This is a genomic window from Dyadobacter jejuensis (assembly GCF_003149085.1).
Taxonomy (GTDB): domain Bacteria; phylum Bacteroidota; class Bacteroidia; order Cytophagales; family Spirosomataceae; genus Dyadobacter; species Dyadobacter jejuensis.
This window is the reverse complement of the sequence record NZ_QGDT01000003.1, coordinates 115,343-230,685: the sequence shown is the minus strand read 5'-3', so window position 1 is coordinate 230,685 and position 115,343 is coordinate 115,343. Positions and strand designations below refer to the sequence as shown.

Annotated in this window: 110 protein-coding genes and 1 tRNA gene (2 of these 111 running past the window's edge); 60 read left to right on the top strand and 51 right to left on the bottom strand. The window is 44.6% G+C overall.

Going from position 1 to position 115,343, the window contains the following annotated elements:
• A protein-coding gene (locus CLV98_RS07835; RefSeq protein WP_229203260.1) for an ABC transporter permease crosses the window boundary here: on the top strand, positions 1-885 show its final stretch. Its footprint begins 1,665 nt before the window's first position; only the last 885 of its 2,550 coding nucleotides appear in the window; its start codon lies off the left edge, out of view; the stop codon is at positions 883-885.
• 117 nt (positions 886-1,002) lie between these two features.
• Here CLV98_RS07835 and CLV98_RS07830 read toward each other — a convergent pair whose 3' ends face one another.
• A complete protein-coding gene (locus tag CLV98_RS07830) occupies positions 1,003-1,776 on the bottom strand; it encodes an AMP nucleosidase (RefSeq protein ID WP_109673761.1) in 774 nt (257 codons plus the stop codon).
• Between the two features lie 48 nt (positions 1,777-1,824).
• Between CLV98_RS07830 and CLV98_RS07825 the strand changes: the two genes are divergently transcribed.
• Entirely contained in the window at positions 1,825-2,262 is a 438-nt protein-coding gene (locus CLV98_RS07825) for a type I restriction enzyme HsdR N-terminal domain-containing protein (protein ID WP_109673760.1), read from the top strand.
• Between the two features lie 70 nt (positions 2,263-2,332).
• Here CLV98_RS07825 and CLV98_RS07820 read toward each other — a convergent pair whose 3' ends face one another.
• Both CLV98_RS07820 and CLV98_RS07815 read right to left on the bottom strand, forming a co-directional pair.
• On the bottom strand, positions 2,333-2,941 hold the full coding sequence (locus CLV98_RS07820) for a YceI family protein (protein WP_109673759.1): 609 nt from the start codon (positions 2,939-2,941) through the stop codon (positions 2,333-2,335).
• A 179-nt stretch (positions 2,942-3,120) separates the two neighbouring features.
• Positions 3,121-3,576: a MarR family winged helix-turn-helix transcriptional regulator gene (locus CLV98_RS07815; RefSeq protein WP_109674018.1), complete on the bottom strand. Its 456-nt coding sequence runs from the start codon at positions 3,574-3,576 to the stop codon at positions 3,121-3,123.
• Positions 3,577-3,775: 199 nt separating this feature from the next.
• On the opposite strand from CLV98_RS07815, the gene CLV98_RS07810 reads away from it, so the two are divergent.
• The 3 genes from CLV98_RS07810 (at position 3,776) to CLV98_RS07800 (ending at position 7,010) form a co-directional block, all read left to right on the top strand.
• Positions 3,776-4,369, top strand: a complete 594-nt coding sequence (locus CLV98_RS07810) for a Maf family protein (RefSeq protein WP_109673758.1) — start codon at positions 3,776-3,778, stop codon at positions 4,367-4,369.
• Positions 4,366-5,880 carry an alpha-amylase family glycosyl hydrolase gene (locus CLV98_RS07805; RefSeq protein WP_229203259.1) on the top strand — a complete coding sequence of 505 codons (1,515 nt, stop codon included), beginning with the start codon at positions 4,366-4,368 and terminating at the stop codon, positions 5,878-5,880. Before CLV98_RS07810 ends, CLV98_RS07805 begins: the two co-directional genes overlap by 4 nt.
• Positions 5,881-6,050: 170 nt before the next feature.
• Positions 6,051-7,010: an SMP-30/gluconolactonase/LRE family protein gene (locus tag CLV98_RS07800; RefSeq protein ID WP_109674016.1), complete on the top strand. Its 960-nt coding sequence runs from the start codon at positions 6,051-6,053 to the stop codon at positions 7,008-7,010.
• A 72-nt stretch (positions 7,011-7,082) separates the two neighbouring features.
• Here the strand turns inward: CLV98_RS07800 and CLV98_RS07795 are convergent, their stop codons facing one another.
• Both CLV98_RS07795 and CLV98_RS07790 read right to left on the bottom strand, forming a co-directional pair.
• Positions 7,083-7,784: a hypothetical protein gene (locus CLV98_RS07795; protein WP_146202246.1), complete on the bottom strand. Its 702-nt coding sequence runs from the start codon at positions 7,782-7,784 to the stop codon at positions 7,083-7,085.
• Between the two features lie 10 nt (positions 7,785-7,794).
• On the bottom strand, positions 7,795-8,313 hold the full coding sequence (locus tag CLV98_RS07790; RefSeq protein ID WP_109673756.1) for a hypothetical protein: 519 nt from the start codon (positions 8,311-8,313) through the stop codon (positions 7,795-7,797).
• 277 nt (positions 8,314-8,590) lie between these two features.
• On the opposite strand from CLV98_RS07790, the gene CLV98_RS07785 reads away from it, so the two are divergent.
• The gene (locus tag CLV98_RS07785) at positions 8,591-9,088 is read left to right on the top strand and encodes a GtrA family protein (protein ID WP_109673755.1); all 498 of its coding nucleotides are present in this window, start codon (positions 8,591-8,593) and stop codon (positions 9,086-9,088) included.
• A gap of 43 nt (positions 9,089-9,131) precedes the next feature.
• On the opposite strand, the gene CLV98_RS07780 is transcribed toward CLV98_RS07785, so the two are convergent.
• From CLV98_RS07780 to CLV98_RS07770, 3 genes are all read right to left on the bottom strand, one after another.
• Positions 9,132-10,322 (bottom strand): acetyl-CoA C-acyltransferase, encoded by a 1,191-nt coding sequence (locus CLV98_RS07780; protein ID WP_109673754.1) that lies wholly within the window; start codon positions 10,320-10,322, stop codon positions 9,132-9,134.
• A gap of 137 nt (positions 10,323-10,459) precedes the next feature.
• On the bottom strand, positions 10,460-10,702 hold the full coding sequence (locus CLV98_RS07775; protein ID WP_109673753.1) for a DUF6814 family protein: 243 nt from the start codon (positions 10,700-10,702) through the stop codon (positions 10,460-10,462).
• 40 nt (positions 10,703-10,742) lie between these two features.
• A complete protein-coding gene (locus CLV98_RS07770; RefSeq protein ID WP_109673752.1) occupies positions 10,743-12,278 on the bottom strand; it encodes an MFS transporter in 1,536 nt (511 codons plus the stop codon).
• Positions 12,279-12,513: 235 nt separating this feature from the next.
• Between CLV98_RS07770 and CLV98_RS07765 the strand changes: the two genes are divergently transcribed.
• Together CLV98_RS07765 and CLV98_RS07760 are read left to right on the top strand one after the other, a co-directional pair.
• On the top strand, positions 12,514-13,278 hold the full coding sequence (locus CLV98_RS07765) for a carbohydrate-binding family 9-like protein (protein WP_229203258.1): 765 nt from the start codon (positions 12,514-12,516) through the stop codon (positions 13,276-13,278).
• A 59-nt stretch (positions 13,279-13,337) separates the two neighbouring features.
• On the top strand, positions 13,338-14,408 hold the full coding sequence (locus CLV98_RS07760) for a lactonase family protein (RefSeq protein WP_109674014.1): 1,071 nt from the start codon (positions 13,338-13,340) through the stop codon (positions 14,406-14,408).
• A gap of 207 nt (positions 14,409-14,615) precedes the next feature.
• Here the strand turns inward: CLV98_RS07760 and CLV98_RS07755 are convergent, their stop codons facing one another.
• Complete coding sequence (locus tag CLV98_RS07755) at positions 14,616-15,047, bottom strand: hypothetical protein (protein ID WP_109673751.1); 432 nt, start codon at positions 15,045-15,047, stop codon at positions 14,616-14,618.
• A gap of 221 nt (positions 15,048-15,268) precedes the next feature.
• Here CLV98_RS07755 and CLV98_RS07750 point away from each other — a divergent pair, with 221 nt between their 5' ends.
• Positions 15,269-16,525: an Hsp70 family protein gene (locus CLV98_RS07750; protein ID WP_109673750.1), complete on the top strand. Its 1,257-nt coding sequence runs from the start codon at positions 15,269-15,271 to the stop codon at positions 16,523-16,525.
• A gap of 29 nt (positions 16,526-16,554) precedes the next feature.
• Here CLV98_RS07750 and CLV98_RS07745 read toward each other — a convergent pair whose 3' ends face one another.
• Positions 16,555-16,860 (bottom strand): hypothetical protein, encoded by a 306-nt coding sequence (locus tag CLV98_RS07745; protein WP_109673749.1) that lies wholly within the window; start codon positions 16,858-16,860, stop codon positions 16,555-16,557.
• Positions 16,861-16,909: 49 nt separating this feature from the next.
• On the bottom strand, positions 16,910-17,209 hold the full coding sequence (locus CLV98_RS07740; protein WP_109673748.1) for a GNAT family N-acetyltransferase: 300 nt from the start codon (positions 17,207-17,209) through the stop codon (positions 16,910-16,912).
• 162 nt (positions 17,210-17,371) lie between these two features.
• Between CLV98_RS07740 and CLV98_RS07735 the strand changes: the two genes are divergently transcribed.
• From CLV98_RS07735 to CLV98_RS07720, 4 genes are all read left to right on the top strand, one after another.
• A complete protein-coding gene (locus CLV98_RS07735) occupies positions 17,372-18,130 on the top strand; it encodes an AraC family transcriptional regulator (RefSeq protein WP_229203257.1) in 759 nt (252 codons plus the stop codon).
• A 116-nt stretch (positions 18,131-18,246) separates the two neighbouring features.
• Positions 18,247-20,706 carry a TonB-dependent receptor domain-containing protein gene (locus CLV98_RS07730; protein ID WP_109673746.1) on the top strand — a complete coding sequence of 820 codons (2,460 nt, stop codon included), beginning with the start codon at positions 18,247-18,249 and terminating at the stop codon, positions 20,704-20,706.
• Positions 20,707-20,906: 200 nt separating this feature from the next.
• Complete coding sequence (locus CLV98_RS07725) at positions 20,907-21,164, top strand: hypothetical protein (protein ID WP_109673745.1); 258 nt, start codon at positions 20,907-20,909, stop codon at positions 21,162-21,164.
• Between the two features lie 82 nt (positions 21,165-21,246).
• Complete coding sequence (locus tag CLV98_RS07720; protein ID WP_109673744.1) at positions 21,247-22,848, top strand: L,D-transpeptidase family protein; 1,602 nt, start codon at positions 21,247-21,249, stop codon at positions 22,846-22,848.
• Positions 22,849-22,853: 5 nt separating this feature from the next.
• Here CLV98_RS07720 and CLV98_RS07715 read toward each other — a convergent pair whose 3' ends face one another.
• Positions 22,854-23,435 (bottom strand): DUF4202 domain-containing protein, encoded by a 582-nt coding sequence (locus CLV98_RS07715; protein WP_109673743.1) that lies wholly within the window; start codon positions 23,433-23,435, stop codon positions 22,854-22,856.
• Positions 23,436-23,575: 140 nt separating this feature from the next.
• Between CLV98_RS07715 and CLV98_RS07710 the strand changes: the two genes are divergently transcribed.
• Positions 23,576-24,691 carry an alpha/beta hydrolase gene (locus CLV98_RS07710; RefSeq protein WP_109673742.1) on the top strand — a complete coding sequence of 372 codons (1,116 nt, stop codon included), beginning with the start codon at positions 23,576-23,578 and terminating at the stop codon, positions 24,689-24,691.
• Here CLV98_RS07710 and CLV98_RS07705 read toward each other — a convergent pair.
• Positions 24,685-25,806 carry an acyltransferase family protein gene (locus CLV98_RS07705; protein ID WP_109673741.1) on the bottom strand — a complete coding sequence of 374 codons (1,122 nt, stop codon included), beginning with the start codon at positions 25,804-25,806 and terminating at the stop codon, positions 24,685-24,687. The genes CLV98_RS07710 and CLV98_RS07705 overlap by 7 nt on opposite strands.
• Before the next feature lie 350 nt (positions 25,807-26,156).
• Between CLV98_RS07705 and CLV98_RS07700 the strand changes: the two genes are divergently transcribed.
• Positions 26,157-28,274, top strand: a complete 2,118-nt coding sequence (locus CLV98_RS07700; protein WP_109673740.1) for a type IA DNA topoisomerase — start codon at positions 26,157-26,159, stop codon at positions 28,272-28,274.
• Positions 28,275-28,322: 48 nt separating this feature from the next.
• On the opposite strand, the gene CLV98_RS07695 is transcribed toward CLV98_RS07700, so the two are convergent.
• Positions 28,323-29,489, bottom strand: a complete 1,167-nt coding sequence (locus tag CLV98_RS07695) for a Gfo/Idh/MocA family protein (protein ID WP_109673739.1) — start codon at positions 29,487-29,489, stop codon at positions 28,323-28,325.
• A gap of 180 nt (positions 29,490-29,669) precedes the next feature.
• The gene (locus tag CLV98_RS07690) at positions 29,670-30,443 is read right to left on the bottom strand and encodes a TspO-related membrane protein (RefSeq protein WP_109673738.1); all 774 of its coding nucleotides are present in this window, start codon (positions 30,441-30,443) and stop codon (positions 29,670-29,672) included.
• Positions 30,444-30,627: 184 nt separating this feature from the next.
• Between CLV98_RS07690 and CLV98_RS07685 the strand changes: the two genes are divergently transcribed.
• The 7 genes from CLV98_RS07685 to CLV98_RS07655 all read left to right on the top strand — a co-directional run bounded on the left by CLV98_RS07685 (position 30,628) and on the right by CLV98_RS07655 (position 40,572).
• Complete coding sequence (locus CLV98_RS07685; RefSeq protein WP_109673737.1) at positions 30,628-33,972, top strand: DEAD/DEAH box helicase; 3,345 nt, start codon at positions 30,628-30,630, stop codon at positions 33,970-33,972.
• 184 nt (positions 33,973-34,156) lie between these two features.
• Positions 34,157-34,438, top strand: coding sequence for a DUF427 domain-containing protein (locus CLV98_RS07680; RefSeq protein WP_109673736.1), 282 nt, complete (start codon positions 34,157-34,159; stop codon positions 34,436-34,438).
• A gap of 12 nt (positions 34,439-34,450) precedes the next feature.
• Complete coding sequence (locus CLV98_RS07675) at positions 34,451-35,833, top strand: mercuric reductase (RefSeq protein ID WP_109673735.1); 1,383 nt, start codon at positions 34,451-34,453, stop codon at positions 35,831-35,833.
• The gene (locus CLV98_RS07670) at positions 35,823-36,803 is read left to right on the top strand and encodes an ABC transporter ATP-binding protein (protein WP_146202245.1); all 981 of its coding nucleotides are present in this window, start codon (positions 35,823-35,825) and stop codon (positions 36,801-36,803) included. The genes CLV98_RS07675 and CLV98_RS07670 overlap by 11 nt, the downstream gene beginning before the upstream one ends.
• Positions 36,796-38,349, top strand: a complete 1,554-nt coding sequence (locus CLV98_RS07665; RefSeq protein WP_109673733.1) for an ABC transporter permease/substrate-binding protein — start codon at positions 36,796-36,798, stop codon at positions 38,347-38,349. The genes CLV98_RS07670 and CLV98_RS07665 overlap by 8 nt, the downstream gene beginning before the upstream one ends.
• Before the next feature lie 7 nt (positions 38,350-38,356).
• Positions 38,357-39,541, top strand: coding sequence for an ergothioneine biosynthesis protein EgtB (egtB, locus tag CLV98_RS07660; protein ID WP_109673732.1), 1,185 nt, complete (start codon positions 38,357-38,359; stop codon positions 39,539-39,541).
• Between the two features lie 62 nt (positions 39,542-39,603).
• Positions 39,604-40,572: an L-histidine N(alpha)-methyltransferase gene (locus CLV98_RS07655; RefSeq protein WP_109673731.1), complete on the top strand. Its 969-nt coding sequence runs from the start codon at positions 39,604-39,606 to the stop codon at positions 40,570-40,572.
• Positions 40,573-40,611: 39 nt separating this feature from the next.
• On the opposite strand, the gene CLV98_RS07650 is transcribed toward CLV98_RS07655, so the two are convergent.
• Positions 40,612-41,709 carry a ThuA domain-containing protein gene (locus CLV98_RS07650; RefSeq protein WP_109674013.1) on the bottom strand — a complete coding sequence of 366 codons (1,098 nt, stop codon included), beginning with the start codon at positions 41,707-41,709 and terminating at the stop codon, positions 40,612-40,614.
• 266 nt (positions 41,710-41,975) lie between these two features.
• Here CLV98_RS07650 and CLV98_RS07645 point away from each other — a divergent pair, with 266 nt between their 5' ends.
• Together CLV98_RS07645 and CLV98_RS07640 are read left to right on the top strand one after the other, a co-directional pair.
• Complete coding sequence (locus tag CLV98_RS07645; RefSeq protein ID WP_310588706.1) at positions 41,976-42,704, top strand: alpha/beta hydrolase; 729 nt, start codon at positions 41,976-41,978, stop codon at positions 42,702-42,704.
• A gap of 38 nt (positions 42,705-42,742) precedes the next feature.
• Complete coding sequence (locus CLV98_RS07640; RefSeq protein ID WP_109673729.1) at positions 42,743-43,201, top strand: DUF1569 domain-containing protein; 459 nt, start codon at positions 42,743-42,745, stop codon at positions 43,199-43,201.
• Positions 43,202-43,237: 36 nt separating this feature from the next.
• On the opposite strand, the gene CLV98_RS07635 is transcribed toward CLV98_RS07640, so the two are convergent.
• Complete coding sequence (locus tag CLV98_RS07635) at positions 43,238-44,077, bottom strand: sulfurtransferase (protein WP_109673728.1); 840 nt, start codon at positions 44,075-44,077, stop codon at positions 43,238-43,240.
• Between the two features lie 550 nt (positions 44,078-44,627).
• Here CLV98_RS07635 and CLV98_RS07630 point away from each other — a divergent pair.
• The 10 genes from CLV98_RS07630 (at position 44,628) to CLV98_RS07585 (ending at position 51,575) form a co-directional block, all read left to right on the top strand.
• Positions 44,628-45,203 (top strand): sigma-70 family RNA polymerase sigma factor, encoded by a 576-nt coding sequence (locus tag CLV98_RS07630; RefSeq protein ID WP_109673727.1) that lies wholly within the window; start codon positions 44,628-44,630, stop codon positions 45,201-45,203.
• 12 nt (positions 45,204-45,215) lie between these two features.
• Positions 45,216-45,470 (top strand): anti-sigma factor family protein, encoded by a 255-nt coding sequence (locus CLV98_RS24300; protein WP_109673726.1) that lies wholly within the window; start codon positions 45,216-45,218, stop codon positions 45,468-45,470.
• A 58-nt stretch (positions 45,471-45,528) separates the two neighbouring features.
• A complete protein-coding gene (locus CLV98_RS07620; RefSeq protein WP_109673725.1) occupies positions 45,529-45,939 on the top strand; it encodes a DoxX family protein in 411 nt (136 codons plus the stop codon).
• 107 nt (positions 45,940-46,046) lie between these two features.
• Positions 46,047-46,547 (top strand): hypothetical protein, encoded by a 501-nt coding sequence (locus CLV98_RS07615; RefSeq protein WP_109673724.1) that lies wholly within the window; start codon positions 46,047-46,049, stop codon positions 46,545-46,547.
• Between the two features lie 122 nt (positions 46,548-46,669).
• Positions 46,670-47,407, top strand: a complete 738-nt coding sequence (locus tag CLV98_RS07610) for a hypothetical protein (RefSeq protein ID WP_109673723.1) — start codon at positions 46,670-46,672, stop codon at positions 47,405-47,407.
• Between the two features lie 23 nt (positions 47,408-47,430).
• The gene (locus tag CLV98_RS07605) at positions 47,431-47,853 is read left to right on the top strand and encodes a DM13 domain-containing protein (protein WP_109673722.1); all 423 of its coding nucleotides are present in this window, start codon (positions 47,431-47,433) and stop codon (positions 47,851-47,853) included.
• A 24-nt stretch (positions 47,854-47,877) separates the two neighbouring features.
• Positions 47,878-48,420, top strand: coding sequence for a YceI family protein (locus tag CLV98_RS07600; protein WP_109673721.1), 543 nt, complete (start codon positions 47,878-47,880; stop codon positions 48,418-48,420).
• 39 nt (positions 48,421-48,459) lie between these two features.
• On the top strand, positions 48,460-49,203 hold the full coding sequence (locus tag CLV98_RS07595; RefSeq protein WP_109673720.1) for an NRDE family protein: 744 nt from the start codon (positions 48,460-48,462) through the stop codon (positions 49,201-49,203).
• Entirely contained in the window at positions 49,200-50,264 is a 1,065-nt protein-coding gene (locus CLV98_RS07590; protein ID WP_109673719.1) for a D-alanine--D-alanine ligase, read from the top strand. Before CLV98_RS07595 ends, CLV98_RS07590 begins: the two co-directional genes overlap by 4 nt.
• 207 nt (positions 50,265-50,471) lie before the next feature.
• Entirely contained in the window at positions 50,472-51,575 is a 1,104-nt protein-coding gene (locus CLV98_RS07585) for a glycosyltransferase family 4 protein (RefSeq protein WP_109673718.1), read from the top strand.
• Here the strand turns inward: CLV98_RS07585 and CLV98_RS07580 are convergent.
• The 3 genes from CLV98_RS07580 to CLV98_RS07570 are packed head-to-tail and all read right to left on the bottom strand — an operon-like array spanning position 51,565 to position 54,699.
• On the bottom strand, positions 51,565-52,386 hold the full coding sequence (locus CLV98_RS07580; protein WP_109673717.1) for an alpha-1,2-fucosyltransferase: 822 nt from the start codon (positions 52,384-52,386) through the stop codon (positions 51,565-51,567). The genes CLV98_RS07585 and CLV98_RS07580 overlap by 11 nt on opposite strands.
• Positions 52,387-52,408: 22 nt before the next feature.
• Positions 52,409-53,749 (bottom strand): flippase, encoded by a 1,341-nt coding sequence (locus CLV98_RS07575; protein WP_109673716.1) that lies wholly within the window; start codon positions 53,747-53,749, stop codon positions 52,409-52,411.
• Entirely contained in the window at positions 53,746-54,699 is a 954-nt protein-coding gene (locus CLV98_RS07570) for a hypothetical protein (protein WP_109673715.1), read from the bottom strand. The genes CLV98_RS07575 and CLV98_RS07570 overlap by 4 nt, the downstream gene beginning before the upstream one ends.
• Positions 54,700-54,946: 247 nt before the next feature.
• On the opposite strand from CLV98_RS07570, the gene CLV98_RS07565 reads away from it, so the two are divergent.
• Positions 54,947-55,810, top strand: a complete 864-nt coding sequence (locus CLV98_RS07565; protein ID WP_109673714.1) for a glycosyltransferase family 2 protein — start codon at positions 54,947-54,949, stop codon at positions 55,808-55,810.
• Between the two features lie 8 nt (positions 55,811-55,818).
• Here the strand turns inward: CLV98_RS07565 and CLV98_RS07560 are convergent, their stop codons facing one another.
• The 9 genes from CLV98_RS07560 to CLV98_RS07525 all read right to left on the bottom strand — a co-directional run bounded on the left by CLV98_RS07560 (position 55,819) and on the right by CLV98_RS07525 (position 64,536).
• The gene (locus CLV98_RS07560; RefSeq protein WP_229203256.1) at positions 55,819-57,291 is read right to left on the bottom strand and encodes an O-antigen ligase family protein; all 1,473 of its coding nucleotides are present in this window, start codon (positions 57,289-57,291) and stop codon (positions 55,819-55,821) included.
• Between the two features lie 9 nt (positions 57,292-57,300).
• Entirely contained in the window at positions 57,301-57,444 is a 144-nt protein-coding gene (locus CLV98_RS23410; protein WP_158281218.1) for a hypothetical protein, read from the bottom strand.
• Positions 57,441-58,616, bottom strand: coding sequence for a glycosyltransferase (locus tag CLV98_RS07555; RefSeq protein ID WP_109673713.1), 1,176 nt, complete (start codon positions 58,614-58,616; stop codon positions 57,441-57,443). The genes CLV98_RS23410 and CLV98_RS07555 overlap by 4 nt, the downstream gene beginning before the upstream one ends.
• Positions 58,617-58,627: 11 nt before the next feature.
• Positions 58,628-60,799, bottom strand: coding sequence for a GumC family protein (locus tag CLV98_RS07550; protein WP_109673712.1), 2,172 nt, complete (start codon positions 60,797-60,799; stop codon positions 58,628-58,630).
• On the bottom strand, positions 60,796-61,464 hold the full coding sequence (locus CLV98_RS07545) for a TolC family protein (RefSeq protein WP_109673711.1): 669 nt from the start codon (positions 61,462-61,464) through the stop codon (positions 60,796-60,798). The genes CLV98_RS07550 and CLV98_RS07545 overlap by 4 nt, the downstream gene beginning before the upstream one ends.
• Before the next feature lie 50 nt (positions 61,465-61,514).
• Positions 61,515-62,732, bottom strand: a complete 1,218-nt coding sequence (locus CLV98_RS24050; RefSeq protein WP_109673710.1) for a sugar transferase — start codon at positions 62,730-62,732, stop codon at positions 61,515-61,517.
• Positions 62,733-62,743: 11 nt separating this feature from the next.
• Positions 62,744-63,139: a response regulator transcription factor gene (locus CLV98_RS07535; protein WP_109673709.1), complete on the bottom strand. Its 396-nt coding sequence runs from the start codon at positions 63,137-63,139 to the stop codon at positions 62,744-62,746.
• 477 nt (positions 63,140-63,616) lie between these two features.
• Entirely contained in the window at positions 63,617-64,093 is a 477-nt protein-coding gene (locus tag CLV98_RS07530; protein WP_146202244.1) for a hypothetical protein, read from the bottom strand.
• A gap of 71 nt (positions 64,094-64,164) precedes the next feature.
• Positions 64,165-64,536 (bottom strand): DUF983 domain-containing protein, encoded by a 372-nt coding sequence (locus CLV98_RS07525; protein ID WP_109673707.1) that lies wholly within the window; start codon positions 64,534-64,536, stop codon positions 64,165-64,167.
• 399 nt (positions 64,537-64,935) lie between these two features.
• Here CLV98_RS07525 and CLV98_RS07520 point away from each other — a divergent pair, with 399 nt between their 5' ends.
• Complete coding sequence (locus CLV98_RS07520; protein ID WP_109673706.1) at positions 64,936-65,466, top strand: gluconate 2-dehydrogenase subunit 3 family protein; 531 nt, start codon at positions 64,936-64,938, stop codon at positions 65,464-65,466.
• Between the two features lie 134 nt (positions 65,467-65,600).
• Positions 65,601-67,316 (top strand): GMC oxidoreductase, encoded by a 1,716-nt coding sequence (locus CLV98_RS07515; protein ID WP_109674011.1) that lies wholly within the window; start codon positions 65,601-65,603, stop codon positions 67,314-67,316.
• Positions 67,317-67,434: 118 nt separating this feature from the next.
• Here the strand turns inward: CLV98_RS07515 and CLV98_RS07510 are convergent, their stop codons facing one another.
• Positions 67,435-68,409, bottom strand: a complete 975-nt coding sequence (locus CLV98_RS07510) for a polyprenyl synthetase family protein (protein WP_109673705.1) — start codon at positions 68,407-68,409, stop codon at positions 67,435-67,437.
• A 262-nt stretch (positions 68,410-68,671) separates the two neighbouring features.
• Here CLV98_RS07510 and CLV98_RS07505 point away from each other — a divergent pair, with 262 nt between their 5' ends.
• The gene (locus tag CLV98_RS07505; protein WP_109673704.1) at positions 68,672-69,574 is read left to right on the top strand and encodes a patatin-like phospholipase family protein; all 903 of its coding nucleotides are present in this window, start codon (positions 68,672-68,674) and stop codon (positions 69,572-69,574) included.
• Positions 69,575-69,635: 61 nt separating this feature from the next.
• Here the strand turns inward: CLV98_RS07505 and CLV98_RS07500 are convergent, their stop codons facing one another.
• Positions 69,636-72,929 carry a TonB-dependent receptor gene (locus tag CLV98_RS07500; RefSeq protein ID WP_158281217.1) on the bottom strand — a complete coding sequence of 1,098 codons (3,294 nt, stop codon included), beginning with the start codon at positions 72,927-72,929 and terminating at the stop codon, positions 69,636-69,638.
• Positions 72,930-73,317: 388 nt separating this feature from the next.
• Between CLV98_RS07500 and CLV98_RS07495 the strand changes: the two genes are divergently transcribed.
• Positions 73,318-74,082, top strand: coding sequence for an alpha/beta fold hydrolase (locus CLV98_RS07495; RefSeq protein ID WP_109673702.1), 765 nt, complete (start codon positions 73,318-73,320; stop codon positions 74,080-74,082).
• A gap of 24 nt (positions 74,083-74,106) precedes the next feature.
• Here CLV98_RS07495 and CLV98_RS07490 read toward each other — a convergent pair whose 3' ends face one another.
• Positions 74,107-74,535, bottom strand: a complete 429-nt coding sequence (locus tag CLV98_RS07490; RefSeq protein ID WP_109673701.1) for a hypothetical protein — start codon at positions 74,533-74,535, stop codon at positions 74,107-74,109.
• An 88-nt stretch (positions 74,536-74,623) separates the two neighbouring features.
• Here CLV98_RS07490 and CLV98_RS07485 point away from each other — a divergent pair, with 88 nt between their 5' ends.
• From CLV98_RS07485 to CLV98_RS07460, 6 genes are all read left to right on the top strand, one after another.
• Complete coding sequence (locus tag CLV98_RS07485) at positions 74,624-75,334, top strand: SAM-dependent methyltransferase (RefSeq protein WP_109673700.1); 711 nt, start codon at positions 74,624-74,626, stop codon at positions 75,332-75,334.
• Positions 75,335-75,336: 2 nt separating this feature from the next.
• Complete coding sequence (locus CLV98_RS07480; RefSeq protein ID WP_109673699.1) at positions 75,337-76,062, top strand: hypothetical protein; 726 nt, start codon at positions 75,337-75,339, stop codon at positions 76,060-76,062.
• Between the two features lie 27 nt (positions 76,063-76,089).
• Entirely contained in the window at positions 76,090-76,728 is a 639-nt protein-coding gene (locus CLV98_RS07475; RefSeq protein WP_109673698.1) for an MBL fold metallo-hydrolase, read from the top strand.
• A 36-nt stretch (positions 76,729-76,764) separates the two neighbouring features.
• Positions 76,765-77,466 carry a CDP-diacylglycerol--serine O-phosphatidyltransferase gene (pssA, locus tag CLV98_RS07470; protein WP_109673697.1) on the top strand — a complete coding sequence of 234 codons (702 nt, stop codon included), beginning with the start codon at positions 76,765-76,767 and terminating at the stop codon, positions 77,464-77,466.
• Between the two features lie 141 nt (positions 77,467-77,607).
• On the top strand, positions 77,608-77,859 hold the full coding sequence (gene purS, locus CLV98_RS07465) for a phosphoribosylformylglycinamidine synthase subunit PurS (protein ID WP_109673696.1): 252 nt from the start codon (positions 77,608-77,610) through the stop codon (positions 77,857-77,859).
• A gap of 34 nt (positions 77,860-77,893) precedes the next feature.
• On the top strand, positions 77,894-78,895 hold the full coding sequence (locus CLV98_RS07460) for a 3-oxoacyl-ACP synthase III family protein (protein ID WP_211319994.1): 1,002 nt from the start codon (positions 77,894-77,896) through the stop codon (positions 78,893-78,895).
• Between the two features lie 82 nt (positions 78,896-78,977).
• Here the strand turns inward: CLV98_RS07460 and CLV98_RS07455 are convergent, their stop codons facing one another.
• On the bottom strand, positions 78,978-79,337 hold the full coding sequence (locus tag CLV98_RS07455; RefSeq protein ID WP_109673694.1) for a CoA-binding protein: 360 nt from the start codon (positions 79,335-79,337) through the stop codon (positions 78,978-78,980).
• A gap of 117 nt (positions 79,338-79,454) precedes the next feature.
• On the opposite strand from CLV98_RS07455, the gene CLV98_RS07450 reads away from it, so the two are divergent.
• Positions 79,455-80,027, top strand: coding sequence for an NUMOD4 domain-containing protein (locus tag CLV98_RS07450; RefSeq protein WP_109673693.1), 573 nt, complete (start codon positions 79,455-79,457; stop codon positions 80,025-80,027).
• Here the strand turns inward: CLV98_RS07450 and CLV98_RS07445 are convergent.
• The gene (locus CLV98_RS07445) at positions 80,024-80,335 is read right to left on the bottom strand and encodes a HesB/IscA family protein (RefSeq protein ID WP_109673692.1); all 312 of its coding nucleotides are present in this window, start codon (positions 80,333-80,335) and stop codon (positions 80,024-80,026) included. The genes CLV98_RS07450 and CLV98_RS07445 overlap by 4 nt on opposite strands.
• 222 nt (positions 80,336-80,557) lie before the next feature.
• On the opposite strand from CLV98_RS07445, the gene CLV98_RS07440 reads away from it, so the two are divergent.
• A complete protein-coding gene (locus CLV98_RS07440) occupies positions 80,558-81,079 on the top strand; it encodes a DUF7935 family protein (protein ID WP_146202243.1) in 522 nt (173 codons plus the stop codon).
• 67 nt (positions 81,080-81,146) lie between these two features.
• Complete coding sequence (locus tag CLV98_RS07435) at positions 81,147-83,555, top strand: endonuclease MutS2 (RefSeq protein ID WP_109673690.1); 2,409 nt, start codon at positions 81,147-81,149, stop codon at positions 83,553-83,555.
• A gap of 14 nt (positions 83,556-83,569) precedes the next feature.
• Here CLV98_RS07435 and CLV98_RS07430 read toward each other — a convergent pair whose 3' ends face one another.
• The gene (locus CLV98_RS07430; RefSeq protein WP_109674010.1) at positions 83,570-83,995 is read right to left on the bottom strand and encodes a GNAT family N-acetyltransferase; all 426 of its coding nucleotides are present in this window, start codon (positions 83,993-83,995) and stop codon (positions 83,570-83,572) included.
• Between the two features lie 18 nt (positions 83,996-84,013).
• Positions 84,014-85,465: a D-alanyl-D-alanine carboxypeptidase/D-alanyl-D-alanine endopeptidase gene (gene dacB / locus CLV98_RS07425; RefSeq protein ID WP_109673689.1), complete on the bottom strand. Its 1,452-nt coding sequence runs from the start codon at positions 85,463-85,465 to the stop codon at positions 84,014-84,016.
• Between the two features lie 279 nt (positions 85,466-85,744).
• Between dacB and CLV98_RS07420 the strand changes: the two genes are divergently transcribed.
• The 5 genes from CLV98_RS07420 to CLV98_RS07400 are packed head-to-tail and all read left to right on the top strand — an operon-like array spanning position 85,745 to position 90,587.
• Entirely contained in the window at positions 85,745-87,166 is a 1,422-nt protein-coding gene (locus CLV98_RS07420) for an MBL fold metallo-hydrolase RNA specificity domain-containing protein (protein ID WP_109673688.1), read from the top strand.
• Between the two features lie 31 nt (positions 87,167-87,197).
• Positions 87,198-88,151 (top strand): acetyl-CoA carboxylase carboxyltransferase subunit alpha, encoded by a 954-nt coding sequence (locus CLV98_RS07415; RefSeq protein WP_109673687.1) that lies wholly within the window; start codon positions 87,198-87,200, stop codon positions 88,149-88,151.
• Between the two features lie 42 nt (positions 88,152-88,193).
• Positions 88,194-88,829, top strand: coding sequence for an HAD family hydrolase (locus CLV98_RS07410; protein WP_109673686.1), 636 nt, complete (start codon positions 88,194-88,196; stop codon positions 88,827-88,829).
• Positions 88,819-90,015 (top strand): site-2 protease family protein, encoded by a 1,197-nt coding sequence (locus tag CLV98_RS07405; protein ID WP_109673685.1) that lies wholly within the window; start codon positions 88,819-88,821, stop codon positions 90,013-90,015. The genes CLV98_RS07410 and CLV98_RS07405 overlap by 11 nt, the downstream gene beginning before the upstream one ends.
• Positions 90,016-90,029: 14 nt before the next feature.
• Positions 90,030-90,587, top strand: coding sequence for a 1-acyl-sn-glycerol-3-phosphate acyltransferase (locus tag CLV98_RS07400; protein ID WP_109673684.1), 558 nt, complete (start codon positions 90,030-90,032; stop codon positions 90,585-90,587).
• On the opposite strand, the gene CLV98_RS07395 is transcribed toward CLV98_RS07400, so the two are convergent.
• Positions 90,584-91,846 (bottom strand): asparagine synthetase B, encoded by a 1,263-nt coding sequence (locus CLV98_RS07395; RefSeq protein ID WP_109674009.1) that lies wholly within the window; start codon positions 91,844-91,846, stop codon positions 90,584-90,586. The two genes, CLV98_RS07400 and CLV98_RS07395, sit on opposite strands and share 4 nt — an antisense overlap.
• A 299-nt stretch (positions 91,847-92,145) precedes the next feature.
• Here CLV98_RS07395 and CLV98_RS07385 point away from each other — a divergent pair, with 299 nt between their 5' ends.
• Together CLV98_RS07385 and CLV98_RS07380 are read left to right on the top strand one after the other, a co-directional pair.
• Positions 92,146-93,390: an ABC transporter permease gene (locus tag CLV98_RS07385; protein WP_109673682.1), complete on the top strand. Its 1,245-nt coding sequence runs from the start codon at positions 92,146-92,148 to the stop codon at positions 93,388-93,390.
• 161 nt (positions 93,391-93,551) lie between these two features.
• Positions 93,552-93,633, top strand: a tRNA-Leu gene (locus tag CLV98_RS07380).
• 382 nt (positions 93,634-94,015) lie between these two features.
• Here the strand turns inward: CLV98_RS07380 and CLV98_RS24150 are convergent.
• The 4 genes from CLV98_RS24150 to CLV98_RS07360 form a co-directional block, all read right to left on the bottom strand.
• Positions 94,016-94,240: an endonuclease domain-containing protein gene (locus CLV98_RS24150; protein WP_374755184.1), complete on the bottom strand. Its 225-nt coding sequence runs from the start codon at positions 94,238-94,240 to the stop codon at positions 94,016-94,018.
• Between the two features lie 108 nt (positions 94,241-94,348).
• The gene (locus CLV98_RS24145; RefSeq protein ID WP_374755183.1) at positions 94,349-94,573 is read right to left on the bottom strand and encodes an endonuclease domain-containing protein; all 225 of its coding nucleotides are present in this window, start codon (positions 94,571-94,573) and stop codon (positions 94,349-94,351) included.
• A gap of 108 nt (positions 94,574-94,681) precedes the next feature.
• The gene (locus CLV98_RS23855; protein ID WP_158281216.1) at positions 94,682-96,190 is read right to left on the bottom strand and encodes a type I restriction endonuclease; all 1,509 of its coding nucleotides are present in this window, start codon (positions 96,188-96,190) and stop codon (positions 94,682-94,684) included.
• Positions 96,191-96,456: 266 nt separating this feature from the next.
• Positions 96,457-97,569 (bottom strand): acyltransferase family protein, encoded by a 1,113-nt coding sequence (locus CLV98_RS07360; protein WP_109673681.1) that lies wholly within the window; start codon positions 97,567-97,569, stop codon positions 96,457-96,459.
• A gap of 630 nt (positions 97,570-98,199) precedes the next feature.
• On the opposite strand from CLV98_RS07360, the gene CLV98_RS07355 reads away from it, so the two are divergent.
• A complete protein-coding gene (locus CLV98_RS07355) occupies positions 98,200-99,792 on the top strand; it encodes an arylsulfatase (RefSeq protein WP_109673680.1) in 1,593 nt (530 codons plus the stop codon).
• A 249-nt stretch (positions 99,793-100,041) separates the two neighbouring features.
• Complete coding sequence (locus CLV98_RS07350; RefSeq protein ID WP_109673679.1) at positions 100,042-102,408, top strand: right-handed parallel beta-helix repeat-containing protein; 2,367 nt, start codon at positions 100,042-100,044, stop codon at positions 102,406-102,408.
• A gap of 147 nt (positions 102,409-102,555) precedes the next feature.
• On the opposite strand, the gene CLV98_RS07345 is transcribed toward CLV98_RS07350, so the two are convergent.
• The 3 genes from CLV98_RS07345 to CLV98_RS07335 form a co-directional block, all read right to left on the bottom strand.
• Complete coding sequence (locus CLV98_RS07345) at positions 102,556-103,743, bottom strand: MFS transporter (RefSeq protein ID WP_109673678.1); 1,188 nt, start codon at positions 103,741-103,743, stop codon at positions 102,556-102,558.
• Between the two features lie 126 nt (positions 103,744-103,869).
• Positions 103,870-104,535, bottom strand: coding sequence for a hypothetical protein (locus tag CLV98_RS07340; protein WP_109673677.1), 666 nt, complete (start codon positions 104,533-104,535; stop codon positions 103,870-103,872).
• Positions 104,536-104,539: 4 nt separating this feature from the next.
• Positions 104,540-105,043: an RNA polymerase sigma factor gene (locus CLV98_RS07335; protein WP_109673676.1), complete on the bottom strand. Its 504-nt coding sequence runs from the start codon at positions 105,041-105,043 to the stop codon at positions 104,540-104,542.
• Between the two features lie 296 nt (positions 105,044-105,339).
• Between CLV98_RS07335 and CLV98_RS07330 the strand changes: the two genes are divergently transcribed.
• Positions 105,340-105,762, top strand: a complete 423-nt coding sequence (locus CLV98_RS07330) for a hypothetical protein (RefSeq protein WP_109673675.1) — start codon at positions 105,340-105,342, stop codon at positions 105,760-105,762.
• Positions 105,763-105,890: 128 nt separating this feature from the next.
• Positions 105,891-106,682, top strand: coding sequence for a pseudouridylate synthase (locus tag CLV98_RS07325; RefSeq protein WP_158281215.1), 792 nt, complete (start codon positions 105,891-105,893; stop codon positions 106,680-106,682).
• Positions 106,683-106,766: 84 nt separating this feature from the next.
• Here the strand turns inward: CLV98_RS07325 and CLV98_RS07320 are convergent, their stop codons facing one another.
• From CLV98_RS07320 to CLV98_RS07300, 5 genes are all read right to left on the bottom strand, one after another.
• Positions 106,767-108,401 carry a sulfatase family protein gene (locus CLV98_RS07320; protein WP_109673673.1) on the bottom strand — a complete coding sequence of 545 codons (1,635 nt, stop codon included), beginning with the start codon at positions 108,399-108,401 and terminating at the stop codon, positions 106,767-106,769.
• 496 nt (positions 108,402-108,897) lie between these two features.
• Positions 108,898-109,218, bottom strand: a complete 321-nt coding sequence (locus CLV98_RS07315) for a hypothetical protein (RefSeq protein ID WP_109673672.1) — start codon at positions 109,216-109,218, stop codon at positions 108,898-108,900.
• Between the two features lie 6 nt (positions 109,219-109,224).
• Positions 109,225-110,661: a dihydrolipoyl dehydrogenase family protein gene (locus CLV98_RS07310; protein ID WP_109673671.1), complete on the bottom strand. Its 1,437-nt coding sequence runs from the start codon at positions 110,659-110,661 to the stop codon at positions 109,225-109,227.
• Positions 110,662-110,671: 10 nt separating this feature from the next.
• Positions 110,672-111,370, bottom strand: a complete 699-nt coding sequence (locus tag CLV98_RS07305; protein WP_109673670.1) for a TIGR04283 family arsenosugar biosynthesis glycosyltransferase — start codon at positions 111,368-111,370, stop codon at positions 110,672-110,674.
• Between the two features lie 78 nt (positions 111,371-111,448).
• Complete coding sequence (locus CLV98_RS07300; protein ID WP_109673669.1) at positions 111,449-112,063, bottom strand: redoxin domain-containing protein; 615 nt, start codon at positions 112,061-112,063, stop codon at positions 111,449-111,451.
• Between the two features lie 128 nt (positions 112,064-112,191).
• Between CLV98_RS07300 and CLV98_RS07295 the strand changes: the two genes are divergently transcribed.
• Positions 112,192-113,178, top strand: a complete 987-nt coding sequence (locus CLV98_RS07295) for a phosphotransferase (RefSeq protein WP_109673668.1) — start codon at positions 112,192-112,194, stop codon at positions 113,176-113,178.
• Between the two features lie 18 nt (positions 113,179-113,196).
• Here CLV98_RS07295 and CLV98_RS07290 read toward each other — a convergent pair whose 3' ends face one another.
• A complete protein-coding gene (locus tag CLV98_RS07290; protein ID WP_109673667.1) occupies positions 113,197-113,790 on the bottom strand; it encodes a TIGR04282 family arsenosugar biosynthesis glycosyltransferase in 594 nt (197 codons plus the stop codon).
• Between the two features lie 814 nt (positions 113,791-114,604).
• Positions 114,605-115,343, bottom strand: the 3' end of a protein-coding gene (locus tag CLV98_RS07275; RefSeq protein ID WP_109673664.1) for a RagB/SusD family nutrient uptake outer membrane protein. The gene runs 782 nt beyond the window's last position; only the last 739 of its 1,521 coding nucleotides appear in the window; its start codon lies beyond the right edge, outside the window — the gene reads right to left on this strand; its stop codon occupies positions 114,605-114,607.

Sequence of the window (115,343 nt, the reverse complement as noted above, 5' to 3'; positions counted from 1 at the left end):
GAAGTCAACGGGCACGGGGTAGCCTATTATAGGGCTGACAGCACCACCAGTAAGTCGTCCCGTATTTTTGGTAGAGAATATAGGGTAACATTTCGTGATTCGCTGACCAGCTCCGAAACGATTATGGAGGGAAAATGGATAGGAAGCTATCATGCTTCCTCGGGCCTAATTCCCATTTCCATTGAAAAAGGTTTTGCTGAGCGGGGCAATATGTCTCTCGGTGATACCCTTACCTTTAATGTCCAAGGGACGCTCATGCAAACCCAAATCGCCAGCCTGAGGGATGTCAATTGGGCTGAAGTTCAAACAAATTTCTTGGTGGTTTTTCCCGAGGGTGTTTTGGAAGAGGCACCACAGTTTCATGTCTTAATGACCCACGTTCCCAGCCCGACAGTATCTGCAAACTTTCAGCAGGAAATACTCCTGAGCTATCCTAACATTTCTATGATCGACTTGGCCTTAGTAATTAAAATATTGAACGAATTGTTTAACAAAATTGGATTTGTAATACAATTTATGGCCGGGTTCAGTATTCTTACCGGCGTTTTGGTCCTTATTTCGTCGGTGATGGTGAGCAAATACCAACGTATACAAGAAAGTGTCTTATTGAGAACTATTGGGGCGAGCCAATTTCAAATATTTAGTATCACTGCCATGGAGTACTTTTTCTTAGGTGCACTGGCATCTCTTACTGGCATTGTATTGTCGCTGGCCGGAAGCTGGGCCTTAGCCCGATTCAGTTTCGACGCCCCATTCAATCCCGCTTTATGGCCTGTGGCTATTCTTGCCTTGCTGGTAACCCTGGCCACCGTGCTGATCGGCGTGTTGAATAGCCGGGAAATTCTGACGAGCTCGCCATTAGCGATACTTAGAAAAGAGACCTGAGTCGCACCTATCGAGATTCAACGATTAGGCTAATCTCCGTCATTAGAAGGAAAATTGAATAGCCCGTCTTATTGAATCGACCATTCAATTTTCCGTAAGTGGCACAGGACCATGGCTTTAATTTTCGAAACGAAGATGCTTGACCGACTCTCCTGATCTTGCCAATTCGGTGAGGGCCTCTATTCCAATATCCAAATGTTTCTGTACGTAATTGGACGTTACTTTCTTGTCGCTTTCCTCGGTCTTAACGCCTTCGGGAACGAGGGGATTGTCCGACACCAGTAATAAGGCACCATGTGGAATGGAGTTGGCAAAGCCTACGATAAAAATAGTTGCCGTTTCCATATCAATGGCCATAGCTCTTATCTCCCTCAAATATTCCTTAAAGGCGTCGTCATGCTCCCATATTCTCCTATTGGTGGTATAAACGGTCCCAGTCCAATAGTCCATTTGATGCTTGGCAATACTAGCCGAAACCGTACTTTGTAGGCGGAAAGAGGGAAGAGCCGGAATTTCGGAAGGCATATAGTCGTCGCCGGTGCCCTCACCTCTGATAGCCGCAATGGGCAATATCAGGTCTCCTATCTGCGTCTTCTTAAGCCCGCCGCATTTACCCAAAAACAATACAGCCTTCGGTTTGATGGCCGAAAGCAGGTCCATTATCGTAGCCGCTAACGGGCTTCCCATCCCAAAATTTATAATGGTAATATCGTTGGCAGTGGCGGTTTGCATGGCCTTTCCCGTGCCTCGAACGGGCACGTCAAACTTTTCGGCAAACATCTGGACATAATTGATAAAGTTGGTCAGCAAAATATAATTGCCGAATTCTTCTATTGGAGTCCCCGTATACCTGGGCAACCAATTCTCTACGATTTGTTCTTTAGTGGTCATATAAAATAAGTTTCTTGAAATTAAACGGTCGATAAGTATCTTCGTAGTATGATTAATCTGAACCTCCCCCCCTATCCCTATAAAGTAAAGCAGGTGGATGGGAAATCCTTTATTTTTGACATTATACGAAAAAAATATGTTAGTCTTACTCCTGAAGAGTGGGTTCGCCAACATTTTATACATTTGCTGATCACCCATTACCATTACCCAAAGGCTCTTTTCGCCATAGAAACTGGCCTGCGCTATAACAAAATGGCCCGTCGCTCCGATATACTGATTTTAGCCCGCGATGGCTCACCTTATCTGCTTGTAGAATGCAAGGCTCCAGATATAAAAATTTCGGATGCCACCTTCGCTCAGATTTCCCGGTACAATTTTACGATACAGCCCAAATTTTTGGCCGTCACCAATGGACAGCAACATTTTTGTTTTCAGGCCCTGCAGGGGCAAATTAATTATCTAGACGACTTCCCGGCCTACACGTAGGAGTTGCTGGAATACCAAACAGAGGCCCACAAAACTGGTTTGGGGCCTCTGAATCGTAAGGTGTCTGGCTTTACTTGGTGGCTACTAGGTTCACCTCAATTGTAAAATCATCATAAATCATTTTATCGCCCAAATTGTCGAAAAACGACTTCGAATTGTATTTGATATCGTACTTAGACCGGTCGACCACCAAGGTTCCTTTGGCTGTGGCTCCCGTTGGCGATGGAGTAACTGTAACTGGGAAAGTAACTGGTTTGGTGATTCCCTTAATTGTTAAGTCGCCGGTAACATTGAACTCATTCTTCCCCTTAGGAGTGGCTTTCGTCAATACAAAAGTTGCCGTTGGGTGCTTCTCCACCGAAAAGAAATCGTCAGATTTCAAATGTCCAATCAACTTGGCGTTATAATCAGCATCCTTCAGGTCCGTACAAACCATATTGGTCAGGTCGGCTACAAATTTCCCAGCCACCAGCTTAGTACCGTCCATGGTGAGCACTCCTTCTTTAATGCCAATGGTGCCAAAATGCTCCCCAGTAACTTTTTTGGCATGCCATTTCAACTCGCTTTTGGTGGCATTCACCTTGAATTTCACTTCCTTGACCACCTTATCGGCCATCACACCTGAAGATACAAATAATGCTAAGGCAAATGCTGCCAATTGGGTTTTGATAGTTTTCATTGAAAATTAAATTGATTGTTAAATAATTAGTTAGGTGAAAAAGTGTATTACGACGGATTGGCATGGCTTCCGGCGATGGCATATTCAATGAACTCGATTTCAGGGCCTATGGGTGGTGAATCCCTGCCGATTGTCAGCAAGCGCACGCCTTTTCCTTCGTAATACGGTTATTAGGTTTGTTATGAAGATTTTCTCATTTTATCTAAAAGATCGCAGATGGTATTGGCTTCTTCAGGAGTGATATTCCCTAAGTCAAGCTCCAATTTTTCAACTTTTGGATCCATTTCAGCTAATATTTTTTTACCCTTAGTCGTTATAATTACGTCTACAGCCCGCCTATCATTAGAACATGCCGTTCGTTCGGCAAGCCCTTTTACTAGAAGCTTGTCGACCAGCCTCGAAGTGTTGGAACTCTTATCCAACATACGCTCCGAAATATCGCTTACTCGGATCGGCTGCCCCTGCTGTCCCCTCAATATCCTGAGCACATTGTACTGCTGTAAGGTCAAGTCATATTCCCTAAAAAGATCCATCTGCCTGTATAAGAGCCAATTAGACGTATAAACCAAATTGATGGCTAATTTTTGATAAGGATTTTTGAATGACTTTTGCTTAATATCCGTTTCTATTGACATGGTGTTGGTATTTTCTAATGTATCAACATTTATTGTAAGAACACATAAATCGTTTCTTTTGGTTCCTGCACGTATAAAAAAATTGCAACGCTTTATGACCTCCCTGCCCATCTCTATGCCGAGCCATGAAGTAAAGAGCCAGACATTTTACATCCCATGAGTTTTGGTTATCTTGGTGCGATATAAAAATGATCATGATATGTTCCCTTTAGTAAAACCCCTTTTATTGGCTTCCAATTCGCCCAGGCGAAAAGAATTGCTGACTTTATCGGGATTTGAGTTTGAAGTTAAGTCGTTTGAGACAGACGAATCGTACCCTGGCGATCTGCCTTCGGTAGAGACTGCCCGGTATATATGCAGAAAAAAGGCTGATGTTGTTCAGGGCAAATTCCCACATCAGCTTATCCTGACGGCCGATACCGTGGTGATACTCCATGGGGAAGTCCTCGGTAAGCCTGGCACCATGGAAGAGGCCAGAAAGATGCTGCAAGCATTGTCGGGACAGGCCCATCGGGTTACCACGGCAGTGTGCCTGATCGACGACCTGGATATCATCGAATTCGAAGACAGTGCGACTGTCTGGTTCAAGAAACTCACCGACCATGAAATTGAATTCTATTTAAACCATGGCCACCCTACCGACAAGGCCGGAGGCTATGGAATACAGGAATGGATTGGCATGACAGGTATTCAAAAAATCGAAGGCTCCTACTATACCATCATGGGATTACCCACACATTTGGTATACGAGCGTTTATTACCATACAGTCTCCTATCCACTACTCGAAATTGAACCATCATAAAGGCGACATGACCATCAACAGTCCCAAAATCTGTTATGAAATATTTGTGCGCTCCTTTTGCGATTCAAATAATGACGGTATAGGCGATATTCAAGGCATTACTTCAAAATTGGACTATCTGCAGGACTTAGGGATAGAGGCCATATGGCTCACTCCCATACATCCTTCCCCGAGCTATCATAAATACGATGTCATCGACTACTATGCCGTAGATCCTGAATTTGGCAGCCTCGACGACCTCCGCACATTAATTCGAGAGGCTCATCGCCGCCATATTGCCGTGATCTTGGACCTCATCATCAACCATACCAGTACACTACATCCGTGGTTTTTGGAGGCTCAGAAATCCTCAGACAATCCTTTTAGAGAATATTATTGGTGGAAGAACGACCAAGAAATCGAGGCACTAGGAATTGCCACCAGGGATATATCCGACGACTCTCAGGAAGTTTCTCCATGGCACGAGATTCCGAACGATCCCCAAAAGTATTACGGATTATTCTATAAAGGCATGCCCGACCTTAATTTCCATTCCCAAAAACTTAGACATGAATTTGTGGGAATTATGAAGTTTTGGTTAACGGATATTGGAGTCGATGGATTCAGAATTGATGCCGCTCGTCATATCTTCCCCACTTGGGAGAGTGCGCATAATCGAGCTTTCTGGTTCTTTTTTAAGGAAACCGTTGAAAGTTTAAAGCCAACAGCCTTTACGGTTGGAGAGATTTGGGCCGGAGCGTCGGAGATCGCTCCTTACTATAAGGGGCTACATGCCACCTTTAACTTCGACCTGAGCTTTGCCATCCAAGAACTCCTAATAACCGAAAATGACCCGGGGCTCATAAACACCTTACTAAAAACACATGCCCTCTATGAACAAACCAACACGGGATATATAGATGCCATCATGTTGACCAATCATGACCAGGAAAGGATTGCCAGTGTGGTAGGCGGTGATACTAAAAAAATAAAATTGGCGGCATGCATCCTCCTGACACTGCCCGGACAGCCTTATCTATACTATGGGGAGGAAATAGGAATGCTAGGAACCAAGCCAGACCCGGAGATTCGTGAGCCTTTTATATGGAGCAATAACCCTGCGGACCCTGCAGTGCCCCGGTGGAGTGAAATCAAACACAACGGACCAGCATCCACCAAGGCCCTTAGCGAGCAAATAGTTGACCCCAAGTCAGTATATTCGCATTATAAGGAATTGATAGCCCTAAGACGGAGCTTAACCACTTTAGGCCAAACCACTGCCCGAGACCTTGAAAGTGTAAACTTAAAAAACGATTCCTTACTAGCTTTTTCAAGGGGCCCAGTATCCGATCGACTACTGATCATACATAATTTAAGTGGCAAGGCTATTTCAACCCGTTTACCGCTCCAGTACTCCGTAAGAGAAGTGGTATGGAGCCACCAGGCCTATTGGAACTCCACGGCCAAACGGGTGCAACTGAGGCCTTATGGAAGCTTAATAGTACTATGTAATCCAAAATAGACTCCTAACAATCATACCATAACTTAGTAGAAAAGGACAATATCGGACTTCATGTAATAAGTATGTCGCATAAAACTTATAGTACTTCTGGTTTGAAATCTACGTGGCCTATGCTTAAGTTAAAAAAGTTACTTATAATCAGTTTATTGATCATCCCAAATCAAGATGGAATGGCACAAAATAATTTTCCAACCTTAGGAACCATCCTCATAGAGGATCCCACCTTACAGCAATTCCTGGATCCCCAAGCCAAAGTAGAGGTGTTGGCCTCTGGATTTAAATGGTCGGAAGGTCCGGTATGGGTCAAAGACGGAGGTTATTTACTATTCTCGGATGTACCAGCCAATACCATCTATCGGTGGAGTGCGCAAGATGGGCTGTCCCATTTCCTATCTCCCTCGGGATATACTGGGCTGGGAACTTACAGCGATGAGCCTGGCAGTAATGGACTCATTATCAATCGTGAGGGTGAACTGATAGCCTGTGAGCATGGGGACCGTCGGCTGTCGTCGATGTCGCTGACGGTTGGAGGAAAAACGACCCTCGCCGACCGGTACCAAGGCAAGCGCTTCAACAGCCCCAATGACGTCGTTCAGCACAGCAGCGGAAGCTATTATTTTACGGACCCACCCTATGGATTGGCTCAAAAGCATAAAGACCCGAGTCGTGAAACCCCGATTTTCGGAGTATATCGAGTAAATCCTGCCGGTCAGGTCAGCGTGGTGATTAAAGACCTAAATCGGCCCAATGGCCTAGCCTTTTCACCAGACGAAAGCCATCTGTATGTGGCGCAGTCGGACCCGGAAGCGGCTAAATGGATGGCCTATCCCGTTAAGCCAAATGGGGAGCTAGGTATAGGGAAAATAATATTGGATGCGACTCCGGCCCTCAAGAGTAACGCACTCAAGGGTTTACCGGACGGCCTCAAGGTAGATAGAGCCGGCAATCTATGGGCATCGGGACCTGGAGGTTTATGGATTATTTCGCCTCAAGGTAAGCTTTTGGGACGGATTGACTTAGGGGAACTCACCTCCAACTGTGCCTGGGGGGATGACGGCAGCGTTCTGTATCTAACCGTTAACGGATATTTATGTCGTATTCAGACTAGAACCCGCGGAGCGGGCTGGTAGACCAACCCTTGGGGGAATACAAAATAATAAAAAAAGACGATCCCAAAGTCCTAGGGATCGTCTTTTTTTATTCTATTTCAGCCCTCTGGTGGCCAATAAAGTCTGCTCGACTTCTTTTTTTACGGCTGGCCAGTCGGCCCTACCTTGCTTATATATACGGGTATAAGCCTTGTATAATATCAGCTTATTGTCGTCGAGTCTACTTAACTCACGAGCCAATTGATCGCGCTCATTGGCACTTGCCATTTTATATTGCTGGGCATACTGGCTCCAGGTTTTATCTATGATATTAATTTCATAAAGAACGACCTCTCCCAATTGATCCATTTCCTTATACTGGTCAACAATTTTTTGATTGTAAACCTGCAAAGCATTATCCGTCGCAGATACCTTAGGTGGAGCCGGCATTGGGGGCATGACGCCCATCTTTTGGTCATAATTTTTGCTATAAGCCACTCCGGAAGTATCCACTCCGGAAGTATCCACTCCGGAAGTATCCACTCGGGGAGTATCCACTCGGGGAGTATCTACCCGCGCCATCGCAGGGGCGATTGGCCTGGCCAGGTCGGTTACTACGCTCGTACTATCAGAATTGTATTGGGTGGCAGCAGGAAGACTAGTAGCTGTGGTTTGAGAAAGATAATCTTCGTGTGTGTTGGTAGTAACCTTATCTTCCGATTTGGTAAGTGTACCTTTTATATTTTCCAAGCTCTTACATCCTATGGTAGCGGAAGTAAGGGCCATTAGAAATAATAATTTAGAGTTTGTGTGCATTGTTTCCTGATTAAAAGTTGTGACGAAGTCCGACACTTAGGTTCGGATTGAAGTAAGCGAGTTTGGGAAGGACCTCCAGATAGCCTCCACCCTCTATAAAAAAGGAAGTCGGCTGAGCGGCAAAGAAAAACTCTACACCGATAGTTCCTGACGGACCGGTCGAAATGGTTTTCTCATACACCTTTTTGTTGGATGGCTCTGGATAGTATCTACGCGAGTTAATTTGCGCCCCCACCCCGCCGTAGGCGATCATGCGGTCGTTCATCATGGGTACATACCACAGATAGGTGGCATTAAGCATTAGGCCAATACTGGCATATTCACCCTTACGGTATTGTTTACCTTTTTTAAGTAGACCCGTGTAGGTTCCTAGGCTTACATCCAAGGCATTCTGATCGCCATATTTACGCAGACTCACGGCATTGGGCTCCCCTATTTCGAAACCTACGGCCCATTTTTGGGTTTGAGCTTGAGCGGAAGTCCCACCAAACCCCATCGCTATTACGAGAAGAGCAAAGTATTTTTTCATATTAAAATGTTTTTAGTCCGTACATATTCCTATAACCTGAAGCATATACGTGATGAAGAATTAATTCAAATTGGTTCAAAAATCGTGCCAATATACAGGATTCACAAAAAAAGTTGGAATAAAACGGTCATTATTTAGGCAAGTCCCTTTAATATTCGCTACGTAGGATTCGGATTGATGCTTATCGATTACTCAGTTTTTATTTATTACCTTGGTGGGTTTGTAAATTCTTCCTAATATTGAAACCAAATTCAATACTATACCAATTCAAACGCTAGTGGGCCAATCTAAAAAAAGTCAGATATTTAATTCTAAAGACCTTATCGCATATTTTCTAGTAGCCGGCACCGGAGCCATAGTTCAGTTGATTTGCAGCAGTTTAATACAAGATTGGTTTAACCTTAGTTTCCAACAATCCATCTGGCCTTCCTACATGTTATCGTTCGTAGTGGGCTTTACCTTAACCAAACTTTTCGCATTCGACGCCCGTCGCACCAATCAGACCCGTCGTGAGATGGTCAAGTTTTTGATGGTAGCCATATTCTCCGGTTTTGTTACGGACCTGGGCACGCGCATCGCCTACTATTTCTCGAACGCTTACTTTCAAGTATACACGTACGTGCTACCAGGGTCGAGTAAAGAGGTCAATATCAACGAGATGGCCTGCTACATTTTTGGAATGGGTTGCAGCTTTATCAGTAATTATATTCTGCACAAGACCTTTACCTTCAAAAGCACCGGTTTTTACGACCGATTAAAAGTCTTGATTAAATAGGGCGGCAGGGCCTCATGCATGATTTTCGAGGATAATTTCCACACTATTGGTTCAGGTATTCTACAATAACGGCTGAGCCACCACCTCCTCCATTACAGATAGCAGCGAGGCCAAATGGACCATTTTTATGGTGGAGAACCGATAAAAGGGTCGTTAGAATGCGTGCACCGGAGGCACCTAGTGGATGCCCTAAAGCAACCGCTCCTCCAAATACATTCATACGGTCAGGATTGATTTCAAGCTCCTGCATATAGGCCAGGGGCACCACGGAAAAGGCTTCATTGACTTCGAAAAAATCGATATCATCGAGCTTCATACCTGCCTTTTTTAAGACTTTATGAGTAGCCAGTATAGGCGTGGTCGTAAACCATTGCGGGGCTTGTTCTGCATCTGCATAAGCCACAATTCGGGCCACAGGTTTTAGTCCTAGCCGCTTCACGTCGCTACCCGATGCCAGCACCATAGCGGCAGCACCATCGTTAATGGTCGATGCATTGGCGGCGGTGACAGTACCAGCTGCCGAAAAAGCCGGCTTAAGCAAAGGTATCTTATCAAATTTAACCTTTTTGTATTCCTCATCCTCCCCCACAACGATCTGCTGTCCTTTTACCTGATAAGTTACCGGAACTATTTCATCCTTAAAATACCCTGCTTCATGAGCCTGAGCGCTTCGCGTATACGATCGTATGGCGTATTCATCTTGCTGTTCCCTGCTGATATGGTATCGGGTTGCCGTATTGTCGCCACAAACCCCCATGCCCATTTGGTCATACACATCGGTAAGGCCGTCTTTTAGGAGCCCATCCACTACTTCTCCATGACCAAATCCATAGCCCGAGCGTGCCTTGGGAAGATAATACGGTATTTGCGACATAGACTCCATACCTCCAGCCACCACCACCTGCTGGTCGCCGAGTGCGATCGACTGGGCCCCAAACATCACGGCTTTCATTCCCGAAGCACACACTTTGTTGACCGTCGTGCAGGAAACAGCATCCGGTAATTCGGCAAATTTGGCTGCCTGTCGGGCGGGAGCCTGTCCTAAATTGGCCGAAATGACATTGCCCATCAACACTTCGTCGACGGCACTATCGGCCACGCCGGCCTTGGCCAATGCCCCCCGAATAGCAACCGCCCCAAGCGTGGTGGCTCCTATGCTAGACAATACGCCGTTAAAGCTCCCAATGGGCGTTCTTGCAGCCCCTAGTATATATACCTCTTCTATTCTTTCCATATCCGTATCAATATAAAATTGAAAAAATAATTAGGTCAATTTAAGAATACCCTTGGAACATTTCAAGTAACCAAGGGTATTCATTAAACAGTAGCGGATGTATTAGGGTTCCTCCTTGACCCACCAGGCGTCAGTACTTACATATCGTCAGGAAGTTTGTCGTATTCCTGATTCCAGGCATACTTACCAAATATAACGAGACCGGCACAGATCGGGATAAATATAAGTATAATGATCCCCCACTGAAGGCTCGTATTGGTCCTATCCATACCTACGGGCGCAGCTCCGATTTTATCGATGGCCTGCTGTAGTAAAAAGATGATAATTAAGGGTCCAAGAGCGATCCATATTAGGCCTAAATATTTTTTTAACTGATTCATAAGTTCATTTATTTTAATAAAAAAATTTGATATCCTTTCCTTAATCCATAACGGTTTTATCCACCTTATTGGAAATATATACCGCCCCAATCAAGAAGGACAAAGCGGCCACTCCAATAGGGTACCATAGGCCCGATAGGGGCGTAGAACCATTAAATGAGGCAATAAGGGTGGCGATAAAGGGGACTAATCCTCCAAAAACCCCATTCCCTATATGGTAAGGTAAGGACATGGAAGTATACCGTATTTGGGTGGGGAAAAGCTCCACCAAAAATGCCGCAATCGGCCCATAGACCATCGTCACCAACAGTACCTGAAAGAATACGAGTGCAATGAAAATGATGTACATATTTTGTGGCAATCGTACTTCTGATATCACGGTTTTCACCTCTGGCATAGGGGCCAACACATCCTCAGGTGTTACGGTAATCATCTCTTCTGTAAAACTGATACCTCCTTCCAAAGTCTTAAACTTACGTACCGTCACCAAAGAGTCTGAAGTACCACTCACATAACCCCGATCCGTCTCGATCTTAGAAGTATGATGAGCCTCGGTATTTTGAAGCTCAATAACATTGGTAGAATCTAAGAAATACTGATAAATGGGCCTATAACATAGTACCCCCAGCAACATCCCTGTTAGCATGATCCATTTTCGACCAACCTTATCGCTCCAGGCTCCAAAAACCACGAAAAAGGGTGTTGCGAACAATATGGCCCAAAGCAGAATATACCTCGATTCATTAAAGTCGAGCTTACAGGTATTCTCTAAAAACGATTGGGCATAAAATTGACCCGTGTACCAGATCACCCCTTGCCCCATAGTTGCCCCAAACAAGGCCAATAACACCATTTTAAAATTGGCCTTCTTTTGAAAGCTCTCTTTTAAAGGGTTAGCCGAGATTTTACCCTCGCTTTTTAATTTTGTGAATACGGGCGACTCATGCATTTTCATGCGGATATAAATCGACACGCCCACCAAGAGTATAGATAATAGGAAAGGTACTCTCCATCCCCATTCACTAAAAGCCTCGTTACCGATAAGCTCCTTAGTTACCAAAATAACTCCCAAAGACAAGAACAGGCCTAAGGTGGCGGTAGTCTGAATCCAACTCGTGAAAAAACCACGACGACCCGCCGGAGCATGCTCGGCTACATAGGTGGCCGCCCCTCCATATTCACCCCCTAGGGCTAAGCCCTGAACCAGCCGTAGCAGAAGCACCAAAATAGGAGCCGCATAACCTATGCTCGAATAAGAAGGTATGAGGCCGATCAAAAATGTAGATCCCCCCATGAGCACTAACGTCAATAAAAAAGTGTATTTACGGCCAATCAGGTCGCCAAGACGACCAAACACCAAAGCCCCAAAGGGACGAACAATAAAGCCAGCAGCGAAGATCGCCAAGGTATTGATCAAGGCAGAGGCACCAGCATCCGATGGAAATAATTGCTGACCAATAATGACGGCCAAGCTCCCAAAAATGTAGAAATCGTACCACTCGATTAAAGTGCCCAAGGAGGAGGCGGCAATAACTTGAGTGATTCCTTGTGAAGAACCTGAAGAATTAGAACGCATGAAAAATTGAGGATTGTTTAATGTTTAGGAATAGAATTATTAAAAGACAATAAAGGCTTTTTCAAGCAGAAAAGTATCATATTTGCCTACAATACTCATATGAAAAGCATTAAAAGGCTATATTTAAAATCCATTAATGACCGAGGGCATTGAGCCAACTCTGCACGAATGGAGTTAATTTACTCAAAACGAACCGCTTACAGCTATTAAGCTCGAAAGAAAATTTCCAATAAAAATGAATATTATCAAAATATTAAAATCAGGCAACTGCTGCCTTGCCCTCCTTATTCTATTGACCCTTACCCCCCAGATTGCCCCCAAGGCTATGGCCCAAGGGACTGTTTCTGAAATGTTGGTAAAGCGAACTGCCAACTTTGGCATTGATGGACTGGGCACTTCGGACTTATGGAACCAAACGACCTGGACTACCATGCTCCCACAGAATGGACCCTACAAGGGAACATCTATAAAAGGCCGGAATACCCGGGTGAAAATGATGTATTCTGAAACTGGAATTTATTGCCTGTTCAGCTGTGAAGATAGCCTACTGACGGCGAGTCTTACCGAAGACTTTGCCGAATTGTACAAGGAAGATGTTGTAGAGGTATTTCTATGGCCCGACCAGGCGTATCCCGTCTATTTTGAATATGAACTATCCCCTTTGGACTACGAACTGGTGTTAATAATCCCGAATCTAAAGGGGAAATTGCGGGGGTGGGCCCCATGGAACTACAAAGACGACCTCAAAGTTCAACACGCCACTTCCATTACCGGGGGGGAGAAAAAATCGGGAGCACGCATACAAGGCTGGATCGCCGAGTTCTTTATTCCCTATAAGCTTTTGAACCCGCTGTTACAATCCAAGCCTCAGCCTGGACAAAAGTGGAAAGGGAATTTTTATAGGATAGACTATGACAAGAATACCACCCACTTTAGCTGGAATCCTACCCGAGGAAATTTTCATGACTACGAAAGATTTGGCACCTTAATTTTTGAATAAATATGCGAAGCAAAAACAACTTTTTAAAATTACTTTACCTACTTACCTTATTTAGCGTTATGTCCGCAGAAGCCCAGAATAACACCACTAACATCAAAGACCGACTCTATATTGGTACTTATACTCAGAAGGGAGCAGGCATTTATGTATATGAATTCAACCCTGAAAACTATAAAACACGCCAGATTCAAGTATTAGAATCGAAAACTAGCCCTTCATTTTTGGCCATACACCCCTCCAAACGCTTCCTATATGCCGCTAATGAAGGCAATAATACGGTAGCATCCTATCGCATAGACCCTTCGACGGGCGAGCTAGCGGCCCTGAATGCAAAGCCTTCAGGAGGGTCTGGCCCCTGCCATGTCAGCCTTGATCCAAAAGGTAAGCTGCTCTTTATCTCCAATTACGGAAGTGGCAGCTTGGCAGTTTATAGCCTGCAGAACGACGGCCAGGTGGGCCAACTCATCGATACGGTTCAAAACCCTACTTTGAATGGCAAAAAGCCGCATATGCATTCGATTATACCATCGGCTGATGGGCGCTTTATATATGCCTCCGATTTGGGTAATGACCGCATCTACCTATACGACGTCGATGCAGCGAGTGGAAAAATCCACCCCGGACAGCAGCCTTTCGTAGCGGTTCAAGCGGGTGATGGGCCTCGCCACTTTACCCTTCACCCCAATGGTCAATATGCCTATTCGGCGGGGGAGCTCAATTCAGTGGTCAATGTGTTCAGCGTTCACCCCACTACAGGAGCACTAAAGGCTATTCAACGAATCAGCATGCTTCCTAAGGATTATTCTGAAAAAAGCTCAGCAGCGGACATCCATATTTCGGCGGATGGAAAGTTTCTCTATGCCTCTAATAGGGGGCACGAAAGCCTGGTAATATATGAGGTCGATGGAAATACCGGATTACTTAAGACCCTCGATTTTCAAAACTCCGGAGGTAAACATCCAAGAAACTTCTTTTTAGACCCCAAAGGAGAATTCTCCATTATCACCAACCGAGATACCGACAATGTCGTACTGTTCAAGCGGAATCGACAGTCTGGCTTACTGCAACCCACCGAATGGTCTCTATCCATTCCTACTCCCGTATTTGTAACCCAGATGAGCCTAGATTAATTTTAATCCAGAGCTAGCAAAAGTCTAAAAGCGAAATATCGGTTATCAAGCCAGATATTTCGCTTTTAGTTTTTAGTTCATTCCTGACAGTTCCGTTCAATAGGCTTTACGACCGCCTCTTCCTTGGGCTGTAGCCAACCGGCTCGAGGCGTAAGCCTTTTTCCTGATACTGAGATATTGGCTAGTTTCTAGCAGACCCACTGAACACTATTTCTTTTCGATGGTAACCGACACCGTGTAATCGGACAGTTCGGGGGTAGCGGAGGTCTCAGGATAGGGCATAACCTCGGAAACCCTTAGCAGGTACCCCTGGCCATTCAAGTTAAAAGAAACGGAATTTTTAGTTTTATCGGCTCCACTAAAATCTAAAGCCACTTCCGTTTCCGACTGCGCATCATACACCTTAAACCTCAGCGCGGCCGATCCAGCCCACACACAATTGACATTCACTGGGCAACGGCTATCGTTAATGGCGACAAGCTCCACCTGTAAGGTATTGCCCGTGGTACGTACCGAGGTCCTATGAGAGGCTGACACCTTTTCGACCTCTAAATCGGGTAGAGGAACGGCTTCGTTTTCATTCTTCTCACAGGCTGCTAAGCTTAAGAATAAAAATCCGGCTATAATGAATCTTTTCATAATCGTCAGTGCTTTAATATTTCTACTAGGAGTTGTTTGGACCTTTAATGGTTGGAAAAGTTTAATAGAAATTTCATTTATTTCATGCTAACGCCTCCATTCAGGTTACTATTTTTATGATTTTTATCACTCTACAGACATCGTCTTAAGAAAATTTTGGGATATTTTGTTTTACCCAATTAAAAGCAGAAATTGCGCGCCCAATTTTCAAAACCTATATCATGAGCCCAATTTCATGTGGTATCGATTTCGGTACTTCCAACTCCAGTATAGCCTTAGCCGATGCGAACCAAGTATCGCTCGTCGAGACAGAAGCTGGCCAATATACCATTCCAAGCGCCATGTTCTTTCTTAGAAAAGACAACACTGCCTTTTATGGTAGGGAGGCCATGGAACTATTCTTATCCAAACGTCCTGGACGCCTCATGCGCAGTTTGAAAAGGGTATTAGGAACACCTGTTATGCGACAAGGAACCATGGTGAATGGGGAGGTCATGAAATTCGATCAGATCATTACGGCATTTCTTGAAAAAATAAAAACAAAAGCTGAACTCCAGGCGGGCCGAGAGCTAGAGGCCGTTACTATGGGCCGCCCTGTACATTTCACTGACAATAACCCCGAGGCCGATCGCCGCGCCGAGGATGAGCTAAAAGCCATTGCCAATCGGCTAGGATTTAAATCCGTAAGCTTTCAATTTGAGCCTATTGCCGCCGCTTTTGCACATGAAAATGGACTTACTTCCGAAAAATTAGCCTTGGTAGTCGACCTTGGAGGTGGTACTTCCGACTTTACCGTCATTAAGCTATCGAACAAAAACTTAAGAAAACCGGACCGATCCTCCGATATCTTAGCCAATACCGGGATTAGAATCGGAGGCAACGATTTCGATAAAGACCTGAGCCTGGCTGCCATTATGCCAATTTTGGGATATAGAAGTACCTATGGGGTTAAAAACCTGGAGGTCCCCCCCTATCACTACCACGACCTTTCCGAATGGAGCAAGGTAAATATGCTATATACCAATCGGATTGTATTTCAAGTAAAACAACTCCTTTTCGAATCGCATGATAAGACGAAGTACAAGCGTCTGTTGCAGGTACTCGAAGAGGAAACGGGACATTCCTTGTTGGCTGCCACCGAAGAAACCAAGATTGCCCTCACCAATGAAGAGCAGTTCCAAACATCCTTTGCTTTTTTGGATCCGGAGCTCTCCGCCGAAGTAAAGCGCCAAACTTTTAATACGGCTATTGACGGAAGGGTCCAAAAGATTAGCCAAACCGCCTTGGAATGTGTCAAAAACGCCGGTACCACACCCGACCAAATTGAACTCGTGATTCTCACGGGAGGCACTACTGAAGTTCCAAAGGTCCAGCAACAATTTCAAAACCTGTTTCCCAATGCCGAGGTGTCGGGCGAAAACAAACTATCGAGCGTAGGCTTGGGACTCGCTTATGACAGTCGAAATAAATTTGGATGATAGCAGCCTACGGCCCTCTTCAGCGCCAATTAGTCGATAACCTGTCCATCTTTTTCAAGACGAACGATATTCTGTTGTTCGTCTTTTTTTAATTTTACTTCATAATATTTGGATTGATCATCCCGGGTCACTCGAAAGGCTTCTTCAATTTTCCAACCATCAAAACTCGACGAATTCAAGGTACTCTTTACGGCCTCAGGCAACTCATCAATACGAATCGACACCCTTTCTCTTAATGCGTGAGAAGTAAGGTCGTGCCGATTATAGTGCTGATCGGCCAAAAGTGTGCCACTTGAAACGAAAATTAAAAGAGTTAATAGGTATATATTTTTCATTGGATTGATTCTGTAAAATTAAAATAACAATGTGAATAGGGATATAAACTTAATGAAGATGCCAGATATTTCCATAAGTATCGGGGTGTCTTTTAAACTCTGCCAATACATATGGACATAAGGGCCTCACTTTAAGCCCGTCGCCAGTGGCATGGGCTACCATATGGTCCAACAGCAGTTTGGCCTTCCCCTTTCCTGCAAAAAGAGGATCCACTTCAGTGTGTAGAACCGTGAGCAGCTTCTCTTTTAAGAGTATCTTCATTTCACCAATCTGCTGGTCGCCCTCATACAAGAAAAAGCTACCATGCCCCCTTTCGTCCAGATCTAGAATTACACGTTCTTGGCTCATAAGTATAAAATAAAACTGTTTTCATCATTATATTAGGTAAGGAACGGTATTTTAGCTAAAGTTATCCAATTTGTATCTCATTTAAATTATTTTTACCCAAAAACCATGCGGCTACCGCTAAAAAATAAATTACACCCCCGTGAGTTTTTCCGAATTAAACGGATGAAAGAGGTCATTAAAACCACGCGTCCACATGGTCATAAAGACTATTTGGAGATGATTTTTTTGACCGAAGGTGCTGGCTTACATCATATAGATCTCCATACTTTCACAGTCACTCCCAACCATTTATACTTCGTATTGCCTGGTCAGATCCATAGCTGGGAGCTCACCGAGATTCCCAAGGGCTACGTTATCATGTTTCAAAAAGATTTCCTTTTGGAGACCAATCTTTACGAATGGTTATTTCAAAAATTTCCTCAACCGTTGCAAAATTGCTATAACCTCAGTCCTATGCTAGCCGATTTTGTTTCCATATTTAACCAAATGGAGCAAGAACACCTTCATGAACAAGCACATTATCACGAGATAATTCAGGCCTTAGTAATCTTGCTTTTTAGCAAACTACGGCGGCTCGACTCCAGTAGTTGGGGCTCAATTACTTCAAATACGATACAACAATTCTTTATGCTGCTTTCAGAGAGATATCATGAACAGAAAGATGTGCAAACCTATGCCGATTTGCTCAACATTACCAGCCGAACCCTGAACAACGCCTGCAAAAAGTATCTTAACAAAACAGCGAGTGAGGTAATTTCTGAGAAAATATTACAAGAAGCGAAAAAAAGACTTCTATACTCTGATGCCAACTTAGCCGACATAGCTTTTGAGCTCAATTTTACTGATCCTTCACATTTCAACAAGTTTTTTAAGCGACAAACAGGCGTTTTACCTGGAGTATATCGGAAAGGAATTTCCTAAATATACCAGTTAAAATACGAATACGACCATTCTGGAGGAAAGCGGACCATTAATTTTGTTAAAACGAAAATTATAATGGTATTCAATCCAATGAGCCGCAAACTTAAAGTCTATCCATGAAAAAAAGTATTCTATTCCCGTTGTTATTTTTATTGAGTTTCAGCATCTTCGCCCAGAATCGAACTACCCTCAAAGGACGTGTGATCGACCAGCAAGACCAGTCCCCCCTTCCCTTTGCCTCGGTAGCAATATTCCTTAGTGGGGATTCCACCCTTGTGAACGGAACCCTCTCCGACAGTCTTGGCTATTTTCAGATTGAACGAGTGCCTAAGGGGAGTTACTATCTCGAAGTAAATTATATAGGCTATTTGAGCCATCGCTCTACCACCATCCTGCTGAATGGAACGAGCCCCAATATGGAACTACCTGCCTTACAAATCGAACCGAGTACTGTTCGTTTGAATTCAATAGTCATTCAAGGCCAAAAAGAACTCATTACCAACAAAATTGATAGGCAGGTCTTCCAGGCCAACCAATTTCTAGGAAGCCAAGGGGGCACAGCTCTGGACGTCATTCGCAACACGCCATCGGTGAGCATCAATGCCGAGGGACAAATATCCCTTCGGGGATCCTCTGGCTTTTTGGTACTGATCAATGGCCGCCCCGTGCTTACCGACGCTAGCACCATATTGAGCCAACTACCGGCCAACGCTATCGAAAATGTAGAAATTATAAGCTCACCTTCGGCCAGTAACGATCCTGACGGAAAAGCGGGCATCATTAACATCCAGACGAAGCAGTCGACCAAGGACGATCTTTCCATAATGGCCAATATACAGGGCGGATTGCCTTCGGTAAAGACCTATGACAACCTTCGTAACCCACAACGCTATGGCGCCGATGTAACCATGAACTTTCGCAACAAAAAGTGGGACATCAGTGTGGGGGGCAATTTCCTAAGAAATGACTTAACAGGGCGTAGGGTTGGTGATGTCAATACGACCATCGACGGCGTCTTTACCTCGTTTCCATCTGTAGGCGAAAGAAGCTTTAAAAAATATTCCTATACGGCACGGGGCCAGGCCAGCTATAGCATCAACACCAAAAATACCATTACTGGGGGCTTCTACCATGGCTATCGCTCCCAAGCCCGACGAGCCGATATCGTCTATAATAACACCAAGACCCTCCTTTCCACCGGAGAAAACGTGGGTCAAATCGACTATTTTAACAGTAATATTGCCGATAAATCGTCGAGAATCACTTTAGGGAATTTGGATTATACCCTCACCTTGAGTTCCAAGTCTAGCTTAAAACTCTCGGGATTGTTAGAACATGCCGATCTGCAAGGCCTCACCACCAACAGGAATATAGCAGAACCGAGTCGTTCGGAACTCCTACAATATACCGAAAACCCTAGTAGTAATCCGCTAACGGCCTATAGGGCGAAGGCCGATTATAGCCTAAAAGTAGGATCTGGCAAGCTTGAGACTGGATACCAGTTTCGCCACCAGCTCCAAAAGGGTAACTTTACTTATCTGCAGCAAAATCTGTCGGACGGTAGCTTTGTGGTAATTCCTGAGTTCAGCAGTTCCACTAGGGTTAGCAACGACATTCATGCGGTGTATGGACAATATAGCTCGAAATTCAATAAATTGGAATATGTGGCTGGTTTGCGCTATGAATACGCCAAGCGAGTATTTGAGGCCGACGGTATTACGCCCCGCCACCTCAACTTAAGCAACTTGTTTCCATCGGTTAACCTACAATATTCCTTAACTGAGCAACTGATAGCGAAAGCTTCTTATAATAAACGAATTCAACGGTCTACCAATAATGAACTTAACCCCTATCCCGAACGTGAACACTCCGAAACGCTCGAACAGGGCGACCCGGATATACTACCCGAAATGATAGACCAAGTCGAACTGGGTATCGTCAAAAACTATGATAAAGGCAATGTATTTTTGACGAGCTACTATCAGGGAGTCAATAACGTAGTAAACCGGGTAAACCAAGTATATAACGATACCATACTCAACCGCATTTATACCAACGCTGGCAAGGCCACAAAATGGGGACTCGAGATGGGAACGTCTACAAAAATTTCGAAATGGTGGCAAATATACGCCGGAGGAAATCTGTACCATTATCAAATCAAAGGCTCATTGTTCAATGACCAAGTAAAGGTTAACACTTCCAGCTGGGTATATAGTATCAATGCCAACACGACTTTCCAACCCACCAATTCCGTCACGATCCAAGCGGGGGTAAATTATTTATCCAAAAGGATTACCGCTCAAGGGGAAGACTCGCGGTTTGTATTGCCCAATCTTTCGGTTCGCAAAACCTTTATGGAGGGCAAATTGGTAGCCAATTTGCAATGGCAGAACATTGACATGGGGCTGTTCGGAACGAACCAACAAAGAATAACCACCTCGGGCACCAACTTTTTCACCACAACCAATTATATTCAAGAAACTGATATATTCATGATCAATCTTTCTTTCAATCTGAATAGCCTTGGCAAAAAAGCCAACTTGCCGTCCAGTGAATTTGGTGATCGTGAATTTTAATCAATGAATCTGCAACGTTTACGCAATATATTTACCATTTACTCATTCAGTCACAATTAAATGGTCTTAAACTTGATTAGCCATTCCTAAAGTATGATCTTTGGGAATGGCTTTTTATTAACGGTCGTCGACTACTCACGGAACATTTTGTTTCATGACACTACTCAACCCTTCCTAAACAATCAAGAACGAGCATAGAAATGAATAGTATATTTAGAATTCTATATGTTACTAATCTTTTTATTGCCTTATACCTACTGCTCATCAGCTGTAGGCATTTGGCTTATGGCGAATCCGAACAGGGTATCATAATTATTACCTTCGCCAAATGCCTACTCCTCTTAGCATTTACAATGGCTGGTGCTATGATCAACAAAGTGGCAGGCAAATGCTTGGTGGGCGCGAGCCTCAATATTTTGCCCTGGATCCTGGTATTGCTGTTCAGTCTGGTGGCCTAGCAGATATGACCTTCGGTAATTTTTTATACTCAAACAAATAGAGTATTATTGCTGACATACGGTCTCTTAGCTTTGCCCCACCATGATAAAAGCAGCTCTCGCAATACTATCAATCACCTTCCTTATTAGCTCCTGCCGTACTACGGATAAGGAGGCGATAGTCACTACACGCGATACGACCATCACGGTAAGCAATGCCTATTCAGAGCTTTTTTTGGATAGTTCCCAAGTTGCCGAGTATAGCAAATTCACCTCGGCCGAAGATAGCATCCGACTCCTGAGCTTCTACAACCAAAGGAACTTTCAGATGGCCTGGTTTTTCCCTGACGGTATGTCCGAAGTCGTCACCAGTTTTTTGAGCATGCAACTCGACTACCTGCATTATTCTGGCGACAGCTCCTTATACAACCCAGCCCTCCTAGCCTCCATTGAGGCCTTGGAGGAGTTGGAACGTATAAACCCTAGGGATAGCAACATAATCCATACGGAACTGGCACTCACAAACCAGTTTTTCAAATACAGTCAAAAAGTCTATAACGGGGACGCTCAGCTGGATGTTCATGAACTGAACTGGTATATCCCTCGCAAAAAATTGGACCTGACCGCTTTTCTGGATTCTTTGATCCTAAACAACGGTAAGGATGTGGCCCGGTACGAGCCGATAAACATCCAATATAATTTACTAAAGAACAAGCTATCGGAATGTTATGCCTATGGGGATAGGCACTGGGTAACACTTTCGATCAAGAAAGTGCTAAAAATAAAGGATCAGGATCCGGTACTCCGCCATATCAAAGACCGGATGTATTTCTATGGCGACCTGCCCCATCCCGACACTACGCAGCTTTTCGACTCTACCATGTTGCAGGGTGTCAAGCGCTTTCAAAAAAGAATGGGACTAAGGCAGGATGGAGAAATAGGCCCGGCTTTTATGCGAGAAATAAATGTACCCTTGACTACTAGAATTCAGCAGATTCTCATCAATATGGAAAGAATGCGCTGGCTTCCTCCTACCCCTACTTCCGACTACCTGTTAGTTAACATCCCCGAATACACGCTGCACGTCTATGAACAGGGACAATTGGCCTTCAATATGGCGGTAGTAGTGGGTTCACAGGCTCATAGCACGGTCATATTTTCAGGAAACGTTAGCCAGATCGTTTTCAGTCCCTACTGGAACATTCCAAATAGTATATTGAAAAATGAAATATTACCTGGAATACGGCGTAACAGGAATTACCTAGCCAAACATAATATGGAATGGGTGGGCAATAGAGTACGCCAAAAGCCAGGGGTTAGGAACTCCCTCGGATTGGTCAAATTCTTGTTCCCAAACAGTTATAATATATACTTACATGACACGCCCTCCAAAAGTCTTTTTTCAGAATCCACTCGAGCCTTTAGCCATGGTTGTATTCGGCTCTCTGAACCCACACGATTGGCCGAGTTTCTGTTACGAAAAGACAGTCTGTGGACTCCTGCACGCATAGAAGAGGCCATGCAGGCCGGTAAAGAGAAATATGTGGCCCTACCAAAACAGGATCAAGTTCCGGTATTCATAGGGTATTTCACTTGTTGGGTCGACCAGGAAGGTGAATTGAATTTCCGAAGAGACATCTATGGCCATGATCAAAAAATGGCCAAACGTCTTTTTAAAGAGGCCGTCAAAAATGGAACTGAATAGCCCTATTAGGAATTCAAGGCAAGGTTCAATAAAGCACGACCTCTAGGGCTTAAGGACAGGCGAACGGCATAGTCCCGGCCCACGTCGCTCATCTTAGCCCATGTTTTCCTTAAAATAGAAACCATCTTATCTTCAGAATGTTTCTCGAGTAGGTCGTCGTATTGATATTGTAGAAAAACAAGACAAAGGGCGTCCTCAATGGTCTGTACTTCCTGGTTCTGCTTAATCTTCTGCTTGAGTACTATGGAGGTCACTTCCTTAATTTCAGCTTCTGAATACCCCACTGCCGAAAGGATTTCAGACGCAATTTGCGCATGGTACTTCCCTAGGTCACTCCGCCATTTCAAATACCCCAGCCGACCATCGGGATAACTCTTCCTGGCTATGGCCCATCTTCCTAAGTGCTGGCAATGGGCGGCCAGCATCAACTGATCCGAGGCATCGGGTTTCAACTTACGTACCCACTCGGATCTCATAAGGGCAAATAAGTACTCTTGTGGCCAACGTTGTCCCTGATGAATGATCATATTCGGGTCCCGACGGTTGTATTCGTCAAATCGGGCGATGGCATCTTCAAATTTCTTCATTGGTAGCGCGTATTAAAAGTTCAATATTAAAGAACTTATAGCTCAATATTGACAAATCAGCCGTTTAATTTGTAAATTTATACGAGAACCAGCATTTTGATCTCATACTATTTCAACCTTCGTTATTCCTGCACTACATTTTGAAATCCCTAATCATCAATCTATGCTTGCTCTCGGTTCTGTTCTGGTGCACCCACTGCTTCTCACACCGCACCAAAACCGACCCTACCCCCTCTGGTGACACGCTGGTTGGAGTCCCTATCCCGGAGCACCCCGATTTCGTACTCGACACGACGCGCACCAGTGACACCGATAGCCTGTTAGGGGCTAGCCAGAGGTTTGGTACCCAGCAAATATTCGAACTATCGGAACTGACCCATATGGATGGGCAATATTCCCAACAGCCAGACTTTTCTGGAAAGTCAACCACTTTAGGTTTTACGTTTGTAGCTCCACATCCCGATACGATGAGCCGTAGACCATTTATTCTGATATTACATGAAGGGGCCTTGCTTTTTGGAGATCGGGGGCTAGAACTGGAGAAAGCTAAGCTCCTTGCCCAAAAAGGATTTGCCGTCGCTACCATCGATTACCGACTGGGCTTTGCTGGAGGCTCTCAGCAGGATGCCTGCGGAAGTAATAGTCAGGAAGTCGCAAAGGCTATTTATAGAGCTACCCAAGATACCTTTACTGCCTTACATTTCTTTCTGAGTCAATCCGAGCAATTTGGCCTCGACAGCGCTCAGGTTTTTTTGGCAGGAAGTAGCGCCGGTGCTATCGTAATCGCCTCCTTGGCATATATGACCGAGCGAGACTTTTCGTCTCTATTCCCAGGCATTTCGTCTGTACTAGGGCCATTAGACGCCCTTCAGGCCCATCGACAATTCAAGCTCCGCGGCTTACTTACCACAACAGGATTCGCCCTACCGGTTAGCAACCAATTTCGAGCCACAAATGCCCGACCAACGCTATTCTTTCAGAAAGAAAAAGACGATATTTTACCCAATATCCTAGGTCCCCTTTTCGGTTGTAATCATTATTTTAATTGTATAGGCTCCGACAGCCTGTCTAAAAAACTGGCCGAACATGGCATTGCCACACAATTGAACATTGAAACGGGCCAAGGCCATTTACTGGCATTCCCTAACCAGTATATCGTAGACCAATATGCCGCCTTTATCCGAAGATTATGGAACAAAGACTATAGACAACGGATCTATAAGGACTACGACCTGATGATGGACCAACCTTACTGAGGAATTCGTGCTTTATGCTTTTTTAGTAAAGCTATTTCTGGCCATTTCATGGTATACCGTTCTATATACCTATAAGAAAAATGAGATACGACGATCGTCAACACAACATTCACCACCAAGATGGAACCATGGGTGATTAGATGCCCCCATTCGAATCTATAAAGGACTTTTTGAACCAATAACTGCACAGGCAGATGCCACAGATAAAGGGAAAAGGAAATGTCGCCCAGGTAGGTTATCCAAGTCCTTGAGGCCCAGCTTAGGCGACTACTCCATAAAAGCAGAGCTAAGAACAAAAGGGCTAGGATCCACCCGGCTTCTAATGGTCCATGCCCAATTTTATGACCCGTCAAATACTTCCAAATAAAAACTACTAAGATGATCAAAAGAACAAGACCGTTCCCGAACACCCGTAATAACCTTTCCTTAATTGGCTTATTGACGAAGATAAACCCTATGCCAATCCCAAATAGGAAGTTCCACATCATGGGGTCGGATAATAGATAAAAAACGGGTAGTAATCGGCGGCTATTATAACGAGCAGAAAAGGGCTCCACACCAAAGCCCTGAGGCAATGCAAACTGTAGGAGCAAAAATAGGGCAAAAAACATCAGCCATTTTATTCTTCCGAAAAGAAGGCTCACAGCTACCAATAAGTAAAAATAAAACTCATAATTCAGGGTCCAGCCTACCGGTAAACTAGCATATCCGTAAAACGGAGAATGAGTGGCGTTGAAGGGCTGAAATAACATACTTCTAGCGAAATTCTTAAGTAGATCGGGCTGCATCGCTGGTTGCCATATCAGATACAAATAGGCTATGGTGCTGATACAGTAAAGTGGAACTATTCTGATAAGCCTTTTCCTTAAAAACCGAATGGCCTCCTGCCTACCCCCCTCATTTTTTTGGGTGATATACACCATGATAAACCCACTAATTACAAAAAATAAGTCGACACCTACATAACCTCCATTAAATACTGTATCCAATGCATTCCGTAAAGCAGTATCCGTCACAAGCTCATTTTTGTAATGAAAAAACATAACAAACACGGCTGCGACGCCACGTAAAATTTGGACGATGGCAATTTGTTGCTTCCCTACTTTTTTTACCATACTCACTATTTTCGTATCGCAAAGATATACAACTCCAGGGCTATTCTATCGAATTGTTTGTATTTTTAGACATATTTACTACGACACACTACTAGCCCTTTTACGAGTGATCATTCCTTTAAATCACTTTGGTCTTCGGCAATCATTAGGGCATATTCCCACCGAAGCATTAAAGTAGCGCACGGAACAAACACCTACCAACGAGGTAAGAAATGATTGTAGGCAGAGGTATAGCAGCGGATAATAAATTCTATCTGGATAAATTTTCGGATATTTGCAGTTAAAATTTAAAAAGGCCTTCGGCAATGATCGAAGCCTTGTCATCAATAAGCAATTGCCTCAGTAACCATATGAAAGTTTGTATAGCCGAAAAACCCAGTGTAGCTAAGGATATTGCCTCAGTAATCGGTGCCAAGCAAAGAAAAGATGGATATTACGAAGGCAACGGATATCAGGTAACTTGGACTTTTGGGCATTTTTGCACCTTAAAGGAGCCTCATGACTATACCCCGCAATGGAAGTCATGGAGGCTTGAAGATCTCCCTATGATCCCCCCAAGTTTTGGAATAAAGCTCATCGACAATAGTGGGGTACTCAAGCAGTTTGGCATTATAGAGAAGCTTGTCCAGGAAGCCGATGAGGTGATCAACTGCGGGGATGCAGGGCAAGAAGGAGAACTTATCCAAAGATGGGTGTTGCTGAAGGCAAAATGCACCGTGCCCGTAAAGCGACTGTGGATCTCCTCCCTTACCGAGGTGGCCATTAAAGAAGGATTCGAAAAGTTACAAGAAGGATCGAAATTCGATAACCTTTATGCCGCTGGAAGCGCCAGGGCCATTGGCGACTGGCTACTAGGGATGAATGCTACCCGGTTATTCACCAAAAAGTATGGGCAAAACAAGGCGGTACTATCTATAGGACGGGTTCAAACCCCTACCCTGGCTATCATAGCACAGCGTCAGAAAGAAATCAATGAGTTTGTGATCGAGGAGTATTGGGAGCTAAAGACCATATACCGTGAAACGGAGTTCACCGCTACCATAGACCGCCTTAAGACGTTTGAGAAGGCTGAGAAGGGACTGGCCTACTTAATGGAACATCCTTTTGAAATTACCGATTACGAAAAGAAAGAGGGAAAAGAGGGAAACCCCAAGCTGTACGATTTAACGGCATTGCAGGTGGACTCCAACAAGAAGTATGGTTATTCGGCAGAGGATACCCTCAAATATATCCAATTGCTCTATGAGAAGAAATTGGTTACCTATCCAAGGGTAGACACCACCTACCTCTCGGAGGATCTTCATCCCAAAATGGCAGGAATCCTGCAACAACTCACCCCTTATCGCCAGTATACAGAGGTAATATTAGCCAACCCCATCCCAAAGCTGAAGGCGGTGTTCGACGATAAAAAGGTAACCGACCACCATGCCATCATACCCACGGGGGTGAGCCCAGGAGCACTGTCGTTGGACGAAAAAAGGATATATGACATGATTGTCCGACGGTTGTTGGCCGCATTTTATCCTGAATGCCGGGTCGCTACCACAACGGTATTAGGTAAAGTAGGCCAGGTGGAGTTTAAGGCCACCGGCAAGCAAATTTTGGAGATGGGGTGGAGGGAATTATACCAACATGAAACAGCCACAAAAAAAGATGCTGCTGAGGCGGAGAAGGTTATGCCCAATTTTGAAATAGGTGAGAGCGGGCCCCACGAACCGCGTATTCACCATGGCAAAACATCCCCTCCGAAAAACTATACCGAGGCCACCTTGCTCCGTGCCATGGAAACGGCAGGTAAGCAGGTAGACGATGACGAAATGCGAGAACTCTTGAAGGACAACGGGATCGGTCGCCCCTCTACCAGAGCCAATATTATAGAAACCCTGTTTCGAAGAAAATATATCGAAAAAAAGAAAAAAAATCTGGTAGCCACACAAACCGGCATGGATTTGATCGACACCATTCAGGTAGAGCTCCTAAAAAGTGCTGAACTAACTGGGTTGTGGGAAAAGAAGCTCCGACTCATTGAAAAGGGAGAATATGCCCTAGAAGACTTCAAAAAGGAACTTATAGATATGGTAGTAAACCTGACCCAGGAGGTAAAACGCACGCATGGTCGGATTATCAACGTTATCACGGAGCCTACGACCACAACAGACCAAGGGGCAGGTAGCGCTAAGAAATCTCCACCTAAGCCCGAAATCGATATCGAGACGCTACATTGTCCCAAATGCAAGGACAAACTCCTCAAAAAGGGCAAAACTGCCTTCGGGTGCGTCAATTTTCAGGTCTGTGGCTTTAAAATCCCCTATCAACTAATGGGCAAAACCCTGACGAATAAGCAGGTCTATGACCTATTAAGTAAGGGAAAAACGACTAAAATTAAAGGCTTTCAAATTCCTGGTTCCGACCACCCCGTAGAGGGTAAGCTGGAAATGGATGGAGATTTTAATATTAACTTAGCGTAAGTAACTAGGCACTTTAGCCTTCATCTCCAATGAAGGCTAAAGTTCGAACTACCCTTTCTGTGGCATCGTTGAAGCGTTCTTCTGGGCGATGAGGGCCAGCTCGGTGGCCAGAAAGCAATGCGCATGGGTCATGGCAGTTTCGGTCCTATTCAAAACGTCGTCCACCAGCTGACGGCCATAGCTTAGCTCCGTATCGGACGAGTCGATATAGCGGGTCTCTTTATTGTCTACCAAAAAAAGATGATTACCACCATCTCTACCGGCAATGTCCACATTTTTACGAATCTCTAAATACCCATCGGTACCCAATACCGTGAGCCGACCATCGCCCCAGGATTTCAGACCGTCGGGAGTAAACCAATCGACCCGAATATAACCAGAACCTCCGTTTCCTTGCACCATGGCATCGCCAAAGTCCTCGAACTTCGGGTATTGAGGATGATGGGTATTGCCTGCCTGAGAGGCTAAAATTTTGGCGCTAGTAGAATTGGTAAAATACAAAAATTGATCGAATTGATGAGAGGCTATATCACATAATATACCTCCAAACTTGGCTTTATCGAAAAACCATTCGGGTCGGCTAGAAAGACTCATACGATGAGGGCCCATGCCAATGGTTTGGATCACCTTGCCAATGGCCCCGGCCTTCACCAATTCACCAGCCTTCACCGTAGCCCTATTCCCAAGGCGCTCTCCATACATAATAGAAAATATACGCTTGGTTTCTTTTTGTACCTTCTTAATCTCGGCTAACTGTTTTAAACTCGTAATAGCTGGCTTATCCGACATATAATCCTTTCCTGCCTTCATGACCCGAATCCCTAACGGGCCACGCTCGTTGGGGATACCTGCGCTGGTGACCAGCTGAATACTAGGATCTTCTAATATTTCATTTTCCTCCCGCGCCAGCTTTGCCTTAGGGTATCGTTTCCCAAAGGCATCGGCCAACTCTTTTTCCTTTGCATAATAGGACACCAATTCACCCCCACCCTGCAAGAGGGCTTCTACCTGACCGTATATATGCCCGTGATTCATACCAATCACCGCAAATTTTATTCTGGAGGCAAGGGGCTTTTTAATCCAAATATTCCCGGGCGTCAATTCGGTGGTTGTACTGGCCTGGAGGGGCAATTTGGGCAAGAGAAAGAGACCTGCCGCCGTACCTACTGTAGATTTTAAAAATGTGCGCCGGGTATCATCAGACATTTCTTTCATAGGAGATAAGAGTTTGTTTACTTTCAGGATATCTACTCACATCATTGGTAAAAGCCCATCGATGTATGAAGAAAGACTATGTTAAAGGAATGTAGCCCCTACAGCAGGCATAATTTAATTTGCAATCGATTGAAATTCCCCTCAACCAGAGCTTTTATCGTACCTATACGCGAAGCGGCGTTACTTCAAATAATGCTTTCCCCTATTTTGCAGCGCATGAGCCGCAATATTCAGAAAAATAATTCCAGCGATCAACAAGGCAGAATAAGCTACTACCGGCACCGAGCCCCAGTTGGCATGACCAATGGCTACTAGAGCCCAGACACCCACCAGAGCCGACTCTCTTAAATTCCGATTCCAAATGAGGAATAAATATATAAGCCCGGCTAGCACAATCATGATCACGGTCCATTGTAGAGGGGCCAGTCCAAAGCCCTCCCAGCCTATTTTGGTAAGCCAGGCCGCCATATTGGCAATGGAGGCTGCAACGATCCATCCCGCATAAATAGCGAAAGGCCACCATTCCAAGGCAACCCTTTTGAAAGAAAGCAGCTCCAATTCCATCCGGGTTTTTAGCAATATGGCCAACAAAGATCCCAATAATGACATCATGATCACGACGGAAAGGCCTGTGTATCCATATAGCCAGGCCACCACCCAACCACTGTTGGCCACACAAGTGAACACGAATAACCAGCCAATCTCGACGACAATGGAAGGAGCCTCTCCTTTACCAAATAGGCCCTTTGATTGATAAATCACAAATGCAATGAGCAATAAGTATATTAATCCCCAGATGGAAAAGGCATAGCCCGAAGGAGTAAAATAGTTTTGATAGGCGGCCGATACCGAAGCCATCGTTTCTCCATTAAAAATGCCTGTATTAGAAAGATAATTAATCAGTATTGTCGCGATTAGAGCCACAATATTCGAAATTTGAAGGGTTTTGGTCATAATCTTGCCTGTTACGATTTAAATTTTAATGATGGCCTCTAAAATTTAATGCCAGTTACTTCAAAAAAAGGCTTACAAATCCATAACATTCAAAATAAACTTCATGTTTCGCCTAAAATTAAACAAATTTGCTCCTCAATTGACCATTTCCTAAATAGGCTTTGCTTACCAATGAACCACCTATATGCATGTACACAGTCTAAAGGGCGTTAGGTTTGAAAACCTAACCACAGACCTAATATTTAGTCAATCTAGTGAGCTCCCCGAAACTGCCTCTTATGGATTTCTCGAAATCGCACCACAAGTTATTCTGACAAATTATGCGTCATTCTTGGTTCCTGACGGCCCCTCCAACTTATATCATACCGAGATCAGGCAGGATTTGGAAGGAATACAACTGAGCTGTAACTGCCATCACAGGCTCGGTACCCTTTGCAAACATCAGACTAGGACACTTTTAATTTTAAATCAAAAAAAAGACTATTTGGTTTTTTTTAATGAGGCCCATCGTCTTCAACAAATAAGACAGCATAGCCAGGATTATGGACTTGCGGAAGGGGACAATCCAGATGAGTTTTTTTATGTTCTATACCAGGACGGCAGAGTCCAGTACCGCCCCCTGATTGACAATTTGATTGCCGTAAATGAACAAACCATTGAGCATTTGGAGCGCCAGCTGTGGCAGGCTGCCCCCTCCAAGCCTACGGTAGACGACCCTTCCACCGAAGAGCTTATAGTAGTCCTGGGTAAAAACAAATATTATGACCATTTGTTTATTGAGTTGTTCCGAGCCAAACGTACCAAAGCCGGCAAATTAAAAAATCCCTTACGGACCGTTGACCCTACCCATCTGCTTCAACTGGAGCAGGACCCATCCCTCATCAAATTTTACTCCGCATTACTGCGGTTTAAGAATCAGTTCAGGGAAAAATCGGCATCCTCCGACCTGTTGGCCCTGGCCAATATTTGCCAAAACCCCGCTGATCTCGATTTTTACATCCACCAAACGGCAACGTCCGACTCTGTCAATGCGGGAAATTTAATAAGGGTAACCCTCAAAAATCCAGAGATAGGGCTCACCCTCAAAGTACACCGCAAAGGCCAATATTATGAATTCGGGGGAGTAATCAGGTTGGACGGAAAGACCTATGATTTGGAGCAAGTGAATCCACAGTACGATTATTTTTTAAGAACCGACAAGACCCTTCAACTCCTTAACGATGCTGACTATCTTCCTATAGTCCATTATTTGGGTAACCAGGAGAAAAAGGTATTGTTACATACCACAAAATTCGACCTCTTCAAAAGTAGAATATTGGAGCGGCTCGAGGAAAAAATTGAGATCATTTATGCCCATCTGGTGAAGGCCCGACAGCCCTGGTCTGAGGCCGCAACTTCCGATACTGGAATAAAAAAAATGATCTACCTGTCCGAATCAGGACACTTTATCCTAATAACCCCGGTGATTCGCTATGGCGGAGTGGAAGTTCCTATATTATCCTTAAAGCAAATTCATGCCGTCGACAGCCACGGCCATCCTTATATCGTCCGGCGCGACGAAGAAGAAGAGATTCGATTCCTGGCGGCCTTGAGGCGACAACACGCCGATTTTATGGACCAGAAACCCCGGGATTCATTTTACCTCAGTAAAGCCCGCTTTTTGGACGAAAACTGGTTTTTGGATGCCTTCGAAGCTTGGAGAAACCAGTCCATAAAAATTTATGGATTCAACACCATCCATCAAAATCGGCTCAATAGCCATAAGGCCACTGTTACGGTCACCGTTGAAAGTGGTATCAACTGGTTCTTGCCCGACATTCAGGTACGCTTCGGCAAAGAAAAAGTTTCCTTAAAAAACTTGCACAAAGCCGCTAAAAATAGGACCCGATATGTAGCATTGGACGATGGTACGGAAGGGTTACTTCCAGAAGAATGGCTGGTGAGGTTCGAGAAGTACTTCTCTGCGGGGACGGTGAGTGGTGAACAACTAAGAATTCCAAAGATTAGGTTTGAGCTGATGGACTCACTTTTCGATGCCAAAGAGTTGAAACCAAAAGTTCATCAAGAGCTCGAAACCATGCGTGACAAACTCAGGAATTTCCAGAGTATAAGGCATGTAAAAAACCCTAAAGGCCTACAAACCTCCTTGCGCAATTATCAGAAAGAGGGGCTGAATTGGCTCAAATTCCTGGATGACTTCGGCTTTGGGGGCTGCCTGGCCGACGATATGGGGCTGGGAAAAACGGTACAAATCCTGGCTTTTATTTTAAACCTAAAAGAAACTGCTGGTCAAAAGCCTCACCTCATCGTAGTTCCCACCTCACTGGTATTCAACTGGGAAGAGGAAATATCAGCCTTTGCACCTGAACTCACCACCTGGGTTCATCATGGAGCCAACCGCCTGCAGCCTTCTAACAAGCCCTACCCCTACGACATTATACTCACCACCTATGGGACTATGGTGTCCGATATTCATCTATTAAGTAAACTATCGTTCGGATATGTCTTTTTAGATGAGTCTCAAGCCATCAAAAACCCCGATTCACAACGTTATAAGGCCGCCTGCTTACTGAACAGCAAAGGTAGAGTTGTGATCACGGGTACCCCATTCGAAAACAACTCCATGGACCTTTATGGGCAATTGTCCTTTGCCTGCCCTGGACTTCTGGGTAGTAAATTGGAGTTTAAAAACCGGTATATCGTCCCCATCGATCGATTCAAAACGGATGATCCGGCCTACAGGTTACAGAAACAGATTCACCCCTTTATCCTTCGACGAACCAAACAACAGGTAGCCCCAGAATTGCCCGACAAAACTGAAACCTATTTATATTGTGAAATGGGTGAAAGCCAACGTAAGGTCTATGAAGCGTATGAAAAAGAGTTTTTTGACTATTTGAACAGTAAGGAAGAGGGAGATATCAAACGTAATCGGCTTCATGTACTCCAGGGACTCACCAAGCTCCGGCAGATCTGCAATGCCCCTTCGCTACTGAACGACGAACTTTACTATGGTGCCGAATCCTCGAAGATAGATATACTATTGGACCAGATACGGTCGAAGCGCCAAAAACATAAGATTCTGGTGTTTTCTCAGTTTGTGAGCATGCTGGATCTTATCAAACAAAAACTAAATCAGGAAGATATCCCCTTCGAGTACCTTACGGGTAAAAGCACCCATCGTGAGGAAATCGTTCATAACTTCCAAAACAACCCTTCTATCAGTGTATTTCTTATCAGTTTGAAAGCTGGGGGTACGGGATTGAACCTGACCGAGGCCGATTATGTATTTTTGGTGGATCCTTGGTGGAACCCGGCAGTAGAAAACCAAGCCATAGACAGAAGCCACCGTATTGGCCAAAATAAAAAGGTGATCGCCGTACGGCTCATCACTCCCCATACCATCGAAGAGAAGATGATGCAACTTCAAAAATCTAAAATTGACCTGGCCGCCGACCTGATTCGGACCGACCGCCATATCCTCAAGAACCTGAGCAAGGCCGATTTACTTCATTTGGTACAGCCATAATGCCACGGCCCCCTCATAAGGCCGCATAGAGTTCAGATATTTCTGCATAGTAATGTTTAGTCATCCCGATCCCTTAACAAAAGTATTTTGGATATTTTTTATTATATTTCATCATCGTTAAGTTCAAAGTTATTGATATGGATCAATTTTTTTCTATAACTGAATAAAATTTAAACGAGACATTATGAAAGCCATTTGGAAAGACGAAGTAATAGCTGAAAGTAACGAAACCATCGTAGTAGAAAACAACCACTATTTCCCTAGGGAGTCGGTCAAGGACATCTTTCTTGCTACATCGGACACGCATACGGTGTGTCCATGGAAAGGAGAGGCTCATTACTACGATGTGGTGGTACATGGGGAAATAAATGCCGATGCGGCATGGTACTACCCCATGCCCTCCGAAAAAGCCATCCAGATAAAGGACCATATTGCCTTTTGGAAAGGGGTAGTTATTCAAGCTTAAAACAGACGAGAAATGATCCAATACGATGCCATCATCATTGGTTCGGGCCAAGCCGGAACACCATTGAGTAAATACCTTGCCAAAAAGGGTTTAAAAACGTTATTAATTGAAAAAAGGTGGGTGGGAGGTACCTGCGTCAACGACGGCTGTACGCCAACTAAAACGATGGTGGCATCGGCCAAAACTGCTTGGCTTATCAATCGGTCAGAGGAAATGGGTATAACCACGGCTCGGACCAACGTGCATATGGAAGCCGTCATAGCCCGTCAACAAGAAATCGTCCATAAAATGAGGTCAGGGAGTGAAAAAGGCTTGAAGCAGACAGAAAACCTTGACCTTATTTATGGCGAAGCGAGTTTCCAAGGGCCCAAGACCGTCCAAATTGACCTTCCCGATGGTACTCAACAGACAGTAAGAGCCGAAACGATAATAATCAACACCGGTTTAGAACCGCATATTCCCTCCATCTCAGGGCTCGACCAAGTAGCTTATCTTACCAATACCAGTCTCCTAACCCTGCCCACCCTACCCAAGCAGCTGCTTATAGTGGGCTCAGGATATATTGGACTAGAGTTTGGACAAATGTACCAGCGGTTTGGCAGCCAGGTCACCCTACTAGAAAGAGGCCCAAGAATATTAAAGAAAGAGGATGAAGATATCGCCGAATCCTTGTATTCGATACTAAAAGAGGAAGGAGTGAACATAAGGCTCAATACATCACTCCTATCGGTAGAGAAGTCGGAAAATGGCTATATGGCGACCGTAGAGTCGGAAGGACAACAGTCGCAGATACCCTTTACGCACCTACTCTTAGCCAGCGGAAGGGTACCCATTACCAAACCATTAAATCTGAAAACAACAGGTGTGCACATGGACTCCAAAGGCTATATCCCCGTCGATAATTCCATGCAAACCAACGTACCAGGAATATATGCATTGGGCGATATAAAAGGGGGACCCGCCTTTACCCATGTAGCCTATGACGACTACCGAATACTTACCCAGGTGTTGTTCGCGGATCAACAACTCCAAGGCAACCACGATATATTGCCCTATTGTATGTTCACCGACCCACAGCTAGGAAGAGTTGGGCTCAATGAGCAACAAGCGAAGGAGAAAGGCCTAAACTATAAAGCAGTATCGTTGGCCAATACTTCGGTAGCCAGGGCGATAGAAACCGGAGATACGCGGGGAATGATGAAGGCTATCGTGGATGCCGATACCGATCTCATTCTGGGCGCCTCTATGTTAGGTACCGAGGGAGGTGAAGTAATGTCGGTCGTTCAAATGGCTATGATGGGAGGCTTGCGTTGGCAACAAATCGCCCAAAGCATGTTGGCGCACCCCACGTTTAGTGAATCTTTAAATAACCTATTCTCTCAACTTGAAGACTAGTTCACCAAGCATGATCGAAGTTCGGGGCGTTTCGAAATTTTACGGCAACACACCCGTCATCCATAATATTTCTTTCGATGTTCCCAGAGGTGGCATTACAGTGCTTGTAGGCACGAGTGGTTCGGGCAAAACGACCACTTTAAAAATGCTTAACAGACTTATTGAGCCAACGGAAGGAGAAATCTCCATGGATCAGCAAGCCCTCAAGGACTTGGATCCAGTGGTGCTCCGACGGCGTATTGGCTATGTAAGCCAAAATAACGGCCTATTCCCCCATTATACCGTAACTCAAAATATTGCCGTTGTCCCGCGCCTGTTGAAATGGCAAGCCGAGACTACGCAGCAAAAAACCGAAGAGCTGATGGCGCAACTGCTTATTCCTATGGACGAATACGGACATAAATATCCTAGGGAACTAAGTGGAGGCCAACAACAACGGGTATCCATTGCCAGGGCCTTGGTTACCGCCCCTCCTTTGATCCTCATGGACGAACCCTTTGGTGCCTTGGACCCCATTACTCGGCAGCAAATCCGAAGGGAATTGAAGTCCCTGTTGAACCATCGTGGCAAAACGGTCGTTTTAGTGACGCACGATTTGCTGGAAGCCATAGAAATGGGAGATCATATTGTGGTAATGGACCAAGGAAAAATTATACAGCAAGGAACTGCTCAAGCGCTACTTTTCGACCCTGTTTCACCTTTTGTTCGTAGCTTCTTCGACCCTCAACGGTTTCAACTGGAGCTGTCGAGCGTCACCTTAAGGGAGGTAGAGACCCTCTTACCCTCTTGTCCTTCCCCACCCATGGAACTGACTATAACACCCGACCGAAGCCTCTGGGATACCATAGGCCTAATGGAGGAAAATAAACTAACAACGTTAGTTTTTTTGGATTCAACGGCTTCCTGTAGATCTGCCGATTTAAAATCTTTGGTAGACTGCCTGTCACAAATAAAAAGAAAATATGGATGAGCAAGAAAGTTTTTGGACTTTCCTTAGTCTACAAGCGGATAAAATAGGGGAGCAAACCCTGACTCATATTGGACTGACGAGCTCCTCCCTACTATTGGCCATCCTGATAGGCCTACCCTTAGGAATCTGGATCGTGAACAGACCCTCTTGGGCCAAAATAGTGTTGGGGATAGCCGGTATCATGCAAACGATTCCGAGCATTGCCTTACTGGGTGTCATGATCCCGCTACTCGGAATTGGGGCCGTTCCGGCGATTACCGCCTTATTCTTATATGCCCTTCTACCCATCATCCGCAACACTTATACGGGTATTGGAGGGGTAGACCCGGCCATCACCGAAGCCTCCCGCGCACTGGGGATGACCTCCTGGCAAATCTTACTGCGGGTACAGCTTCCATTGGCTATGCCCGTCATACTCGCTGGAGTGCGTACTGCGGCGGTGATCAACGTGGGGGTGGCTACCCTGGCAGCCTATATAGCGGCAGGCGGCTTAGGCGAATTTATATTCGGGGGAATCGCCCTCAACAATAGCCATATGATACTCGCAGGCGCCATACCCGCGGCCCTTTTGGCGATTGCCTTCGACATGTCACTTGCCTTACTACAGCGTGCCCAACAGAGTCGTTTGGGTGGGGCAGGAATCGTCCTGTTTCTCTTCCTGATTCCCATATCTACCACCTACGTACGTCAGCAGTCCAATATTGATATGCTAGCCGGATTCACTCCTGAATTTATGGGTCGGCAAGATGGATATTTGGGATTAAAACAGCAGTATGGCTTTAAGATACCAACTGTCGTGATCAGCGACGCCATTATGTACAAGGCGGCATTCCAAGAGCAACTCGATATCATCAGCGGATACAGTACCGATGGCCGGCTCAAGGCTTTCAACCTGGTAACTCTGGAAGATGATAAAGGGATATTTCCACCCTATCAGGCTTCTATGCTAGTCAGAAACGATGTTCTGGAGAAATATCCAGAAATAGAACCTGTGCTGGAAATGCTCTCAGGACATATCAATGATTCCATAATGACCGAGCTCAACTATCAGGTCGACTACCAGAAGATAAGACCGGCTATTGTTGCCAAAGACTTTTTGGAACGCACGAATCTATACCGCCCTCCGCAGCAATCGGGAACTGAGACGATTAGGATCGGCTCCAAAATTTTTGGAGAACAGTATCTGCTGATCAATATGTATAAAATGCTAATTGAAGGGTACACGACCCTCAAGGTAGATACCAAAACCGGACTCGGTGGTACCAAAATTTGCTTTGATGCCTTGGTTCACAATGAAATTGACATGTACCCCGAATATACTGGCACGGGACTTTTGGTACTATTGCAAGCGAGTCCCAGCCAGGTAGCCCAGCTTGGTGCTCAGCCTCAGCGGGTTTTCAATTATGTTGCCAAGGAATTTGACGATCGGTTTGAGTTAAAATGGCTTAAACCCATTGGTTTTAATAATGCTTACGCCCTTATGATGCGACGAGAACAAGCATCTCATTTAAAAATAAAAAAGATCTCAGACCTTCATTACAATTGAATTACAGATGGAAATCAAAAATTATGAACAAGAACTACTATCGGTAGACCCAATCGAATATTTTTATAAGGTTCGCAATCGATCGATAGAAATATGCAAACCACTTCAAGTTGAGGATTATATTCCCCAGCCAGTACCGTTTATAAGTCCGGCCAAATGGCACCTGGCGCATACGAGTTGGTTTTTTGAAACCTTTATATTAAAACCATATCTTCAGGGATACTGCGCATTCCATGAAGATTTCGGCTTTTTATTTAATAGCTACTATAATAATGTGGGCAAACGCCTCTTTAGAGCTAACAGAGGCAACATTACACGCCCCGGCGTAGTGGAGGTTTATGATTATAGGGCTCATGTAGACCAAGGCATTCGGCAGCTTCTGCTCCACTCCACGGCCCCAGCGGTATTGAACCTACTTGAACTGGGCTTACAGCACGAGCAACAACATCAGGAACTCATGCTGACCGATATCAAGTACACCTTAGGTCATAACCCAACCTTTCCAGTTTATGACCCAGCTGCCCAGTTTCATCCCCGAGAAGACGGAAAGCCCGGATATCTATCTTTAGAAGAAGGGCTATACGAAATAGGACATCAAGGCAATGGGTTCTGCTTCGACAATGAGCTAGGAAAGCATAAGGTGTATCTTCCTTCTTTTCAAATAGCCAACCAACTCGTTACAAACGGTGAGTATTTATCGTTTATGGAGGCGGGAGGATACTCCGACTTTAACTTATGGCTGGACGAAGGGTGGTCGTGGTTAAACGAAAATAAGGTCGAGGCGCCACTCTATTGGCATAAAATGGAAGGCAAATGGTTTCATTATACCCTTGCCGGTTTAAAAGAAGTGGACCCCAATACGGTACTCACCCACATCAACTACTATGAAGCTTCGGCATTTGCTCAATGGGCGGGGAAGAGGCTCCCTACGGAATTTGAATGGGAGGTAGCGTCGAAACATCTGGAATGGGGAAAACGCTGGGAATGGACCAACAGCGCTTATCTGGCATACCCAGGCTTTGAGAAGGCCCCTGGAGCGGTTGGGGAGTACAATGGCAAATTCATGGTCAATCAAATGGTCCTCCGGGGGGCATCATCGGCTACCTCCGAAGGGCATAGCCGAGCCACCTACCGAAACTTCTTTCACGCCCATCACCGGTGGCAATTTACCGGGTTAAGGCTCGCCCAATAAACCAAATACGATCCACATGCCAGCTCTGTTGGCAAGCCCAATTCATCTTCAACACGACTCTTATGAATGCAAATATCACCCAGCGACTCGCTCCCACCGAAGCAGCCATTGACTTGGACTTAGGACTCAGCACTAAAAACAAATATGTAGCCTCCAAATACCTGTACGACGATCATGGCAGTATGCTGTTTCAACAGATCATGCATATGCCAGAGTACTACCCTACCGATGCCGAGTTCGAGATATTAGCCATGCAAAGTGGACAAATAGTCGATGCCTTGGCATTTGACAAGCCTTTTAATATAGTAGAACTGGGAGCAGGTGATGGAATAAAGACCAGGCAATTGCTTAAAACGCTTTTAGCAGGCAATAAAGAGTTTACCTATATCCCAGTGGATATATCTGCTCAGGCGATCGACGATCTTAAACGAAATATGCAAGAAGCCCTACCTCAGCTAAAAATAGCTCCGTTGGTAGGTGATTATTTCAGTATGATGGATCAAATAGCCGCCATGGGACTTCCTAGCCTATTTTTATTTCTGGGAAGTAATATTGGCAATTACCCCGACAAGGCGGCTAATGTGCTGCTAATGCACTTCAACGAGGCGATGAACCCCGGCGATAAGCTGCTGATAGGCATGGATTTACAAAAAAACCCTGGTACTATACAGTTGGCTTACGACGACCCCCACGGCATTACCAAGGCATTCAATATGAATTTGCTCAACCGTCTAAACCGGGAGCTAGAAGCCAATTTCCAACTTAGTCAATTCGATTTTTACTGTCATTACGATCCCGTTTCAGGCGAAGTAAGGAGTTATTTGGTAAGCCTAAAAGACCAAAAGGTATACAGCCAAGCCCTGGACAAATATTACAATTTTAAGGCGCATGAGTTAATTTGGACCGAGTTATCAAAAAAATACACCCTGACCCAAATCGAAGACATGGCCGATCAGAATGGATTTTCGGTAGAGAAAAACTTCTTGGACTGCAAGCACTATTTTGCTGATAGCCTTTGGGTACGTTTGTAAAAAAGCAGCCTCCTGGTGTTGGCCAGGAGGCTGCTTTTTTTATTTTACTTTCTTTTCAAATACCTCGCCCGGCATGATCAGCGAGTCCCACCCCGCCAAATCGGCTGGCTTTACCTTGGCTTTATAGCCCTTAAAATTAAACTGGGTAGGCTGATAGGGCCCCACAAGTTCAATATTATTGTCGGCCTTAATATCCTTTTCCATTTCCATGGCCCATAAGGCGGCGTTTAAAAGCATTCGACGGAATCCTGGATTTAAGATATCTTCTGAGGCACCGTGGGTGGTAGTGAATACTCTCCCACTGGCTCCATCTTCGAGGGTATACTCCCTTGACCAGGCCACGGGCAATAACTCCTTGTTAGGGTCGGCGGCGGCATCTTGGCTCATACCATTCAGCACCTCTCCCCTAGCAATGACCTCCCCATGGGGCTCAGCAGTATATCCTCCTGACTGCACCCACATATCCTTTACCCCCGTTAATATTGGATTGGCCTCTTGTCCTTTTTCTGGAATCAATCGAGAGGATTGGGCATGGTTTTTACCATAATGCGACACCCAGGTTTCACCTAGTATATATTCACCGAAGCCATCTTTCCATTCCTTTTTTTCTCCCTTATAGTTCCAGTTATAATGCTCCCATTTGGGATCTGTGATTTTGTCAAAAGCATGGGTAGCCGTCCTTAGGGCTACAATAGGCTTTCCTGCATGTATATAGTCGTCGATATACTGAAGTTCCTCTGAGTCAAAATGAGCAAATCGAGTAAACAAAAAGAGCAAGTCGGCATTTTTTAATAACGACAAGCCTTTAAGATTGGAGCTCCCTGGTAATATATACCCCTCCTCGTCCAAACCAAATAATACGGTACAGTTAAAACCATAGCGCTTGGATAAAATCTTGGCTAGCTCTGGCAATGTTTCTTCACTGCGGTACTCATGATCGGAGGCTACAAAGACAATATTTTTGCCGAGTCCAGGACCTTCGGTCCCCTTATATTGTACCATATATTTGTCATATGGCTGTTCGACGACTTCCTGTTCTTGCCCGCCTTGTTGTCCTTCACCCGACTTGGCCGTACAGGAGGTTAGCAGCGTGAAACATAATAAATAAGTGGTCCAACATAAAGATACCTTGTTCATAATAACATTAGATTGATTTAGGATGAGCATACCAGATGGCATAAAAAAATAGTAACCTGACCATTCAAAGCAATTAAAATAAAAAATTTACTTCCCGACTATTGTTTGAAATTGTTTAATATTAAGGTTCAAATTCGATTCATTAAGATTTTACTAACTCCATGACCTTCAGAAAACACTTTACCCTAACCCTACACAGTTTTTTTTTCATCCTAAACTTAGCCAGAGCCGCACAAATCGATACGGTACAAACCTATAGTACCGTTATGAAGAAAACCATCAAAGCGGTTGTGATTACTCCTAACGACTATCAGTCCCTACAAGGCCCTCTGCCAGTTGTATATCTATTGCATGGCTATGGAGACCGGTATGATGGTTGGCTCAAAAAGGGAAAAGGCTTTGAAACAGCCGCCGACCTCCACAACATGATTATTGTTTGTCCCGATGGCAATGTCTCTAGTTGGTATTGGGATAGTCCCAAAGACCAGAACTGGCAATATGAAACATATATCAGCAAAGAACTCGTCCCATACATCGACCAGCATTACAAAACCATAGCCCAACCCAATGGGCGTGGCATCACGGGTCTGAGTATGGGGGGCCATGGGGCCTTATTTTTGGCTATCCGACACCAAGATGTATTTGGCGTGGCCGGAAGTATGAGCGGAGGGGTGGACATCAGGCCTTTCCCCAAAAACTGGGAAATGGCGAAGCGATTAGGTACCTATGCGCAAAACCCTAGCGACTGGGAAAAATATACGGTCATGAATCAACTCCATCTATTGACCCCCAACTCATTAGCGCTCATCATCGACTGCGGAACAGACGATTTCTTTTATTCCGTTAACCAAGAGCTTCATCGGCAGCTGCTGTATCGAAACATCCCTCACGATTTTATAAGCCGTCCTGGAGGACACACCTGGCCTTATTGGAAGAATGCAGTCCAATACCAATTCCTATTTATGCGTAATTATTTCAGTAAAATGGATCGCTAAACGACTTCAATCTATACCGCATACTTAACCAACTAGCTATGGCCTTACCGAATATTTTTACTAAGGAGGTGACCGATTCATTAATCGGTCGCATCGAACACCTTACCCCTGCTACAACACCCACTTGGGGGAAGATGAACGTGGGTCAGATGCTCGCCCATTGTTGCGTCACCTATGAATATGTATTCGACTCAAAACACAAAAAGCCGAATGCATTTATGAAATTCATCTTAAAGAACTTTGTCAAAAACGCAGTTGTAAACGAGAAGCCCTACCCCCGTAACAGTAGAACGGCTCCCGATTTTATGATCACCGATGAACGGAACTTTGAAGCCGAAAAAGCGAGGTTGATCGAATTTCTGCGTAAAACACAACAATTAGGAGCCGAGCACTTCGACCAAAAAGAATCGCATTCCTTCGGCGTGCTAAGTGTCCACGAATGGAATAATATGTTTTATAAGCACCTCAATCACCATCTTACACAATTTGGTGTGTAACCTAGAATAGGGAGGGCTGGGACGCTCCCCACCCTCCTATTCTTTGGTAATCATTGGATTATCATTTCTCGACCATTCACTCCAGGAACCGACATACAGCCGGGCTCCAACCATCCCCGCATCTTCGAGGGCGGCCAGCGTATGGCAAGCGGTAACTCCCGATCCACAGTGTACGATCACTTTATTGGGATCCTTGTCGCCAAGGACTTCCTGATATTTTTGTTTTAGAACATCCGAAGGCAAATACAACCCATTCTCATCCAGATTTTCGGAAAAAGGAACGTTTACCGCCCCGGGAATATGGCCAGCCACCAAATCGATCGGTTCACTCTCCCCGTTATAGCGGTATGCCTCCCGAACATCGATCACCAATTGATCGGTCGACTCAGCGGCGGCGGCTACTTCTTCCATCGTTACCAAAGGAAGGTTCCAGCCAGTAGCCTCATATTCAAGGAAGTCGGTTAATGGTTCGGGTTCATCGGTAGTAATTGGTAGACCCGCCTGAATCAAAGCTGCTAACCCACCACTCACCAACATGACAGAAGGATGCCCGAGCGCTTTGAGCATCCACCAAAATCGTGCGGCAGCCATGGCCCCGTTTTTATCGTCATATACCATTACCTTCACCGACGGATCGATCCCTAACTTGGATAATAAGCGAGTAAAATCTTGGATGTTTGGCAAGGGATGCCTTCCCCCCTCTGAGGCGTCGCTGCCGACATTACTAAGGTCTGCGTCCAAGTCGACGAAGCGTGCACCTAGCAGATGCCCCTTCAAATAACGTTCATGGGCATCTTTGCCCCCTCGCGCATCTATAAGAATGGTGTCTCCGCTGGCACTAAGTGACGCAACCTCTACTGCAGTAATGATAGTCATATATTGGATTTTTAAAATGAATTAAATGATAGTTTAGATCATTCCGACTCTTGAAGGAAAGCGGGTTTTAACACTTGCATCACAACTTCTTATAAAGAGTCCTTTTTAAACAAAAAAAAAAAAAAATTGGCAGCTCTTGTAAGGATTGTATTACTCAATCGTCCTAAATAGGGCAATTAGGTGGAAATCGGATCCAAAATCAAATTTAGGTATTATTCAATCTAATAAAATCCTAATTTTAAAAAGACCAGTAAGCATAATAGCATATAAATGAGCCTGTCAAATTCCTTTATTTTTAAAAATTTTAACCTCTAGGATATGATTTTCTCCGGCACTAAATACCAGTATAGGGCATATTCCCAGGAAGTCCTAGCCATAAAATTAGCCATATATCATTGCCAAACAGACTAATTTCGATAGATTTAGGGGGGAGATCCGACAAACTATCTACAAAAATAAGTGGCCATTTAGTTATATAAACGTCCAAACTAGGCCTCCCATATCTTTATAGAACAGAAGGCAAGAATAATAGAACTGACAAATATCTTTTATGAAGCAACAAGAAGAAGTGGGCGAGCATCAGGCGACAGAATGGGTCAATACGCATGGTGATGCATTATACGCTTTTGCTGTAACCCGCATTAAAGACAAGGAATTATCAAAAGATCTCGTCCAAGAGACATTTATTGCTGCTTGGAAGGGATTCAAACAATTTAGAGGAGAAGCTTCCGTAAAAAGTTGGCTATTTTCTATTCTTAAAAATAAAATTGCAGATCATTTTCGTCGACAAAAATGGAGCGCTACGGAGATTGGCGATTATAATGACCAAGATCCATTTTTTGACGCTCATGAACATTGGGCCAAAACTACCTCACCCAAAACCTGGGAAGATGGAGCCGATACCTTATTGGAAAATCAAGAATTTTATAAAGTACTCGATTACTGCCAAGGAAAGCTCAATACGATTCAGAGAGCCGTGTTTAGTCTGAAATATGTGGAAGAAATGGGTACTGACATGATCACCGACGAGTTAAATCTAAGCCAAGCAAATTATTGGGTGATTATGCACCGAGCCAAACTTCAGTTGAGAGCCTGTATGGAATCTAATTGGTTTATCACAAGGTAATTTCCACACTAAATGTTCGTCAAAATTATGATCACTTGCAAAAAAGCTACAGAATACATTTTAAAAAGCGAGGATGGGGATTTAACCAATTCACAGAAACGTTCTCTGTGGTTTCACTTGATTATTTGTCGTATGTGCAAACGATTCGACCGCCAAAACACCTTACTCAACGCCGCCTTAAACAAAAAAGTCGGAGCCTCCTCCAAGCTCTCGGACGATGATAAGAATAAGATGATACGATCGATGGTTGAAGAAAAAAACGACTAAAATTGTAAGCTTTTAAAAGTTCGCCCGACTATACTCACATATCAAATACACTATCAACATGAAAAAACAATCCCCAATTCTTACTTGGATACTTCGTGGCGTTGCTGCCATTATATTATTTCAAAGTTTATTCTTTAAGTTTTCGGCTGCCGACGAGTCCGTATATATTTTCAGTACCTTGGGCATGGAGCCTTGGGGGAGGATTGGAAGTGGGGTAGCCGAGTCGATAGCCATCGTCTTGTTGCTCATACCAGCCACCACGGCCTTAGGAGCCTTGCTAGGCTTGGCAGTAATGACTGGAGCCATTGGAGCCCATCTCACCCAGCTTGGGATAGTGGTTCAGGACGATAATGGTCAGCTTTTCCTATACGCTTGTTTGGTGTTTTTGAGTTGTTTGTTTCTAGTTTTTATAAAAAAAGAACAACTCACGCATCTTAAAGACCGATTCTTTCGTAATGGTAAAGAATAATATCGGTCCTTATTATTTTATTTACATTTTCATCTAAGGTCCCATCCATAGGCCTTAAACCCTAGGAAGGTATCATTTAAACAAAAAATTATTACAGCCTTTACCCCATGACCTTAAAAGAGCCGATACGTCAATTAATTTATCAACTAAAGTATGCTATTGAGCAACTCGAACCTCAAGAGTACAGTATGGCTCTTTCCGCCCTCTCCAATGCGAGTATAGGACAGCATATAAGACATATTATAGAACTTTTTCAAGAACTTGAAAAAGGCTACCAGGTAGGAACGGTTAACTATGAATTAAGGGAGCGGGACTACAAAATCGAAACATCGCCGGCTTTTGCTTTGGAAATGCTGAAGAAAATTGAAAATAGCGTGGCGAAGGAGGATAAAGTGATGACTCTGATATCGGATTATAATTTGCAATGCTCCGAGCCCATCAGCCTCACGACTACCTACTATAGGGAACTCATTTACAATATAGAGCATACGGTACATCATATGGCCCTTATAAGGGTCGGATGGGGACAAGTCTGCGTACACCCCCTTCCTAAGGAGTTTGGAGTAGCGGTATCGACCCTAAAGTACCGACAAGCCATCACTCAATAAGCGGGAATTAAAAAAGCCAAACCTGCTTCCAATAGTACCTGAAAACGCTGCTTGAATTCGGGGTGACCAGGTATGCCCTAAAACTAAATTATCGTACATCAATCAAACTGAATCAAAAACCAATGAAAACCTCATTACTACTCGTATGTCTTTCCTTATGGCTTACACTTCCCAGCCTTGGGCAGTCTACCCACGACGCCTCACCCCTCAAAGTGGTAGACTTCGCCGCGACCGTGGGGAGTGCCAACGGAACGGTCGCACTTTCCTATGTTCATAATTGGCGATTGGGTAAGAAAAAAAGGATAGAAGCCGGTATTGGCGCCAGATTAACCACAGCCTTCGGAAAAAAGTTAGATTATACTACCGCCGGGCCAGCCAGTTTGACCCGGTCCTTTACCACCCCATTTTTAATCTTTTTTGCCGGCCAGCAAACTGAAAACTGGGATACCTTGTCCGTCCAACGCCCTTTGGTAAATGCACTAAACCTCACCGTTAATCTAGGTTATAACTTTAATTCGAGACTAAGTGCAGGATTTAATATCGATCTGATTGGCGCTAGCTTCGGGAGAAGTTCGTCGGCCATTTTACAGAGCAATGGTAATTTAAGGACCGAACCCTCGGCCAAACCAACCGTTTTCAATGTACTGCTTACTGGTGATCATGATAGAGGTTCTTTGAACTCCGAGTTTTTCTTAAAATACAAAATTAACAGCAACTGGGGTGTAAGAGCCATCTACCAATTTTTATTTACCGAGTATCAAACCCAAGACATCGTACAGATCGCTGGGGACGGCACAGAGATAGACCGATTCCGCAATAAGGCCAATAACTTCGGTTTGGGACTTACCTATCAATTTTAATAGCATCAACAAACAATCTACTCATGAAAACGTTAAGCATCTTGGCACTATTCGCAATAGCGATATGGTCCTGTAAAAATGAAGATATCAATACCCCTGACACCCCTATTATGGAAGAGGTAGACACCACCGCCACAACTGCCCAAAAGGGAGTCTTTGTCTCGGCCCCAGGCGAGACCGTCAAAGGGAATGCCAAAATCATCACGAGTGGCAGTACTTCTTCGCTCGTGCTCGAAAACCTAATGGCCAATAACGGGCCCGACCTGCATGTATATCTGGCCACCGACACTAAGGCCAGTAACTTCATCGACCTAGGCGCCCTCAAATCGACAAATGGAACCCAAGTGTATGTCCTACCTAACAACATCGATTTCGGCAACTATAAGTATGCCCTCATTCACTGCCAACAGTTCAATGTACTCTTTGGCAGCGCACTTCTTAACTAAATCAACAACTAAACGAACAAAAAAATGAAAAAAATCGCATTAAGTATGATGGTATTATGCGCCATGGTCGCCTTTAACACGGCCACGGCCCAAGTGATCAAACCGGTCGCAGACGGGTCCAAACTCGCCTTTAATATTAAAAATTTAGGTATTACCACCACAGGCTACTTTAAACAAATAGAAGGCACCATCAACTTTTCTCCAGCATCGCTGACTACGGCCTCTTTCGATGTATATATACCGACGGCATCTATCGATACCGACAATAATCTTCGAGATAGCCATTTAAAGAAAGAAGAATATTTTGACGTGACGAAATACCCTAAAATGCACTTTGTAAGTACCAAGGTAAGCCAGACAAGTGCGGGCAAGTATGTCATGATTGGAAATCTATCCATTAAAGACGTGACCAAAACCGTATCCATTCCCTTTACCGTCAAAGAACAAAGTGGAGGTTACTTATTTACAGGTGAGTTACCTCTCAATAGGCGGTCTTATCATGTGGGTGGCCGAAGCTTTACCCTTTCCGACGATCTGACCATCTCCTTGAAGGTATTGGCCAAATAATATACGGATCTACTTTATTTTGATTATTTTTAGTGCAATATGTGTACTGTAACCTACTTACCGACGCCTAAAGGCTATATTCTCACCTCCAACCGGGATGAGCAACATACGCGTTCTTTGGCTTTGGCTCCCCAAATATGGCCTCTGTCCGGCAATCAACAAGGTATATTCCCGAAGGATAGCCAGGCAGGAGGCTCCTGGGTGGGCACCAAGGATAATGGCTTTACGGCCGTCTTACTCAATGGGGCCTTTAAGGGCCATGTACCTCAGCCGCCCTATAGGAGGAGTCGCGGCCTCGTATTCTTAGACATTTTAGCGGCCGATCAGCCTCTAACGGCATTTAAGGAGTATCAACTAGAAGGGATCGAACCTTTTACCTTAATACTCCGTGTTGACACTGGTCTTTTTGAATGTCGCTGGGACGGTACTGTAGCGTACACCCGGCAATTGGACCCAACGGGGACCTACATTTGGTCGTCGACCACCCTGTATACCCAGCCAATTATCCATAAAAGGGAAAGCTGGTTTGAGCAATGGCTGTCGGAGGAGAAAAATATAGACCAGCAATCCATCGTTAAATTCCACCAATTTACTGGGGATGGGGATCCTCATAACGACCTGATGATGAACAGAAGTGGCACCGTATTCACCGTAAGTATTACTTCTATTGAGGTGGATACAAACTATACCAAGGTACAATACCTCGATCTGATCAAGCAAGAAGACCATCGGCAACAACTCCCTTTAATTCCGCATTCTCAATACGATACCAGCCTTTTATGAATCAGTTTTTATGGGTAAGGCGCTTCCTTATCCGACTTTTCAACTGGGAGTATTGGCCTTTCAACGTGGTCTATGCTCCTATGTTACCTTATTATTTATTTCTAGCAGCAAAGGCGAAATCCTTCTTTTTCTTTAACACTGCGAACCCGCTGATCAAAAACGGCGGGTTTTTACTGGAAAGTAAGAAGCAGATCTACGACTTACTTCCCAATGCCTACTACCCCAAAACCCTGCTTTTCGTCCCTGATACCAGGGCAGAAGTTGTAGCTGAAGAGGCAAAAAAACGAGGTATAGACTTCCCGTTTATAGCAAAGCCCGATATAGGCCAAAGGGGGATGATGGTAAAGCTAGTAAAGAATCGGAAAGATCTGGAAGACTATTTAAAGAATGTAGCAGTTGACTTTTTAATTCAGGAGTACATCTCTTACCCACATGAAATCGGTATTTTTTATACGCGGATACCAGGAGAGCCTCAAGGCACCATTACGGGGATTGTCGGAAAAGAATTTTTGACAATAACCGGCGACGGAATTAGCAGCATCAAGCAGTTGGTGATGGCGGAGCCCCGTTTTTTGCTTCAGTTGGAGGAGCTACAAAAAATGTATGGAGCATCTATGGATCATATACTAGCCAAGGGCGAACAGAAACTGTTAGTCCCCTATGGTAACCATAGCCGAGGATCAAAATTTGTAGACTTCACCTCCCGAGCCGATGCACAGCTCAGGCAAAGTATCAATGCGGTATGCAATTCTATTCCGGAATTCTATTTTGGACGTATGGACATCAAGTTCAACTCCTGGGAGGAGCTGCGTGCGGGTCAGCAATTCTCTATCATAGAACTCAATGGGGCCGGCAGTGAGCCCACCCATATGTACGATCCAAAACATTCTATTTTTTATGCTTGGGGTGAGATTATCAAGCATCTGGACCTATTGTACACCATTAGTATGATGAACCACCAAACTAAGGGCTTGCCTTTTATGAGCACCCGTGATGGGGTGGCTATGTTGAAAGAAAACAGTAGGCAGGTGGCCTTAATTTCGAATTCGAAACAAGCCTAGGCTATCGACTGAACCAGGCAAATGGGCTGGTCACTCCCCTATCAGACGCCCCTTCCTTAGCATGCGCTCCTACCGTATTACAAAAACTTCAGTATGGGGGTTAATAAATTCACTTTTCCTAACTAAATTACCGAACTATTTCGAATCAACATACAGAAATAACGGGACTCTACTAAGCAACCCATAGCATACTCAGCGAAAAACACGATGCCTAAAATACTGTTTGATCACCAGAAATTCACCACCCAAAGGTATGGGGGAATCAGTCGATATTTTGCCAATATTGTACAACAAATCGCACAATCGACCGATTTTAGCAGCGAGGTGGGCCTTCTTTATAGTCAAAACCACTATTTGAGTCCATCGGGAAATGAGCTGGATCGGTTTATGAGTCCATTATTGCGCCATCACCGCCTATCCGATTTGCTTTATAAAGCCAATCAAGCCTATAGCCATCGCCTGGTAAAAAAGGATGATTTCGACCTTTTCCATCCGACCTATTATGACACCTATTTTTTGGAGGACCTCAAAAAGCCTATGGTGACCACCATTCATGATATGACGTATGAGAAGCTACCCGAATACTTTTGGGCCCAGGATCCACTCACCCATAACAAACGCCTGCATATAGAAAGGGCAGATGCCATCATAGCCATTTCGGAAACGACCAAGTCCGATCTGATGCGCTATCATCGGGTCGACGAGGATAAAATTAGGGTCATATACCATGGCATAGACCTGAAACAACCCTTGGAGTTCGCCCCGGTCGAAGGCCTTCCTGACAGCTATTTGCTATATGTGGGGGACAGAAGTGGATACAAAAATTTCTACTTATTCATTGACGCCTTTAAGGCTATATCCCAGAAATATCCTAAACTTGAAGTAATTTTGACAGGAGGTGGACGCCTGGGCATAGCCGACCAAGAGCTCTTGCACAGGCTCGGGCTCACCCAGAAGGTAAAACATGTACAAGTTACCGACGAACAACTCAATACCTTATATAGCCGAGCCGAAATTTTCGTCTATCCGTCTTTGCACGAAGGCTTTGGACTCCCCATTTTGGAGGCCTTTAAAGCGAATTGTCCGGTATTACTCAGCGACACCCCCTGCTTCCGCGAGATAGCCCAATCGGCTGTGGCCTATTTCCAACCCCACTCCCTCGATGATTTTATTGAACAAATAGACCAGCTTCTCGCTCAGCCCGATCGTCGTACTCAGCTCGTACAACGGGGCAATAAACGGCTGCAAGACTTCCCTATAGAAAAATCTATAAAAGAAACCCTAGCCCTATACGTTTCACTTATGAAATAGCCGGCAACACGGCCTTCCATTCGAAGCGATCGGTCATGATACCCTTTGGATGCTCCCGACCAATTCGGAAGCCAAACCAATTTTCGGGCGCAATTACCCGGTTGGTTTTTGGACAAAGATAGGCCGCCCACCAAGCAAATGTACTATTAGAAATGATGGCTACGTCGGCATTTTGAATGAGTTGAAAGTCTATAATTTCAGAGTTAGAAGAGAAAATATAGTTAGGCTTTTCAGGGAATGACTGCCTCACGAAGGGCATGTCATCGCTCACAAATAGCACCTTATAGCTGTCAATATTCTCAATAGCTTCTAATTGACGCTGAAAATATTCGATGGGCAAGGAAATATCCCGCTTACCATACGAAAGATAATCGGTACGGCGTATATGAACTACTACCGTCTTATGATGATCAAACAAATCGCCAAACTGCCTCCTAAACTCCTCACGGTACCGTTCCTTGAGCCGGAAATTTGCGGGCTTAGGTAGTTGCTTGAGGTAGTAATCGGATTGGAAATAACCCTGATACATAGTAAAGTTGACCGGCGTATGTGGCTTAGGACTAAAAAAATTATGAACGAATACGTCTTCAAACTTCCAAAGCTTTGGTAGCATCCTGAACAGGAGCGAGCACAATTTATTATTCAAATAAAAGTTGGGCCAGAACCCCAAATCGAAGTACTTGGCCAAACTGGCATGATGCGGATTAGGAAAAAAATAATATTTTTTGCTATCCCTCGACTTTAAATATAAAAAGAAAGTATACTGAAAAAGTTGATTCCCTAGTCGACCATTAAATTTCACTCCTACCATTGTGGATCGTTGGTTTTATAAATTAACGGGCTATTCGTCCCTTAATATATTTGACATAAAACTCAGGGTAAAACTGCCACATAAACCGCAGCGTAGCCCATAGGCTAACTCCTATTTCCCTTTTTAAGATGATTTGAGCCACTGCGAAGCCCAAAATATTGGAAATAAGTGTAGCATAAGCGGCACCCATAACCCCTATTTTACTGATTAAGACATAGTTTAACCCCAGGTTCACGATGGTCGTCCCCAGTACGACCAAGAAAGTAGTCCTCGTTTTTCCTATAGAGTCCAGTATGGTACCAAACTGTCGACCATAGGGAATTAGCAGGCAATACAAGAGGGTTACTTGAAGCAGTGGGATGGTGTCGGCATATTTTTCGCCGGCAATAAAATGAATCACAAAATCAGAAAACAAAAACAGGAATATAACACCAGGAAGCACTAGTGCCAAGGTGGTACCCACCGATTTCTCATACAAATACTTGATGCCACTCTTACCTTCGGTTTCCATCCGACGCGAACTTTGTGGAAACACCACCACCGCTATGGCATTGCCCGGGATGTCGATTAGATTGGTAATGCGCACCGCAATATTAAAGGCTCCCGAGGCCGCAGGAGAGAGCATGGCCCCGAGCATCATCTGATCGACGGTTCCGGACAGTAAAGAGCTAACAGCCGTACCGAAGGCATATTTCCCATAGCCGAATAGTTTTTGCAACCACGCCTTACTCAAATTACGAACGAATCGAAAATAAGTTCTGACAAACCCATATGCGACCATGACCCCTATTAGGGCCGCCAATGCTTGTACCCATACGAGGGTAATCAGGGTAAGAGAATGCTCAAAAACATAAGACCATAATACCACCGCAAAGAAGATAAATTGACGTATAAAATTGGTGATAAATATGCCTTGAAACTGTAGGTTGGCCTGCTCAATGGCATTGAACTGAGTAAGGATTCCCGAAAGAATATACACCAGCATATACGTATATAACAGCCCCATCAGCTGAGGCGACGACCATAATGTGCTCAGATAAGGTGCAAAAACAAAAATGAGCCCGATACAAATTAGGGTTATAATTATACTAATAACCGAGGAGGCGGTGATGATAGCCGGGTGTTCCGATTCTTCGGCCGACGACAGGTATTTAACGAGGGCGTTTTGAATGAGCCCACTTCTAATGGCTTCGGCGATAGTAGTAACCGACATAAACAAAGTCCACACTCCAAAATCGTCCTTAGAAAGGACTCTAACGAGCATATAGAAGCCACCGAAACCGAAGAAAACTCCTGAAAAATTCTGAAGAATGTTGAGAATTCCCGATTTGAGCCAATATCCATCATTCTGTTTATCACTCATTCTACCACCACTTTTAGATAGTGATCCAAAACGATCTGCTTCACCTCCTCATCGGATTTGGCGTGAAAAATCTCGGCCCCAGAAAACTTCGGGTACAGCTTCTCGTAACATTTAAAATGGTGTTCAGGCCCCTTTTTCGACAGAATTAGGTTTTTCCCACCAAAATAACTCGCCAAGGTGGCCGTACCTCCGTGAATAGATAAGAAATCCGTTGCATTGGCATAAACCATCATTTGGAGGTGGTTGAAATTATTAGCCCCAGCTCTATTCTCCTGGTAGAGGTCCTCCATCAGTATCACCTCTGGATAATTGGCCTTCAGCCAGCTATACTCATCCATATCGTATATATCACTATTGTCCATGGTGATGTTCTGGGGGCGAGGCCGATTGTAGATAACCTGATAGCTCTTGCTTAATCTTTCGAGGATATAGTCTAGCAACTCAATACTAAAAAAGCTAACCGGCGGACCGTCCCACTCCATATTGTACCGATTGGCAATAATCAATATAGGCTTTTCATAAACATACACATCGTTTTGATACTTTTCCTTGAGAGGCACTGCCAACCATTTTTTCATGTCGTAATCCTGACTGTATAGGATCCTGGGCATTTCAAAATTGTAGTTCCCCTCGTTACATCGCGTATCGAAAGTCTCCTGATGATCCTCAGAGAAGAAGTACATCTCCTTGGTATATTTAGACGACGCGGTGGACTTGAGGGTTCCATTCTTGTAATGCCAATAGGCAAAGGGCAGCACGAATTGCAACTCTGGAGCAAACTCCCCGTCAAATGCTAATGCCTTATACTTGGGCTTGGTAAAGTAGTCCTTTACAATATACCTCAGCTGCCTCACTTGGCACTCGTAGGTGTGTCGATAATAGTATCGCAATTCCGAAGGTAAGCGACCATATCGAATCAAGACATAAAAACTTAATATTTTATTCAACATGAGTATGGGTGGGTATTGCCAATTGAACCCTTGAATCCATGGATTCAAAAATCCTAGATTTGACTGTATTCGTCAGAAAGTTATACAATAAATCTCAGACCCAAAAGTAGAATTTATTTGTATATTTAAATACTGTTCTAGGACAAATGTTTTGGAAACTACCGAAAAAAGGTTCAAATTATTTCAATTAACCTTAACTTTACCCTGTTAACGTAAAAAGAAGGTACTCAACGTTGGATTCACACTTATGTCCGTATTTAGAATGCCCCCCTGGGCAGAGCCCCATCTATATCCTAATTGCCGGTTTGACGACCTAACTACGGCGGAAATAGGCCTCTTAAAAGAAAGACTGAAGGGCTTTTGCCCCGAATTCCCGGAAGTGAGCATCGTGATTCCAGCATGGAATGAAGGCGATAATATCTTCAGGACCCTTTCCTCTTTATCGGCTAGCCGAAGCAAATTTGCCATAGAGATCATCGTGATCAACAACAATTCCACCGATCATACCCAAGAAGTACTCGACAAATTGGGGGTTATCAACTATTTACAAAAGCAACAAGGAACACCATTTGCCCGCCAAATGGGCTTGGAAAAGGCCAAAGGCAAGTACTTCCTCTGCGCTGACGCAGATACCTTATACCCACCCGATTGGGCGCAATGCATGGTAGAGCCTATGGCCGCTAGTTCCGATGTAACGGGCGTATATGGCCGCTATTCCTTCATTCCTCCTCCACAAGGGAAGCGTTTTGGCTTTTGGCTCTATGAGCTATTTACAGAGGTAATTATCCGAATTAGAAAGAACAAAAGGGAATACCTCAATATCTATGGCTTTAACATGGGCCTAGTCCGGCAAATAGGCCTGGAGACGGGAGGGTTTAAAGTGGACGGCAACCGGGTGTATAATGGAGTTGTAGGAAACGATAATGATAATGACGCCGAAGACGGACGGATGGCCAGAAACCTACGCACCCGAGGACGCATACATCATGTTACCGCACCACGAGCCAGGGTATTTACTTCTTCTCGACGGCTCATGGACGATGGCAGCTTATGGAAGGCCTTTACCAAAAGGATTCGTTACCAGTTAGGAATATTTAAGGAGTTCACATGAGGGTAGAATTAGTTGGCCCCCAACTCCTGGCGGGCCAACTGGACGTCTAGCCGGTAACAAGCCTGTACGATCGCTATGGCCAAATAGAACAGGATATTATTAGGGTATTGAACCAGGGCTTCTTGCGGAAAGTTGCCGATATTAAGCGCAAATAGCACCATCACCATGGCCAGACAATACATCTTAAGTTCGGGGTTTTGTATCAGATAATAGCTGTTGATCCCCGAACTTAGAAAAACAAAAATCAGCATACAAATCAGGAATAGACCTATCCAACCCGTTTCTACTGCTACGCGAACGTAGCCACTATCGGGAGGAAAATTGGCCAAATAGGAATGAGGGGCAAACCTTACCCCCCACATCCCAGTGGCGCCAAGCCCCCCACCCATCGGATGCGATAAAATAAAGGGCCTTATTCTTTCCTGATTCATTTTTCGAACATTATAGGAGGCGTCGTCGCCAGGGCGAAAAGCGGTCTGAAATCGAGCAATAGAGGGGTTGGAGGTGGGCATAAAGATAAGGCCCACAAAAAACACGGCAGCTATGAGTGAACCGATTAAAATATTCCTGCTAAATTTTAGTATTGCCAATAATACCAATGCGGCAGGTATTAATACATAGGCTCCCCGAGTTCCTGAGAATAGCATGGAATGGGCCATCAAAGCCAGCATCACGGCCAATATTCCCTTTTTCCACCGCGCTATGGGGCCTATCAGAAACACGATACAAAGTAAGCTGCCAAGCACCATATTATAAGAGAACTCTACCGGATCTGAAAAAATAGAATACTTGCGCCAATGTCCATCAATAAACAAGAGGGATACCGTTAAAGGGTCCGACTCTAAGGTGGCCATTTCTGAGGCTGGAATGCCGATATACTCTTGTTTATAGGCATATAAAGCCGCTACGAAGGAGAGTATCAACCATACGAAGAGTATCAGTCTGATCTGCTTCAGGGTGCGTATCTGATAAAGGAAAACGAAGTACATCAGCGTAATGACGGCAATGGTCCGAACGGTATAGACCCAAGCAAGGCGCGACTCAGCCGTGGGATTAATTACCTGAAGTATATTATAGCCTATCCAAATGAGGATAGCCGTAGCCACAGGGCCCTTAAATACGGACCAATCGGGCGATGTCCTTTGGCGTAACAAAAATCCAAGTAACAAAAAAGCTTGCATACCGTCCAGGACCGTCCCCAAGGGAAAAGAAACGCCTAGCCGAAAAATATAGAACAGAAAATAAGCGAGCAATAAGAGACAGATAATTCCAAAAACAGGGAAAACTAACATGGCATAGACCACCGGAAGGCCCACCATGGCCACTATAGCCAAGGCCCCTACCGTTATACCACCTTTCACCGTAGCAACTCCCAAGAAAAGTCCTACTCCGCTAATAAATGCTAACCATAGGGGGTTATCCAGCCATTCGGAATATCCGCGCCATTTGCGTCTAAAGTCGTCTTTACGAGTAGGTTTCAAGAATCTAATTTAAAAAAACAATATCTTAAAGAAAAAGAAAAAAACGCTAACCAAAGCCAGCAGCAAGGCCAGCCTACGCATTAGCGCTTCCGTTTTGGTCAGTTTTGATCCCGGTGAGTTGGCGTCCTTTGTCTTAATGGGGTATGTTTTCATGGGGTATCCTTTTTTGAGCTCGACTTATGCTTGGTAGAAACCGAAATTTGATTGGCGCGGCTGGCCTTCAAAAGTGAGACAATTTGATAAAAAACGAATGTAGGAATCCCTTTGAGTGCCCGGTAAATGGCCGGACTGGTAGGCCCCGCCCAAAGTGCCATCATGAAGCCGAGAGTAAATAATAAGATCCCCAAAACCCATATTAAAGTAAGCGTAGGGAATAACCAAATATTGACAAAGGCAAAGATTAGCGACAGCAACAGAAATATAAATAATGGGGGCCTTAGCAGAACCACCCCAAACATAAACCGGTTCCAATCGGTCTTAACCACTCCTTGCTTCATCAGTCCAAAGCCTAATGTAAAATATTTAAACCAGGTATTGATCCACCTGGCCCTTTGATTGACCAACTGTTGCGACTCGGCCGTTTTTTGGTCCCATACTACCGCCTCATCCGCAAACGCAATACGCTCTCCTCTACTCACAATGGCATGCTGTAACACTTTATCAAAGCCAGCTCCATCTACCTCCCTGCCTTCTAGGCACTGTCGGTATAAGGAAGTGGTAAAGGCCATTCCAGACCCAGCCAAGGTAGCCGACGAGCCTATCTTAAAAAGCAGCTTGCCATCATAATAATGATAATAAATATCCCTGGCAGCGTCGAGCCTCGATAAAGAGGTATCTAAATTTTTTGCTTGACGTACCCCTTGAACCGCCTTAAAACCGGCTTCAAAGAAGGAATTAAGTTGACTTAGATAATCGGATTCTACCAGGTTATCACTATCAATAATGGTGAGATGGGTATGAGGACGTACAAAATGCTGGATCGCATAAAAGTGCGAACGGACATTGCCGGCCAAAATACGCTCCGGACGTAATAGGACTACCCGCGGGTCCGAGAAATGAAGCTTGGAAATATCACAGTTATCGGCCACCACATATACCATATAATGGTTGTATTCGGACTGAAGAATGCTGTCGACGACGGCCTCCAGTTGATCGGTATATTGATAAGCCGTCACAATGATCCCATAGTCGGGCGGAGTGCTCGCTACTGATACTACTGAGGGGCGCTTTACCAACAAATGTAAGAGCCAAATCAGTAGGGGGAGTATCAAAAAAAAGCCAAAATACAATTGTATTAGCCACAACACATAGTGTATATAGATCATCGGGGGGCTGTTTATGTCGATGCAATATTTTTTTCGGTAATATCTCGAGTCCCGGTAAGGACCCAACCGGCAAACTTCCCTTCCAATCGCTTGAGATATTCTATTCGGGTAAGGTCGTCTTGGTCTAAGGTCTTCCCTGCCGCATATACGGCCAGCACGACATCGGCATGGTCTATCCATTCCTTAGCCTTGTTGCGGGCTTCTAAGGATTCCGAATCTATCAAAATCACATCGAAATGCGTTTTAGCAAAATCCATTAAAAGGCTACGCTCATCCCGAGTCAGGAGTTCCTGTAAGGAAATATCCCCCCCAAGGTTCCCTACGGTCGATACGTGCTGCATTTCGGAAGGCATCGTGAGGGCCGCCGGCAACTGTTCCTTAATGTTTTCTAAGAATACACTCGGCCCATGTTCGGCCGTTATACTGGGGTTGGTTAAGTTGCCATCGATTAACAGCACCCTTTTGTTAATCTTATTATACGCCCAACTTAGGCCCGTGCTAAGGGTTGATTTTCCCTCGCCTTCGCCTAAACTGGTTACTACCACTACCTTGGGATCCACCTTGGATTCGTCCACTTCATACCGTATAGAGCGCATGAGCTTCTGGTACTGGTTCATGGCCTTGGAGCTGGTCGACTGGTCCAGCTTTAAAAGCTCGGCAGGACTAGGAATGTAATTGAGATACCCAAGTACGGGAACCTGGGTTTGAGAGGCCAGCTGCAAGGGATAGCGAATCGACTTGTCGAAATACCAAACTATAAAGAAGAAAAAAATGCAAAAGCTAAAACTCACTATACCAGATAAAGCGAGGATAATTATCTTTTTTGAGGGCTTCAGGTTCCCAGGCATGGCCTGCTCGGCTGGTTTGAGGCGCACAGGGAAGCTTGAGGCTAAGGCCACGTCGTTATACCGTTGCAAAGCCTCCATATATTCACTGGTGGCAATGGTAATTCCGGTTTCCAACTCTTGAATCTGAGCCTCATTGGGAACCAACTCATCAAACTTTTTATTGAGCCGTTGCAATTCCTTGTTGATAGACTGGATACTATTCCCAGCCAGGTCCAAGGCCAACTCCGCCGTAAGTTTTTGGGTTACCAGCTTATCTTTCAATATAAGCGGATCGTACAAATACTGATCCGACACTTGCGCAATTTGCTCATTAAGTATATGTTGAGTAGAGTCTAGCTGTTGTTTTATAGTAGGACTAAAATTACTCGCCACATAAGCTTGATTCAAGGCCCTCAGACGCTCCTTAGAGCTTACAATTTGTTGGTTGACATTCGAAATCGACTTTTCCAGATAACGTCTTTCCTTGGGATCGAACTTCTTATCGATCTTTCTAATTTCCTCTGAATAGGCCAATATCTCCTTGCCAGCAATTTCCCTTTTCGCTTCATATTCAGCAATCTGCCCATATAAACTTCGTGCTTGTTCATTAAGATTTAAAACCCTGTTACGTATCTTAAATTCGCGAAGCACATTCATTCGCTCCGTTAGGGCACTCCTCTTACCCTCCAAAAAGTTGGCGAGAAACTCCATGGCTTTTTCGTTATTGTCCACCAAGCGATTGGAGACGAACCCTACAAAATGTTCAATCAACGAGTTCACCAGAAATTCGGACTCCTGAGGCGTATGAGCGGTGGCATCGATGCTGATATAATCGCTGTTCCCTTGTCGAAAAATAGTATATACCCCCGACAGGGACTGAGGGTCAAAGGACATCTCTTTTAATACGGCTATCAAAAAATTATTCTCCGGATTTCCCGGCAGCAAATCCTCTCTTCGGGATAGTTTTTGTTTCAACAGACGAATATACTTGGCCTTTTCTGCCGCATTCATCTTTTTGATACCCTCTACGGGAACTCGAAACTGATCCACTGGCTTGGCCTCCAATTCATGAATGAGCAAGGCATAGGATACCTGGCTTAAAATTCGTTTCTGACGCAACATTTGGATGAGGTTCTCAAATTTGCGGTTAATTTCAGACTCCTGATCCTCCTCCCCTATAGAGATTATTTCTTCGGTTTTATCGACCAGACCAGTGGCTAAGCTTCCATGAGAGGTGTAATCGCTGGGTAACTCTTTTACTAAAAAGTAACATACAATGAGCGTACCGAGCGGAATGAGGATTATTTTCCATTTGTTCCGGTATAATAACCTAAAGAAAAGTAAAAATTCATTCATTGTATGCTCTCTAATGTTTGTCCTACCATTTCTTCTAGGTTATTTTTTGAGATCATCATATTCGTTTCTGCCGTAACTTTTACCTGCAGCTGATCGGACACCATATTCAAGGCGTTATTATAATTGCTCAATGGCAGTTCCCCTTTTTCAAACTTATAACGCACATCATTTAATGCGCTCTGGGCGTCCATAAGCGCACTCGTTTTAATTTTCAGTAGGGTCAGGCTTTGAACATAGGCATAATAACGATTCCTCACCTCCGTTTCTAAAGACCTCTCGTAGGTCAGCTTTTCAGCTTGCACGGCCTCCAGTTCGTATTTTACCTGCTTTATTTTAGCTGGTTTTTGAAGTATGGAACCAATATTAACAAAGAAACCAAACTGATAGCTATTAAACATATTGGGATTTACAGTCGATATCTGCGAAGGGTTAAGCAAATAGGAAAAAGACAAAATCTCAAAGTAGGACAATTTAGATTGCTTGATGGCCGCTTCACCTATTTTCTCTTTAGCTTCAAAAACCCCTACCCTAGGATAGTTTTTCTTGGCGGAGGCTATTAGCTTCTCCAAATACTCCGGGGAGAGCTCGGTCAACATCGATTGCTGTGCCCATACTTGGTGGGTACAACTCACAAACAACAATAAAGCGATTAGTCGAAATTTCATCAATATAGCTAGAGATTAGGCGTTAAATGGTCCTGACATCTGTGCCCGTATCACACGTTTTCGGTCTGTAAAAGTGCCGGAAAAGTTTTGAGAATAATTTGCATGTCCATGCCAAATGAAAACTCCTGGGCGTAGCGTACATCCAATTCGGTTCGCTCCTCTTCCGACATATCCGACTTTCCCTTCCCCCGTTTGGTGACCTGCCATAGCCCAGTAAGCCCGGCCGGCCCGGCAAACCGTAATATGGCGAAGTCGGTAGTCAATTTTTCGGCTTCATATAAGGGCAAGGGCCTATTTCCCACTAAAGACATATCCCCACGAACAATATTGAAAAGTTGGGGTAATTCGTCTAAACTCGTATTTCTTAAAAACTGCCCCACCCGGGTGATACGAGGGTCGTTTTGAAACTTCATAAAGGCCGCTTTTTGTTCTTTTTGCTGGCTGTGCACGATTTCACAAATCTCCTTTCCATCCAAGAACAACCTCCGCGAGCATTGCGACGGCAGGGTGCAGTCGGAGCAAAGCATAAAATCCTCTCGCTCGGTAGCCTTGGGTTCGGAACTCCGGTTGTACATATTGAGGGCCGACATTTGGCGCATCAACGAATCGGCGTCGATACGCATGGTCCGGAACTTGTACAGACTAAATATCTTATAACCACTACCCACTCTTTTAGATTTATAAATCACAGGCCCCTTACTATCGAGGCGAATCACCAAGGCCACCAACAAGAGAAGGGGTAGTAGGACTAATAAAGCCGACCCCGTCACGATCAGATCCATACTTCGTTTCCAAAATGGTATTTTTACGTTATTAGAAGCTATTTTCCTAGACGCCTTCTCGGCGATGTACCAATGCCGCTTATTAAAATACTGCAAGCGCGCCAATAAGTCTCCTTTTGAAAATCGGGCGTCAAAAATATCGTCTGCCGCATATTGACGAGCCTTACTTACCCTCTCGGGCTCCAGGCGGTCTACTAGTATTATAAAAGGAATATTGCCATACTTGGCATCCGCCCTGATCTCCTGCAACAATTCGAATCCCATGGCATTTTCATGTGCCATGACCACATCGGCCGGAAAATACTGGGCTAAGGCGTCCACCACGCCTTGTTTGGTATCGAAGTATTCCACTTGTACAGCATTTCCAAACTTCTCTAACATCCAAAGATATTGTTCGAAATCCCGATTTAGGCATATAATTCGATAGACAGCAACAGGAGCTTTGTCGACAGGGCGTATCACAGATTTCTCAGCGGTTAATTCCATATGGTCTTGAATTACAAATTGCGTGTAGTACGTCTTAAAATGGCGTTCACCTTGGCCTGAATCTCCATGGGATTGAAAGGCTTAAGCATAAAGTCGTCGGCACCTAAGTTTAGGCATTGGATGCGCTCTCCGCTATCGTCGGAACCCGACAAAATAATGAAAGGGATGTCATCATAAAAATTACTAGCCTTTAGGTTCTTTAAGAGCTCTTTACCGCCTAAATTTGGCATATGCAGATCGGCAATAATCAAATCGGCTCGATTACCCGCCTCCAGCCAGGCCATGCCATCGGCACCATCTTGATGGATTATCACATGAAAGGAATTTTTCAAAAAATTCTCTAGAATTTTACAAATGCTTGGCTCATCGTCTATAACTAAAATGCTTTTCTTTAATTCCTTATCCATATTACAATTCTCTTTAGTAGGTCGCCATTTTTAATAGAAGTTCTTTCTAACCGATCCCCCTTATTTGGACAATTCGGCAATGATTGTAAAGTTAAGACAATTTCGTTGTAGAATTAATACAGAAGCAGTTCTTAAATTAATTGAAGAAAAAAATCTAGCTATATTTCTACGGAATATTTATTAAATACAGTTAAGTATCGGCACTAAAGCATTATTTCCTATAATACTTATTTGACAAGGGTACTTTTTTGGACATTCTAGATTGTGTAACGAGCTAGGGTCTAGTCATATGGTTATTCGAGGAGTACAAAACCCCAGTTAAGTATAAAATTATTTACCCGAAAACCCCTATAAAACTTATCAACCAAGAGTAACAAATCAAATTGTTTCTACAATTTGGTAGAAACAAAATGGGAGCACAACCGACACGATAAGTGCGTTATGCTCCCATATAATACCTATTTAGAGGTATCCTTGCTACTTTTTATAATATAAACTTACCGTAGTAGTATTTGGAAAATCGTAGGCTTGGGTAGAAGTGTACATGACAAAGGCATCGGGGCGGATGGCCGACTGGTCTATCATCCATTCTCCGGCTTGCACCGTGCTATCCATTGCTGAAATGATCACCTGATCGTCCACCATCTTCCACTTCAATTCCGTTTTGGCCGTTCCTTTATTATAGTCCCCAACCAGCAAACCATCCTCCTCAAAGGTAATGGTAGACATGTACCGGTCGATCGTAATCCCATCGAAAGAAGGGACCGGTTTTCCGTCCTTCAATACAGTATCGTCGTTGACGGTGATCCGGTCGATGGACCATTTATCGATGGCCGTAAGCATGCTTACCGCCTCGGTTGCATCCGATGCAGATTGGTTACATCCAAAAAGAAAAAAAAATGAGAATAATACCGTAAAACAAAGTGGGCTAAATGAAACGCAGGTAAACTTCATAATTGTGTTTTCTTAAAAAATACTTCCCATACCTCACGATGGGTATGGACATCCTTTTAAAAAGGGGTGAATTACCCCCTAACTTCTTTAGGTTTAATAAAGATGGCCAGCCATGAGCGGCGAGCCAAGCGATAAAACCAAGGGGTAAGCAACACCAACACCGGAATAATACTTACCAAGAAGTAATTGAGATATGGTTCAAAATAATTGACAAAAATAAGGAAATAAATCACCATAAAAGCGACGTAAAATGCATAACTCATATATAATGCACCTTGGTAAAAACCGGGCTCAGGAACGAAGTTTTCATCGCAATGAGCACATTGTTTATTCATTTCGTCGAACCGGCGGGTATAAGCCGACTTGGTTACGAAAAAATCACCTACCCCGCATCTGGGACATTTATTTATAAGAACATTGACTAATTTATTATTACTGGCCATACTAAATTGAAGTAAAATTGAGTTAAATTATAGCCTTATCAGGCTTCTGTTGGGAGCACAAAGATCCATAATAACAACAAATAAAGCATAACAGAGAAAAGGGAATTGATGGTACAAATCAACGATGAAGCCCAAATCCTCCCTAAGTTACCCCCTAGGTTTAAAACAGAATATTTTAGTTGTCAAATCAACAATTGTGTAAAAACGACACTAAATTAACGCTCAAACAATTAGAAAGCTTGCTGGAAAGAATAAATTTATCGATTTTAGTAAATCGTTTCCAAAAATAGTATCATTTAGTATCCTAAAGAAGCAATTGTAAGCCCACACCAACGAGAGTCATATGGGCAGGCGCAATCCAAAATAGACACATCAACCCCAATAATTAATCCTTAATTTATGAATCGCAGAGTCGCTGTACAAAGAATAACCATGATGCTGGGAGGAGTAATATCCGCCCCGCTGATGGCCGGCATCCTGAATGAAAAAACCAATCATGGCGGCTTCATTGACCCAACGGCCGAACAAAAGCTGCTAATTGCCGAAGTAGCCGACGTGATCATCCCCACTACTACTACCCCCGGAGCCAAGGCGGCTGGGGCCGAAGATTTTATAATTCGCGTGTTGCGGGATTGTTACGAATTGCCGGCACAACAGCAGTATTATAAGGGACTTGGTAAGCTCGACGCCTTGGCGAAATCGAAGTTTGGAAAAGGCTTCGTAGCACTAAGCACCGAAAACAAAAATGCGGTCGTACTAGAAACCACAAAAGTCGACAAGCCTTTTTTCAAAATGATGAAAGACCTTACCGTCACCGCTTATTTCACCTCGGAGATTGGCTGTACGCAAGCCTTGGATTACTTACCGATACCGGGCCGCTTCGAAGGAACCTGGCCTATGCCTAAAGGACAAAAATCATGGGCCCTATAATTTGCGCCCAATAGACTTTATCAAGAGTCGTTCGTAATGCTGACGGCGGTCCGATTTTACTTTCAGACAATCGCATGCCTGATACGGACAAATCTTATAGCACTAAAATAAAAACTTTAAGTATAAAAATAGCTATGGCGAATTTAAATATTGATGCCCAAAAAGAAGCCACCTACGATGCCATTGTAATAGGCTCGGGAGTTTCGGGTGGCTGGGCAGCCAAAGAATTAACAGAAAAAGGGTTAAAAGTGCTGATGCTGGAAAAGGGTAAAAACCTTGAACATGTATCGGGCTATACCAATGCATTAAAAGCCCCCTGGGAAACGGAATATAATGGTCGGATCACGGTGAAGCAAAAGGAATCCCACCCATTTCTGTCGAGGGACTACCCTTATAATGAAATGACCGAAAACTATTGGATGAACGATTCCGACTCGATGTATGAAGAAAAAAAGCGTTTCGATTGGTATCGTCCTAACATCGTTGGGGGTAAGTCTATCATGTGGGGGCGGCAGTCGTATCGCTGGAGTGACCTCGACTTTGAAGCCAACCTCAAGGACGGTATCGCCATCGACTGGCCGATACGCTACAAAGATATCGCCCCATGGTACAGCTATGTGGAGAAACATGTAGGCATATCGGGAGAGAAACTTGGGTTGCCGCAATTGCCCGACAGTGAGTTTTTACCTCCCATGGACATGTATTTTGTCGAAAAAGAGGTACGGAAAAGATTGGAGAAAAACTTCCCTGGCCGCACCATGACCATAGGACGGGTAGCCAACCTCTCTAATCCTTCCAAAATACAATTGGAAGGGGGGCGCTCTCCTTGCCAGTACCGGAACCGGTGTTCCTACGGCTGCCCTTATGGCGCCTATTTTAGCACCCAGTCCAGTACCCTACCACCGGCCATGAAGACGGGCCTACTTACCTTAAGGCCCGACACCAATGTCCGGGAGATTATCTACGACCCAGAGACCCAGCGGGCCACTGGGGTACGTATCGTCGATTCGGTAACGCTCCAAGAAAGAGAATATTTCGCCAAAATCGTCTTTGTGTGTGCGAGTACGATCAGTTCGACGGCCATACTGATGAACTCCATCTCGGACCGATTCCCTAACGGAATGGGCAATGATTCTGGAGAATTAGGACATAACCTGATGGATCACCATTTCCGTACTGGTGCGAGTGGCGTTTGGGAAGGCGACTTAGACAAATACTATTTCGGGCGCCGGGCCAATGGTGTCTATATCCCCCGCTATCGTAACATTGGGAATGACAAGCGCGATTACATCCGGGGGTTTGGATACCAAGGTGGAGGAAGCCGCCAAGGATGGAAACGCAATGTGGCCGAATTGGCGTTTGGCGCCGACTTTAAAGAAGAGTTGACCTCCCCTGGAGAATGGACTATTGGATTTGGTGGGTTCGGAGAAACACTTCCCTATCACGAAAACAAAATGTACCTCAACCGCGAAAAACTCGATAAATGGGGAATTCCGGTGGTTGTATTCGACGCGGAGATTAAGGAGAACGAGAAAAAAATGCGTGAGGATATGCGCAACGATGCAGCGGAAATGCTAGAACGTTCGGGCGTTAAAAATGTAAGAACCAACGATCGTGGCTCTTACTTAGGAATGGCCATTCATGAGATGGGTACGGCACGCATGGGCCGCGACCCAAAGACCTCGGTAGTCAATGCAAATAATCAGCTTCATGCGGTTAAAAATGTATTTATGACCGATGGGGCCGTTATGACTTCCGCATCCTGTGTCAATCCATCACTGACATTTATGGCACTAACCGCTCGTGCAGCAGACTTTGCCGTAAAAGAATTGAAGAAAAAGAATCTTTAATCAACTCGCCTTCCTGATGCTTCAGTAAATCAGGGCGGGCTATTGAAAGGAAGGGCTAGATACCAAACGGTTCTAGCCCTTCCCTTTTTTATGGATACAATTGGTTTTTATCTCCCTATTATTTGGTTCTTTGAATGGTATAATGAACGAGCTGCTCAAGCGATCGCTTATGGCTAGAATCGGCAAATTCACTCAAAAGTTGTATGGCCTCATCTACATATTTCTGCATCACTTGCTTGGCATAACCAAGGCCACCCGAAGCCTTTACAAATTCTATGACCTCCTGGACCCGCTTAGGCTTATGGCTTTCATTCCTGATGATACCGATCACCCGACGCTTTTCGAGCCAACTGGCATTATTAAGGGCATATATAAGTGGTAAGGTCATTTTCTTTTCCTTGATGTCGATGCCCAAGGGCTTCCCAATTTCATCCTCCCCATAGTCGAATAGGTCATCTTTGATCTGAAAAGCCATACCTACTTTCTCCCCAAAGGTGTGCATCTTATGGACCACCTCCTGGGGGGCACCTACCGAACAAGCGCCTACAGCACAGCAAGAGGCGATCAGGGATGCCGTTTTTTGACGTATAATCTGATAATACACTGCTTCATCGATGTCGAGCCTGCGGGCCTTCTCCATCTGCAGCAACTCCCCTTCACTGAGCTCTCTGACGGCATTCGATACGATCTTTAACAAATCGAATTCGCCGTGGTCTACTGATAGCAACAAACCTCTAGACAATAAATAATCGCCTACTAAAACAGCAATTTTATTTTTCCATAAGGCATTGACCGAAAAAAAGCCTCTGCGATAATTGGAATCATCGACCACATCATCATGAACCAGCGTGGCGGTATGTAGTAATTCGATCAGGGCCGCCCCCCGGTACGAGGATTCGTTAATGTTACCGCAAGTACCAGCAGACAAGAAGACAAACATGGGGCGCAATTGCTTACCCTTGCGGCGAACAATATAATTCATGATTTGATCGAGAAGCATTACCTCACTCTTCATGAATTGACGAAACTTTTGTTCAAAAACTTTCATCTCCTCGGCAACTGGCAATTGTATTTCCTTTACTGAAGGGGTCATATTTAGGAAGAGGTTTTAGCCTCTAAAAGTCATTAATGGTGAATAGCGCGTCACACAATTGGTAGACACAAACCAATATTACGTAAAAACTTCAAAATTGAAACAAAATCTGGTTTTTCTAAGCATTTTAAGTAGAAAATGTTTACAATTGAAGTCGCTAAACGATCAATCGAACCATTTCAAACCTGGCGTGACACGTAGACCAACAAAATAATCACCAACATCATTCACTCAATCAGGTTCATCCTTTTATAAATAATCTATGAGAGCACTAGTACTGGGAGGAGGGTCCATGAAAGGAGCATTTCAAGTGGGCGCCATCCAGGCCGTCATGGAAGACGGTTTCCAACCCGACATGATATATGGCATATCTGTAGGAGCATTAAACACCACCTTTTTAGTCAATGAATCGGGACAACAGCTCGTCGAAAATGATGAGGTAAACTGGAAAGTAGCCGGCCGAAAACTACTAGAGTTTTGGATCCATCATATCACCCATCCACAGGATATCTCTACCCTCCGATCGCGCATGTTGCTAGGAGTAAACACCCTGAGGAGCCGCTTCGATGGCATCCTTGACCCCTCTCCATTGCATAATCTGATCCGGGGCCATATCAATCAGGCGTATATTGAAGCGAGCACCCTGCTCTCTAAGGTAGGGGCAGTCAATATACAAAGTGGAGAAATCAAATACGTATCCAAGAACGAGGCACATTTTATGGACTTCGTCAATGCCAGTTCTTCCATACCGATGTTGATGCCGACGGTAGAGATCGATAAGGAGTTTTATTTGGATGGCGGCATGCGGGAAGTAGCGCCGGTACGGCAAGCCATAGAAGATGGAGCCACCGAAATCGTCCTGATAGCTTGCCATTCGCCACATTTGTATCAGGCAGAAGACATGAATGCGCAAAACCTGATCACCCTTATTGAGCGTGTTCGGGACATCACGGTCAACCAGATCGTCAACAGCAATATCCAATGGGCTGAGTCGTTTGTGGACAGATCCATACTTCGCGGCAAGCATATGTCCCTTACGGTGATCAGGCCCAGTGCTCCCTTGGTATTGGACCTTCAGCATTTTACCTCCGAAGATATCTCCCGGTTGTTGGTAGAGGGCTATAAGGAAGCCTTACACATTCTAAAAAAGGAGAGTAAGCTATAAAAAAGCACCCATGCAGATTTCGCTCTGCATGGGTGCTTTAATAGTCTATCGAGTATTTCGATTAGTTGAAGATATAACGAATACCTATTTGGCTCGTCCATCTAGAGATATTACCCGATGAACCATCAGAAAGGTTCCAAGGCGTACCCGATGGAGTGCTGAACGACATCAGCGGAGTATAGTCTCCGGCAGCTGCATCCTTGTACCCTTCAAAAGTAATCAACTGATAGCTATCGTTGGTCACATAGTACTGACGTCCCCATTTCTTATTGAGCAAGTTTCCTACGTTAAACACATCCCAGCTAAGCTGTAAAGTATGGCGTTTGCCACCCATTTCGAAGTATATATCTTGAAGAACCTTCACATCAAAGATGTTCACAAAAGGAGGTCTAGATGAGTTTCTCTCAGCATACTTTCCTCTTCTTCCTGAAAGGTAAGAATCGTCCTTGATAAACTGATCCAAAGCGGCCCATTGAGCATCGGCGGTTGCAGCATCCTTAAATACGATTTGCTCCTTAGTAGCAGGCACGAAGATCAGATCATTGGATTCGCTAACCGAGTAATCTTTCACCATACTGTTACGGTAGGTATAAGAGAAGGGGTTGCTAGACTGGCCATTATAGAACAAAGAAACAGTAGTAGCGGCATTTTTCGAGTACTCGAAACGGTAGGAAGCAAAACCTACGATACGGTGACCTAGGTCGAAGTCAGAACGTGAGCGGGTCATATGATTCCGTCCATTGACAGTCTCCATATAGCGCCACTGCGAAGAGTTCTGAGAACTAGTCACCTCATTCAATACTTCGGATTTACCATAGGTATAAGCCAAGCTAGTGATCAACTTCTGGGCGAATGTTTTTTCAACACGACCTGTAACACTGTATGAATATCCATTGTCTTTGGCTGCGGCATTCTTCATCAGAATAATGTTGGTATAAGGATTCTGAATTCCGTTCGTGTTAGGATCTAGGTCGATCTTAGTAGGAGCAGTACCGGCAGGGTTGTAGATCATCCGATTGTCGGCTCCAGCAGCATTTTTAATGGCACCTTTATCCAAAATCACGTTTTCGTAGGCTACGTCGTTGTAATTTTTGGTGAAAATTCCTTCGGCACTAAAAATCCATCCACCATTCACTTTTTTATCCACTCCAAGGCTCGATCTCCAAACCTGTGGTAACTTAAAGTTTTTAGTAATCAGGTTCAACTCACCAGAAGGAACGGAAACGGTTTTACCGAAATCTTCAGCAGTATATTGATTGTTTACATCCGCTACAAAAGGTAGGTTGTTGGCAGTACCAGTCTGATACACCCCACCGATAATCACCCCACTGTTGGTATAGATACCACCTGGCCATACCATAGGCACACGTCCTAAGAAGATACCTGTTCCTCCACGAATCTGAAGGGTCTTATCACCTTTTACATCATAATTGAATCCTAAACGAGGAGATGCAGTAAACTTACCACTAGGCATAAATCCAGCTTTGGCTCCCTCTAAAGGATACATCGCATCGATGGTATTGTAATAAGTGTTGTTGAAAGTTTCGTCTTCAAACCCTTTGGTAGGGAAGGTATTCAAATCGAAACGAATACCGCCTGTCAAGGTAAATTTGTCAGTAATATCGAAACGGTCGTTTACGAAGGCACCCACCCGAGCAGACTTAAACTCTGCAGCCGCTTTCGATCCATCTCCAGCGATATCGCCAGGTAATAGAGAGTAAGAACGTGCGTAGATCGATGGCAAATCACCGTTAAGGAATCCTTCGAAGCTATCGAAAGTATAGGCTCCGTAGTTTTGACGAACGAAAAGGTTATAATAGCTACCAAATTCACCATCCAAACCGAGAGAGATATTATGACGTCCGGTATAGAAATCTAATTTCTCATTGAAGGTAAGGATTTTTGAAGTCAACTCATTGGCCGAAGAAAAGGCCTCAGAACCAAAATTGATACGATCTTTGGTGCTAGTCTGATTGATCAAAACATTAGGGAAGTTACTTCCAATAGGGTCACGGTCATCATGAACGGAAGTATACCCGATCAACAAACGGTTAGAAAGTGTATTGCTAAAGGTACTTTTCAACTCAGCAGAGGAAGAGTTGGTGGTACTTGGGAAATAAATACCGCTGTTAGAGAAGTAGATATTCGAATTAGAAGAAGTAGATGGGCTTATTGATTCCCCATAAGTATAACGGTGACTTACCGACAACTTATGCTTATTGTTAATATTCCAGTCCAATTTGGCAGTCAGCTTATTGCTATTCACCTCTTTTATCACATCTTCGTAGCTACCTGGATCGTAATTGTACTTAGACTTCAACACATCAGAAAGACGGTTTAGATCCGCTTGGGTAATACTTCCCTGGTAGTTGCTATAAGTAAAGGGCACAGGGTTGGTCTCACGTTGAAGTTCAGCATTAACGAAGAAAAACAATTTGTTTTTAACCAAGGCACCACCCAATCTAAAACCAGTAGTATAGGAGTTAAAGCTAGCCAATTTCGTACGTTGGAAAGTAGGATCGTCGTACTGGGCATCAGTACCAGGTCTTTTCCCTGAAATATTTTCATTTTTAAAATAGTAGTAAGCAGAACCCGACAGGTTATTGGTCCCTGAACGTGTTACAGCATTGATACCACCACCCGTAAATCCACTTAAGGATACATCGTAAGGAGAGATAACTACTTTGAACTGCTCGATAGCATCGATAGAGATAGGACTAACGCCGGTTTGTCCACCGTTGGTACCTGAAGCCGACAGCCCAAACATATCATTATTGGCGGCTCCATCGATATAAATCGAGTTAAAACGGTTGTTCTGACCCGCAATAGAAACGGCACCGTTACCATCTACCTTTACTTGAGGCGTAAGACGGGTAAAGTCGGCTAGGGATCTTGATACGGTAGGCATTACCTGAATCTGCTGGTTAGAGATGTTAAGCTCCGTTCCTTGCTTATCCTTATTAAAGTTATTATCATTTCTGATCACCACTTCGGTAAGCACATTGGTCTCGTCGCTCATGCTAATGTTGACGTTAGCCTCTTCACCTAGCAAAACATTAATGGCCTTCTGACTCTCTTGAAAACCAACATAAGTAGCGGCAATCGTATAGATACCACTATTAAGGTTGTTAAGGTTATACCGTCCATCATCCCGAGTGAGGGTGGAGTATTTTACCCCAGTACTTTGATGAGTGGCAACTACCGTTGCTCCTGGAAGAGGCTCATTCTGACTATCAGTAATGATCCCTTTCAGACTACCGGTGGTTACCTGAGCCATTACCTGTCCGCTGAAGGTAAGGGAAAAAACGAACAACGCTAACCACGCTGCCCTGAAAAGTAAACTTTTCTGATACATAAAATTAGTTGATTTGTTTAAAAATAGAACAGTGAGGTTCATCTTCTGTTAAAGGATGATAAAAACTGATACCGGTGCAAAATAAGTGGATTTTAAGTTCACAAACAACAACTTCTTTCCTGATAAAATACTAGTAACCATAATATAACATTTTGATTATCTTTGTTTTAACCCATCAGACTATCATTTTTAACATATTTTCCAAGATTATTATATTGTTAAATTATTAGATACCAATAGCCCATTTCTCTTTATGATTTTCGAATATTTTACAAGGAAATCAACCTTTTTGGCCATAGCTTAGTTATTTTGCAATAAAAGGGTTGAATTAATTCGAAAATAATAAATCATAAGACAACGATTCTTTCATTTTGACTAGGGCTAAATCATGAAACTAAATTTTAAAAAAATAGGGGATAGCGGTCCCCAACTCCTAATTTTGCATGGGGTGTTCGGATTTCTGGACAATTGGCTTACCATGGGGAAGAATTTGGCCGATGCCGGGTTTCAGGTCTATTTGGTGGATCAACGCAACCATGGCCGATCTCCGCATCGAGACTCCATGGATTATAAGAGCTTTGCCGACGACCTGAACACATTTATTACGGATCATAATCTGGTAAAACCAATATTGATAGGTCATTCCATGGGCGGAAAAACGGTCATGCAATATGCCGTACAGCATCCTGAGAGCCTGTCCAAGCTAGTGGTGGTCGATATCGGCCCTAAGCAGTACCCGATTCATCATCAACGCTTACTGGAGGGGCTCAATCACATCGACTTAAGTTCTGTGAATAATCGCCAAGATGCAGACCGGCAGCTGGCCGAGTACGAATCGAACCTGGGCGTCCGGCAGTTTTTACTGAAAAACCTATACCGCACCGAAGAGAATACTTTCGCCTGGCGGTTTAACTTACCGGTTCTCACCAAAGACATGCCCAATGTGGGCCAAGCCATCACCGGCCCCGTCGTAACGGCCCCTACCTACTTTATTAGAGGAGGAAATTCTGATTATATTTTGGACGAAGATATCCCGGCCATCCAACAACAATTCCCGGCCGCACAGGTAATCACTGTACCTCACTCAGGCCATTGGATTCATGCTGAACAACCTCAACAATTTTTAAAGGAACTTCTCGGAATTTTAAAATAATAGGAAAAATACCGTTGGCCACCATTACGGTAGTCGGCGGTATTTTTCCTTGGGTCCACTGCAGCGGGTCATCGTGAACTCCTCGGCTTGTAGCTCCAGCTCATAAACGGCGCAGAAGGTACAATCTACCAGATCACAATTTGAATTGACAAGAAGCGATTCTTCAGGGATTATTTTAAAAAGCTGCCCGTTGATAATGTAGGCTCGTGCCGTACAGCATAAGGGTACGCCTGTGCTGTCCAACAAGACCCCATCCTGCCTAAAGGCTATCACTTGCCTATCCGCTGCCTGTACGGGACGCCACGAGGCATTGCCCAACACCCCCTGTTGTTGTTCTATTAACTCCCATCGCCCAACTAGTACGTTGAGCACCGATTGTTCGGTTGCTGCGTCCTCCTTTTTACACCCTGATACCAATAATAATAGCAAGTATATATATAATACTGTTTTCATAGCCTTAACTTTGCGTTTTTATTGAAGACCATCCTCCAAATAATATGGTTGGAAATCGAGACTTATTATTTTTTTGAATCACCACCACATGCAACCCAACGTACCCACCATATACCTAATCCCAACTGTCCTAGCGGCCGACACCGCCAGCGGCGTATTACCAGCTGAAGTATCCGAAGTCATCAAAAATATTGACATATTTTTCGTCGAAAATCTAAGGACGGCAAGGCGCTTTATCAGCAGTTTGAGGTTAGGAAAAGTGATTGATCAATTAGAATTTTGGGAGCTAGACAAAAAAACACCTTCACAAATCACCTGGGAACGTTTGCAAAACCTAAAGGGTTCGGCAGGAATTATTTCTGAAGCGGGCTGCCCTGGGGTGGCCGATCCAGGCGCAGTAGCCGTAGAAATGGCTCACCAATTGGGCTACACCGTAAAACCATTGGTAGGGCCATCGTCGATTCTACTGGCCCTAATGGGCTCAGGCATGAATGGCCAATCTTTCGCCTTTCATGGATACCTCCCCATCGACAAGGCCGAACGCAAAACAGTGATAAAACAGCTCGAAAAAGAGTCGGCACAGCGTGGCCAAACACAAATATTCATGGAAACACCCTTTCGAAATAACCAATTATTGGCAGCCATTTTAGATACGGCAGCTCCCAATAGTCGTCTTTGTATCGCCTCCAACCTTACCGCACCCGACGAATTCATACGAACCATGGCGGTAAAAGATTGGAAGAAAAACGTCCCCGAACTCCATAAACAACCTACCATATTCCTATTGAGTACCTACTAAGCATGCATCAATCGACCATCTACCTCAAAGCATTTTGGGGATCAATTTTATTAGCACTACTCCTCTTGACCGCCTGCGAGTCACAGGAAAAAAAAGTGGCCATCACGACCATCGACTCGGAGTTCGATGCCAGCGAAGACGACTGGGTAGTCGGATTGGCCAATTACCGTACCGACAGCGACACGGCGTTGATCAAGTGGCGCAATGGCTCCGCCCTATTGCCCGCCCCTTTGGATACTACCAGCTATGGGTTATATTTGAGTTGTACTAATTTGGGAGACGGAGCAACCATGTACCTAAGCAAGAAGATAAGTGGGCTAAAACCCTCTGCGGCTTATGAGTTAACAGTAGCCCTTACCATGGCGAGCAATATTTTTGCCGATAGCGTCAATACCAAAGGGTCGCCTGCTACTATGGTATATCTCAAGGCAGGAACTTCTACTGTAGCCCCCGACACCGCCACTCTGGAAGGATTCTATCGCCTCAATGTCGATATGGGAGCGCCATCTCAGGAAAACGACCGATTCAAAATCCTAGGAGATATCTCGAATAGTTTGGCCCTAAAGGAGTATCATCTGGTAGAGCGTAGCTTACCGACTCCCCTATCCTTTATGACCAACTCCTCGGGGGAAACCTGGCTATTGATAGCCGTTGACTCAGACTATGCCGATATTACCAGTCTCTATTTTGACAGGCTCAGGATCGATATTCGTTCGAGTATCGAATAACAAGACCCTATAAACCATACCATATTTATGCTTTCCATACAATCTTTCACTTTCAACCCCTTTGGCGAAAACACCTATGTTCTTTATGATGAGACCCAGCAGGCCGTTATAGTGGATCCGGGATGTTATGATAAAAAGGAGTTTGAAACGCTGTATAGTTTCATCACCGACCACCAGCTAATACCTCAACAGATAATCAATACCCATGCTCATATCGACCACGTACTGGGCGTTGCGGCCGTAAAGGCGAAATACAACATTCCATTTTTGCTTCATCGCGACGATGAACCCCTGTTGAGGGCAGTAAAGACCTATGCCTCCAATTATGGTTTCGCCCAATTCGATGAGCCTTCCATCGATGCATATCTGGAGATCGGCGAAGAAGTAGCCTTTGGTAATACCCGCCTAGAGGTACGCTTTGTACCTGGGCATGCTCCTGGGCACGTGGCCTTTATAGATCATCCCAGCCACACGGTAATAGGAGGTGATGTACTCTTTAGGCAAAGTATAGGACGCACCGACCTGCCTGGTGGCGACATGAACACGCTGTTAATGAGCATCAGAAAGCAACTCTTTACCCTCCCCGACGACTATACCGTTTACGCCGGGCATATGGAACCGACTACAATTGGTTTCGAGAAAAAACACAATCCATTTTTAAAATAATTTCTGCCCTCACCTCCACTCCACCCCTTGTTTCTAATGATCAGAAAGCATATACCCAATGCCTTAACCTGTAGCAATTTACTTTGTGGATGCATAGGCGTCGTCGAGGCCTTTCATGGCAATTTGCTGCTATCCTGTGTACTAATTGCTTTAGCGCTCATTTTTGATTTTTTTGACGGCTTTGCTGCGCGTCTTTTGGGAGTTAGCTCCCCTATCGGGCGCGATCTGGACTCCCTGGCCGACATGGTCACTTTTGGGCTGCTACCATCTATCATTGTCTTTCAATTACTCATGAAGAGCATCCCCGAATTACGGGATATATGGATGGCCTACCCAGCCTTTACCATTGCGATCTTCTCAGCCCTGCGGCTGGCCAAGTTCAATAACGACCCGCGCCAAAGCCAAGGTTTTATAGGGCTGCCTACTCCAGCCAATGGAATATTGATAGCCTCGCTTCCCATTATTCTTGAATCGGCATCACCTGAAGTTAGCGCGTTTATCCTAAACACCAGAAACCTGCTCTTATTTACCGGTTTGATGTCTTATTTATTGGTAGCCGAAATACCACTTATAGCCCTTAAATTCAAATCATTCGGATGGAGCACCAATCAGGCCAGGTATCTTTTAATAGGCGGCTCGGCCCTATTATTGATCCTGCTGCAGGTGCAGGCCATTCCCATTATTATTCTATACTATTTGCTACTTTCTCTTTGGAACAATACAATTAAAAAAAATTAATCCATTGGTATCAAAGAGTTTTTATTGCATTTTTGCGCATTATTTAGAGTAGGCAAAATACTTTTAACTATAAAACCCCGCCTAAACTTTAATTAATTATACTTTTTAATAGATTTTTTGTATCATTATACCTTTTTAAATATGAAATTTATTGCTGAAATAGACATCATGCCCATTAAAGAAATCCTTGACCCACAGGGTAAGGCAGTTATGCTGGGCTTACATAACCTGGAGATCGACCAGGTAAACGATGTTCGCATAGGCAAGCATGTTACTTTATCCTTGGAGACAGAGACACAGGAACAAGCGGATGAAATCGTGAAGACGGCTTGTCAGAAATTGCTAGCCAATCTGATCATGGAAGAGTTTACCTATACCTTAAAACTGGTATAAGAGAAGAAGAATAAGCAGACTTTAAATTATTAATATGACATTTTCGCGTATCACCGGGCTGGGTTATTATGTACCGGACCAAATCGTTACCAATCAAGACCTTACAAAAATAATGGATACCACCGATGAGTGGATCCAAGAAAGAACGGGAATACGCGAAAGAAGGTATTTTGAATACGGCAAGGACACCAATTCGAGTATGGCAACGGCGGCCTCGCGCCAGGCACTGGAACGTGCCGGACTAGAGCCCTCGGAGGTGGATATGATCGTATATGCTACTATAACTCCGGATTACTTTTTCCCTGGGTCGGCCTTCTTGATGCAAAGGGAGCTTGGCCTAGAGTCGATACCCGTATTCGATATTCGGCAACAGTGCTCTGGATTCGTGTATGCCCTATCCCTAGCCGACCAGTACATTAAGTCGGGGTTGTATAAAACCGTCTTGGTGGTAGGTTCAGAGATACAATCCTCCTGGATCGACAAAAGTACCGCCGGGCGATCCACTGCGGTGATCTTTGGCGATGGTGCCGGAGCAGCCGTGCTACAGGCCAGCAGTGACCCAGAACATCGGATTATCTCTACGCATCTGCATGCCGATGGCCGCTATGCCGAGGAGCTGTACGTACGCGACCCAGGCAGTAGCCGTCCAGACCGCCCCGTTACCAAAGAACTATTGGAAGCGGGAGGGTTTAATGTGCATATGAATGGCAACACGGTCTTTAAACATGCCATTCAGCGCTTTGGAGAAGTTATCAATGAGGCCTTGGACGCCAACGGAATGTCCCATAAAGACCTCAGTTTGTTGGTTCCTCACCAAGCCAATATCCGCATAAGCGAATATGTTCGTCAACAAATGGGCTTGCATTCCGAACAGGTCATCAATAATATCCAACGATTTGGCAATACCACGGCAGCCTCTATTCCCATTGCCCTTACCGAAGCTTGGGAAGATGGGAAGCTTAACGATGGCGATGTGATTTGCCTGGCGGCCTTTGGCAGCGGCTTTACGTGGGCCTCAGCCCTCATTCAATGGTAAGAATACCATCAAATTTTAACAGGAATGAAATTAATCCGATTCCATTCCTGTTATTATTAAAAATTCACTCTCCTCACCACTATTAAAATTGCCCGGTGGCTAACATTACCAACGTACAGGCTTCTACTGGTACGATATTTTTAGCCATTAATAACTGTTGAAACTCCTTGTTTTCAGTACCAGGATTAAAAATGACACGTTTAGGGTTTAACGAAATAATGTACTCATAATATTCTAATTGTCTGGAAGGATTTATATAAAGTGTAACGGTGTCTACGTTTCCAAATTGAATTTTGGTCGCATGAATTGTTTCACCAAATAGGGTGGCCTTTTCACGTCCAATAAGAAATATAGGGTGGGCATGAGATTTTAATCTTTGTGCTGCCACGTAGGCGTACCGGCTTGGGTTTGAGGTGGCACCAATAATTAAGGTTGGTTTCATAGCATATAAATAAATAGGATATACTAATTACAAAAAACACATCTCTAAAAGTTCACGATGAAGGCTCACGTAACTTTTAGTAAAAATTAAGATCTAATCAGAAAACAAGTGTAAGAAATGAACGAATCAAACTTAAATAGAAGCTTCTGGAACGAGAAATGGAAGAAAATTGATTTTGGTGACGTGGAAAACCCGCCCCATTATGAAATTTCTAATTATGGTCGGTTAAAAAGTTTTCAGAACAATCCCAAAGATGGGAGCATCATTAAAGGCTCGGTGATACAAGGCTACCGATCCCTAAACATTAGAGCTAGTGGCGGAAAAACCATTAATCGGTATGTGCACAAACTAGTGGCCGAACATTTTGTGGACAAAGAGACGGAGAATCACACTTTTGTAGTCCACAAAGATTTTGAAAAACAAAACAATTATTACGAAAACCTGAAATGGGTTACTAAGGCGGAAATGATTGAGCATAATAAGGAAAATCCCGCTTTTATCAATCGGGTGATCCCCAAACGGACCAAAAACTATAAATTGACCGAAAGCAAGGTAAAAATCATCAAGAAACTCCTTAAAAACGATAATAATCGATTAAAGATGATAGCCAAACAGTTTGGCATCACCCATACGCAGCTTAACCGGATACGCTCTGGCGAAAACTGGAAGCATGTCACTATAGACGATTAATTGGCCGTATTAGGTTGTTTTTCAAGGGTTGAAACCGTATAACCGCTTCCGTTCAACCCTTCCTCATAGTCCACAGAAACACCTAATACATACATTAGGTGCTTTTTGTCGATAAAGACCCTGATTCCGTCAATAGCATATTCCAAATCGTCCGAAGAGCGGGTGTCGAAGCCCAAAACGATGGATCCACTACAGGCCCCACCTTTTATCCCCACGCGTAAGCCATATTCATCAGGAATTTTATTTGCTTTAAGTGTGGACGTGATTTCGTTCTGGGCGCGAGAGGTGATTGTGATTGGTGGCTGCATCGTAGATGATAACTATTTTTCAATAGACAAAACTAAGGATAAAAATGATGCCTTTGGTAGGGAACACTACCTTTTGAGGCCCAACTTTCCCTTTACTAAGGCGAAGTAACCGCCTGGAAGGGTCTTAGATGCGAGCAGTGTCTTAGATTTTTGGTCATAGCTTTTTGAGTTTTCCCTTCTTATTTGAAAGGAACCCTCTATTTTTGTAAAAAATTGTCCCCCATGATCCATTATATTGAACCCATTTCCTACCTACTGATCAGTGTTGTCCTGATGTACGGTCTTTATCGAATAGCCGACAACCTTATCCAACAAATGTTGCTAAGGCAGCGGGAAGATAAAAGACAGAAGCAGGTAGAAACCATATTGCCCCTTCGTATTCAGGCCTACGAACGCATGTGTTTATTTTTGGAACGAATAACACCTAACCAGCTATTGCTCAGGGTAGTTCCAAATACCCATTCGGCATTACAGCTTCAACAGACGCTCCTAAGCGAAATAAGGGAAGAATACAACCATAACATAGCCCAACAGCTATACCTTTCCATAGGGACTTGGGAGGAAATTAATAATGCGATGAACGAAATAGTGACTATTATCAATAAGTCGGCCAGTGAGGTATCGCCGGAGGAGGCGCCTACCCTTTTGGCAAAAAAAATAATTGCGATGGTTGCCGAAATGCCCAATGATCCTCCGGTAGAAGCGCTTAAACGCTTAAAAACAGAATTCTCCTCACTATTCTAAATTCTTGACTATTCCAAAGACGAGAGCTCCCCGTGGCTATGGGGACTAGGAGTCGGTAATATATAAAATGCTCTATCCAAAAACATTAGAACAAAAACTGGGTTTCGATAAATTAAGAGCCTGGCTACACGAGGCCTGCATAAGTCCACTAGGGCAATATTATGTAGAAAGAATAAAATTTTCGGACAAATTCAGCATGGTCGAAAAGCTGGTGAGCCAGACGGCCGAAATGAAGGACATTCTGGAGCGGGGAGAAAACTTCCCTTCACAGAATTATCTGGATGCTACCCCTCACCTACGCCAGGCCTCTATTGCCGGCATGCAGCTGAGCCAAGAAGCGTTTTCGGACCTGAAGGCCTCCTTGAACACCATTAATCTATGCTTGAAGTTTTTTAACAACCAAGAACCAGAGACCTTTCCTTTACTGAGGGATTATGCCAGCTCCATCTCTGTCGATCGCCACGTGACCGATGCGATAGAACGCATATTCGATGATAGAGGTCAGGTAAAAGACTCGGCCTCCACCGAACTCGGCCGCATTAGAAGAAGACTCCTCTCTGAACAAGCAGGTATACGCAAAAGACTGGATAGTATCCTTCGAAATGCCAAACAACAAGGATGGATAGGCGAAGAAGTCTCCCTAACGGTCAGAAATGGCAGGATGGTCATTCCTTTAGTCGCCGAGCATAAAAGAAAACTGAAGGGTTTTATCCATGACGAGTCCTCGACGGGACAAACGGTGTTTATTGAACCTACGGAGATTTTTGAGACCAATAACGAGATTCGCGAACTGGAATATGAAGAACGCCGCGAAGTGAACCGGATACTCCTTGAGCTCACCGACCAGATCCGCCCCTATGTACCAGACCTGCTGAAGGCCTATCATTTTCTGGGACTACTGGATTTCCTCAGGGCTAAGGCAAGGCTGGCTCAAGAGCTATCGGCCATCAACCCGACCTTTGTAAACAAGCAAGTAGTAGAATGGCAACAGGCGCGTCATCCCATCCTTTTTATGTCATTTAAAGGTAGCGGGAAGCCAGTCATCCCCCTAGACATCACCCTCGACGAAAACAATAGAATTCTGATCGTCTCTGGACCCAATGCCGGTGGAAAATCCGTGGCCCTCAAAACGGTTGGGTTGATTCAGTATATGTTTCAATGTGGATTGCTGGTGCCCTTACGGGAAGACAGCACGATGGGTTTTTTCCAAAATATTTTTATAGATATTGGTGATGAACAGTCCCTGGAAAACGACCTAAGTACCTATAGCTCCCACCTCACTAATATGCGTCATTTTTTGGCGATGGCCAATAAACGGACCATATTCCTGATCGACGAATTTGGAACAGGGACCGAGCCAGGCCTCGGCGGGGCCATAGCCGAGGCTATCTTAGAGGACCTCACCAAATCGGGAGCTTATGGGATGATTAATACCCATTATACCAACTTAAAAGTACTGGCCGACAAAACCAGCGGACTGATTAACGGAGCCATGCGCTTCGATGGAGAGAACCTGGAGCCTATTTATCAATTGGAAATCGGCAGACCGGGCAGCTCCTTTGCCTTTGAGATTGCCACCAAAATAGGGCTTCCCAAGGGGGTGATCGCAAAAGCGAAAGAAAAGCTAGGCACCCAGCAAGTGAGTTTCGAAAAGCTGCTCAAAGAACTGGATATAGAGCGAAAAGTATTCGCAGAAAAGAACACCTCCCTCGGCATTAAGGAAAGGAAGCTCACCCAACAGTTGGCCGAATACAAATCCTTGAAGTCAAAACTGGAACTCAATGAGAAAAAACTCGTCAATGAAGCCAAGGCAAAAGCCAAGATGCTGCTCAGTGACGCCAATCAGCTTATAGAGAATACCATCAGGGAAATAAAAGAAAACAAAGCCGAAAAGGAACAGACAAAGGCGATAAGGGCTAAGATCGAACAATTTAACCAAAGTCAGCTTAAGCCCGAAAAAATAGTGGAACCGGCCCCAGTGGAAGAAACCTATGAGCCAGAACCTGGCGCCATTGGCACGGGCGACTACGTGCGAATAGCCGGCCAAACGGCCATAGGCCAGGTATTGGCCTTAAGGGGAAAAGACATAGAGATTAGGATTGGAGACCTGAAGTCGACTGTCAAATTGAACCGGCTGGAAAAAGTATCCAAAAAGACGTATAAAGCCGCTACCGGCGAAAAAGAAGTAAAGGCTAGCTCTAAGGGTATTGATCTGAATGAGCGGATGATGAACTTTAGTTTTAATCTGGATATACGAGGCAAGCGCGGTGAAGAGTCCTTAGGGGTCGTAGACCAGTTTATGGATAATGCCATCATGCTGGGATACGACGAGCTACGAGTCGTCCACGGTAAAGGCGACGGTATCCTGCGTACCCTAATTCGAAACCATTTGCGCGGCTATAATCAGGTAAAAGGAATGCGCGACGAGCACCCCGACCGAGGAGGTGCCGGGGTCACGATCGTTAGCCTTAAGTAGGTCCTGAAATCCTTTCAGATCCATTTCTCAATTTTTCGGTAGGGTATTTCCCCTTTGAAAAAGGGTTCCCCAAATTCCTGAAATTGAAAACGTTTATAAAATGCTAAGGCATCGGCACGTGCATCGCACCAGATGCGGCTGTGACCGGTAGCCTTGGCATACTCCAGTACTTCCTGCATTAATAAGGTACCTAAACCCCGACGCCGGAAATCGGCCAGGGTGGCAAACTTGCGAAACCGCAGGGAAGACTCCGCACTAAAGAGCGAAATTACGGATACCAATTGGCCTTCTATATACAGGCCAAAATGCACCCCTAGGGCGTCGTCTGGGATTCGGACAAAGTCCCTGGGCCTATCGGGCCATAGCTCACTATGCCTTATGTCCATTACCTGGTCGGCATTAACCTCCCTGATCTCGATGTTGGGCTGTTCTATCTTCATAATCATATTATGGTTGTATTAGAAATTGGCCATGAGCTCCATAAGCGTTACTAGCTCTTTGGTAATTTCTTTTTCAGTGTCTGGCAAATATCGATGGGCAATAATGGCAAAACTCAACAACTGACCCGACCGGGTGGTAGCATACCCGGCATAGGATCGGGTGCCTTCAAATGAGCCACTTTTGGCCCTAACATTCCCCTCTGCCCTCGTTTTTTTTCCATATCGCCTCACCGTCCCCGACTGTCCCATCACGGCCAAACCCCTATAATAGGACTCAAATGCCTTGTCTTTATACATGGCAGACAATACTTCAGTCATGTTTTGTACGGTAACGAAACCCGAGGGTGATAACCCACTCCCGTCCTTTACGCCAAACCCTCGCATATCGGCTCCCTTAGCCGTCCAGTATTTCCGCATTAATTCGGTAGAAGATTCAAAATCCGATTTTCCTGCAAACTGTTTGCCGAATAACTTTAAGAAGCTATCTGCATACAAATTGATGCTCCAATAGTTCGTTTCGCGGCAAAGATCTTGCAAAGGGGGCGATACATACCGATCCAGACTCCCACCCGCTCCATTTAGCACTAGTTTCTGTTGATCCACCCCAATCCCCTGAAGTTCCAAGGTTTCTTTTAATCCATATTGGGCAAAATAGGGAGGGTTGGGGATAGCCCCCTTTACCGTAAACTGCCGGTAGCCCGTCGGGATGGTTCCGGTAAACTGTACCGTGTTGCCTAAAGGGGAGCTATAGAATATGGACTGATCGCCCGAACCCCGCTCTCCCGTTTGCAATAAGTTATCGAACTGCATATAAGGTAAACTCGGTTTTGTTCCATTAAACGCCACCGCATCGCCGACCTCACTTCCAGGGCTAAACTGGGCTAAAAATTTATTTTCATTGATGTTTAGGCTAAAAACTCCGGCCCCATAAGCGTTGCCGATATCCCCCCATATCCACGATTCCACTTGGGGGAGGCCATCGTAAAAACCGGTATCGACCAAAATATTTCCCTTAATATGTTTAATCCCCTTTCCTTTGATGGCAGCAGCCCAGCGGAGGAATATGCCCTGCTGGTCGGGATAGTCGGCAAATCGATCGCTTCCCAAGGATGGGTCCCCACCTCCATGGATCCAGATATCGCCAAATAAGGTATCGGACCGAACCGTTCCTGTATAGCTCAGCTTGGTTTCAAAGCGGTACTGTGGGCCTAAGACCGACATTACTGAGGCTGTAGTGACCAATTTGAGTATAGAAGCCGAGGGCAAGCTACGCTCTTGATGCAGGGAAAAAATTTTGCTTTTCGTTTTGACGTCCTTAATTTGGATCGCTAGGGATCCATGTCGCAACATTTCACTATTAGCCAAGTTGGCAACGGCGTCTGAAAACGTTGCTATCGCAACTGAATCTAAGTTTTGTGACCGCAAATCGGCCCAAGTAAAAAATAATAACAAACTGAATATATGCTTCATATCCTCTCTATTGCCGATCTGTGTTTGGCCTAAATGTATTAAGACGGCAGGAAACAAAAAAGTATTTGGAACGACTCCAACGGTTTTTTGATACTTTTGCAGATCAAAGTACCCGCTTTGTACTAAATTAGGCCGACTTGGTCATCGAACATTTCGGGTGTAACTGCGATGTTGAGGGGAGTATATTGTTTCGATAATAGGACTCCATCAAACAATAAAGACATTAAATGGAGGTTGACAGATTCGACCCAACCTATAGTTATTCACCCAATTATTTATATGAAATTGACATTTTGGGGAGCTGCACAGCAAGTTACAGGAAGCATGTTTCTGTTGGAAACAGACGACTACCGGATACTCGTAGATTGTGGCTCAGATTTTGATTTGGAGGAGAAGGATAGAAAGGCACGGTACGACGAACAAAAAAGTGTGTTCCCTTTCGAGGCTAGCATGATTAATACCGTTTTACTCACTCACGCGCACATCGACCACTCGGGAAACATCCCCAATCTATATAAGGAGGGTTTCGAAGGCAGAGTGGTATGTACGGAACCTACTATGGCCCTGACGGCCCTTTTACTGAAGGACGCGGCCAATTTACATCAGAAAAGACTTAATGCAAGAAATGGCAGCGGAAAGCGAAAATCGAAGGGAAAGAGAGAAATCCCTAAAGACTATTTCGTAGAAAAGAATGTCATAGAGGCGATGGAGAACTTCGTCCCGGTATCTTTTGGGCAGCGCTACCGCATTGCCGACCATGTTTCGATCACTTTTTATCCGGCGGGGCACCTTCTTGGAGCCGCGCATATCGTGGTGGAAGTGACAGAGGATGGCGTCCGCAAGCGCATCGCATTTTCGGGCGATATTGGTCGGTCCGACTATCCCCTATTGCTCGACCCACAAGAGATTCCGGAAGTAGACTATCTGGTCTGTGAGAGCACCTACGGGAATAGGCTACACGAAAACCATGAAGCCCCTGAGGAAGCCCTAGCGAAGGTGATACGCCGAACCTGCATAGACACGCCCGGCCGACTCATCATCCCCTCTTTTTCGGTGGGGCGTACCCAGGCCCTGTTGTACACCCTCAATAAGATATACCAAGAAAATAGCTTTCCGAGTATTAAGGTATTCTCCGACAGCCCCTTGGCCTATAGTAGCACGAAGGTCTATGAACGGTTTGGTAGGCTCCTCAACAAAAAAGCCAAAAAATTCCAAGAAGACAATGGCATGCTCTTCGATTTTGACAATCTGATTTACCTCGAAAACGCCGAGGCCAGCCGGGCCATATCGAACTACAACGAGCCATGTATTATCATTTCTTCTTCAGGAATGGTACAAGGTGGCCGTATAGAACATCATGTAGAGGCGAATATTGGGAACCCTTATGCTACCATCCTAATGGTAGGCTATGCCTCCGAAGGAACCTTGGGCTGGAGGCTCATCAATGGGCAGGATAATATTACCATTAGAGGCAAACAACTCCCAGTGATGGCCGGCATTGAGAAAATTGATGTCTTTAGCGGGCATGGAGATCAAAATGATTTAGTTAAATTTGTCAAAATACAGGACCCAGAAAAAGTTAAGAAGGTATTCTTGGTTCATGGTGAAAAGCAAAGTATGACAGAATTGCAACTGATAATCAACAAATTAGGCTACCAAGACGTAGAGATGCCCATGCGGGGTCAACAATACGAACTGTAGTTTTTCTCCTATTACGAAGTAAATAAAAACAATGAGAACATACCTCGATTTTGAAAAACCGATGGCTGAGCTGGAAAAAAAGCTTGAAGAAATGAAAGTTTTGGCCAAAAACAATAATGTAGACGTTTCTGACGCCATCGTGCTTTTAGAAAATAATATCACAAAATTAAGGAAAGAGATATTCGAAAACCTGACCAGTTGGCAACGGGTGCAGCTTTCTAGGCACCCCGACCGCCCCTATACCCTCGACTATATCCAGCAGATTTGTGATGAATTCATTGAACTTCACGGGGACCGACAAGTACGGGACGATCCGGCTATTATAGGAGGATGGGCCAACGTAAACGGTCAGTCATTTATGCTGATTGGCCAGCAAAAAGGACGTAACACCAAGCAACGCCAATATCGCAACTTTGGAATGCCTAACCCCGAAGGGTACCGCAAGGCGCTCCGTCTGATGAAAATGGCAGAGAAATTCAATAAACCCATAGTCACTTTGATCGATACGCCTGGGGCCTTCCCTGGGATGGAAGCCGAAGAACGCGGACAAGGGGAAGCCATCGCCCGGAACTTGAAGGAGATGTTTATGCTGAAAGTACCGGTAATCTGCATTATTATTGGCGAAGGCGCCTCTGGTGGAGCCTTGGGCTTGGCCATTGGCGACAAGGTGCTGATGTTGGAAAACACCTGGTACTCGGTAATATCCCCCGAAAACTGTTCGGCTATTCTATGGCGTAGTTGGGATTATAAGGAGCAAGCGGCAGAAGCCATGAAAATAACGGCCAAAGATATGAAGCAAAACAAGCTTATCGATGGCATTATTGGCGAACCACTGGGAGGTGCCCATCTGGACCATGCTTGGATGGCCAACGAAGTTAAAAATGCCATACTTGAAAATATTGCGGATCTTAATAAAATAGACGCTCAAACTAGGATTGACGAACGTATTGAAAAGTTCTGCGCCATGGGTGTAGTGATAGAATAACCCATCCGTTTTCTTCCATTTCTCCGTAAGTATCCTCCATACATGAAAAACGAATCTATAAAAAATCTGCTCTTCGACTTAGGCGATGTGATCATCAACATCGACGTCCCCATCGCCTTTCAGGCCTTTGCAGAACTAAGTGGAATAGACCTTGATGAAATTCATGCCTTGGTAAAACAACATGACCTGTTTCGTAAATTTGAAACAGGTCAGCTTTCGGAGGTAGAATTCAGGAACACGGTGCGCACCATCCTAAAACAGGAACATTGGGAAGACCAGCACATAGACCAGGCATGGAATAGCCTCTTACTCGACATCCCGGTGGAGCGCATAGAATTACTAAAAGCGCTGAGTACTAAGTACCGACTATTTCTGCTGAGCAACACCAGCTCCATCCACATCACCCAGGTTAACAAAATACTACATCAGGCTACGGGTATTACGTCCTTAGATCAACTCTTCGAGAAAGTATTCGTATCCTATGAAATGGGGATGATGAAACCCGATCCGAATATCTATCATGGGGTACTGAGCCAAGCGGAGATCCGGGCCGATGAGACGCTCTTTTTGGACGACAACGGCGATAATATTGCCGCGGCAGCCCAAATAGGCCTTCAGACCATTCATGTTCAAAAACCTACTACGATTCTCGAATACCTCGAAGACTATGCAGTCTAACACCCGTACTTATTTCATCCAGGCCCTATTATTCGTCCTTACCGTCATCACCACCACCATGGCTGGTGCCGAGTGGATGTTTGGCAATATATTTGGCTTCGTCTATGAAGCCTTTGGCTTCCTGTCGGGAGCTAGCTCCGAACAGACCACCGAGGTAACTTCTAAAGCCATGGGCTGGGCCGAATTTGTAGCGGGTTTTCAGTTTTCAATCCCCTTCCTGTTGATCCTTACGGTTCATGAATTTGGACATTTTTTCGTTGCCAAAGCCCATAAGGTGAAAGTCACCCTGCCGTATTATATCCCTTTATGGTTTGGTATTACTCAGAGTATCGGAACCATGGGGGCGTTTATCAGAATCACTTCCGTGGTTCGTTCCCGCCTCAAATTCTTCGATATCGGTATTGCTGGCCCTTTGGCTGGCTTTATAGTAGCCATAGCCGTTTTATGGTATGGCTTCACACACCTCCCGCCTGCCGAATATATTTTTACCATTCACCCGGAATATACCCGATTTGGACTCAACTACTCGCAGTTTGCCTATGAAAATGCCGCAGGAAATCTGGCCCTAGGCGATAACATCCTATTTTGGTTCTTTAAAACCTATGTTGCCGACCCTAGCTTATTGCCGCATGACTATGAGATCATTCATTATCCATACCTCTTCGCCGGATATCTAGCCCTGTTTTTCACCTCTCTCAACCTAATACCCATTGGGCAGCTCGACGGAGGGCATATCTTGTATGGAATGATCGGTAAAAAGAAATTTGATATAGTAGCTCCTGCGCTGTACATCATCTTTGCATTTTATGGAGGCTTAGGTGTTTTTCGCGTAGAAAACTTCGCCATAGGAAGCGATCAAATTTTTTACGAACAATTGTTCTATCTGTTCTTATACGCATATTTCCTTTTCATATGTTTCCGTGGCATGAGCGACAGCCCTTCTACGGCCGTTATGATAAGCCTGATTGTCGTTGTAGCTCAGCTCGGCACCACATACTTCTTACCACATATAGAAGGCTACTCTGGTTTCTTACCCTTTATATTTTTACTAGGAAGATTCCTCGGCGTGAAGCACCCCGAAACTCCCGAGGATGAGCCCCTAAATAAACCCCGAATCATTCTGGGGATATTGGCTTTAATCATATTTGTCTTATCTTTTAGCCCAAAACCATTTATAGTGCTCTAAACTAAAACTTCCCTATGGCCTCCAAACTGATTGCTAAGCTCTTCCAATGGGCGGGCTGGCGTATTGAAGGTCCCAGGCCCATTGGACTCAAAAAGGCGATTTGGGTGGTGGCTCCACACAGCTCTAATTACGACTTTTTCGTTGGCTTGGGGGTGAGGGCTACCCTTGGAATGGACATCGGCTTTTTGGCCAAAAAAGAACTTTTCAATTGGTATTCGGGATGGTTTTTCAGGTGGATGGGCGGATATCCCGTTGAACGCAATAAAACGACTAACCTAGTCGACGCTGTGGTAAGTCTCATCAATAGCCAAGAGTCTATTCACCTCTCATTGGCCCCTGAAGGTACCCGCAGTGACGTCGAAAAGCTAAAGACAGGCTTTTACTACATGGCCAAAGGAGCGCAGGTACCCATCATTCTAGTTTCTTTCAGTCATTCCAAAAAACGGGTGGTGCTTAGCGCACCACTCTATCCAGGTACCGACTCCTCCGAGGATATGACTACCCTTTACAATTTTTACCGACAACAGGGCGATGTACACAAAGCATGGATCCTAAACACGCCGGCCTCTTAGGTTTTCAATTTCTTCTTCTTAGCAGCTGGAAACAGTACATTATTGAGTATAAGTCGGTAGCCTGCCGAATTGGGATGTAAGTTAAGATCGGTGGGTTCCTCTCCGACCCGGTGCTGGTAATCCTCGGGGTCGTGACCTCCATAGAACGTAAAAAAGCCCTTTCCATAGGTACTATGAATGTATCTGGCCTCTCCTGCCGCCTTATTTTCGGCCAATACCACCACTTCTGGCTTAACATACTGATTCTTGAAGGCGGTCGTCTGCCCTAGGAAGCCCTTGATAATAGATTGATGGTTCTGCGTCAGCATGCTGGGTACGGGGTCCCATTTGGCAGAGAACTGAAATAGACTAAAAAAATCGTTATTCTCCTTCAGGCCTCGTTGTTCAGGTTGGTTGTCTATATCCGAAAATTCAATCTCATAAGGATATGGAATGGTTCTGAAATTTCTAAAAGCGAAAGTATTGTCGTAGTTAAGCTTGTTATTGGCGTCAGGGTCGGCTGGGGTGCCATCGTACATGCTCTCTACAATATCCACTCCATCGGCGGCCAAGGCCACGTCGAAGGTGTCAGTGGCGTTGCACATAGCAAACATATATCCCCCTCCTGCCACAAACTGAGCGATCTTTTTAGCTACGGCTAGCTTCATCTGCGGTACATTGTCAAAATCAAACTTTTGGGCCGTCTGTTCGGCGGCACTCTTTTGTTCGCGGTACCAGGGGTAATCCTTATATAGAAAAAACTTACCATACTGTCCTGTAAAGTCTTCATGGTGCAAGTGTAGCCAGTCGTATTCTGGGAGTTTCGTTTCCAAGACCTCGCTGTCATATACTACGTCGTAAGGGATTTCGGCATAGGTAAGCACCAAAGTAACGGCATCGTCCCAAGGAAGCTTCGACTTGGGCGAATACACCGCAATACGCGGGGCTTTCTGAAGCTTTACAGCATCCATATTGACATCTGGTGCACTGATCTGATCTAAAATAGAGGCCGCGTCTCCCTCCGAGATCACCTCGAAACTCACCCCACGGATGGTCATTTCGGAAGCGAATCGCTGGTTATAGGGCATCATAAAACTCCCCCCCCGATAGTTGAGAAGCCAGTCAATTTCCTGATCGTAGGTCTTTAGGACCCAAAACGAAATACCGTATGCTTTGAGATGGTTTTTTTGGGTCTCATCCATCGGAATCATGATCCGATTGGCGAAACTACTAGCCGATATGCCAATAAAAATGATAAGCGGAATAAAGAAGCGCTTCATCGGTTTGAATCTTTCAGGTATCATGTGCAGCTTTACAAAATAAAAAACGAAGGGATAGTTTTTAGTTAGGAACGCGTAAAATAGGCACCGCAAATCTCGTCTCACCGAGGGACTTCTTTGTCACGATCCTGTAATAAAACGTAATATGGCCATTATTGGTGCATGACGCAAATGGATTTGTCAATTGATTGAATTTTGAGTAACCTAAGGGTGCAAAATAGGAGATCATCCATCTATCCAACGCCTCCTGCTGAACTAAAAAAAACCGTATCGTTTTCAAGCTTATAAATATTTGAAACATGCGCCTTAAAGAAAATGTGGAGGAGGGCCTTCGCTCTATTCAGTCGAACTTGCTCCGAACGGTCCTTACCGCCCTAATCATAGCCATAGGTATCACCTCCTTGGTAGGTATATTAACGGCCATCGATGGCATTCAAAGTTCGGTAGATAGCAGCTTTGCCGATTTAGGAGCCAATACCTTTACCGTTCAGAACACGGTTAACAACCGTGGACGCTCTGGCGGCAGGCGTGAAAAATTGTTTCCGGCCATCACCTATAGGGAGGCTACTCAGTTTGCCGACCATTTTCGCAACGACTACCAGGCCATGGTCTCCCTGTCGGCGGCTATAGGCGGGGCAGTACAGGCCAACAACGGATCGGTAAAGACCAACCCCAATACTACCGTCATTGGCTCCGATGAACAATACTTAGCCATTAATGGCTATAAAATAGATTTTGGAAGGAATATCAATAAGAATGACCTTGAGAACGCACTTAACGTAGCCGTACTTGGACAGGAGGTAGCCCGAACGCTCTTCGGCGACCTTAGCCCCGTCAATAAATCCATCACCTTTATGGGCGCTAAATATACCGTGGTGGGCGTTTTAGAGAAAAAGGGCTCCCTGGGAGGTAATAATAATAGCGATCGGGTCATCCTGATCCCCCTCGACAACGGTCGGGGCCTTGCCGCTAACCGCGCCCTTACCTATAATATTACGGCTTCGGCACCTAATATTACCGATGGGGAATTTATTGTTGAAGAGGCTCGTGGACTGATGCGCCGCATTCGCAACGACGAGCTCGGCAAGGCCGACTCCTTTAGCATAGAAAGAGCCGACGCCATCGCCAAAGACTTCGAAAACATAACTGGCTACCTGCGCATGGGAGGCTTCGGAATCGGGATCATCACCTTGCTGGGCGCTTCTATCGCCCTGATGAACATTATGCTCGTATCCGTTACCGAGCGTACTCGGGAGATCGGCATCCGCAAGTCCTTAGGAGCTACTCCTAAAGTAATTCGCCTACAGTTTTTGATAGAAGCCATCGTGGTCTGTATCATAGGTGGCATCGGCGGACTGTTCTTGGGTATTATCGTAGGCAATATCATCTCCAACAGCATCAGCAGCGACAGCTCCTTTGTAATCCCCTGGGTCTGGATGGCCATGGGAATCGCCATTTGTGTGGCTGTAGGCGTACTTTCGGGGATCTATCCAGCCATTAAAGCCTCTAGGCTCGACCCTATAGAAGCCCTACGCTACGAATAATATCGGGCAGTTTATTTTGGCAAAAAAAAGTTTTCGTCACTTTGAATTCATTTTCAAACACTTAGAATATCTGCCAAAAATTTTCTTCGATTTATTTTTAGAAAAGCCTTGACAAGTCTAAAATTATATATACTTTTGCACTCCCAACAAAGAGGATCAATGCCCAGATGGCGGAATTGGTAGACGCGTTGGTCTCAAACACCAATGAGGTAACTCGTGCCGGTTCGACTCCGGCTCTGGGTACAAAAGCCCCTGAAATCGAAAGATTTTAGGGGCTTTGGCTTTTCTGGGCGATGGGGAAAGGGGATCAGACCGAGAACTTGTGGAGTGGATTATTTTACAGCCTTAGGCGATATGCATTAAGCTATAGGGATTCAATCATTAACAAACATGGGTTCACTGCATATATTGCTCCCTCTATAAATGATATTGGACAGTAGACACCAATGATCTGATGCGTTGCGGTTACCGACGATTCGGAGGCAAAAGGCCAGCGCAGACAATTCCCCTCCCTTGGAGGGGTGGCCGAAGGCCGGGGTGGTTACTTACGTCTCCATCAACTGCCGTACAAACGCCGAGGTGGTTACTTACGCTCCCATCGACTGCCGTACAAACGCCCCGCTGGCTACTTCCTCTCCCTAAGCTCCGGATGTTCATATAACATATTCATCACCCCCTTCATATGATATAACACGTCGGATGCCGGAATTCTTATGACAATCAGCCCCAGAGAATTCAGATACTGATCTCTGTTTAAATCATATTCTGCCTGATCGGAATGTTGGCTACCATCTATCTCAATGACGACCTGACAATTGCTGCAATAAAAATCTACTATATAGTTCCCTATTATCTTTTCAAGGTAATAATCAAAAAACTTCCCCTCCCTTGGAGGGGTGGCCGAAGGCCGGGGTGGTTACTTACGTCTCCATCAACTGCCGTACAAACGCCCCGCTGGCTACTTCCTCTCCCTAAGCTCCGGATGTTCATATAACATATCCATCACCCCCTTCATACGATATAACACTTCTGATGCCGGAATTCTTATGACAGTCAGCCCCAGAGAATTCAGATACTGATCTCTGTTTTCATCATATTCTGCCTGATCGGAATGTTGGCTACCATCTATCTCAATGACGACCTGACAATTGCTGCAATAAAAATCTACTATATAGTTGCCTATTATCTTTTCAAGGTAATAATCAAAAAACTTCCCCTCCCTTGGAGGGGTGGCCGAAGGCCGGGGTGGTTACTTACGTCTCCATCAACTGCCGTACAAAAGCCGAGCTGGCTACTTCCTCTCCCTAAGCTCCGGATGTTCATATAACATATCCATCACCCCCTTCATACGATATAACACTTCTGATGCCGGAATTCTTATGACAGTCAGCCCCAGAGAATTCAGATACTGATCTCTGTTTTCATCATATTCTGCCTGATCGGAATGTTGGCTACCATCTATCTCAATGACGACCTGACAATTGCTGCAATAAAAATCTACTATATAGTTGCCTATTATCTTTTGGCGGTCAAAATCGAAGCTTTTGAACTGCTTATTTTTTACTTGATTCCAGAATAACACTTCTGGCAAATTTCCCGCCTGCCTAAGTTCCTTGGCTCTAGCTTTCAGTTTAGGATTAAAAGGAAGAGAAAAGTAATTTTTGGAGTTACGATAATGGAAGGGTTTGGGGTTATCGGATGGAGGGAGGGGGAGGGGCTCGGATGAGACAGGATGGTTTGTTATGGTAACATTTACCACCCCGGCCTTCGGCCACCCCTCCTCAGGAGGGGAAATATCTTCCCCGGCCTTTAGAGACTGATCCGTTGGGCCGCCCTCCTCAGGAGGGGAATTGTCTTTCCCAGCCTTTGGAGACTGATTCGTTGGACTGCCCTTCTCAGGAGGGGAATTAAAAAAGTCCGTTGCTCTCAGGGTAGACACTACTGCCTTGTTTACAGCATAATATTGTTGGTAGGTTGCCAGTTTTTTGACTGTGGTAATAGTGGAAATACCGTTTCCATCTACCTTTTTATGCTTCTCAAAAACAATAAAATGGCGGATCAAATCCAGTAAGGTTTCTTTATTCAACATCCCTAGGATCAGCGTTTCGAGTTGACTGGTCAAATGGGACGCCTCTGTCTTGCCATCAACGGTTTTCCAGGCCATAAAGCGGCTTAATCCCGCTGAAATAGATCCCGCCTTGGCTTCGAGACCGTCGGAAATGACGATGATACTGTTAAAGGTAAATAATCCGGGGATGGATGCTTTGTAGGCTTCAACTTGTTTAAAGGCAGAATTCAACGTGGTGTTTTCGTCAATTGCATTTTGCAGCTCAATCACTACCAATGGCATCCCATTGACATAAAGTAGTATATCTGGACGCTTATTTTGCCCATTGCCAACAATGGTAAACTGATTGGCAACTACAAACTCGTTGTTTTCAGGATTTTTAAAATCAATTAACCATACCCGGTCGTCCCGGTCGTGGCCATCGACTTGCTTGGTTACACGAATACCTTCGGTCAGTAAACCATGGAAAGTTACGTTATTGACCAATAATTCAGAAGGCGCTATACGCTGAATTTCTTTAATGGCCTCTGTTCTTATATCCGGCGATAAATCGCGATTTATCCTTTGCACCGCCTTACTTAACCTGTCAAGCAGCAGAAGCTGCTCAAAATGGTCTCCTTCAGGATGTTGCGAATCGGGAGCTATGTCTGGGCCATATACATACAGGTACCCAAGCTTCACTAAAAGCCCAACGATAAGGGTTTCGATGTTATTTTCGTTGAAAAGGGCCATACCATAGAGTTAAAGTCTATAATGGTCTCATGTACTACATCATTTAACATAAGCATCGTCGCGAATCCAGATATTTTGAAAACATTCACTTATGCGTGCGAAATACCTTCAATTGAGCATACAAGATATGAAATCGCTTCCGCTTTTTTTCATCCGGCTTAAAGTGTCATTCAACGATATCCTGCTATAAGCCATTAGTTACTTGGTCATACCTAAGCCCTCTATCAGCCTAACCCGCCATTTAAATGTCAAGAAACTCCAAAAAACTAAACCTTCAAAAACAGTTTTTTGCGATACAAAATATAAAGGAAAAGCCATACCAGAACGAAGCCACCCAGGGCATTGAAAACTTCTTGCCATGGCTCGGTGGTGTATTTGTAAATACCGAAAAAAAGTAACCGGGATGATTCGTTGAAATCAATAAATCGGGTGACAAGGTAAATTAATAGGGAGTTGACACCAATAACCCGAAAGAAAAACGACCAGCTTCGATGGCCTTTCACATCTATAATCCAATAAAAAACGGCTAATAGTATACCGGCCATACCGGAAGTCAATAGTACAAATGAACTCGACCAAAGGTGCTTGTTAATAGGAAACATTATATTCCATAGCAAACCGGCAGCAATACCAGCCGCTCCCATGACTAACAATTGCCGGACTTTCAGTTTTCCAGACCGGTCACCTAATAATATATCTCCTGCCAAACTTCCAAAAACGGTCATACAGGCGGCTGGAATTTGGGTGCTAACGGCCAGTTCATCATACGTTATTTGTTTCAGTTTACCGGGCATAATGGCCCTGTCGAGCCAACCCACCAGATTCCCCTCGAAAGTAAGGTTCCCGGTTCCAAATCCCGGTACAGGAATCAGTAGTAAAATAAGATAATATGCGACCAAAACACCCACCCCAATATACAAGCGCTGTTTCCATGAAAAACGCAGGTAAAGTAAGGTGGTCAAAAAAGTAGCAATCCCGATCCTACCCAACACACTTCCATACCGGATATGGCTGGGGTCAAAAATATCTAAAGGTGCATTTTTGAACAGGATACCTAATAGCATTAATATCACCATCCGTTTAGCTACCTTTTTGATCAGGTCCGGATTGGAAACACCCCTTGCCTTACCGGAAGTCACACTGAAAGCTAAACTGGTGCCTGCCAAAAATAAAAACAACGGAAATATGAAATCGTAAAACGTAAAACCGTGCCATTCAGGATGGTAAAATTGACCGGCGATGGCATCAATAATACCAATTCCGGTCAGGCCCCCAAGCAGGTGAATAAATTCTCCACCACCCGAAATCATAAGCATGTCAAAACCACGAAGTGCATCGATGGAGTCGAGTCGGTTTGTCGATATTGGCTTTTGATTCATAACATATTCTTCAATTAGTCTTGACTATTAGAAATTCTAAAAAAAACTATTTCTTCAACAAGGAAGCCGCCTCTTTATCAAAAATATTTACCCGCTTATTGTCAATAAATAAGGATATACATTTTAGTACTAAATTAAGTTGTTGAATTATTTTTAAGACTTAATATCCGTATTCCCATCCTCTATGCATTGGCTTTCGGGCTATGGGATAGTGATTAAAGCAGCATACTCGCAATATTATACTATGATATTCTGATGAAATACTATTTTGCTTGATTTGACTTATTCGTTACGGTAACAGCAGGTCAACTATTAACCCCGATGGTCTTAGCCGATCCAACCGCCTTAAGGTAGTCGTCTATCACCTTCATTGCCAGATTAAAGGTATATTTATAAGGTTGGCCAGGGGCTATCCCAGTTCGGGAAAACGTATGCTTTTGAGATGATACCACCCCCTCTTTGAGATTTTTCTATACCGACAAAAGTCTAACTTTGCAGATAGTGAACTATTTAGGCTTACCTATGGTACCTAAGCTTTAGCAAAAAAACTTATGGACATCCTAAATCGAAGGGTAAGTAAAACAGAAATCTACCTATAACAATCTCCCTGAGGCCCTTGAGGCAAATCCTATGATTATTAGAACGATACCCAAAATAATACTTTCCCTGGCCCTTTTCACCCTGTTGTCGGCCAGCAGACCGATACCAGAAAAGCAAAGCCCTAATATCATCCTGATCATGGCCGACGACCTGGGCATAGGCCTACTGGGGCATGAGGGGCAAAAAATCATTAAAACACCCCATATAGACCGGCTGGCCGCCGAGGGGATGCGTTTTACTCGCGCCTATTCCAATATGCTCTGTGCACCCTCGAGGGCATCGCTGATTACTGGCTTGCACGACTCCCACCACAACCGTTTCGAAATAACGGCCGGTGGTATCTACGAGACCTTAAATGACCATCCGGAAGCTGTAGCTCAGGTGGAGCAGGCCATCAATGCGTCCTTGAAACCTATTCCCAAAAATCAGGTCTTTTTAGGACAAGCGGCCCAAGAAAGAGGCTATGTTACCGGGCAAATCGGAAAACTGGAATGGGGCTTCGCCACATCGCATCTTCAGATGAAGCGCCATGGCTGGGACTATTACCTGGGATATCTCGATCACCAGCGGGCACATGGGTTTTACCCCCCCTTTTTGTTTGAGAATGAAACCCTCAAATACTATGCCGGGAACACCCTGCCCAACAGTGGAAAATCGAAGGAGCCGGAGACGGAGGAGGCTTTTAAAGAACGATGGAACATGGAGGGCAAAGCCGTCTATTCCGAAAACATCTTTATGGAGGGTGTCATGAATTTTTTGGAGGTAAACCAAAAACAGCCCTTTTTCCTGTACTTCCCTACCCAGCTTCCACATGGACCTGTGTCTATTCCTGCCGTTCATCCCGACTTTATTCATGACAATCGGCTGACTCAGATTGAAAAAGAATACGCCTCTATGGTAAAAATGCTGGATGACCATGTGGGACAGATCCTGAGTAAATTGGATGAGCTCCAGCTAACCGAAAACACCATAGTGATCTTTATGGCCGACAATGGCCACGAAATATATTATGGCCAAGAAGGGAGGACACTGAAGCCCTACACGGACATGACAACGGGCAAAAAGTTTGACGACCTTGCGAACAAATATTATAGCGACCTAGCCGGTGACGTATTCGATGGCAACGCCGGACAGGCCGGAATGAAAAGAAGCAATTTGCAGGGGGGCATCAGAATCCCGCTAATCGTGCGTTGGCCAGGCCATATCGCCGCAAATAGTGTATCGGATCGGTTGGTAGCCAATTATGATCTGCTCCCTACCATCGCAGAAATCACCGGATATAAATCCCAAATAAAGACGGATGGCCTTTCCTTTTATGGAGAACTGGTGCGGTCCAAACCTGTGAAGAAACATCAACATGTTGTATACTCGTCTTATACGGGCCCTACGTTGATTACCCAGGATGGATGGAAGATTCGTACGGTGCTAAAAGCGAACGCCTTCGAATTATATTACCTTCCCAACGACTACCGTGAGGAGAATAACCTGGCAGCGAGTCGTCCCGAAAAATTGGCCGAACTCAAGGCCAAACTATTGAAAGAATGTGATGGAGACTTTAACAACGGTTTATTCCAAAACAAAAATATTATAAACTCCATGAAGTTCTATAAGGCGCATCCATAAAATGAAGCGTGCGCTAATTATTAGCCAATCACGACGATTATATAATTTATTGCATTAAATTAAAAATCTCGAATCCAACAAGCCGAGAGGGGTAAAATGGCCAAAATAATTGTAAAAATTGCTTCTATGAATCAATTTTATGAGAATATTTAAATGCTATTTTACCTCCACATAATACAAAGCAATTCTTACAAGGCAAATCCGCTAATAGCAATGCCATTATCGGTTGCTGACTATTCCTAAACCCCTATGAACGATTCATTTAATAGGCTAAGTATCTGCTTATTGGTGCTGTGTTTCTGGCTATCGGGCCCAGCCTTTTGCCTAGACCTTTATGTGGCACCACATGGTAGCGATAAGAATCCTGGAACCATCCACAAGCCATTCGCTAGCCTGGAAGCAGCACAACTGAAGGCAAGAAAGAGCTCGGAACCCGTAAACGTATTCGTACGGGCAGGCACGTATTACTTGGCCAAGCCTATCGTCTTTACCCCACAAGATTCCCGAAAAGCCGATAACAAGTTGACTTTTAAGCCCTACCAAAATGAGAAAGTACTCCTCAGTGGGGCTAAACCCCTAGCACTGAAGTGGACCCGTCAGGAGTCCAACATTTATAAGGCCAAAGTGGCAGGGGATGTTTCGATGGATCAGCTATATGCCGATGGCCAGCTTCTGAGGATGGCCCGGTATCCTAATTACGACGCTTCCAGCAGCCATTTTGGAGGCTATTCGGAAGACGTATTGGCGCCCGAGCGTATAAAAAAATGGAAAAACCCAGAAGGGGCTTTCATCCATTCCTTACACAGCCACGAATGGGGAGGATACCATTATAAAGTAGTAGGAAAGGAAACCGATGGAACACTAAAGCTGGAAGGTGGTTACCAGAACAATCGCCAGATGGGTATGCACAAAAAATACCGATTTATAGAAAATGTATTCGAAGAACTGGATGCTCCAGGAGAGTGGTATTACGACCATACAGATAAAAATTTGTATGTCTATATCCCAAATGGCCAGGATCCTAATCGGATGACCTGGCTGACTCCTCAGCTAAAGAGCCTGGTCGAGTTCCGTGGAGATGCTCAGCATCCCGTTAGAAATATCAGTATCGAAGGGTTCGAATTGGCACATGTTCAACGAACTTTTATGGACACCAAAGAGCCTTTACTTCGAAGCGACTGGACGATATACCGAGGTGGAACCGTGGTACTGGAAGGTACCGAAAATTGCTCCATTCGAAACTGTCATTTTAAGAAAGTAGGAGGCAATGCCGTGTTTTTTAGCAATTATAACCGACATGGCGAAGTATCGGGCTGCCATATAGAAGGTGCCGGTGCGAGCGGAATATGTTTTGTGGGTGACCCCAAGGCCGTTCGTTCCCCAAGTTTCGAATACCATCAATTCGTCGCCTTACAAGAGATGGATCGGAAACCAGGCCCCAAAAGTAATAATTACCCTGCCGAATGCCGGGTCTCCGACAACCTGATGCATGACCTGGGAACGGTAGAAAAACAAGTCGCAGGGGTACAGATATCGATGGCAATGGACATTACAGTAAGTCATAATAGCATCTACAACGTGCCACGATCTGGAATAAACATTAGTGAAGGCACTTGGGGTGGCCATCTTATTGAATATAATGATGTGTTCAATACCGTCCTAGAAACAGGCGACCATGGAGCCTTTAACTCCTGGGGCAGAGACCGGTTTTGGCACCCCAACCGTAAAACGATGGATAAGATCGTCGCCGAACACCCTGAAATGATCCTTCTCGATGTACAGAAGACCATTACTATCCGTAACAACCGTTTCCGTTGCGACCATGGCTGGGACATAGATCTGGACGACGGCAGTAGCAACTACCATATTTATAATAACGTTTGCTTGAATGGAGGATTGAAATTAAGGGAAGGATTTCAACGGGTAGTAGAGAATAACATTATGCTCAACAACTCCTTTCACCCCCATGTCTGGTTTGCCAATAGTGGAGACGTATTCCGGAAAAACATCGTCACAAAGCCCTATTTTCCCATCCGTGTCAACGACTGGGGGCAGGAGGTAAATAGCAACCTTTTCCCCGATGCCAAGGCTTTGGAGACGGCTCAAAAGAACCGCACCGACTCGCGTAGCCTGGCAGGAGACCCTCTATTTATCGACGCCGACCATGGAGACTACCGAGTACAGCCCAACAGTCCGGCACTAAAAATTGGTTTCAAAAACTTCGATATGGATTCCTTTGGCGTCACCTCCCCTCATCTGAAACACCTAGCAAGTCAGCCCCCTTTACCAGTACTGCAGCAGCGAAACGCTTCCTCCGCCGACTCAGAGGCCAATTGGCTCGGAGGCCAGCTACGCAACGTGAGTGGACTAGGCGACCGCTCAGCCTTTGGCTTGCCCGACGAGCTGGGCGTCGTGGTAGAGGCCATCAAGGCTGACAGTCCTTTGGGCAAGTCTGGTCTACAAAACGGGGATGTGATTCGAAAAATTGAACAACAAGAGGTTCGAAACATGGGCGATTTGATGGATCGATATCAGGAAATCAATTGGAAAGGACATGCGGTGGTAGAGATTTTCAGGAATCAGGCGCCGTTAAAGCTAGATATTTCCTTTAAGTAAGCGCCATTCCCTGCACTATAAAGGGATATTAATAGCTGTAATCATAAAATCCGATTCATAGATTGGCTCCATATTAGAGATCTTTTTATGAATCGGATTTTAGTTTGGTCTACACCACTGCTACAAGTACTGCTTTTTGAACGACAGTTATACTAAAACAGGATCCTCCTTAGCCGTTGGCTCTACTCTTTGGGTACTTTTATAGCGATACAAAATCAGGGACAAAAGGAGGCCTAATAAAGCCAAACCCGCCCCTACCCATTCTGGAGCGGTGAAGCCATATCCCCATGCAATTGGTAAGCCAGCTAAAAACGCCCCTAAGGCATTCCCCACATTCATGGCGGCAGGCCCAATTGAGGAACCTAACATCTCCGCTTTTTGAGAGGCCTCCATAATTAATATCTGAACGGGGGCCACTACGGCGAAGGCCACGGCCCCTATTATAAAGGTTATCAAAATGACCAGGGCCTTCGACTCGGCAACTACAACGAGCAGCACGAGCACCACAGCCATGGCAGCAAGCAACATGATCGTAGCCCATAAAGGCGTGAACCTATCCGACAGCTTACCCCCAAGGACATTTCCGGCCGTCATGCCGATACCGGCTACTACCATCAGATAAGTTACAGAAGCGGCATCGAAACCACTCACTTCAGTAAATAGTGGAGCGATATAGCTATACCAAGCAAAGAAACCACCGGTGCCTATAATCGTGATTAGCAGGATTAATTGCATATCCTTCTGTCTGAAAATAGCGAAATCGTTACGAATATTACCCGATTTCTTGGCTTGGAAGGTTGGCAACCAGAAACGAATGCCTAGTAGGGTGATGATGCCGATAAGCCCAACGATTCCGAAGGTTATTCGCCAGTCGAACTCATGACCAATAAAGGTTCCTGCCGGTACTCCTACGATATTGGCCACCGTCAAGCCGGTAAACATAAAGGCGACAGCCTGTGCCGTCTTCCCTTTTTCGGCCATTCTACCTGCCACTACAGCCCCTATACCAAAGTAGGCTCCATGAGGAATACCCGCAATAAAACGTAATAGCAGCATGGACTTGTACCCAATTGCAAATGCAGCCAAACTATTGCTCAACATAATCCATGCGGCTAATAGGAGCAGGGAGGTTTTAGGCGGCTTGTTTTGTAAAAAGATTGTCAACACGGGTGCTCCTATCACTACCCCTATGGCATAAGCCGAAATAAGATGACCCGCCTCAGGGATTGAAATATGAAGGGCTTTGGCCATATCGGGCAAAATCCCCATCATCACAAACTCCGTCATTCCTAAGGCAAAGGCTCCAATGGCCAAGGCTATAAGTCCCTTTTTCATATTTTAGCGAGGCTATTGTTAAAGAGACTAAAAGGATAACAAGAGTCGCGTAGTTCCCGGAAAAGTTATAATCCCCGAAAGATCAAGTTTAATATACATTAATTGATACTGGAAGGAGCTAAGCCATTATTCCTCCGCTTTCTGATAGGCCTCTAATTCTTCGTAAATAGCCTGAGCTTTAATTATAGCTCCTCCCCCTGCGCCTATCACGAGCTTTTTGAGCCAAGGTTTATGGAGGTTATCCATCTTAATGGCTTTATACAACCAGATAGCCCCCACCACAAAAGCTAGGATGATGCTCACTCGTAAAACTACAAAACCCCAACCCACAGATCCCGAAAACCAACTACTGCTCAAATAAAAGGTAGTATAAAAGGGGAGCTGTAAAACGGCTATGCGGCAGTGTCCCAGTATAGAACGCTGAATATCGACAAGGCTCTGTTGAATTTCCGTAACAGGCCCGTCGAAGTCAATTTGCTGAGCCATCACCAAATGACGAATATAATCGGCTATCGACTTCAGGTTGATGAGTGCAATGGCCGCTACCGATACAATAAAGTAATTCCATGCTGGGGAATAATGGGTAATGGCATAAAACAAGCCGGTCCCCAAAATGGTAACATAAAGAATGCCTAATATAATACCGACTCCTTTAAACCATTTTAAACCATCTAATACCCCTGCCGCCTTCCTATTCATCATTTCTTTCATCAAAACTTGGTTAACTGCAAGAGCCTTATCCAATTTTTGCCCCTGGGACTTCCAAAGGTTTATCATTTCTTGTTCCTTCATGACCTTATGCTGTATGTTGAGAAAATTGTTCTTTTAAGTATGTTTTTATGCGGTGCAACTTAGTGGAAACATTAGAGGGGCTAATTCCAATAATTTTGGCCATTTCCTGGTGGCTTTTTTCTTCTAAATAAAGGAGCATTATCGCCTTATCGATCGGCTTTAATCCCTCGATAAACCGATATAGTAACCGAATATCCTCTTGATATATATCCTCGCTTTCATCCGTTGGAAAATTTAAAATAGAATCCGAAATACTAAAAACCCGTTCTTGCTCCTTGGAAATTTTCCTATAATAGGAAATCGCGACGTTAAGGGCTACTTTATAGATCCAGGTCGAATATTTGAATTTACCGTGGTATTTATCGAACGATCGCCAGAGTTGTAGGGTTATTTCTTGTATCAGGTCCTTCCTATGGCCGGGATCAGGACAATATGCCCTAGCTACCTTGTAAAGAATACCCTTGTGATCGGACAAAACGGTCAAGAATAGTTCTTCTTGTTTCATCATTGGTTAGTGTATTGATTTGTAGACTTGGACTGGAACCCAAGTCTTTATGAGATCATTTGTCCTATTATTCGCAGACCAGGGGAGATTATCACAAAAAAAGTAAAACTTTCCCTTATACTCCTACGAACCGTCCAACAAACAAAAGCAATCGGCTCTTTCATAAAAAGCACGATTACAGTACTTTGTAGTATTTTATATCGTAAAAAATGAAATTAGCCAATTAATAATTGTCATTACAGATAAAATACAGTATTTTTGTGAGTTATATACTACCATGAATTCAATTAACCCATATTATGCAAGCGATTGACCACCTTCGTCAGGAAATAAAAAACCACTTCCCACACTCTAAGGAATTGGCTCTATCGAGTCGATTCGCACTTAACAGACAATTTAATTTTTATTTTGAAATAGCGCCAGACTCTCCCTATTTGCTGTATCTAAACTGGGATGGCGATGGAATTATATACATCCTGAAATGCCTCGTATTTAAAGACAACGAAACGCTAAGCAGGCTAAAAAACGCCTATCCAGAGACAGGTTCAAGCGCTTTTAACGAGGGGAAGCCCCGTACCACCATCACTTTTCGATTTCACGACCCCCAGCGTTTATATATCCAAGAGGTAACAGGGGAATGCCAGGAACCCTTAAATGGCCAGGAAGTACATTTAGAAAATTTACTTAAACACATGGATACCAGTTTGCAAAAGCTTGTGTAGGGGTCATAAGCCTTCAGTAAAAAGATAAAATAGTTCAAAATAAAAATCTATAATTGATTACTTTTGCGCTCCGTTGGCAATTCTTACATGATCAGTAGGCTTAGCCTTTCATCATTAAGAATTGTTTGTTGCCATATTCCACTACCACTGCCCGGGCATTTATTTCCCTCCCTCCATCATTTAGGGCTCCCTTGGAGCCCAAACCGTCGTTATTTGGCTTAGAACCTGGGCCCATGGCGCTGGAGGCTAGCGCCCATCTACAGGAATATCTTCTGCATCAGACCGAATTGAAGCATAATTTTGGATTGAACCGCTCCGCCGAGCCGGTCATAGGAAAAATGTTTGGCGTTTTAGTCGTTCAAAATAGCCTGGCCGAATGGGGTTATATAGCCGCTTTTTCTGGAAAACTTGGAGGTAGTAACCACCATGCTCATTTCGTGCCACCGATCTTCGATGGCCTTCAACCCGATGGCTTTTTAAATGAAGGGATGCTGGCCCTAACCTGCATGAATAAGGAGATAGCCCTACTTTCGAAGACCCAGTCCAGTACTTCAGAAGAAAGAATAAAAGACTTAAAAGAAGCTCGAAAAGTCCATTCGAATTCCCTACAAAATAAAATTTTCGATCAGTATCATTTCCTGAACCGTCAGGGGCAATCTAGAAGTCTCCGAGATATCTTCCTACAGACTCACTACCGCAACCCACCCGTAGGGGCTGGAGAATGTGCAGCACCTAAGCTTTTCCAATATGCTTTTCAGCATGGCCTCACCCCGGTATCTTTGGCCGAATTTTGGTGGGGACAGTCCCCCAAATCGGCCACATGGAAGCATGGAAACTTTTATTTACCCTGTAAGGAAAAATGTGAGCCCATATTGAAATATATGCTCTCAGGCGTTCCCGAGGCGCAGCTGAGCATTTAAAGATACGCAGGAACGAGGTAGCTGCCCGCATTACGGATAGTACTTTGGGGGTTCACCAATACTATCAGGTGAACCCCTAAGCGCTTATTTTTTGGCTCCACTCCTATTCAGATACCGATCCAGATAATGCTTGTCCAGATCTTCCGAATCCTTGTACTTTTCACGAAGACCTTTAAGCTTCTCCTGTAATTCTTTCACCAGCTCGGCATACTCTGGGTCGTCATATACATTATTGAGTTCTTTAGGGTCCTTTTTGCGGTCATAAAGTTCCCATTCATCCACATCATAATAGAAATGTGCCAGTTTATAGTCCTTGGTAACGATCCCATAATGCCTCTTAACCATATGCACACTGGGATACTCATAGTAGTGATAGTATACAGCCTCTCTTTTCCACGTGTTCTCCATCCCTTTTAACAAAGGCATCAGGCTTTCACCTTGCATATCTTCGGGAGCCGCAATCTGGGCCGCTTCTAGTAGGGTCTGGGCAAAATCGAGATTTTGAACCATTTCCTCTTGGGTGGTACCAGGTTTTATTTCATGAGGCCAACGGATGAGGAGAGGCGTCTTAAAGGATTCGTCATAGATAAAACGCTTATCGAACCAGCCATGCTCACCTAGATAAAACCCTTGATCGGAGGTGTATACGACGATGGTGTTGTCGGTCAGGCCATTTTTATCCAGATAATCGAGCACCCTTCCTACGTTATCGTCTACCGATGAAATACTCCCAAGGTAGTCCTGCATATAGCGTTGGTACTTCCAAATCATTTTGTCGCGGTCCGACTTTCCGGCCCAATTCGCCTTGAAGTCCTCATTGATGGCATCGATAATGGGCTTGTATTGCTGTTTCTGTTCGGCATTGGCCCTATTGAACTCATTGTATATATTGGCTTGCGTATTATTAACTACAGGCTCTACCCGGCCCATGGCCTCCAAAGTTTCGGGCCATATCTTACTGTCATGGCTATACTCCATATGATGGAGAAGGTTCATTTCGGCCTTTTTCGCCGCAGTACCTCTATTGCTATAATCGTCGAATAGGGTTTCGGGAAGTGGGAAAGTCTTCTTGGTAAACTCCTTAAATTTATCGACACGAGGCCACCACGGGCGATGGGGCGCCTTATGCAAATACATTAGAAGGAAAGGCTTTTCTGGGTCTCGCTTTTTATCCAGCCATTCCAGACTTAAATCGGTAATAATATCGGTAACATAGCCCGTGATGGTAGTATCCCCTCTAGGCGTAATAAAATCGGGATTGATGTAATGACCTTGACCAGGAAGAATCATAAAATCGTCGACCCCCTTAGGATTGTTGCCAAAATGAAGCTTGCCGAACATCGCCGTTTGATAGCCTGCCTTTTGGAACAACTGAGGGAAGGTCATTTGGGTGGTATCAAATGGACTAATATTGTCGGTTTTTCCGTTGATATGAGTATGTTTTCCGGTCAATATGGTCGCTCTTGAAGGGGCACATATCGAGTTGGTGACGCTCGCATTGGTAAACAACATCCCTTCCTTGGCCAGCCGATCTATATTCGGGGTCTCCAACAGCTGATTACTATAGGCACTAATGGCCTGATAGGCGTGGTCGTCGGACATGATAAAGAGTATATTAGGCCGGGAGGTCTTCTTTTCCGATTCTTTACTACATCCGGCAACGCTGAGCAATATACCCCAGAGTACTACCCAAGAACTAACCTTTACAATTTTCTGCATAGCATTTAAGCGATTTCTATCCTTGTTAATTTAAACATCTATTTATCGACCATCAACTAGAATGTCCTTATCTTAATAAACAATAAACTGCTGCAGCACCTTAAGGATTAAACCAGTGCTCAAAGGTTCTATTCATTAAAAAAAGGCTCCTTCCCTACACCTGACGACCCGTTAAAAGAAAGTGGAAGTCCATTATTTTCTACCCTTATTATTATTCTTAAAATAGGCAATGATCTTCCCCTCCATCAAAGTATGCTCACAAAAAAACGCATTCCTATAAAAGAAATGCGTAGGATCCAGGCTTTCATACGACTCAGGCTATGAACCAATAGGAAAACGGCTGTGACCCAGCCCCCATGCATCCCACCGGCTTCAATTTATGGATAATCACCAGGATTTTGCGCTCTGGCATTCACCACCTGATCGGCCCCGCATTTTAGGACGAGGTCCAGCTTGTCCTGATTCATATCGATTTAAAAGACGCGAGGCCACAGCGTCAGGGCTTCATCCTTCTGATCCTCAACCAGTTGCTATACACTCCATAAATTACCATTGCGGCAATAAAGAGGTACACCCACAGGGGAATATTCCTTCCCACGACGATTAAATAGAGATAGGCTGAAATAAAGAAAAAGCCTGAGAGTAATAGAGGCAGAACAATAGACTTTTTTTGTTTGATACGTCGTATTAGCCAAGCCATGGAAGCGAAAAAGAAAGGTATGGCTCCCACATAGATGGCGCCAAAGAAGAGAGGGTCCACCTGATACTGTTCTCCCAAACCCAAAAACCATGTTTTAAACGACTCGAAATAGGTCATGATATATTAGTTTAAAAACCGATACCATTTACGTAAAAAAGTATTAATTGTAGGAGTCAGTATCTTTTCCTTCTGCTTTACAATGATCATCTGATTGACCCTCGAAGCCACGGGATAGGGGTATATTTTGTTAAAAATAGCATCAATATCCAGACCCATGGTATTTGCCAATATCAACTCTTGGATCAATTCGCCAGCATTTGGAGCGATCATACTCCCGCCCAAAATCTTTTGCTTACGCAATAGCCCACCCTTAGAAATATACAATACCAGCTTCCCATAGCGATAGCTATCGACAACGGCGCGATCATCGTCTTCAAAGCCCATTACCAACCTTTCGTAATCCAAGCCTTTCCGATCCATATCGATTTTTTGCAGACCAAAGGTGGCTATCTCCGGATCGGTAAAAGTAACCCAGGACATATGATCATTGCTTAACTTTTTCTTGAGCGGTGAAAACAAATTATTTAGCAACAAACGGGTATGCTGCTCAGCGGCATGGGAGAATTGCAAGTAACCCGCTATGTCCCCTGCCGTAAAGATATCCTTATTGGTTGTTTGAAGGTATTGATTGACTTTAATTTTACCTTTTTCGGTTTCGATACCCACCTTTTCCAGATCTAAAGAACCCAATTCATAAGTGCGGCCTATCGATGCAAATACGGAGTCAAAATCTAGTTTACTTCTTATTCGATCTCCATGAACCAGTAGGGCTTCGTTGGGCGCTGTGAATTGGTGAACCTGCGTATTTAAAAGTATTTGCATGCCCTCTTCCTCCAATTTCTGATGCAGTATCGCTGCTATTTCAGGCTCTTCCTTGGGGAGTATTTGCGCCCCTCGGTGTACTAAAGTAACCTGAACACCGAGCCGTAGCAAGGCTTGCCCTATCTCTACCCCTATGGGCCCTCCTCCTACTACCAGCAACTTTCGTCCCTGAAAATCGTGAAGACCAAACAGGCTCTCATTATCATAAACCCGTACCAGATCGACGCCCGGGACATCCAATGCGCGTGGACTAGAGCCTGTGGCCAACACGATCTTACGACCGGTGTATACCGTACCATTGACGATAATGGAATGGCTGGAGTGGAACCGAGCCCTTCCCAATACCACCTCGAGCCCTTCTTGGCGTAGGAAGTCGGCATTTTCATGCTTTCTAATCACCTCTTGTCGATCGACCACGTATTGCATTACCTTGGCAATATCAGGCTGGCCAGATACACTCATTCCAAAATCTTCAGACTTCCGAGCATCGCTGACGAGCCGGGAAACGTGTATCAGGGCTTTGCTTGGTACACAACCATAATTAAGACAATCCCCACCTATATGGGCGTCCGATTCATCTACGATGAGCGTCTTTAAGCCGATTTTAGCCATAAAAAGAGATACGCCCAATCCGCCAGACCCCGCCCCAATCACAATCATATCGAATGAATTCTCCATAAATTACACTTTAAGTCCGAATGAGTTTTTTATAAATCCTTACCAGTTTTTGTTGTGGAAATCCAAGGTAATAGCCCAAATAAATAGAGTAAAAAATCGCCTGCATCCGGTATGGACCATTTAGTCGGTATTTGCGAGCGGACGTGACGATATAGTCGGGAAGTACCCGAAAGGGCGCTTTAGCGGTAAGCCTAAAAACAATTTCCTGGTCCTCCATAATAATCAACGACTCATCGTATCCCCCTACCCGCTCAAAAAATGCTCGATCCACATAAAGACTTTGATCCCCAAAGCGTAATGAATCGATATTAAAACGCGTAAACCAGGCATTGCACCTCAAAAACCAGTGCGACCAATCAAATTTTAAACGAAAGCACCCAGCCATAAAACCCTTATCATGTGCCTGGGCAATTTGGCCTACAAACTGATGGGGAGGGATGGAATCGGCATGCAAAAAATACAGGACCTTCCCTCTGGCTACCCGGGCTCCAGCATTCATTTGCCTAGCTCGGCCTTTGGCAGAAGTCACCACTTGGGCTCCATATTGCACGGCCTTTTCCGGGGTACCATCCGAGCTGCCACCATCTACGACCACCGTCTCTACCCAAAGCTCAGAAAGGTTAAGCTCCTGCAAACGACCCAGTAGAATGGGTAGGCTCTCCGCTTCGTTTATAACCGGAATGATGATGCTCAGATAGGGTACTTCCATGGAATATAATAGAAAAGGGATGTCCGATACCGGCCGCCGATATGGACTATCCCTTATTTACTTAAAAAACCTTACCGACTATTTTAAAGCCTTAAGAGTAGCTAAGAGAAGCTCTCCTTTTATTCTACTCTTATAATTAGGATTGATATACTCATATTCAATTTCGCCCGCCTGATTGACGATAAATACCGCCGGAACGGGTAAAGCTCCAGGATTCTTATTGTCACTCGCATCTTTCAATCTTTGAACTGACGCTTCTGGAACGGCATAAGCCAAACCCATAGCTGCTGATAGTTTCATATCGGCATCCGACAATAATTGATAAGTCAACTGATTCTTGTCCATAGTGGCCCTCAAATGGGCAGGATCGTCGGGACTGATCGCAATGATTTGATAGCCTAACTTAACGATCTCCTCTTCCACCTTCATCAGGTCGGCCATTTGACGGTTACAATAGGGACACCATCCACCCCGGTAAAAAATAAGTAACGTAGGTTTTGCGGCCAATTGCTCTTTTAATTTCACCGCTTTTCCCTGCAAATCGGGAAGGGTAAAATCGGGAATCGACTCTCCTATCAAAAGTGGAGAAATATCCGTTGCTTGTTGTGGAAAGGTGGTCGTCTCCTGCGCATTTGCACTCCTAACGACAGCAAATAACATCATTGAAAGGACAAAAATGGATTTAATTTTCATAGCTAATTGTTAGATATTTTGTTTTATTACTACCAATCAACCCCGGTTGGCTGCTAAACGTTCCTCGAAAATGGAAGCTATAAAGGGCTGGAGCGTAACATAGTACAACTTCACTATAAACTATAAGTATGAGCGTTTGGAGCAACAGTGACATCGAGAAATGGGAAAACCTTCTTAAAAAAGAGGGTATAATGGCGGAGCAGGATAAGATTACGGAGGTCTCGGTACCCGGTGCTGGCAATATGAATTTTGTGGTTAGGCTACAAACGAACCATGGTTCTGTCATTCTAAAACAATCCAAAGCCTATGTAGAAAAATACCCACAAATAGATGCTCCCGCATCCCGGGTGCTGACGGAGGCCGCATTTTACAAGACCATCCAAAGCCATGCACCGACCGCTCAATGGATGCCCCGAATAATATTGGTCGATCAGCCAAATAATCAACTCATTTTGGAGGACTTGGGAACCTCAAAGGATTACAGTTTCCTATATCAAGAGCATAGGGACTTGTCCTTGGAGGAAATCAACTCCCTATGCGATTATTTAAGCGCCTTACACCATAATTTTCAGTCGGCTACGCCCATCGCTCCCTTCCAAAACCTAGAGATGCGTCGATTGAACCACCAACATTTGTTTGTGTACCCTTTCATGGAAGATAATGGCCTGGATTTGGACAGTATTCAACCAGGCCTACAAGGGGTAGCCCTACCCTATCAGAAAGACCTGAACCTAAAGAAACGCATCACCGACCTTGGCGAGAATTACTTATCCGATGGCTCTTACCTGCTTCATGGTGATTTTTACCCTGGCAGTTGGCTCAAAACGAGTCAAGGTCTGCGTATCATCGATCCTGAATTTTGTTTCTACGGACCAGTAGAATTCGATCTTGGAGTTTTTATTGCTCACCTATATATGACCCAACAGTCGCAATCGGTAATCGATAAGGTTATAGAAAATTATCGCCTTCCTGTTGAAAAGGCCCTACTCAACCAGTATACCGGAGTCGAAATCATGAGGAGATTAATTGGATTGGCCCAACTTCCTCTAATACTTTCCGTTGAACAAAAAACGAAGCTTCTTTCCTTCGCTCGTGAGTTGGTGATGGATCGCTAGAGGGACGGCTAAGCTGGTTCACCTCCAGGAAGGGGGCAAATCGGACTCCTCGTCGACGTCTGAAAGTGTAGGCAGCACAGCATATGCCAGGCCCAATTGCTGGAGATCGTGGAGCGTATCCTTCCAAACGCTATCGGTGCTCCAGCGCTTGTTGGCAAATAAATTGGGTATGTTCTGCTTCATTCCTATCAAGTAATAGCCACCATCGGTAGCCGGCCCTATCACGACATCATGGTCGTATAAATAAGCGAATGCCGATTCTATTATTTGATCAGTAATTTCGTAACAGTCGGTCCCAATCAGGCAGACAGATTGGTAGCCCATTCCAAATGCCTCGTCAAAGGCTTGGGACATTTTATCGCCCAAGCCTCCGCCCCCCTGAACCGTCTTTTGATAATCGGCCTTGCTCCATATATCGTCTGTGCTGATCTGCTCCGAATAACAGATCAGCTTATCATACGGACCATCTTTTGTGATCGTCCGAGTATGTTCGACGAGCTTTTTGTAATACTCCAGGGCTCGCTCCGCTCCTACTGTGGCGGCCAGCCTGGTTTTCACGCTTCCTAAAACAGGATTTCGATAAAAAATGATGAGTAACTGATTATTTTTCAATGGTATAATGGCTCTTAAGCTTCTGTTCTATTATGATCGCGATAAATAAAGGCGATAAATCCACTCCAATCCATGGTAAATTCCCCGGCCCGCTTTTTGATAAAAAGGGCAAATTTCGTTCCGTGGATGTTTCCAAATAGAGAGGGCGACCCATTCGTATTGCCTCCTTCAGCAAGCTACCCAGCAAGGCGCTACCACGACCTCCCCCTTCATGCTCGAGACTTACTCCCATAAACCATCAATAAAACCTAAGACCTGAGGAATACTTTTGCGAAATCATTTTCTCCCTCTTTTAAGCCTAAGGTATGTTGCGAAGGCCAATGTTGGAGGTAATCAGTCGGAGCTCCAATCCCAATACTTTAGATAGACTTTTTTTAACTTCTGGAAAGGAGACCAACGCACAGGCCGTCTTCTCTTCAATCTTATATACTGCCCCATATTGGAAACATATTTCGAAGGGATAGTCCATTAAGTTCCTAATTCGTTTCCGTCGGCTAGCCCCCTGAGGAATGAGATAGTTAACACTATGGTTATTTATAAAGCATCCGGTAAGCATCCCTATTACCAGCTCTTGATCCTAATAGGCAGCACGGTGCCTATTGATTCTTCTATCGTTCTAATTGAAATAAAATCATTCTAAAAGCGAATAGCCTAGCTCGATTATACCCTTGGGTGAAGATGGATGAAATAAAACAAAAATCAAAACGGAGTGAGATTTTCTCCGCTGCCCCCTCAAAACTGAACAGGCTCATAAATAAATATCGCCAGCCAAATAGCAGGATTTGGCTGGCAATACGCTATTACTTACAACTGCTTAATACCCTGGGTTCTGAGGAGCCAAATTAGGATTAACTTGCAGCTCCACACTTGGAAGAGGCATCAGATAATCCCGGTTGGCATCAAAATTCTCGTGAATTTCGGTTGAATTAACCCCTTTGAAGGCGACGTCTCCCAGCTTTCTTCTTTTTATATCGAACCAACGTTTGTATTCAAAGGCCAGTTCGAGCCTACGTTCATCCATTACCAAGTTTATAAAGTCGGCCTTACTCAAACCCGTGGGCACGTTTTCGGGAAAGGTAGTAGTAGTTCCCGCCCAGTTCCTAGCTCGGGCTCTTATCTGATTCACATACCCAACTGCCTCCGCTGTAGCGCCGGAGGTTTCGGCCAGGGCCTCGGCAGCTATCAACAGCACTTCGGCATAACGAAAGGCCGAGTAATTTTGGTCGGAATAGCGTCCTTCCGTATTGGAGTTACCTGCATACTCTGCATACTTAGCAATATGCGGCCTAGGCGTATTGGGAAAATCGGTATAGGGTTTCATTACCCCACCTATCATGATAGAGTCCACGAAACTTACCTTTTTACGGTAGTCTCTGCTATCCCAGTCGTTGTACACCTTCATGGATGGCACTAGCACACTCCAACCACTACGGGGCGCATCGGCTCCCCGTACCCCAGTCATAGGTGGCATAATATCGTCATTGGCACCACTCGAGCCATTTTGAAGGCCCAAAAAGTCGATATGGAAAATATGCTCCTTGAGGTCGTTGGCC

Excerpts from the sequence above, each read along its gene's own strand:
- CLV98_RS07830 (WP_109673761.1), bottom strand. The coding sequence starts at position 1,776 with ATGACCACTAAAGAACAAATCGTAGAGAATTGGTTGCCCAGGTATACG.
- CLV98_RS07825 (WP_109673760.1), top strand. The coding sequence starts at position 1,825 with ATGATTAATCTGAACCTCCCCCCCTATCCCTATAAAGTAAAGCAGGTG.
- CLV98_RS07820 (WP_109673759.1), bottom strand. The coding sequence starts at position 2,941 with ATGAAAACTATCAAAACCCAATTGGCAGCATTTGCCTTAGCATTATTT.
- CLV98_RS07815 (WP_109674018.1), bottom strand. The coding sequence starts at position 3,576 with ATGTCAATAGAAACGGATATTAAGCAAAAGTCATTCAAAAATCCTTAT.
- CLV98_RS07810 (WP_109673758.1), top strand. The coding sequence starts at position 3,776 with ATGTTCCCTTTAGTAAAACCCCTTTTATTGGCTTCCAATTCGCCCAGG.
- CLV98_RS07800 (WP_109674016.1), top strand. The coding sequence starts at position 6,051 with ATGGCACAAAATAATTTTCCAACCTTAGGAACCATCCTCATAGAGGAT.
- CLV98_RS07795 (WP_146202246.1), bottom strand. The coding sequence starts at position 7,784 with ATGCACACAAACTCTAAATTATTATTTCTAATGGCCCTTACTTCCGCT.
- CLV98_RS07790 (WP_109673756.1), bottom strand. The coding sequence starts at position 8,313 with ATGAAAAAATACTTTGCTCTTCTCGTAATAGCGATGGGGTTTGGTGGG.
- CLV98_RS07780 (WP_109673754.1), bottom strand. The coding sequence starts at position 10,322 with ATGGAAAGAATAGAAGAGGTATATATACTAGGGGCTGCAAGAACGCCC.
- CLV98_RS07775 (WP_109673753.1), bottom strand. The coding sequence starts at position 10,702 with ATGAATCAGTTAAAAAAATATTTAGGCCTAATATGGATCGCTCTTGGA.
- CLV98_RS07770 (WP_109673752.1), bottom strand. The coding sequence starts at position 12,278 with ATGCGTTCTAATTCTTCAGGTTCTTCACAAGGAATCACTCAAGTTATT.
- CLV98_RS07765 (WP_229203258.1), top strand. The coding sequence starts at position 12,514 with ATGAATATTATCAAAATATTAAAATCAGGCAACTGCTGCCTTGCCCTC.
- CLV98_RS07760 (WP_109674014.1), top strand. The coding sequence starts at position 13,338 with ATGTCCGCAGAAGCCCAGAATAACACCACTAACATCAAAGACCGACTC.
- CLV98_RS07755 (WP_109673751.1), bottom strand. The coding sequence starts at position 15,047 with ATGAAAAGATTCATTATAGCCGGATTTTTATTCTTAAGCTTAGCAGCC.
- CLV98_RS07750 (WP_109673750.1), top strand. The coding sequence starts at position 15,269 with ATGAGCCCAATTTCATGTGGTATCGATTTCGGTACTTCCAACTCCAGT.
- CLV98_RS07745 (WP_109673749.1), bottom strand. The coding sequence starts at position 16,860 with ATGAAAAATATATACCTATTAACTCTTTTAATTTTCGTTTCAAGTGGC.
- CLV98_RS07740 (WP_109673748.1), bottom strand. The coding sequence starts at position 17,209 with ATGAGCCAAGAACGTGTAATTCTAGATCTGGACGAAAGGGGGCATGGT.
- CLV98_RS07735 (WP_229203257.1), top strand. The coding sequence starts at position 17,372 with ATGAAAGAGGTCATTAAAACCACGCGTCCACATGGTCATAAAGACTAT.
- CLV98_RS07730 (WP_109673746.1), top strand. The coding sequence starts at position 18,247 with ATGAAAAAAAGTATTCTATTCCCGTTGTTATTTTTATTGAGTTTCAGC.
- CLV98_RS07725 (WP_109673745.1), top strand. The coding sequence starts at position 20,907 with ATGAATAGTATATTTAGAATTCTATATGTTACTAATCTTTTTATTGCC.
- CLV98_RS07720 (WP_109673744.1), top strand. The coding sequence starts at position 21,247 with ATGATAAAAGCAGCTCTCGCAATACTATCAATCACCTTCCTTATTAGC.
- CLV98_RS07715 (WP_109673743.1), bottom strand. The coding sequence starts at position 23,435 with ATGAAGAAATTTGAAGATGCCATCGCCCGATTTGACGAATACAACCGT.
- CLV98_RS07705 (WP_109673741.1), bottom strand. The coding sequence starts at position 25,806 with ATGGTAAAAAAAGTAGGGAAGCAACAAATTGCCATCGTCCAAATTTTA.
- CLV98_RS07700 (WP_109673740.1), top strand. The coding sequence starts at position 26,157 with ATGAAAGTTTGTATAGCCGAAAAACCCAGTGTAGCTAAGGATATTGCC.
- CLV98_RS07695 (WP_109673739.1), bottom strand. The coding sequence starts at position 29,489 with ATGAAAGAAATGTCTGATGATACCCGGCGCACATTTTTAAAATCTACA.
- CLV98_RS07690 (WP_109673738.1), bottom strand. The coding sequence starts at position 30,443 with ATGACCAAAACCCTTCAAATTTCGAATATTGTGGCTCTAATCGCGACA.
- CLV98_RS07685 (WP_109673737.1), top strand. The coding sequence starts at position 30,628 with ATGCATGTACACAGTCTAAAGGGCGTTAGGTTTGAAAACCTAACCACA.
- CLV98_RS07680 (WP_109673736.1), top strand. The coding sequence starts at position 34,157 with ATGAAAGCCATTTGGAAAGACGAAGTAATAGCTGAAAGTAACGAAACC.
- CLV98_RS07675 (WP_109673735.1), top strand. The coding sequence starts at position 34,451 with ATGATCCAATACGATGCCATCATCATTGGTTCGGGCCAAGCCGGAACA.
- CLV98_RS07665 (WP_109673733.1), top strand. The coding sequence starts at position 36,796 with ATGGATGAGCAAGAAAGTTTTTGGACTTTCCTTAGTCTACAAGCGGAT.
- egtB (WP_109673732.1), top strand. The coding sequence starts at position 38,357 with ATGGAAATCAAAAATTATGAACAAGAACTACTATCGGTAGACCCAATC.
- CLV98_RS07655 (WP_109673731.1), top strand. The coding sequence starts at position 39,604 with ATGAATGCAAATATCACCCAGCGACTCGCTCCCACCGAAGCAGCCATT.
- CLV98_RS07650 (WP_109674013.1), bottom strand. The coding sequence starts at position 41,709 with ATGAACAAGGTATCTTTATGTTGGACCACTTATTTATTATGTTTCACG.
- CLV98_RS07645 (WP_310588706.1), top strand. The coding sequence starts at position 41,976 with ATGAAGAAAACCATCAAAGCGGTTGTGATTACTCCTAACGACTATCAG.
- CLV98_RS07640 (WP_109673729.1), top strand. The coding sequence starts at position 42,743 with ATGGCCTTACCGAATATTTTTACTAAGGAGGTGACCGATTCATTAATC.
- CLV98_RS07635 (WP_109673728.1), bottom strand. The coding sequence starts at position 44,077 with ATGACTATCATTACTGCAGTAGAGGTTGCGTCACTTAGTGCCAGCGGA.
- CLV98_RS07630 (WP_109673727.1), top strand. The coding sequence starts at position 44,628 with ATGAAGCAACAAGAAGAAGTGGGCGAGCATCAGGCGACAGAATGGGTC.
- CLV98_RS24300 (WP_109673726.1), top strand. The coding sequence starts at position 45,216 with ATGTTCGTCAAAATTATGATCACTTGCAAAAAAGCTACAGAATACATT.
- CLV98_RS07620 (WP_109673725.1), top strand. The coding sequence starts at position 45,529 with ATGAAAAAACAATCCCCAATTCTTACTTGGATACTTCGTGGCGTTGCT.
- CLV98_RS07615 (WP_109673724.1), top strand. The coding sequence starts at position 46,047 with ATGACCTTAAAAGAGCCGATACGTCAATTAATTTATCAACTAAAGTAT.
- CLV98_RS07610 (WP_109673723.1), top strand. The coding sequence starts at position 46,670 with ATGAAAACCTCATTACTACTCGTATGTCTTTCCTTATGGCTTACACTT.
- CLV98_RS07605 (WP_109673722.1), top strand. The coding sequence starts at position 47,431 with ATGAAAACGTTAAGCATCTTGGCACTATTCGCAATAGCGATATGGTCC.
- CLV98_RS07600 (WP_109673721.1), top strand. The coding sequence starts at position 47,878 with ATGAAAAAAATCGCATTAAGTATGATGGTATTATGCGCCATGGTCGCC.
- CLV98_RS07595 (WP_109673720.1), top strand. The coding sequence starts at position 48,460 with ATGTGTACTGTAACCTACTTACCGACGCCTAAAGGCTATATTCTCACC.
- CLV98_RS07590 (WP_109673719.1), top strand. The coding sequence starts at position 49,200 with ATGAATCAGTTTTTATGGGTAAGGCGCTTCCTTATCCGACTTTTCAAC.
- CLV98_RS07585 (WP_109673718.1), top strand. The coding sequence starts at position 50,472 with ATGCCTAAAATACTGTTTGATCACCAGAAATTCACCACCCAAAGGTAT.
- CLV98_RS07580 (WP_109673717.1), bottom strand. The coding sequence starts at position 52,386 with ATGGTAGGAGTGAAATTTAATGGTCGACTAGGGAATCAACTTTTTCAG.
- CLV98_RS07575 (WP_109673716.1), bottom strand. The coding sequence starts at position 53,749 with ATGAGTGATAAACAGAATGATGGATATTGGCTCAAATCGGGAATTCTC.
- CLV98_RS07570 (WP_109673715.1), bottom strand. The coding sequence starts at position 54,699 with ATGTTGAATAAAATATTAAGTTTTTATGTCTTGATTCGATATGGTCGC.
- CLV98_RS07565 (WP_109673714.1), top strand. The coding sequence starts at position 54,947 with ATGTCCGTATTTAGAATGCCCCCCTGGGCAGAGCCCCATCTATATCCT.
- CLV98_RS23410 (WP_158281218.1), bottom strand. The coding sequence starts at position 57,444 with ATGAAAACATACCCCATTAAGACAAAGGACGCCAACTCACCGGGATCA.
- CLV98_RS07555 (WP_109673713.1), bottom strand. The coding sequence starts at position 58,616 with ATGATCTATATACACTATGTGTTGTGGCTAATACAATTGTATTTTGGC.
- CLV98_RS07550 (WP_109673712.1), bottom strand. The coding sequence starts at position 60,799 with ATGAATGAATTTTTACTTTTCTTTAGGTTATTATACCGGAACAAATGG.
- CLV98_RS07545 (WP_109673711.1), bottom strand. The coding sequence starts at position 61,464 with ATGAAATTTCGACTAATCGCTTTATTGTTGTTTGTGAGTTGTACCCAC.
- CLV98_RS24050 (WP_109673710.1), bottom strand. The coding sequence starts at position 62,732 with ATGGAATTAACCGCTGAGAAATCTGTGATACGCCCTGTCGACAAAGCT.
- CLV98_RS07535 (WP_109673709.1), bottom strand. The coding sequence starts at position 63,139 with ATGGATAAGGAATTAAAGAAAAGCATTTTAGTTATAGACGATGAGCCA.
- CLV98_RS07530 (WP_146202244.1), bottom strand. The coding sequence starts at position 64,093 with ATGAAGTTTACCTGCGTTTCATTTAGCCCACTTTGTTTTACGGTATTA.
- CLV98_RS07525 (WP_109673707.1), bottom strand. The coding sequence starts at position 64,536 with ATGGCCAGTAATAATAAATTAGTCAATGTTCTTATAAATAAATGTCCC.
- CLV98_RS07520 (WP_109673706.1), top strand. The coding sequence starts at position 64,936 with ATGAATCGCAGAGTCGCTGTACAAAGAATAACCATGATGCTGGGAGGA.
- CLV98_RS07515 (WP_109674011.1), top strand. The coding sequence starts at position 65,601 with ATGGCGAATTTAAATATTGATGCCCAAAAAGAAGCCACCTACGATGCC.
- CLV98_RS07510 (WP_109673705.1), bottom strand. The coding sequence starts at position 68,409 with ATGACCCCTTCAGTAAAGGAAATACAATTGCCAGTTGCCGAGGAGATG.
- CLV98_RS07505 (WP_109673704.1), top strand. The coding sequence starts at position 68,672 with ATGAGAGCACTAGTACTGGGAGGAGGGTCCATGAAAGGAGCATTTCAA.
- CLV98_RS07500 (WP_158281217.1), bottom strand. The coding sequence starts at position 72,929 with ATGTATCAGAAAAGTTTACTTTTCAGGGCAGCGTGGTTAGCGTTGTTC.
- CLV98_RS07495 (WP_109673702.1), top strand. The coding sequence starts at position 73,318 with ATGAAACTAAATTTTAAAAAAATAGGGGATAGCGGTCCCCAACTCCTA.
- CLV98_RS07490 (WP_109673701.1), bottom strand. The coding sequence starts at position 74,535 with ATGAAAACAGTATTATATATATACTTGCTATTATTATTGGTATCAGGG.
- CLV98_RS07485 (WP_109673700.1), top strand. The coding sequence starts at position 74,624 with ATGCAACCCAACGTACCCACCATATACCTAATCCCAACTGTCCTAGCG.
- CLV98_RS07480 (WP_109673699.1), top strand. The coding sequence starts at position 75,337 with ATGCATCAATCGACCATCTACCTCAAAGCATTTTGGGGATCAATTTTA.
- CLV98_RS07475 (WP_109673698.1), top strand. The coding sequence starts at position 76,090 with ATGCTTTCCATACAATCTTTCACTTTCAACCCCTTTGGCGAAAACACC.
- pssA (WP_109673697.1), top strand. The coding sequence starts at position 76,765 with ATGATCAGAAAGCATATACCCAATGCCTTAACCTGTAGCAATTTACTT.
- purS (WP_109673696.1), top strand. The coding sequence starts at position 77,608 with ATGAAATTTATTGCTGAAATAGACATCATGCCCATTAAAGAAATCCTT.
- CLV98_RS07460 (WP_211319994.1), top strand. The coding sequence starts at position 77,894 with ATGACATTTTCGCGTATCACCGGGCTGGGTTATTATGTACCGGACCAA.
- CLV98_RS07455 (WP_109673694.1), bottom strand. The coding sequence starts at position 79,337 with ATGAAACCAACCTTAATTATTGGTGCCACCTCAAACCCAAGCCGGTAC.
- CLV98_RS07450 (WP_109673693.1), top strand. The coding sequence starts at position 79,455 with ATGAACGAATCAAACTTAAATAGAAGCTTCTGGAACGAGAAATGGAAG.
- CLV98_RS07445 (WP_109673692.1), bottom strand. The coding sequence starts at position 80,335 with ATGCAGCCACCAATCACAATCACCTCTCGCGCCCAGAACGAAATCACG.
- CLV98_RS07440 (WP_146202243.1), top strand. The coding sequence starts at position 80,558 with ATGATCCATTATATTGAACCCATTTCCTACCTACTGATCAGTGTTGTC.
- CLV98_RS07435 (WP_109673690.1), top strand. The coding sequence starts at position 81,147 with ATGCTCTATCCAAAAACATTAGAACAAAAACTGGGTTTCGATAAATTA.
- CLV98_RS07430 (WP_109674010.1), bottom strand. The coding sequence starts at position 83,995 with ATGAAGATAGAACAGCCCAACATCGAGATCAGGGAGGTTAATGCCGAC.
- dacB (WP_109673689.1), bottom strand. The coding sequence starts at position 85,465 with ATGAAGCATATATTCAGTTTGTTATTATTTTTTACTTGGGCCGATTTG.
- CLV98_RS07420 (WP_109673688.1), top strand. The coding sequence starts at position 85,745 with ATGAAATTGACATTTTGGGGAGCTGCACAGCAAGTTACAGGAAGCATG.
- CLV98_RS07415 (WP_109673687.1), top strand. The coding sequence starts at position 87,198 with ATGAGAACATACCTCGATTTTGAAAAACCGATGGCTGAGCTGGAAAAA.
- CLV98_RS07410 (WP_109673686.1), top strand. The coding sequence starts at position 88,194 with ATGAAAAACGAATCTATAAAAAATCTGCTCTTCGACTTAGGCGATGTG.
- CLV98_RS07405 (WP_109673685.1), top strand. The coding sequence starts at position 88,819 with ATGCAGTCTAACACCCGTACTTATTTCATCCAGGCCCTATTATTCGTC.
- CLV98_RS07400 (WP_109673684.1), top strand. The coding sequence starts at position 90,030 with ATGGCCTCCAAACTGATTGCTAAGCTCTTCCAATGGGCGGGCTGGCGT.
- CLV98_RS07395 (WP_109674009.1), bottom strand. The coding sequence starts at position 91,846 with ATGAAGCGCTTCTTTATTCCGCTTATCATTTTTATTGGCATATCGGCT.
- CLV98_RS07385 (WP_109673682.1), top strand. The coding sequence starts at position 92,146 with ATGCGCCTTAAAGAAAATGTGGAGGAGGGCCTTCGCTCTATTCAGTCG.
- CLV98_RS23855 (WP_158281216.1), bottom strand. The coding sequence starts at position 96,190 with ATGGCCCTTTTCAACGAAAATAACATCGAAACCCTTATCGTTGGGCTT.
- CLV98_RS07360 (WP_109673681.1), bottom strand. The coding sequence starts at position 97,569 with ATGAATCAAAAGCCAATATCGACAAACCGACTCGACTCCATCGATGCA.
- CLV98_RS07355 (WP_109673680.1), top strand. The coding sequence starts at position 98,200 with ATGATTATTAGAACGATACCCAAAATAATACTTTCCCTGGCCCTTTTC.
- CLV98_RS07350 (WP_109673679.1), top strand. The coding sequence starts at position 100,042 with ATGAACGATTCATTTAATAGGCTAAGTATCTGCTTATTGGTGCTGTGT.
- CLV98_RS07345 (WP_109673678.1), bottom strand. The coding sequence starts at position 103,743 with ATGAAAAAGGGACTTATAGCCTTGGCCATTGGAGCCTTTGCCTTAGGA.
- CLV98_RS07340 (WP_109673677.1), bottom strand. The coding sequence starts at position 104,535 with ATGAAGGAACAAGAAATGATAAACCTTTGGAAGTCCCAGGGGCAAAAA.
- CLV98_RS07335 (WP_109673676.1), bottom strand. The coding sequence starts at position 105,043 with ATGATGAAACAAGAAGAACTATTCTTGACCGTTTTGTCCGATCACAAG.
- CLV98_RS07330 (WP_109673675.1), top strand. The coding sequence starts at position 105,340 with ATGCAAGCGATTGACCACCTTCGTCAGGAAATAAAAAACCACTTCCCA.
- CLV98_RS07320 (WP_109673673.1), bottom strand. The coding sequence starts at position 108,401 with ATGCAGAAAATTGTAAAGGTTAGTTCTTGGGTAGTACTCTGGGGTATA.
- CLV98_RS07315 (WP_109673672.1), bottom strand. The coding sequence starts at position 109,218 with ATGACCTATTTCGAGTCGTTTAAAACATGGTTTTTGGGTTTGGGAGAA.
- CLV98_RS07310 (WP_109673671.1), bottom strand. The coding sequence starts at position 110,661 with ATGGAGAATTCATTCGATATGATTGTGATTGGGGCGGGGTCTGGCGGA.
- CLV98_RS07305 (WP_109673670.1), bottom strand. The coding sequence starts at position 111,370 with ATGGAAGTACCCTATCTGAGCATCATCATTCCGGTTATAAACGAAGCG.
- CLV98_RS07300 (WP_109673669.1), bottom strand. The coding sequence starts at position 112,063 with ATGAAAATTAAATCCATTTTTGTCCTTTCAATGATGTTATTTGCTGTC.
- CLV98_RS07295 (WP_109673668.1), top strand. The coding sequence starts at position 112,192 with ATGAGCGTTTGGAGCAACAGTGACATCGAGAAATGGGAAAACCTTCTT.